Origin of the sequence: Flavobacterium reichenbachii (assembly GCF_002217435.1) — a bacterium.
Lineage (GTDB): Bacteria > Bacteroidota > Bacteroidia > Flavobacteriales > Flavobacteriaceae > Flavobacterium > Flavobacterium reichenbachii.
In genome coordinates this window covers 57,672-173,014 of the sequence record NZ_MUHF01000009.1, presented here as the reverse complement: position 1 = coordinate 173,014, position 115,343 = coordinate 57,672, and the positions used below count along the sequence as shown (strand labels likewise).

The 115,343-nt window shown below is 35.6% G+C and carries 74 protein-coding genes (2 of these 74 cut by a window edge); 61 read left to right on the top strand and 13 right to left on the bottom strand.

Annotated elements, in window-relative coordinates:
- The 10 genes from B0A68_RS10005 to B0A68_RS09960 form a co-directional block, all read left to right on the top strand.
- A protein-coding gene (locus B0A68_RS10005; RefSeq protein ID WP_035689141.1) for an SMI1/KNR4 family protein crosses the window boundary here: on the top strand, positions 1–458 show its 3' portion. It extends 139 nt beyond the left edge of the window; only the last 458 of its 597 coding nucleotides appear in the window; its start codon lies off the left edge, out of view; its stop codon occupies positions 456–458.
- A 20-nt stretch (positions 459–478) separates the two neighbouring features.
- Entirely contained in the window at positions 479–1,162 is a 684-nt protein-coding gene (locus B0A68_RS10000) for a hypothetical protein (protein WP_084679192.1), read from the top strand.
- Between the two features lie 48 nt (positions 1,163–1,210).
- On the top strand, positions 1,211–1,738 hold the full coding sequence (locus B0A68_RS09995) for a hypothetical protein (RefSeq protein WP_051892871.1): 528 nt from the start codon (positions 1,211–1,213) through the stop codon (positions 1,736–1,738).
- A gap of 18 nt (positions 1,739–1,756) precedes the next feature.
- Entirely contained in the window at positions 1,757–2,701 is a 945-nt protein-coding gene (locus B0A68_RS09990; RefSeq protein WP_084679177.1) for a DUF6985 domain-containing protein, read from the top strand.
- Between the two features lie 25 nt (positions 2,702–2,726).
- Entirely contained in the window at positions 2,727–3,449 is a 723-nt protein-coding gene (locus B0A68_RS09985; RefSeq protein WP_035689150.1) for a DUF1963 domain-containing protein, read from the top strand.
- Positions 3,450–3,461: 12 nt separating this feature from the next.
- A complete protein-coding gene (locus B0A68_RS09980; RefSeq protein WP_035689152.1) occupies positions 3,462–4,214 on the top strand; it encodes a DKNYY domain-containing protein in 753 nt (250 codons plus the stop codon).
- A 15-nt stretch (positions 4,215–4,229) separates the two neighbouring features.
- Positions 4,230–4,820, top strand: coding sequence for a hypothetical protein (locus B0A68_RS09975; RefSeq protein ID WP_035689155.1), 591 nt, complete (start codon positions 4,230–4,232; stop codon positions 4,818–4,820).
- Positions 4,813–5,475: an Imm19 family immunity protein gene (locus tag B0A68_RS09970; protein WP_035689158.1), complete on the top strand. Its 663-nt coding sequence runs from the start codon at positions 4,813–4,815 to the stop codon at positions 5,473–5,475. The genes B0A68_RS09975 and B0A68_RS09970 overlap by 8 nt, the downstream gene beginning before the upstream one ends.
- 315 nt (positions 5,476–5,790) lie before the next feature.
- On the top strand, positions 5,791–6,267 hold the full coding sequence (locus tag B0A68_RS09965) for a TlpA disulfide reductase family protein (protein ID WP_035689162.1): 477 nt from the start codon (positions 5,791–5,793) through the stop codon (positions 6,265–6,267).
- Between the two features lie 3 nt (positions 6,268–6,270).
- Positions 6,271–6,882 (top strand): thioredoxin family protein, encoded by a 612-nt coding sequence (locus B0A68_RS09960; RefSeq protein ID WP_035689170.1) that lies wholly within the window; start codon positions 6,271–6,273, stop codon positions 6,880–6,882.
- A gap of 64 nt (positions 6,883–6,946) precedes the next feature.
- Here B0A68_RS09960 and B0A68_RS09955 read toward each other — a convergent pair whose 3' ends face one another.
- From B0A68_RS09955 to B0A68_RS09940, 4 genes are all read right to left on the bottom strand, one after another.
- On the bottom strand, positions 6,947–8,152 hold the full coding sequence (locus B0A68_RS09955) for an outer membrane protein assembly factor BamB family protein (RefSeq protein ID WP_035689173.1): 1,206 nt from the start codon (positions 8,150–8,152) through the stop codon (positions 6,947–6,949).
- A 267-nt stretch (positions 8,153–8,419) separates the two neighbouring features.
- A complete protein-coding gene (locus B0A68_RS09950; RefSeq protein ID WP_035689175.1) occupies positions 8,420–9,640 on the bottom strand; it encodes a PQQ-dependent sugar dehydrogenase in 1,221 nt (406 codons plus the stop codon).
- 305 nt (positions 9,641–9,945) lie between these two features.
- Positions 9,946–10,677 carry a LytR/AlgR family response regulator transcription factor gene (locus B0A68_RS09945; protein WP_035689177.1) on the bottom strand — a complete coding sequence of 244 codons (732 nt, stop codon included), beginning with the start codon at positions 10,675–10,677 and terminating at the stop codon, positions 9,946–9,948.
- Positions 10,674–11,723 (bottom strand): sensor histidine kinase, encoded by a 1,050-nt coding sequence (locus tag B0A68_RS09940; RefSeq protein ID WP_051892873.1) that lies wholly within the window; start codon positions 11,721–11,723, stop codon positions 10,674–10,676. Before B0A68_RS09940 ends, B0A68_RS09945 begins: the two co-directional genes overlap by 4 nt.
- A 266-nt stretch (positions 11,724–11,989) precedes the next feature.
- On the opposite strand from B0A68_RS09940, the gene B0A68_RS09935 reads away from it, so the two are divergent.
- The 13 genes from B0A68_RS09935 (at position 11,990) to B0A68_RS09875 (ending at position 25,893) form a co-directional block, all read left to right on the top strand.
- On the top strand, positions 11,990–13,150 hold the full coding sequence (locus B0A68_RS09935) for an efflux RND transporter periplasmic adaptor subunit (RefSeq protein ID WP_035689185.1): 1,161 nt from the start codon (positions 11,990–11,992) through the stop codon (positions 13,148–13,150).
- A 6-nt stretch (positions 13,151–13,156) separates the two neighbouring features.
- On the top strand, positions 13,157–16,327 hold the full coding sequence (locus tag B0A68_RS09930; RefSeq protein WP_035689188.1) for an efflux RND transporter permease subunit: 3,171 nt from the start codon (positions 13,157–13,159) through the stop codon (positions 16,325–16,327).
- An 18-nt stretch (positions 16,328–16,345) separates the two neighbouring features.
- A complete protein-coding gene (locus B0A68_RS09925; protein WP_035689191.1) occupies positions 16,346–17,752 on the top strand; it encodes an efflux transporter outer membrane subunit in 1,407 nt (468 codons plus the stop codon).
- Between the two features lie 136 nt (positions 17,753–17,888).
- Positions 17,889–18,392 (top strand): hypothetical protein, encoded by a 504-nt coding sequence (locus B0A68_RS09920; RefSeq protein WP_035689194.1) that lies wholly within the window; start codon positions 17,889–17,891, stop codon positions 18,390–18,392.
- 271 nt (positions 18,393–18,663) lie between these two features.
- On the top strand, positions 18,664–20,475 hold the full coding sequence (locus B0A68_RS09915) for a type VI secretion system Vgr family protein (protein ID WP_035689197.1): 1,812 nt from the start codon (positions 18,664–18,666) through the stop codon (positions 20,473–20,475).
- A 3-nt stretch (positions 20,476–20,478) separates the two neighbouring features.
- Complete coding sequence (locus tag B0A68_RS09910) at positions 20,479–22,125, top strand: hypothetical protein (RefSeq protein ID WP_035689200.1); 1,647 nt, start codon at positions 20,479–20,481, stop codon at positions 22,123–22,125.
- A gap of 5 nt (positions 22,126–22,130) precedes the next feature.
- The gene (locus tag B0A68_RS09905; RefSeq protein WP_035689201.1) at positions 22,131–22,802 is read left to right on the top strand and encodes a hypothetical protein; all 672 of its coding nucleotides are present in this window, start codon (positions 22,131–22,133) and stop codon (positions 22,800–22,802) included.
- Between the two features lie 12 nt (positions 22,803–22,814).
- Positions 22,815–23,450, top strand: a complete 636-nt coding sequence (locus B0A68_RS09900; protein ID WP_035689203.1) for a hypothetical protein — start codon at positions 22,815–22,817, stop codon at positions 23,448–23,450.
- A 1-nt stretch (position 23,451) separates the two neighbouring features.
- A complete protein-coding gene (locus B0A68_RS09895) occupies positions 23,452–24,123 on the top strand; it encodes a hypothetical protein (protein ID WP_123947490.1) in 672 nt (223 codons plus the stop codon).
- A 197-nt stretch (positions 24,124–24,320) separates the two neighbouring features.
- Positions 24,321–24,536, top strand: a complete 216-nt coding sequence (locus B0A68_RS09890; protein WP_035689207.1) for a hypothetical protein — start codon at positions 24,321–24,323, stop codon at positions 24,534–24,536.
- Between the two features lie 14 nt (positions 24,537–24,550).
- The gene (locus B0A68_RS09885; RefSeq protein ID WP_123947489.1) at positions 24,551–25,219 is read left to right on the top strand and encodes a hypothetical protein; all 669 of its coding nucleotides are present in this window, start codon (positions 24,551–24,553) and stop codon (positions 25,217–25,219) included.
- Between the two features lies 1 nt (position 25,220).
- On the top strand, positions 25,221–25,646 hold the full coding sequence (locus B0A68_RS09880; RefSeq protein WP_035689211.1) for a hypothetical protein: 426 nt from the start codon (positions 25,221–25,223) through the stop codon (positions 25,644–25,646).
- A gap of 46 nt (positions 25,647–25,692) precedes the next feature.
- Complete coding sequence (locus B0A68_RS09875; protein ID WP_123947488.1) at positions 25,693–25,893, top strand: hypothetical protein; 201 nt, start codon at positions 25,693–25,695, stop codon at positions 25,891–25,893.
- A 687-nt stretch (positions 25,894–26,580) separates the two neighbouring features.
- Here B0A68_RS09875 and fucP read toward each other — a convergent pair.
- From fucP to B0A68_RS09840, 7 genes are all read right to left on the bottom strand, one after another.
- Positions 26,581–27,885: an L-fucose:H+ symporter permease gene (gene fucP / locus B0A68_RS09870; protein ID WP_035689213.1), complete on the bottom strand. Its 1,305-nt coding sequence runs from the start codon at positions 27,883–27,885 to the stop codon at positions 26,581–26,583.
- A gap of 113 nt (positions 27,886–27,998) precedes the next feature.
- Complete coding sequence (locus B0A68_RS09865) at positions 27,999–28,439, bottom strand: MaoC/PaaZ C-terminal domain-containing protein (RefSeq protein WP_035689215.1); 441 nt, start codon at positions 28,437–28,439, stop codon at positions 27,999–28,001.
- Positions 28,440–28,524: 85 nt separating this feature from the next.
- Positions 28,525–29,598 carry a Gfo/Idh/MocA family protein gene (locus B0A68_RS09860; protein ID WP_035689503.1) on the bottom strand — a complete coding sequence of 358 codons (1,074 nt, stop codon included), beginning with the start codon at positions 29,596–29,598 and terminating at the stop codon, positions 28,525–28,527.
- 2 nt (positions 29,599–29,600) lie between these two features.
- Positions 29,601–30,824, bottom strand: coding sequence for an ABC transporter substrate-binding protein (locus B0A68_RS09855; RefSeq protein WP_035689217.1), 1,224 nt, complete (start codon positions 30,822–30,824; stop codon positions 29,601–29,603).
- Complete coding sequence (locus B0A68_RS09850) at positions 30,824–31,963, bottom strand: CaiB/BaiF CoA transferase family protein (protein ID WP_035689219.1); 1,140 nt, start codon at positions 31,961–31,963, stop codon at positions 30,824–30,826. The genes B0A68_RS09855 and B0A68_RS09850 overlap by 1 nt, the downstream gene beginning before the upstream one ends.
- 175 nt (positions 31,964–32,138) lie before the next feature.
- The gene (locus B0A68_RS09845) at positions 32,139–33,287 is read right to left on the bottom strand and encodes a CaiB/BaiF CoA transferase family protein (RefSeq protein ID WP_035689221.1); all 1,149 of its coding nucleotides are present in this window, start codon (positions 33,285–33,287) and stop codon (positions 32,139–32,141) included.
- On the bottom strand, positions 33,284–34,432 hold the full coding sequence (locus B0A68_RS09840; protein ID WP_035689224.1) for an ABC transporter substrate-binding protein: 1,149 nt from the start codon (positions 34,430–34,432) through the stop codon (positions 33,284–33,286). The genes B0A68_RS09845 and B0A68_RS09840 overlap by 4 nt, the downstream gene beginning before the upstream one ends.
- Positions 34,433–34,827: 395 nt before the next feature.
- Between B0A68_RS09840 and B0A68_RS09835 the strand changes: the two genes are divergently transcribed.
- The 3 genes from B0A68_RS09835 (at position 34,828) to B0A68_RS09825 (ending at position 37,771) form a co-directional block, all read left to right on the top strand.
- Complete coding sequence (locus B0A68_RS09835) at positions 34,828–35,841, top strand: zinc-binding alcohol dehydrogenase family protein (protein WP_035689226.1); 1,014 nt, start codon at positions 34,828–34,830, stop codon at positions 35,839–35,841.
- A gap of 289 nt (positions 35,842–36,130) precedes the next feature.
- Positions 36,131–36,928: an SDR family oxidoreductase gene (locus tag B0A68_RS09830; protein WP_035689229.1), complete on the top strand. Its 798-nt coding sequence runs from the start codon at positions 36,131–36,133 to the stop codon at positions 36,926–36,928.
- A 6-nt stretch (positions 36,929–36,934) separates the two neighbouring features.
- Complete coding sequence (locus B0A68_RS09825; protein WP_035689232.1) at positions 36,935–37,771, top strand: amidohydrolase family protein; 837 nt, start codon at positions 36,935–36,937, stop codon at positions 37,769–37,771.
- A gap of 221 nt (positions 37,772–37,992) precedes the next feature.
- Here B0A68_RS09825 and B0A68_RS09820 read toward each other — a convergent pair whose 3' ends face one another.
- The gene (locus B0A68_RS09820) at positions 37,993–39,678 is read right to left on the bottom strand and encodes a glycoside hydrolase family 28 protein (protein ID WP_035689235.1); all 1,686 of its coding nucleotides are present in this window, start codon (positions 39,676–39,678) and stop codon (positions 37,993–37,995) included.
- Between the two features lie 490 nt (positions 39,679–40,168).
- Here B0A68_RS09820 and B0A68_RS09815 point away from each other — a divergent pair, with 490 nt between their 5' ends.
- From B0A68_RS09815 to B0A68_RS09805, 3 genes are all read left to right on the top strand, one after another.
- Positions 40,169–42,658 (top strand): L-rhamnose mutarotase, encoded by a 2,490-nt coding sequence (locus B0A68_RS09815; protein ID WP_243394148.1) that lies wholly within the window; start codon positions 40,169–40,171, stop codon positions 42,656–42,658.
- Positions 42,659–42,806: 148 nt separating this feature from the next.
- Positions 42,807–43,871, top strand: coding sequence for a Gfo/Idh/MocA family protein (locus tag B0A68_RS09810; RefSeq protein ID WP_035689241.1), 1,065 nt, complete (start codon positions 42,807–42,809; stop codon positions 43,869–43,871).
- Positions 43,868–45,448: a sodium:solute symporter gene (locus B0A68_RS09805; protein WP_035689244.1), complete on the top strand. Its 1,581-nt coding sequence runs from the start codon at positions 43,868–43,870 to the stop codon at positions 45,446–45,448. Before B0A68_RS09810 ends, B0A68_RS09805 begins: the two co-directional genes overlap by 4 nt.
- Before the next feature lie 347 nt (positions 45,449–45,795).
- On the opposite strand, the gene B0A68_RS09800 is transcribed toward B0A68_RS09805, so the two are convergent.
- Entirely contained in the window at positions 45,796–47,007 is a 1,212-nt protein-coding gene (locus tag B0A68_RS09800) for an MFS transporter (RefSeq protein WP_035689247.1), read from the bottom strand.
- A 129-nt stretch (positions 47,008–47,136) separates the two neighbouring features.
- On the opposite strand from B0A68_RS09800, the gene B0A68_RS09795 reads away from it, so the two are divergent.
- The 32 genes from B0A68_RS09795 to B0A68_RS09630 form a co-directional block, all read left to right on the top strand.
- Positions 47,137–47,928: an AraC family transcriptional regulator gene (locus tag B0A68_RS09795; RefSeq protein WP_240475320.1), complete on the top strand. Its 792-nt coding sequence runs from the start codon at positions 47,137–47,139 to the stop codon at positions 47,926–47,928.
- A gap of 435 nt (positions 47,929–48,363) precedes the next feature.
- Positions 48,364–50,550: an alpha-L-rhamnosidase-related protein gene (locus B0A68_RS09790; RefSeq protein WP_035689253.1), complete on the top strand. Its 2,187-nt coding sequence runs from the start codon at positions 48,364–48,366 to the stop codon at positions 50,548–50,550.
- A 300-nt stretch (positions 50,551–50,850) separates the two neighbouring features.
- A complete protein-coding gene (locus B0A68_RS09785) occupies positions 50,851–52,515 on the top strand; it encodes a glycoside hydrolase family protein (RefSeq protein WP_035689256.1) in 1,665 nt (554 codons plus the stop codon).
- Between the two features lie 188 nt (positions 52,516–52,703).
- Positions 52,704–53,828 (top strand): glycoside hydrolase family protein, encoded by a 1,125-nt coding sequence (locus B0A68_RS09780; RefSeq protein ID WP_035689258.1) that lies wholly within the window; start codon positions 52,704–52,706, stop codon positions 53,826–53,828.
- Between the two features lie 188 nt (positions 53,829–54,016).
- Positions 54,017–57,337 carry a glycoside hydrolase family 2 TIM barrel-domain containing protein gene (locus B0A68_RS09775; protein WP_035689261.1) on the top strand — a complete coding sequence of 1,107 codons (3,321 nt, stop codon included), beginning with the start codon at positions 54,017–54,019 and terminating at the stop codon, positions 57,335–57,337.
- 338 nt (positions 57,338–57,675) lie between these two features.
- Positions 57,676–61,137, top strand: coding sequence for a glycosyl hydrolase (locus tag B0A68_RS09770; protein WP_084679179.1), 3,462 nt, complete (start codon positions 57,676–57,678; stop codon positions 61,135–61,137).
- 257 nt (positions 61,138–61,394) lie between these two features.
- A complete protein-coding gene (locus B0A68_RS09765; protein ID WP_035689264.1) occupies positions 61,395–62,828 on the top strand; it encodes a sialate O-acetylesterase in 1,434 nt (477 codons plus the stop codon).
- A 152-nt stretch (positions 62,829–62,980) separates the two neighbouring features.
- Positions 62,981–65,311, top strand: a complete 2,331-nt coding sequence (locus tag B0A68_RS09760; RefSeq protein WP_035689267.1) for a DUF5703 domain-containing protein — start codon at positions 62,981–62,983, stop codon at positions 65,309–65,311.
- Between the two features lie 15 nt (positions 65,312–65,326).
- Entirely contained in the window at positions 65,327–67,786 is a 2,460-nt protein-coding gene (locus B0A68_RS09755) for a pectate lyase family protein (RefSeq protein ID WP_035689270.1), read from the top strand.
- Positions 67,787–68,028: 242 nt separating this feature from the next.
- Positions 68,029–70,047 (top strand): aceric acid hydrolase, encoded by a 2,019-nt coding sequence (locus B0A68_RS09750; protein ID WP_035689273.1) that lies wholly within the window; start codon positions 68,029–68,031, stop codon positions 70,045–70,047.
- A 138-nt stretch (positions 70,048–70,185) separates the two neighbouring features.
- On the top strand, positions 70,186–71,172 hold the full coding sequence (locus B0A68_RS09745) for a pectinesterase family protein (protein WP_035689275.1): 987 nt from the start codon (positions 70,186–70,188) through the stop codon (positions 71,170–71,172).
- 7 nt (positions 71,173–71,179) lie between these two features.
- Positions 71,180–71,962, top strand: a complete 783-nt coding sequence (locus B0A68_RS09740) for a rhamnogalacturonan acetylesterase (protein WP_035689279.1) — start codon at positions 71,180–71,182, stop codon at positions 71,960–71,962.
- A gap of 587 nt (positions 71,963–72,549) precedes the next feature.
- Positions 72,550–75,909 carry a SusC/RagA family TonB-linked outer membrane protein gene (locus B0A68_RS09735; RefSeq protein ID WP_035689282.1) on the top strand — a complete coding sequence of 1,120 codons (3,360 nt, stop codon included), beginning with the start codon at positions 72,550–72,552 and terminating at the stop codon, positions 75,907–75,909.
- A gap of 17 nt (positions 75,910–75,926) precedes the next feature.
- Positions 75,927–77,936, top strand: coding sequence for a RagB/SusD family nutrient uptake outer membrane protein (locus B0A68_RS09730; RefSeq protein WP_035689285.1), 2,010 nt, complete (start codon positions 75,927–75,929; stop codon positions 77,934–77,936).
- Positions 77,937–78,028: 92 nt separating this feature from the next.
- Complete coding sequence (locus B0A68_RS09725; protein WP_035689288.1) at positions 78,029–79,738, top strand: polysaccharide lyase; 1,710 nt, start codon at positions 78,029–78,031, stop codon at positions 79,736–79,738.
- A gap of 65 nt (positions 79,739–79,803) precedes the next feature.
- The gene (locus B0A68_RS09720; protein WP_240475322.1) at positions 79,804–80,475 is read left to right on the top strand and encodes a DUF3826 domain-containing protein; all 672 of its coding nucleotides are present in this window, start codon (positions 79,804–79,806) and stop codon (positions 80,473–80,475) included.
- 187 nt (positions 80,476–80,662) lie between these two features.
- Entirely contained in the window at positions 80,663–82,369 is a 1,707-nt protein-coding gene (locus B0A68_RS09715; protein ID WP_035689289.1) for a polysaccharide lyase, read from the top strand.
- Between the two features lie 276 nt (positions 82,370–82,645).
- Positions 82,646–85,717 (top strand): DUF6298 domain-containing protein, encoded by a 3,072-nt coding sequence (locus tag B0A68_RS09710; RefSeq protein WP_240475324.1) that lies wholly within the window; start codon positions 82,646–82,648, stop codon positions 85,715–85,717.
- A 272-nt stretch (positions 85,718–85,989) separates the two neighbouring features.
- Entirely contained in the window at positions 85,990–87,390 is a 1,401-nt protein-coding gene (locus B0A68_RS09705) for a glycoside hydrolase family 140 protein (RefSeq protein WP_035689509.1), read from the top strand.
- Between the two features lie 313 nt (positions 87,391–87,703).
- A complete protein-coding gene (locus tag B0A68_RS09700; protein ID WP_035689294.1) occupies positions 87,704–89,272 on the top strand; it encodes a glycoside hydrolase family 28 protein in 1,569 nt (522 codons plus the stop codon).
- A 60-nt stretch (positions 89,273–89,332) separates the two neighbouring features.
- Entirely contained in the window at positions 89,333–90,250 is a 918-nt protein-coding gene (locus B0A68_RS09695; RefSeq protein WP_035689296.1) for a glycoside hydrolase family 43 protein, read from the top strand.
- A 182-nt stretch (positions 90,251–90,432) separates the two neighbouring features.
- Positions 90,433–92,298, top strand: coding sequence for a sialidase/neuraminidase family protein (locus tag B0A68_RS09690; RefSeq protein ID WP_035689298.1), 1,866 nt, complete (start codon positions 90,433–90,435; stop codon positions 92,296–92,298).
- A 137-nt stretch (positions 92,299–92,435) separates the two neighbouring features.
- Positions 92,436–95,216: a glycoside hydrolase family 78 protein gene (locus B0A68_RS09685; RefSeq protein ID WP_035689301.1), complete on the top strand. Its 2,781-nt coding sequence runs from the start codon at positions 92,436–92,438 to the stop codon at positions 95,214–95,216.
- Between the two features lie 155 nt (positions 95,217–95,371).
- A complete protein-coding gene (locus B0A68_RS09680) occupies positions 95,372–96,799 on the top strand; it encodes an acetylxylan esterase (RefSeq protein ID WP_240475325.1) in 1,428 nt (475 codons plus the stop codon).
- A gap of 438 nt (positions 96,800–97,237) precedes the next feature.
- Positions 97,238–99,694 carry a glycoside hydrolase family 95 protein gene (locus B0A68_RS09675; RefSeq protein ID WP_035689304.1) on the top strand — a complete coding sequence of 819 codons (2,457 nt, stop codon included), beginning with the start codon at positions 97,238–97,240 and terminating at the stop codon, positions 99,692–99,694.
- 330 nt (positions 99,695–100,024) lie between these two features.
- Positions 100,025–101,560 (top strand): MGH1-like glycoside hydrolase domain-containing protein, encoded by a 1,536-nt coding sequence (locus B0A68_RS09665; protein WP_240475327.1) that lies wholly within the window; start codon positions 100,025–100,027, stop codon positions 101,558–101,560.
- A 155-nt stretch (positions 101,561–101,715) separates the two neighbouring features.
- Positions 101,716–104,472 carry a glycoside hydrolase family 78 protein gene (locus tag B0A68_RS09660; RefSeq protein WP_035689316.1) on the top strand — a complete coding sequence of 919 codons (2,757 nt, stop codon included), beginning with the start codon at positions 101,716–101,718 and terminating at the stop codon, positions 104,470–104,472.
- Positions 104,473–104,617: 145 nt separating this feature from the next.
- Entirely contained in the window at positions 104,618–105,763 is a 1,146-nt protein-coding gene (locus B0A68_RS09650) for a sialidase family protein (RefSeq protein ID WP_035689319.1), read from the top strand.
- 82 nt (positions 105,764–105,845) lie between these two features.
- Complete coding sequence (locus tag B0A68_RS09645) at positions 105,846–106,733, top strand: sugar phosphate isomerase/epimerase family protein (protein ID WP_035689322.1); 888 nt, start codon at positions 105,846–105,848, stop codon at positions 106,731–106,733.
- A gap of 84 nt (positions 106,734–106,817) precedes the next feature.
- Positions 106,818–109,547, top strand: coding sequence for an alpha-d-galacturonidase (locus tag B0A68_RS09640; protein ID WP_084679181.1), 2,730 nt, complete (start codon positions 106,818–106,820; stop codon positions 109,545–109,547).
- 306 nt (positions 109,548–109,853) lie between these two features.
- Positions 109,854–113,375 (top strand): malectin domain-containing carbohydrate-binding protein, encoded by a 3,522-nt coding sequence (locus B0A68_RS09635; protein WP_035689325.1) that lies wholly within the window; start codon positions 109,854–109,856, stop codon positions 113,373–113,375.
- A 290-nt stretch (positions 113,376–113,665) separates the two neighbouring features.
- Positions 113,666–115,343 carry the 5' portion of a sugar-binding domain-containing protein gene (locus tag B0A68_RS09630; RefSeq protein WP_035689328.1) on the top strand. 728 nt of this gene lie beyond the right edge of the window, so only the first 1,678 of its 2,406 coding nucleotides appear in the window; the start codon lies at positions 113,666–113,668; the stop codon falls past the right edge of the window.

Sequence of the window (115,343 nt, the reverse complement as noted above, 5' to 3'; positions counted from 1 at the left end):
AAGAAGAAATTTTTAACCTTGAAAAAAAATTGGGAACCTCTTTACCAGAAAATCTAAAATTATTTTACGAGACATTCGGTATTGCAGATATTGGCGAACAGCTTCAGGATTTTGAGGAAGTAGATTGGATAAAAGGGATCTGGGCAGATGCACCGCAATATGGTCCTGATTTTACAGAAGAAGACAAGAAGCTTTTGCCGTATTTAATTTCTTTCAGCGATTATTTAGGAAACGGAAATATGTTTTGTTTTCATAGCGAGACAAAAGAAATTTACTACTACGATCATGATAGCAAACCTTATCTAACTAAAATTTTTGATACTGTTGACGATTACCTTAAAGGCTGTCTCATTTTTGCGCAAAATGATTTTTCTGAAAGCAGGGAAATTGACAAGTGGACAGAAGAAATTGTCTCCGATTTAGTGGGAGAAAAAATAGTTAGAAAATGGAGATATTAAACCTTCCAAAAAAAATCTTAATGAATTATATCCAAAAAATTAAACGCCTTTACGCACTTTCGGAAAAGGAAAACTACGGATTTTCTGAAGCTGAAATTCTTCAACTTGAAAAAAAATTGGCAACACTAATTCCAGCAAGACTTAAAGAATATTACTTGGAATTAGGCAGGGAAGAAAATCTTAATTATCACTATAACCGATTGATGAAACCTGAAGAAATTGAATTTTCAGAAGATAATTTTTTAGTTATTTATGAAGAGAATCAGAACGTTGCTATTTGGGGAATTAAAAAAGATGATTTAAAACTCGACAATCCACCAGTTTATGGAAATTACGGTACAATTGAAAAATCTGATTGGATTCTAGAAACTCAGACATTAGAAGACTTTTTTTTGTCAATGGCAATTTATAATGGAACTTTTGGAGGCTTAAAGTATAATGGAAATTATTTTGGAGAAATAATTTCGGAAATTTTAAAGGATTTTGAAACTAACTGGAATTTTATACCTGAGATTAGTTGGGAAAAACAAAAAAACTATACAAATGATTTTTATGACGTAATCAGTTTGTCATTTGATCAAAATCAAAATTGCGTCGCCGTTTTTATTGGAACAAGCGATCAAGAACGTTTTGATTATATTTTAGAACAAATAGATATTGATTGGTCTTATCTTTCATATGATGATGACGAAGAAGAAGATTAATTTTTTTGTAATATAAGAAGATTTCAAACTTTAAGAATTGTTATTACTTTGAAAAATATAGCTTTAAACGAAATAAAAGGTGATCTTTTATCAAGCAAAGTATCGGTTAGAAATTTTCCTAAATCGGTGTCCTTTCCATTTGATCCGTTCTATATTGAGATTGTGACTCACATTAAAACCATTGAGATTTCGTCTGAATGTATTTTGTTCGATAGTGTACGGTCTTTTAACGAAACTAAAGAATTTGCTTATGCGAATTATTGGTCAGAAAATGCAAAAGAAACAATTGAAAAATTCTGGTTTTTTGCCCAAAACGGACAAGGAGATTATTGGCTTTTTGATGATAAACATAAAGTTTATTTCTACGATCATAATCACGAAGAAGTGAGTATTCAAAACTTTATGTATTTAGGATTGAATTTTGAGAAATGGCTTCAGTTTGCTTATCTCAATAAGCAATTCGACCAATATTATGATGCTGAAGAGGAAATAAGTGAGGAGATTAAAACGGAATACAAAAACAAATTAAGAGAAATTAGTATATCATTATTGGATAATTATCCGTTTGAAATCTGATTGACTAAAGCAAAAAATATGTCAAACGCAGCAAACATAATAGAGGAGATATCAACTTTCTTAGATAAATTTTCTTTGAAGAAAAACACCCTGACGACAGAAGATCTCATCAATTTTATAGAAGAGAAGTGGGCAGAAGCCGATGATGAAAAATACAACATTTATCAGGCTTATATCATTGCAGGCAGAATGAGCAATGAATATATCTGGGCAAAAGATTTCCCAAATATGATGCGCTGGCTGGAAATCAATGATCGTCATTCGGCTTCAGATCGAAATCCCGATTACATTAAAAATTATTACAAAGGGCAATGCTGTCTAGAATGTGGAAATGAAGAAAAAGCATTGGAATATTTCTATTTATGCTATAACGAAAATCCCGATTATATTTTTACCAGAGCACCATTTTGCTATGAATTTTTCAATAAACATTTAGAAAATCCGCGTGAACTTACTAGACAGGAAGAAGAAGAATACGATGATTTTTTTGAATCTCCTGCATTAGAAGAATGGCAGTCTTTTTTTGATGAAGAAAAAGCTGTTCAATGTGAAATCTTATTTGATGATGAAGAGGAAGAAGAAATTAGCGAAGAACATGAAAACGGAATCGACTATCTGGAAAACAATCAAAAGGAAATACTCGAAAGTATTTTAACAGCATTGTTGAAAGTATATCCGGAATGGAAGAAAAGATATGACTACAGCGAAAAAGACAAACCTGATTTTATGCCTGACGTTACCGAAACAAAAGATTTCGCCAATCTGATATCGCCAACAACAGTTTATATTACATCTGTTTTTAAAGACGATCTGCCATACATAGGTTTTCTTTTCTCCTGCTCGTGGGATAGTGAACATGGTTTGGGAGTTATGACACATAAAGACAGAATTGTTGAAATAGGAGGTGCCGATACCGCATTCTTAACGTGGATTGCAGAGGAAGATATGAAGAAAAAGGAATAATAAATGCATCATAAAATTGAACCAGATGAAACAAGAAATTTTTGATATTATAGAATTACGCCCTGAAGCAAAACATTATTACGGAGACAGTTTAAAAATGCCTGATATTTTGTTAAAAGACGGCACGCTGGTAAAAGCCGGCACAATAGAAATTCCGTTAGGGCATTCCCGTTACGGCGGACCAATTGCAGATCTTCCAAAAGATTTTGAATATCCTAATGATTTACGTTTTGCCGGCCAGTTGGATTTAAAACAAATTGCACTGCACGACAAATCGGAACTTTTGCCTAAATCGGGACATTTATTTTTTTTTGCTGACATTATGGAAGATAAAGGTCTTGTCGTTTACGCAGATCTCGATAACAACGAATTGGTGAGAGTAGTAAAAGACCATGAAGATAATTTTTTTGAAGGAGTACTGATAAAAGAAGCAATTCCTTCAATAGAAAAACTTTCAGACCGTTACCGTGAACCGGAATATGAAGACGAAGAAGAATATACAAATGAAGACGGTTTGCTCTGGGACTACTTTGCAGGAAGCGAAACCTCCAAAATCTTCGGTATTTTTACACATTGCCAGTATCAGGAAAAGCAAATATTAGAAGTAGTCAATTCAGATAAAGTGGTGCTTTTGCAGATTGGAGAAAACGGATTTAACGATGAAGGTGTGTTTAGTGTCTTAATTGATAAAAACGATCTTAAAGCTTTAAATTTTGATAATTGCATCTTTCACTGGGGACAATCGTAAAAAAACATTCCTATGATCAAGGATTTAGGCCACGGCTACAAAATCATCGATAATAAATTTATCCTTTGCTATGACAGCGAAGTGTTTAAAAAGTTCTATAAAACAATTGACTTTGAATCGTTTAGTATTATAGCTTCCAATGCAGCACAAAATACTGATGGATTTGCTTCGACGATTTATTTTGCAGACAAAAAGCATATTTATATACAAAGCGCCTTTAGCAGTTTTACTATTGTTGAAGATGCAAAACCGAATGATTTTAATGTAGTAGATATTAAAAAAGGATATACTTTTTCTAATGGAACTTATTACCGTCACAACGAGAAAATGCCTTTTGATTTGAGTAAAGCAAAACATCTCAATGGGTATTACATTCAGGTTGAGAATCAGTTGTACTTTGGAGATGTAAAGCGGGTTGAAAATGTGGATTTGAAATCTTTTAAAATCCCATACCCGGAATTAATTGGAAATCTGGCTTTGGATAAAGAGCATGTTTTCTTTAAAGGAAATATAATTTCAGAAGCCGATCCCCAGACTTTTGAGGTTCTGGAGGCTTGTTTAGACGGCACTTATTATTTGGAATGCGATAATACCTTTTATGCTAAAGATAAAAAATATGCCTATTTTATCAGAACGATAAGTGATGAGGTTAAAGTGATTAAAACCAAAAGTATACATGATTTTTATTTTAAAGTTATAGAGGAAAGAGGATACGCATTCGATCAGGAATACCGTTATTATATGGGAAAACGAACCAAACTCTAATTAAAATTAAATCGCATGAAATACAAATTCGACGAAGTACTAAACGATTTAATGGATTATTTCATTTTAGGAGATCCAGATTATCTGCTGCAGTATAAAATAGAAAATAATTTACCAGATGATCTGTTAACCGAATTCACTACTGAGGAAACAGGAGATCAGGTTGTAGAACAAGGTATAATGGTGCCAATGATAGGCGTTGAAAATTATCCTTATACAGTTTATTTCAATTTGTCTGACGAAATGCCTGAATTATTAAAACCTGAAAATGAAGTGCAGCATCAGCGTGACGGATATTGTCTAGAGGTCGTAAATAATAGAATTTATCTGTATACGATTCCGTATTTAAGAGATTTTACAGCAGCTAAAGTCGAAGCCTTAAAACAGTTTAAACATGCCACAATTGAATTGCCAAACGGCTGGTATTCAGTTTCAATTTTAGCAGGATTAACTCAGCAGAAGATAGAAATAGAAACAGTTTCAGGCGAAATAAAAGAATTTGAAAGTATGGAACCTACTTTTGAGTTTGTGTTAAAACCTTCTGGAGAAAAACCAGCCTATACAGCCGATTTTAATTATCCGTTTAAAGTTGAAGAACATGAATAAACAGATACAAATTGAAGAGCTGCATAATAATACCTTTTTCTGGAAGTTTTATTTCTGCTGGTCAAGAGGATACGATGAAAAAGAGGAATTAAATATTGATGAGGTTTTGGAAGTTGTACAAACTGATGAAACTAAAGCTTACGAATGGGAAAGATTGTTTCTCAATGAAGAAGATATAGAAGAAAACCCAAGATACATTTCGGAAAAGCTTACGGATAATTTTAATTATGCTATTGAATTTCAGGAATATGAAATCAATTTTTTCCTGAATGATATTTACATCGGAAATTTGGGAGGACATTTTGAAGCTTGGTTTTTTACCTTAGATGAATTATTAGCTTTTGAAAAATATCCAAATGTGTTTCTTCTATTCTTGCCAATGACCGGAATACAAGAAAGTGAGAGACTTGTTTTAAAGCCAATTATTATAAAGCATTTAAACACGATTCCGCATTTTGAAACACATTCAGAGTATATTGCAACTTGTATTTTAAATGGTTTAATAATGGAATCTTCATTTAATGAAACACCAGAAACAGGTCTTACAAATATTCAAAACCACAGTTTGAGAAACGTAACAACATATCCGCGCTATCAGGAAGATGTTATAGAATTAAACAAAATTATGTCTTCTTTTATGAAGCAGCGTTTTTAAATGCAGCAGAAATATTATTGCTAATCTGTTGGGTTTATAGAAAAAACTTTAACACATAGAAATAGGTTTTTATGTAGAAAAAGAGATTAAAAGAAACAAGTTGCCACACATAGTTAACTATATGCATTTAGATTAGTGAAACACCTTTTTTAAATCTTCAAAAAACTATCCCGTCCCGAAGTTTCGGGATCGGGACTATGTGTTGAAAATAATTGCACACAACGTGTTTACAGCTATTAAATTTTCATTAACATAAACTAAAAATGTATTGGTTTATATTTGTAAGGCACAAATTAATCCTAAAGAATTCTACCCATGAAAATCAAGTCTTTTTTCTATATGTTTCTATTTGGTGTTTTTTCAGTTTCGGCTTACAGTCAGAAAGTGAAACTTATAAAAATCGATCAGCTTCAGGAAAGGATCAAAAAGGGAAAAGACAGTACTTATGTGGTCAGTTTTTGGGCAACCTGGTGCGCGCCCTGCATCAAAGAATTACCGCATTTTGAAAAACTGCAGAGCGAATATAAATCAGAAAAACTAGCCGTTCTTTTGGTAAGTGTCGATTTTAAATCGAAATTTAATACCGCTGTGATTCCGTTTGTGAAGAGAAAAAACCTCAAAAACGAAGTCTTTCTTTTAGACGAAAGTGATCCGCAAAAATATATTGACAGAATTGATCCTTCCTGGTCTGGAAGTATTCCGGCCACGCTTTTTATAAAAGGAGGACAGCGAAAATTTGTAGAAACCGAATTGACATACGAACAATTATTAACTGAATATAAAAAACTGTAAACTATGAAAAAAATAATTTTATTATTGGTATTAGCGCTTTCTGCCTTTATTGCTCAGGCACAAAGTGTCACTTTAAAAGCAGGCGATAAGGCTCCGGATTTTAAACTGAAAAATGTAGACAACAAAGAAATTTCTTTTGCAAGTTTTCCAAAAGCAAAAGGCTTTATTGTGGTTTTTACCTGCAATACATGTCCGTACGCAGTAGCATATGAGCAGCGAATTTTAGAATTGGATAAGAAATTCAAATCTCAGGGTTATCCCGTAATTGCAATTAATCCAAATGATCCAGAAGCCTCAAAAGCAGATAGTTTTGATAAAATGCAGGCTTTGGCAAAAGAGAAAAAATATTCTTTTCCGTATTTATTTGATCAGGGACAGTTGATTACCGATCAATACGGGGCAAAACATACACCTCATCTTTTTATTGTTTCTAAAACGGCAAACGGAAATATTATAGAATATGTAGGCGCTATCGACAATGATCCGGAAGGAACTAAAACAGAAAAAACTAAATACGCAGAAGATGCAATTGCAGCACTTAAAAGTGATAAAAAACCAGCGGTTACTGCAACTAAAGAAATTGGTTGTACTGTAAAAAGAAAAGCAAAAGCATAATTTAAAAATAGTGTTCAAAAAAAGAATCCGCCTCAGTAATGAGACGGATTTTTTTTTTTTGTTATTATCTAATTATTTTTAGATAGGCGCTGTAAGGATCGTCCTTAATAGAAGTTCGCAGATAAATGTCGTTTTCGTCTTTGGTTGCAAATTCAAATTGAATTAAAGCAGCATCAGAATAGTAAAACAACGAATCATCATTCGGAAATTCAAGATTAGAAATCGGCTTAGTTGTTAATTTTGTTTCAAATGCAATTTCACCATTCGTAATGTCTAATTGAAACAATTTCTTTTTGCGGGTATAGCCCCAAATATTATCACTTTCTTCAATAATATAATCGATATTGTCCTCTTTAAAATCTCTTTTCCATATCTGAGTTCCTGTTTTAGAATCAACAGCGTATATAGAAGAAGCTGATTCGCCCTGCGCAGCAAAATAAACCTTTTTGTCTTTGCAGAATATACGTTCCTTAATGTTGTGCTGATTTTCTTCTAGTTTAAATTGCCATAAAATATCTAATGTGCCAGAGTTTAAAGCAAAAACTACATCTTTATCATTTGCTATAAATACATTTTCACCATCTGTTACAGGTTTACCAGACATCACTTCATCAAACGCTTTTTGGTAAAGAAGTTTTCCTGTATTGGCATCAAAACTATAGAAATTGGATGCACTTTGGGTAAAAATTTTGTTGTCAAAAAAGAGAACCGGATTATCATTATTTGAAGATTCCAGCTTATAATTCCATATTAAACTGCCGTCTTTGATATCAAGGGCATAAAGGTTATTATTCGGGTTTTGAGTAGTGATAAACAATTTTCCATCATTGATAACCGGAATTTGATTTTTTAGAATAATTTGATCGGTAATATTCCCCAGCCTTGATTTCCAAAAAACGGCACCCGTTTTATTATCAATTGCAAAAATCTCACCGTTGATAAAAGGAATATATATAACTCCATCTTGCAGCGTTACCTGATTGGCACACATTTCAGTATTAGAATCTGTTGCTTTTACTGTCCAGTTAAATTGTTCGGAGTCTAAATTGAAGGACATAAGAGAGCCGTCGTAGTCATAAATTAAGACAGAATTTGCCTCTAACGGAACTTTTTTAAGCGTATTAATGACTTTATTAGTCACCACATCATTAGCCGTTAAAACTTTATTATTAGAATAATTATTTTTGCCAGACTTTGACGATGCCGATGTCTGCCCAAATATATTTATAATCGTAAATACAAATAAAAGCGTTATTAGTTTTTTTCTCATCTTTAAAATTTTGATTTGATAATTGAATTTCTTTTTTAGTAAAAGTGAAAAAATGAATAATATTAGTTAATGTATTGAAATTCAGTATTTTAAATTAAAAAATAAACTAATATACAGGTCAAATATAGTGAAAAATTATTATAGCGTTTTAGAAGTAATAAGTTCGAATATTTGAAACCTTCGTCTTATTGAACCTAGAGTAGAAAACAAAAAAACAGGCTGTTTCACAACTTGCGAAACAGCCTGTTTTTTTAGGTGCAGAAATGATTATTTTTTATCAATTCTATAAAGTCTTCCCTGATCTGTTACAGCATAAAGTGCTTCATCTTTACCTTGAGTAACATCTCTAAAACGTTGTCCTTCACTCGCCAGTAATCTTTCTTCGCCAATGACTTTATTGTCTTTAAAAACCAAGCGAACAATATGCGTAGCGCTTAATGAACCAATAAATAGATTATTCTGCCATTCAGGAACACGATTTCCTTTGTAGAATGTCATACCACTCGGAGAAACAACAGGATCCCAGTAATATACAGGCTGTTCCATGCCTTCTTTCTGTTGAATTCCATCTCCAATTTTTGGACCTGCATATTCAATTCCGTACGTAATAATCGGCCAGCCGTAATTTGCTCCGGCTTTAATACGGTTCAGTTCGTCACCGCCTCGAGGTCCGTGTTCGCTCTGCCATAATTCGCCTGTTGCCGGATGAATTGCCAATCCCTGCGGATTTCTGTGACCAATACTATAAAGTTCTGATAAAGCGCCAGTTTGAGAAAAAGTTGGGTTTCCAGATGCAGCTTGTCCATTCGTAGTAATTCTAATAATTTTACCTAAACTGCTCGTAACAGATTGTGCCAAAGGACGTGCATCAATTGATGAACGTTCTCCTGTACTTACAAAAAGATTTCCGGCAGCATCAAAAAGAATACGTCCGCCATAATGAAGCGTACTGCTGTGCGGTGTGTTTGATCTGTAAATTACTGTTGCGTTTTCTATTGCAGCTTCATTAGCCGCCAATTTACCTTTGGCTACAGCCGTAATATTACCGCCAGAAACAACTTCAGAAAATACCCAGTAAACCATACGATTTGTAGTAAAAGCAGGATCGATGCATAACCCTAATAATCCTCCCTGATCTGCCGCATTTACAGCTGGTAATCCCGTAATCGGATTTCCTACAACTCCTACTGTCGTAACAATACGAAGGGTTCCGGATTTTTGTGTTACAAGAAGTCTTCCGTCCGGAAGGCTGGTTAGTCCCCAAGGTGCACTAAGAGTACTCGTTAATACCTTTGCTTCATATTCTGTAGTAGTCTGAGTGCTGTTTGCACGTGTCTGTCCAGAAAAAGCAGGTTTATAAGTAGTGTTAGCAGGATTGGTTTCTACTGGAGGTCCTGTTGGAATTGTGATGTCGTTTGAGTCGTTATTAGAACAACTGGCTAAGGCAAGAACGCCCGAAAGAAGGATAATACTTTTTTTGATTATCATAATGTTTTCGATTTAATGTTAAAAATAAATTTTCGCATTATCGAACACATTGAAGGGTACTTTTCTCTGTAACTGAGGCCGTTTAAAAATAATTCTTACGGCAAGATTTCATAAAACTCTCTTTAGTTGTACTTTCAATAAAGTTCGCCAAAGTCAGCCAATTTCATTATATAGGTATTAGATGAAATTTAAATTTACTATAAAATAATTGAGCCTATTTGGGGTATGCTTAAAGTCTCAACGTAAGAATTGTATATTATATTGTAAAAAAATATATTATTTGTAGAGAAAATTTCTGACAAAGTTTATTTCAGCCATTTGTCTACGATTATCTTAAAGGCTTCTTTGTACTGTTCGCCCACCGTAATCTCTGTTTTGTTAATAAAAATAGAATTTTTACTAATAGCGTTTATTTTATCCAAAGAAACAATAAAGGAACGGTGAATGCGCATAAACTTTGACGAAGGTAATTTTTCTTCTAGCGCCTTTAAAGAAATCAAAGATAGAAGTGCCTTTTGAGAATCTTCTAAATGAACTTTTACATAATCCTTTAAACTTTCTATATATAAAATATCTTTCAGCGAAATTCTAACCCATTGGTATTCTACTTTCAGAAAAATAAATTCATCATCTGCCGTAACCGATTGAAAATGATTGGATGACTCTTCAGAAAGCTGTAAAACTTTATTGGCGGCGCGCAAAAATTCTTCGTAACTAAAAGGTTTCAAAAGATAATCGACAGCGTTTACTCTATACCCTTCAATCGCATAATGATTGTAAGCAGTTGTAAAAACTATTTTAGGGATTGGCCCCGACTGTTCCTGCAAAAGTCTGGCAAGTTCCATTCCCGTTAAGTTTGGCATATTTATATCTAAGAATACAAGATCGGGCTGTTTCTCCCGAATTAAGCCCATTGCTTCAACAGCATTGTCGCAGCTGCACGCCAATTCCAGAAACGGAGTCTGCTCTATAAAGGTTTCAACCAATTTTAAAGCCAGCGGCTCATCATCTACTGCGATACATTTTAATATGGTCATTGTTCTAATGTTATTTTCAGATTTACTTGATATTTTCCTTCCTGGTTCACGCCGCATTCCATCCAGTGTCTGTGCGGATAAATAAGCTGTAATCTGCGTATTGTATTTGTTAAACCAATTCCTCCCGGATCAGAATTCGATGTTTTTTCAAAAAAAGTATTCACAACTTCAAATTCAAGATGAGTTTCATTTTGCTTTAAAACAATAATAATTTCACTTTTATCCGTGGCATGAACACCATGTTTAAAGGCATTTTCTACTAAAGGTAATAATAACATCGGGACGATAGGATAATCGTTGAGTTTTTCTGGTATTTCTGTGGTAATAGTCAGTTTGCTGTTGGCACGAAGTTTCATTAAAGCGATAAAATCTTTTAAGAATTCGACCTCTTTCAATAAGGTAGTTCGTTCGCCCTCTGTGCTGTATAATAAATATCTCATCATTCGGCTCAAAGTATGCAGGGCATTTCTGGAATCTTCGATATTAGAATACGTTAACGAATAAATGCTGTTAAGCGAGTTAAAGAAAAAATGCGGATTGATCTGCGCTTTTAACATCGCCAGTTCTGCCATTGTTTTGTCTTGTTCCAGCTTTTGTTTGTGCTGCGCCGCTTTTTGCCAATATTGTAACATCGACCAGCTTGTGCTAATGCCTAAAACCAAGAGAGTCAGCATAAAAACATAATTATCAAAATAAGGATTTCGGTATTTTGTAAATCCTAAAACCGCACTCACTTTAGTATGAACATTGGTTTGAGACGAATAGAAATAAGCGATCAGCTGCATTATAAAAATCATCAGAGAAGCCCAGGCCAAAAATGGAGAAGTATTATTCTTTATAATTGTCTTTGGAACAATGATTTTAGCATTCGAATAAAATAAAATAATCAGCAGTACCAAAATGATAATCTGCCAAAGCCAAAATACTTCTGGAAGAATAACATTCCAGGTCAGCGGAATGTAAAACAGCATAATAAATCCCAATAATAACCAGCCGAGAATATGCAGTCCGACAAATAAATAAGGTCTGAAAAAATTTGGTGCCATTATAATTTATGAATTTTTGAGGACAATATTACACTTTATATATATACGATTTTGAACCAATCGCCCAATATAGAGCTGGAATCTTTAAAAAGCATTTTAGAGCCGACGAGCCAAAAATTAAACAGTTGTTTAATAGTTTTAAAAAACCATCGGCTGTTAAGTTATCTTTATCGATTCTCTTTTGCTCTCCGTCTATTCAAAAAATTTCGTACCTTTTAATTTATTTATTTTGTCAGTATATAATCGATAATTACACATTTTTTACAATGAATAAGCAATCATTTTTTAGCATTCTAGCAGCATCAATTGTTATCGCATCATGCGGTAAAAAAGATGATAAATCGGCTCAGGGCGGAGGCGCACCACAAGTTAAGGAATATAAAACTCTGACTTTACAGCCAGAATCTGCAACACTTCACACAGATTTTCCGGCAAGTATTCAGGGACAGCAAAATATAGAGATTCGTCCGAGAGTAGAAGGATATATCGATAAAATTTATGTAGATGAAGGTGCTGTCGTAAAAACAGGACAGCCATTATTCAAAATCAGCGCACCAGAATACGAGCAGCAAGTACGTACCGCTGCAGCAAGTATTAAAAGTGCTCAGGCGCAAGTTAGTACTGCAAAACTGGCTGTTAATAAAGTAAAACCACTGGTAGAAAAAGGAATTATAAGCAAATACGATTTAGAATCTGCTCAATATACTTATGAGTCTGCAATGGCAAGTTTAGCTCAGGCAAATGCCGCTTTGGTAAACGCAAAAGTAAACTTAGGATATACAACTGTTACCAGTCCGGTAAACGGCGTTGTAGGTTCTATACCATTTAGATTAGGAAGTTTGGTTAGTTCTGCAACAGCAGAGCCAATGACTACAGTTTCGAGCATCGGAAATGTGTACGCTTATTTTGCATTGAATGAAAAAATGCTTTTAAACTTTACACAAGAAAATTCCGGAGCACCACTGGCACAAAAAATCAAAAAAATGCCCGAAGTTTCTTTATTACTTTCTGATGGAACTGCATACGATGAGAAAGGAAGAATTGAAACCGTAAACGGATTAATTAATACAGAAACCGGTACAGTAAATATTAGAGCACGTTTTCCTAATCCTAAAGGAATCATCAGAAGCGGAAGCAGTACTACAGTAAGAATTCCGCAAGAAATAAAACAAGGATTAATTGTACCGCAAAGTGCAACTTACGAACTGCAGGATAAACTTTTTGTTGTGGTGGTTGACAAAGCGGGAAAAACTAAAAGTACCAATATTAAGGTTTTAGAAAATAATGCAGGTAATTATTACGTGGTTTCAAGCGGATTGAAAGCTGGAGATCAAATCGTTTTGGAAGGAGTTGCAACGCTGAAAGACGGAACTCAAATTAAACCACAAAATCAAAGTGCTGAAACTGTTTACGCCGATTTAAAATAAAAACAAATGTTTAAAAAATTCATACAAAGACCAGTACTTTCTACGGTAATATCTGTTATTATCGTAATCTTAGGTGTTCTGGGGCTGGTTGCACTGCCAATAGCGCAGTATCCAGATATTGCACCGCCAACTGTAAATGTTTCTGCAAGTTATACAGGAGCAAATGCAGATGTGGTATTAAAAAGTATCGTAATTCCGTTGGAAGAACAAATTAATGGGGTAGAAAACATGACTTACATGACTTCTACAGCAACAAACGACGGAAATGCTTCTATAAAAATCTTTTTTAAAGTTGGAACAAACCCAGATTTAGCTGCGGTAAACGTACAAAACAGGGTTTCCAGAGCAACAAGTTTACTTCCTGTAGAGGTAACTCAGGCCGGAGTTACGGTAACTAAAAGTCAGAGTAGTAACCTGTTGATTTTCTCTTTGTACAGTGACGACAAAGCTTACGATCAGACTTTCCTTCAGAATTATGCTAAAATTAATCTTGTGCCTCAAATCCAGCGTGTTGTTGGAGTAGGAGACGTAACCGTTTTTGGAGCAAAAGATTATTCTATGAGAATCTGGTTGAAACCGGACATCATGCAGCAGTATAAATTGATTCCGAGTGATATTTCGGCTGCTTTGGCAGAACAAAATATTGAAGCTGCACCAGGTAAATTTGGTGAAAACGGAAATCAGGCATTTCAATATGTAATTAAATATAAAGGACGTTTAACAAGCGCTCAGGAATTTGGAGATATTGTAATAAAATCTGTTGGCAACGGACAAATGCTTCGTTTAAAAGATGTTGCAAAAGTAGAATTAGGATCATTGAGTTATTCGGCAACGATTAAAACAAACGGAGTAGAGTCGGCAGCAATGGCCATCAGCCAGACTCCCGGATCAAATGCGCGTGACGTAATCAATAATTCTAAAAAACTAATTGAAGAAGCAGCAAAAAATTTCCCGAAAGGAGTAAAATATACGCTTCTTGTAGACGTTAACGAAAATTTGGATGCTTCTATCGAGAAAGTAATTCATACTTTGATTGAAGCCTTTATTCTTGTTTTTATCGTAGTATTTATTTTCCTTCAGGATTTTAGATCGACATTAATTCCCGCAATTGCGGTTCCGGTGGCAATTGTAGGAACATTTTTCTTCCTGAATTTATTCGGATTTACCATTAACTTATTAACGCTTTTTGCAATGGTTCTCGCCATTGGTATTGTCGTCGATGATGCCATTGTTGTCGTCGAGGCAGTGCATGCCAAGCTTGACAGCGGTTATAAATCATCTAAAAAAGCCACTATTGATGCAATGGAAGAAATTTCCGGAGCGATCATTTCGATTACGCTGGTAATGGCGGCCGTATTTATTCCCGTTACATTTATCAACGGATCTACTGGGGTTTTCTACAAACAGTTTGGTATCACACTGGCCGTTGCAATTATTCTTTCGGCAGTAAATGCATTAACTTTAAGTCCGGCATTATGTGCTTTACTTTTAAAACCGCATGCAGACGATCATAAACATAAAAGTTTCATACAGCGATTTTATACTTCATTCAACGTTGCATTTGATAATGTAACTAATAAATATAAACGTTCAGTATCTTTTCTTTCTGTCAAAAAATGGATCGTATTGGCTTCTATTGTGATTGCTGGTGCTGCATTATTTTATATGATGAAAACCACACCATCTGCTTTCGTTCCTGCAGAAGATCAAGGTACTGTTTTTGCAAATATTAGTTTACCGCCATCAGCTTCTATGGAACGTTCTGATGTTATAGCCAAAAGAGTAGACAGTATTGCGCATACAATTTCGGGTGTTAAAAATACACTTCGTATAGTTGGTCAGAACTTTACAGCAGGTGCGGGAAGTGCCTATAGTATGGTTATTGTAAAACTGGAAACGTGGAATAAACGTGATCTAAGTGTTGATGATGTTATCGGACAGCTTTTTGCCAAAACAAGCGGGATTCGCGAAGCTAATATTTTCTTTATTTCGCCGCCAACTATTCAAGGATTTGGACAAAGCGGCGGATTCGAATTTCAGCTTCAGGATAAAGGAGGTCATACCACATCAGAATTCTTTAAAGTAAATACAGAATTTTTAGAGAAATTGTCTAAACGTCCTGAAATACAATATGCAACAACACCTTTTAACCCAGGTTTCCCTCAGTATATGATGGATATTAATCTGGCTAAAGCCAAAGATGCAGGCGTTTCTGTAAACAGTATTTTGTCTACAATGCAAGGGTATTATGGAGGATTGTATGCTTCGAATTTTAATAAATTCGGAAAACAATACCGTGTCATGATTCAGGCTTCACCAGAATTTAGAACTAATACAGAAGGATTAAATAAAATCTTTGTTCGTAACAGTTCAGGAACTATGGCGCCAATTACCGAGTTTGTAAAAATGACCAGAGTTTTTGGTCCGGAGTCTATTTCCAGATTTAACTTATTTACCTCTATTTCGATTACAGGAGCACCAAATCCGGGCTACAGTTCTGGAGATGCTATTAAAGCAATTCAGGAAGTAGCAGCAGAAAATCTTCCGGCAGGTTACGGATATGAGTTTTCTGGTTTAACACGTGAGGAATTAGCATCAGGAAGTGAAACAATTTTCATCTTTATCTTGTGTTTAGTTTTCGTTTATTTCTTGTTAAGTGCACAATATGAGAGTTATATTTTACCTTTTGCGGTATTATTCTCCATTCCGTTTGGTTTAGCGGGAGCCTATTTGTTCTCTATAATATTCAAACTCAACAGTAATATTTACCTGCAGATTTCCCTAATCATGCTGATCGGACTGCTCGCTAAAAATGGTATTTTGATTGTCGAATTTGCTTTGGAAAGAAGACGTAAAGGACTGCCAATCGTTCAGTCTGCAATTGAAGGTGCAGTAGCACGTTTACGACCAATTTTGATGACATCCTTTGCCTTTATTTTGGGACTTGTTCCTTTAATGTTTGCATCAGGAGCAGGAGCAGTTGGTAATAAATCGATTGGTACAGGAGCTGTAGGAGGTATGTTAATCGGAACAATTTTAGGAGTATTTGTTATTCCGGTATTGTTTATCATTTTCCAGACTTTGCAGGAAAAAATTAGTGGTCCAGCCAAAGAAAATTACGATGACGAAGGTGATGAAGACGAGGAAACATTGTTGATAGAAGCTCATAAAGAGTAATAATTTAATTAGAAAAAGATGACTCACAGTTCAAATAAATATATTCTTATGGTAATTGCAGCCGCACTTTTAAGTGCGTGCTCGATTACCAAAAAGTACGAACGCCCCACAACATTAAAAACAGACCAGCTCTACCGCGATCAGGCATCGGCAGATTCTACTACTTTGGCAGATATGCCTTGGCAGAGTGTTTTTAAAGATGAAAAATTAAATGCATTAATTCAAAAAGGATTAGATCAAAATTTAAACCTTAAAAATGCAATAGAAAATATCGTTCAGGCGCGTGCAGTTTTACATCAAAGTAAGCTGGCTTATTATCCAACATTAAATCTGGATGCCAGCGCAACACACAACAAACAATCTGAAGCAGGTTTGAATTTTCCGGCTGGAATTAACATTAATACTTTGACTACAACCTATAAATTAGGTTTAAGTACTTCTTGGGAAGCAGATATCTGGGGAAAATTAAGCAGTTCTAAAAGAGCAGCTTTGGCTTCTTATCTTTCTACAGATGCAGCAAAACAAGCGGTTCAGACCCAATTAATTTCTGATATTGCAAATAATTATTTCTTATTACTGGCTTATGATAAACAATTAGAAATAACAAAAGCTACGTTAGAAAGCCGTATTAAAAATGTTGAAACCATAAAAGATTTAAAAGAAGGAGCAATAGTTACCGGAGCAGCAGTGGTACAGAGTGAAGCCAATCAGCACGCAGCCGAAGTTTTAATTCCGGATTTGAAACAAAATATCAGAGAAACAGAAAACGCTTTGAATATTTTGCTGGGACAAGCACCAGGAGCAATAGACAGAGGAACGTTGGAGAATCAAACGGCGCCTGAAAATCTGGCAATCGGACTTCCGTCACAATTATTACAGAATCGTCCGGATGTGCGTCAGGCAGAATTTGATTTTAGAGTTGCTTTTGAATCAACAAATTTAGCCCGTACGTATTTTTATCCAAGTTTGACTTTAACAGCCAGCGGTGGATTTTCGAACCTTCAGTTAAAAGACTTTTTTTCAAATTCTATTTTCTATTCGATAATTGGCGGATTAACACAGCCGATTTTCAATCAGGGAAATAATAAACTGAGATTGACAAACGCGCAGTCACAGCAATTACAGGCTTATAATAACTTTCAGCAGCGACTTTTAGTAGCAGGTCAGGAAGTTTCAAATGCTTTGTATTCGTACCAAATGGCGGTTGAAAAACAAGATTCCAGAGAAAAACAGATTGCAGCTTTAGAAAAAGCAGTAGATTTTACGCAACAGCTTTTAGAATACAGTTCTGCAACCAATTATACAGATGTATTAACATCGCAGCAGAATCTGCTTGCAGCGCAATTAAGTGGTATTAATGATAATCTGCAGAAATTGCAAGCCGTAGTCGATTTATATCGCGCATTGGGCGGAGGATGGAAATAAAAGGTTGAAATTTAAGTAGGGTAAAATGTCGTTTTCGTCGATTAGTTTTGCCATTCGGTCTAAAGTATACTTCTAACGGTTTATTTGGTATTATTTTAGATTTATAATACTCAATTAATACTTAACTACAGAAAAAATGAAAAAATTAGGATTAGCTTTAGTGCTTTTAGTAAGTGTTTTTACACATGCACAAGTTTCTATCAATGTAAATATTGGTACACCGCCAAGCTGGGGGCCAGAAGGATATGACGACAGCAGATATTATTACCTGCCAGATATTGATGTCTATTATGATGTTAATAACAGTCAGTATATTTATGATAACAACGGAGTATGGGTTCGCGAGAAAAGAATCCCGGCAAGATACAGAAATTATGATTTGTATTCAGGTTACAAAGTAGTCTTAAACGATTACAGAGGAGATAAACCATACAGTTATCATTCTAAACACAGAGCAGCTTATCCAAAAGGTTATGTGGGTAAACCTCAAAAAAACAGAGGTCCTAAACCAGACAAAAAGTCAAAACCAGAAGGAAACCATAAGTCAAACAATGGAAATGGAAATGGTAACGGCAATGGTAAGAATAAAGGAAACTCTAAAAAAGATCAGACCCATTCTCATGGTAATGATAGACGTTAATTAAATTTGTTAAATGAAAAATGCCTCCTGAATGGGAGGCATTTTTTTTTATGCAAACTTTTATTTGCTTCTAAATTCTATATAGTATCTTATTTTAATACTTTTTTACCCTTTTGTGGCTGTATGATTTTTATTTGAAAGTATATTTTTACTAAATCGATTTCGTTCAAGAGATGAAGTAATTGTTGTAAACTTTTTAAACTAACAAACTTCCTATCTATAAATGACCATACGTTAATCGGTACTTACTTATCAATTAACTAAAAATATTATGGGACATTTTTCCGATCAAGTACACATTACCGTAGACGGTTTTACGCAGAATATTATTTATTATGATTTAAACCTGTCACAAAAAATGGCAGATCATCATCATTTCTCCTTTGTCTGGCAGTATACAGGAAAAGCCGTTATAAAACCCGAAGATCAGGCCAAAGCCATAAGAAGTTTTATCGGAAGCGAAGTCATTTTTACCTTCAAGAGTTTAACCGGAATCAAACTAATGAGCAAAGGCATCATAAACAAATTAACTTCAGCTGATTTGAACGGAAGTGCGGTAAATCTGCACGTAAGCGGTATAAGCCACACTATTGTTCTGGACGACAGGCCAAAATCCAGAACCTATCTGGAAAGAGGAATGGATCATATTGTTCTGGATATTTTATCAGAAGGTCCGACCGAATTTTATCAAAGAGAAGCTATAAGATCGACCTACATGAAAGAATTCAACTATATAGCACAGTACAACGAATCTAATTTTAATTTTCTTAAAAGACTGTCTGCCCGCTACGGACAATGGTTTTATTTTGACGGAATGCGCATGCAGTACGGGCAGACTAAAAATACAAAGATAAAGCTCATCAACGGGGCCTCGCTGCACAGTTTTAAGATCGAAGTCAATATGGCTGCGCATAAAATTTCGCTGGGAGGGTATGATTATAGCAATGCTGTGAATATCCGAAATTCAGCTGAGCGAACTTCGAGTGGTAGTAAAGACAGTTTTGCGTTAAATGTCGGCTACAATCAGGGAATTGTCACCCAGCCTGAAATAAGCCTGGCTTCTTTCACCAATAATGCGCAGCATAAAGACGAAATAGAAGAAATGGTTACACTGCAGACTGCAGGAAGTGATGCAAACAGTGTATACTACAGCGGAATATCTTATTTCCCTTTAGGATTAGGGCAGACTTTTACCATTATAAATCAAACTATAGAACACCATCTGGTTTGTATAGAATCAAATCACCACTCACAGGTGCACGGCAATTATTCGTGTGAGTTTAAAGCGATTCCTGCCGATGTTTCTGCACCTCATTATACCGATACTGCAGTTTTTGCCAAAGCCGAAACCCAGCCTGCTAAAATAAAAGACAACAAGGATCCCGAAGGACTCGGACGTGTGAGAGTGGATTTCTTCTGGGGCGAAGGAACCAAATCAAGCCAGTGGATCAGAATGATTCAGCCTCACGGCGGAGCAGGAAAAGGTTTTTATTTCATTCCGGAAATCGGCGAAGAAGTACTGGTTGGTTTTGAAGGCGCTAATGCACAATGCCCGTATGTTATGGGAGCACATTATAATGGGCAGGAATCGTCTGGGTATAATACTCCTAAAAATGACATTAAAGTAATACAAACCCGCAGCGGAAACCGAATCATTTCTGATGACGCGACAGGTGATATTACAATTGAGAGCCAAAAAGGAAAAACAATAGCAGTTGTCCATGGTGACGGTAATATTAGGTTTAAGGCTCCAAAAAATATTGAACTAGAAGCAGGAGAAGATATTATTATGAAAGCTGGACAAAATATTACTTCAACAGCAGGAATGAACATCAGCGAAAGTGCGGGAGTTGATAAATCAACGATGATTGGAATGATGCATACTCTAAGTGTTGGGGGAAATCATATGCTTAATGTTACCGGAAATTGCATGGAATATATTGAGGGGAATTTAGAATCGCATACCGAAAAAGGGAAGATTTTTCACAGCAATAAAATTGAATTACTTGGCGAAGAAAAAATAGAAGTAAACAGCAGTAAAAAGGTAAAGAGAAATAGTGGCGAAAAAACACAAGATAATTAGGTTATGAGTAAGCAAACATACGTAGGCGGCACATCTAGAATAACGAGCAATGGAGAAATTGTTTTTAATGCTTATGATGGAGATGCCAATTTTACCACTAATGGAATTAATAAATGGACCGCCAAAGATGGACATTTTGTGGGAGATTATAAAGAAATAGAACTGCCTGAGAAACCTGTTGATGAAACCCGTAATTTTCCAAGTGGCTGGTGGAGTAAAGATCCCGAAGGAAAAATACGTGTTGATTATCTTGACAGCGAAACCAAAAAAGGTTTTCGTGCTGAATTGGAAGATGTTGTATATTTTCAGCTCAGAGTAAATAAGAAAGTACCTCTTGGAACAAAAATAAAATTCAAACTTTGGGATCACGACTGGTCCGTATTTATGGATTTTTTTTTGCAGGGCGTAAATCTGGATGATGATGATTTTGGAGTAGACGGAAAAGAGTTGTTTAAAACGGGTACGGTTAAAGATACAGGAGAAGAATATAATAGAATTACTCTTAAATTACCTTTAACTCCGGAATGGAAAGAGCAGTTAGAAAATGAAACAGGACCTTTTGAACTTGATAAGTATTTAGATTTTTTCTGGATTTGGACGTATGATGATACAGAATGGAATTCAAAACAAATTATCCTGAATGTTTATTATACCAGAAATTTATACATTAAAGAAGCCAATCCTGGCAGGTACCGTTTTCCAGAGGTAATAGACAGCCAAACGGGCGATTTTATTGTGTTTTTGAAAAATGAAGCTGGAGATATAGTGGGAAGTATAGACAGTAATGTCGCAGAATTTTATGCAGTAAGAACCACCGTTACAGCCCAATACAACTTTGGTGGGAAAACGAACGTGGTAATCAAAAAATTGTATGAAGAAAAAATAAACCTGCATACCGGAAAAGCAACAACTAACACAATATCAGAAGTTAAAGAATTCGTAGCGTTCAAAGCAAAAAAAACTGCCGCAATAACCAAACTCGAAGACACTAGTGTCACGCAGGTAAGTAAGAAATTTTCTGATTATTACAATGTGTATGACATTGGCAGTTATGGGATAAAAGTACTGCAGGAAGCTATGAATATACTGGGGTATATTGATCTCTACAATGATGTGAGTGATGCCGTGGCAGGAAAAAGTTTATCCATGTACGATACAAGCGGGGTGATGACTGCCACTGCAGATGTGGCAACAAAAGCAGCAATGGCTCAGGAAACCAAACTAGGCTTAATGACCGCAGAAGAAATTGCATTGATGTCACTGCCGGAATGGGTATCTCCTGTAACCTTTGGGCTGGCTGTTTTTGAAGAAACCATTACCAAACCTTTTGTTGCACAGGTTATGCAAGATATAGCCGAAACTATGTTTTGGAAAATGGAATATGCAAAAAGAGGAGGTTTAAAGGCTGTAGATTCACTAATTTCTCTTGACAAAAATGTGGCACAATATTATGAGTTAATTTATAATATTCCACAACAAAAACACAACGGAATATTTGCAGGAAAAATAAAAACATACTCAGATTTAAATAAAGACAATACAATTTATCACTCAGAAAACCAGCAGGCAAAGACATATACATATCTTCTAGCATTAATGGAAATAGAACCAAATGTATATGATTATAATATTGATACCATATTTATATAAAAAAAATGAAAACAACAATCGCCTATTTATGTATTTTAATGTTTATAATTTCCTGTAAAGGCAAAATAACTAACATAAAAATTACACCAGCCGAAAATGATAAAAACTACAAATCTTATATGCAAAAATTTGGAGAGCGTCCTAGAGCTAGTGTTACGTATGAATGCCCTTGGATCAAGAATCCTGAGAATACTGTTTATATTTATATGCCTATTACTTTTACACTAGATAATAATACAGGTCTAAATTTGAGAATTTCAAAAATATGGGATAATTATAGTATAAATCAATATCGTCCTGTTTTTATTGGCGATAAATATTATGAAAATATAGAAGGAAAGGTTCGTATTCCTTCTGGAAATAGTGCTATTATTACCCTATTTGTACATTTACCTGTCTCTGTAAACTTGTTAGATAAATCACACTATGACAGGCTTTTTCCTACTTCTGAAAATCATAAACGAGATTCTATTGTAATGACAGAAATTAACCCTCAACTACAAAAAGAAATTGATCTTTTACTAAAAAATAAGCAAATATTAATTTCCTATACAGACAGTAAAAATGTGAAGGAAAGAGCTTTGGCATATTATTGTGTCAACAAGAACAAACTAGCTGTTTTTCGATCTGATTCTTTAGCAAATCTAAAGGAAAGTTATATACATCGTTGCGATTAATTTAAAACAAAAATGAAAAGTATAATCTATTTATGCGTTCTAGGGCTGTTTATTTCTTGCAAAGGCAAAATTACTAATATAAAAATTACACCAGCCGAAAACGATAAAAACTACAAATGTTTTATTTCTAATGAAGAAATTTTTGATTATAAAAAGCGAGATACTATTTTTATATACCATCCTGTTTCTTTCAGAATAAACAACAAAACAGGACGTGATTTAAGAATGTTAAATCTTAGAGATAATTTCCATGCTGGAATATTCTCACCGTTTATTTATAAAGAAAAATATTATGATGAAGCTAATGGGAAAATAAAAATTCTTTCTGGAGGTATTGCAGAGTTTACTATGTTTGTTCATCTACCGGTTCCCGCAAATCTTATTGAAAAAAACTTTTTAAATGAACTTTTAAAATCTTGCCATGACGGTAGGTGTGATTCTGTTTCATTAAACAAAATTAGTCCTAAACTACAAAGCGTTATAGATTCTTTAATTATAAAGAAAAGTATATCTACTCATCTTTATGAGGGCGATAATTTTTATGGAGGTGTTTTATCTATATATTGTGTTAATCGTCGAGAATCTGCCACTTTCAGAATGGATTCTATCACAAACTTAAAAGATGGTTTTAAATATAACTGCGATTAAAATGAAAATAACAATCGCCTATTTATGCGTTTTTCTATTATTAATATCCTGTAAAGGTAAAATAACTAATATAAAAATAACTCCCACCAATAATAACAAAAATTATAAATGTTATATTCTTAAATACGGAGAAAATCCTAGGTCTAGCGTTTCGTATGAATGTCCGTGGATTAAGGATCCTGAAAACACTGTTTTTATCTATATGCCTATTTCTTTTAAATTAGAAAACAACACAGGTCGTAATTTAAGAATATCAAAATTATGGGATAATTTTAGTTCTGACACTTACCAGCCTATGAATATTAGAAACAAATTTTATAATGAAGCGAATGCTAAAATTATTGTAAACTCAGGAAATAGTGAAGATATTATCTTATTTGTGCATTTACCAGTTCATAAAAACTTATTAGATAAAGAATATTATGAAAGACTTTTTCCTACGTTTCAAAATCACAAACAAGATTCTATAGTATTAAACAAAATTAATCCTGAACTGCAAAAAGCAATTGATCTTTTACTTAAAAAGAAAAGTATTTCAGCACACCTTTATGAAGATAATGACTTTTATGGAGGCGCTTTGACAATGTATTGTGTTAATCGTCAAAAGTCAGAAACTTTTAAAATGGATTCTTTGAGTAAATTAAAAACTTCTTTCAGATATAATTGTGATTAATTTTTATAAAGCGCGCAAAAAAAACACTTCCAAAATGGGTATCTCCTGTAACCTTTGGGCTGGCTGTTTTTGAAGAAACCATTACCAAACCTTTTGTTGCACAGGTTATGCAAGATATAACTGAAACTATGTTTTGGAGAATGGAATATGCCAAGAGAAAAGGTTAAAATGAAGTAAAAAATGTAGTAAAATAAGATATGAAAGGTTTTTACAATTTAGTTGAGGGTATTTCACAAAAAAAACACGATGAAGTGTTTACAGGTAAAATAAAAACTTACCAAGAGTTAAATAAAGATAATATTTTATTTCACTCCGAAAATCCACAAGCTAAAACATATTCCTACCTTTTAGAATTAGTAGAAACGGATGACGCAGAAGTGTTTGAGTATACTATTGTATCAATATTTATTTAATAAAAATGAAAATCATGAAATTACTAAAAATAACCTTGATTATTAGTGTACTACTTATTTCTTGTAAAGGTAAAATAACCGATGTAACAATTATTCCAGTTAAAAACGTTAAAACATACAAAAGCTTCATTTTAAAATATAAATCTCGAATCGATCCAGATATTGTTAAGAATCAATTTCCAGGGATTGAAACAAATAATGTGGTATATATTTATATGCCTGTTTCATTTGAGTTAAAAAATAATACAGGTAGAGATATTAGAATTATGACAATGAATGATAACTATAGTTTTAACAATTATGACCCCATACTTATTGATAATAAATTTTATGAGTACATACACGGTAAGGTTCGTATAGATTCAGGTGATAAAATTAATGCTACAGTATTTGTTCATTTGCCAGTTCCTATAGAATTATTAGATAAAGAACATTATGACAGGCTTTTTCCTGCATATAAAAATCATAAGGAAGATTCTATTGTAATAAAAAATGTTAATATTCGACTACAAAAAGCTATTGATATTTTATTCAAAAAGCTAGATATTAGTATTTCTTATTATAAAAATAATAGAATTGATGGAGCATTGGCTGTTTATTGTGTAGATAAACAACATTTGGCAGTTTTTAGAATGGATTCTATCGCAAACTTAAAAGACGGTTTTAAATATAACTGCGAATAAAATGAAAACAAAAATCGCCTATTTATGTATTTTAATGTTGATAATTTCCTGTAAAGGCAAAATAACTAACATAAAAATTACACCAACCGAAAATGATAAAAACTACAAATGTTATATGTTAAATTATGGAGAGCGTCCTGATATTGATTTTCTTCAACGTGATTGTCCTTGGATTAAAGACCCAGCAAATACTGTTTTTATTTATATGCCAATTTGTTTTAAATTAAAAAATGGTACAGGTCGTGATTTAAGGATTTCAAAACTATGTGATAATTATAGTATTAATCAATACCATCCTATGATTGTTGACAATAAATATTATGAAGAAGCTAATAGTAAAGCTGTCATAGTATCTCAGCGTTATCAATATTACACTATTTGTACATTTGCCAGTTTCTGTAAATTTATTAGACAGAGAAGATTATGACAGATATTTTCAACCACCTAACAGTCATAAAAAAGATTCTATCGTATTGAAAAAGATTAATCCTGAACTGCAAAGAGCAATTGATGTTTCTCTAAAAAAGAAAAGTATTTCAGCGCATCTTTATGAGGACAATGATTTTTATGGAGGTGTTGTAGCTATCTATTGTGTCAATCGCCAAGAATCTGCCACTTTCAGAATGGATTCTATCGCAAACTTAAAAGATGGTTTTAAATATAACTGCGAATAAAATGAAAACAAAAATCACCTATTTATGTATTTTTAATAATATCCTGTAAAGAGAATATCGTTAATATAAAAATTACACCAGGCGATAATAACAATAATGAATAAACAAATAATAATTCCTGGAATCATTACTCTATTACAAATAGCTGGATTTGTGCATTTATACTATACTCACAAATATGAGAGTGGTCAATTTCCAGTAGATTTTTAGAATTAAATTTTTTAGCAATTATATTGTAATATTAATTCTGGTTTACATCTTTTATTTTAAGGCTGGTAACAAAAAAACCTTATGGTTAATTCCGATTGGTTTGGCCATTTTAAGTGCAACATTATTGATTATAATATACTTGGTAATGTTCCTGTCTAAATAATAAATAAAACATTTTTTTTAGAGTATGATGCTGTAAAATCATTGCTTTTTTATTTAATTAAAAGCTTATTTACTTCACTCGATTTTTATAATCTTTTTAATGTATCAGGAAATATTATACTAACTCTTTTATACTTTTCTATTACGATACTTTTAGTTGAAAATGCAGAAATATAAAATTAATAAAGAAAATTTTGTTGTATTGATCTCAGATTAAAATTTAAAAACCTGCAATTATAAAAAAGCCTCCAAATAGTATTTAACTTTTTTGGAGGCTTTTTAAAATGAAGCATTTTTTATAACAATGCGAATAACTTATTCTGAAACTGTTTTTACTTTATAACCATAAGCTCCAAAAGAAAGTATAATCAAGAAACAAACTAGTGGAATAATGTATCCCGACTGAATATCGTCATGATTCATATCGATTAAAGTTCCCATTCCGTAAGGAATGATTGCTCCACCTACAATTGACATTACCAGCCAGGAAGATCCTGTTTCAGTATTTGATTTTAGTCCCTTAATTCCCAAAGAGAAAATCGTCGGAAACATAATAGACATGAAAAATCCGATTCCTCCAAGCGCATAGATAACTACAATTCCAGAACCGTAAATAGCCACTAGACATAGCACCACACTCATTACACAATAAATTGAAAGCAGTACATAATCTTTTACATATTTTAAAAAGAAAGTACCAATAAAGCGTCCTGCCATAAAAAGGAAACCATAAATTCCTAAGTAATATCCAGCTGTTTTTTCGTCTAATCCGGCACCTTGCTGTGCGATACGAATAAAGAAACTCGTAATACAAACTTGTGCACCAACGTAGAAAAATTGTGCTACAACTGCCCAGCTTAAATGCGTAAATTTTAAAACAGAGAAAAAACCAGGTTTAACTTCGGTTTCTGTATGAGCTGTCTTCATTGAAGGAAGTTGTACAAAGTAGAATATTATCGCAACCAAAACCAATATAGTTCCTAATACGATATAAGGCATTTTTACAGATGCTGCTTCTCCTAGTAAATAAGCTGCTTTTTCAGCTTCCGGCATTGCTGCCATTTGTTCTGGTGTATGATTTGTACCCGAAAGTATAAATAATGAACCTACAATTGGCGCAACCATTGCTGCTAATCCGTTGAAAGAAGCTGCAAGATTTAATCTTTTTGAAGATGATTCTGCTGGTCCTAAAATAGCTGCGTAAGGATTTGCGCTTGTTTCGAGAATTGTTAATCCGCATCCAATTACAAATAAAGCAAATAAGAACAGTTCATAAGTTCTCGTGTTAGCAGCCGGTACAAATAAAAAGGCTCCTACAGCAAAAACTAATAATCCTGTTATAATACTGTTTTTGTAGCCAAATCTTTTGATTAGCATTCCCGCAGGAATCGCCATAATAAAGTAAGCAAAGAATACTGAAGTATCAATTAAGGTAGATTGACGGTTGTTTAATTCACAGGCTTTTTTGAGGTGCGGAATCAAAACAGAATCTAGATTGTGTGCCATTCCCCAAAGGAAAAATAGGCAGGTAACTAGAATAAATGGTAAAAGATATTGATTTGCTTTTCCGCCTTCTGTCGGAACTTCATGCTGATCGCCTGCTTGGTTTGTAATTTGCATTAGATATTTTTTTTAGTTAATGTTTTTAAGTTTGAAAGGTTCAAAGCAACAAAGGTTCAAAGTAAGAAACCTCTGTTCCTTTGTTGCTTTGAACCTTTGTCCCTAGAAGAAAATTATTTTTTCTTCACAAGCAATAGATGATCACATACCAAAACGACTTCGCCGCGTTGATTAATGATTTCAACGTGTTCAGTTACGGCGCCCATTTCAGGATTTTTTGCTTCTCCTTTTTCAGAAATAGTAATTTCAGAATGAATTGTATCGCCTATGTGAACAGGTTTTACAAAACGCATTTTGTCATAACCTCTTGAAAAAGCCTCTGGATTTATTTCCGAAGCCGTTAATCCGATTCCAATACTGAAAATCATAGTTCCATGTGCAATTCGCTGTCCAAATGGCTGTGTTTTGCACCATTCTTCATCCATATGATGTGGGAAGAAATCTCCCGTATGTCCGGCATGAACCACAAAATCAGTTTCGGTTATGGTTCTCCCTACAGTTACTCGTTTATCGTCGATTTGGTAATCTTCGAAAAATGTCGATTTAAAATACATATATTATTTTATTTTGAAAGCTGTAAAATCAAAAGTTATAAAGTCAATTGACTTTGAACTTTAAGACTTCGACTTTCGACTTAAATTATAATTCTTCTAATGAAATTCCTCCGCCATTACTGCTTTTATAGCAAGCTTCTACGACTTTCATTGTACCTAATACATCTTGCACGCTCGCAGACAATATTTTGTCTGATCCTTCTTTATAACGCATCAAATTAGACATTGCTCCAATAAATGCTTCAGGAAACCAAGAGCCTTCTAGTTTTAGTTCTTTCCATTCGTATTCATTTTCACCTTCTTTTACAGGCAGAGCATATTCAAAAACGTCAGGAAGACCGTCAGGATAATTCATTAACAATCCCATTTTTGCCTTAACGGCACCTTTTGTTCCTTCCCATTTTATATAACTTTCTTCGTGTTTTGGTCCAAAATGATGATCGTGATTTGTATTGATCACCACATGCATATTTTCGCCGTAATCCAGAATTATGGTTGAGCGGCTCGAAGATAGTTTTTTTAATGGATGTTTGGCAGTTTTTGCCATAACACTTTTTGGGTTTCCAAGGAAAGAACGTATACAGTCAATATAATGCACACTGTGAAAAAGAATTTCCAATCTCGGATGTTCTTTTATCAAAGGAAACAACTCCCAAGGTGTATTAACAGTCACTTTAAATTCTAAATCGTACAACTCACCAATGATTCCCTCATTAATAAGATAACGGGCAGCGCTGACAAAAGAAGCAAATCTAAGCTGGAAATTGATTGCCGCAACTAAATTTTTTCTTTCGCATACTGCAACAATTTCGCGTGCCTGAGCCAAATCATTCCCCATTGGTTTCTGAATCAAAACTGCAGCACCATTGGGTAATTGTTCTAAGATTTCGATATATTGATCGGGTAAAACCGTGATATCATAAACCGCATTTTTGGGTGCATTTTTTACTGCTTCGGCAACATTTTCAAAAACATGTTCGATTTTGAACTGTTTTGCCAAATCATGAGCTTTAGAAATCGTTCTGTTAGTAATGCCAAAAACAGTAAAACCAGCCATTTCGTAAGCTGGTAAATGAGCATCTTTTACGATACCGCTTGCCCCGATAATGATAATCGGCTGCTGGGTTTCGGGCAGTAAAGGTTTATATGGAATATTCATATTCATTGTAATTTTTGAATATTAATTTGTGTTTCTTTTAATAATTTTTCTGAAGTTACATCAGTTTCTATTGCTTTTAAAACCATTTGATCAATCAATTCGGCAACTTTTGGCCAGATTGGTGTTTGCGGCAGTGTAAGCGAATTTTCGTGCAGCATTTCCAATTTATGGTAATACGGAATCAAGGTATTAATTTCGGGATCTTTCCAAGTTGATTTTCGGCATCCAATACCGCCTTCTGTCGTTAATAGTTTGTCGCTTTCTGTACTTGTGGCAAATCTTAAAAAGTCGTAAGCGAGCTGTTTATGTTTACTTCCTGAACCAATTGTGTAAAGCCAATATACATTTAAAGAAGCCGTTTTATGATTTTGATCGTGCGGAAGCGCTGCAATATCAACTTTGCCTTTTACTTTAGATTCTTCGATCACCTCGCACATAGAAGCAAATCCGAACCAATTGACTGCCATTGCAGCCTGCCCTTCGGCGAAAGCCATACCTGCTTCTACAGAACCAAATTTTTTAGATTTCGGATGTACAACTGCTGTGTTATTGACAATATTTCGATAAAAATTTAAAGCCAGAACAGCTTCATTATGATCGATATCAATTTGATTTTTTTCATTTAATAAAGAACCGCCCCTCGTCCATAATTGGAGACAGAAATCGAAAACCATATTATGACCGTCGGGATAATTTGCGAAAACCACACCATAAAAATTTTCATCCGGGCGATTAAAAAATGCGGCAATATTGGTAAATTCTTCCCATGTTTTTGGTGGAGAAAGTTCACTGCCAAATTGCTTTCTGAAGTTTTCCTTCTCTACGGGATTTTCAAATAAATCTTTTCTATAGATAAGACATTCAGGACCGTCGTGAAAAGGAAGTCCAAAAGTACCATTGTTAAGCTGCTGTAAGTGAAGTAAAGAATTGTGCCATCCCTCAGGATAATTTTCCGGCGGATTTTGACTTATTAATGAGGTTAAATCGAGAACCGCTTTTTCGTTTGCTGCATCAAAAATCCAATCGGTATTAAGATGTGCAATATCCCAATCTCCGTTCTGCAGTCCTTTTTTTGCAATGGTTTCTACATACAGATTGTGCAGCTCATACGGAATCATTTCTGCCTCAATTTCAATATTGTGTTTCAGGCAGAAAGCATCCCACAGCTTTTGCAGTGTACTTTCAAATGGATCAAATTTTCTAACAGCGATTCTTAATTTTTCCATTAACAGTCAATAAATTCTTTAATAATTTTCTCGTTGTCCTGACCTAATTTTGGAGATCCTTTGCCGGAAGTCAGATACTCGCCGTCAATTTTTATAGGGCAGCGTGTTGTTTTATAATTGTACCCGTCCAGCATTTCAACTTGCTGCGTAAAGTTCAAAACTTTAAAACCATTTTCTTCAAATAATTGCTGATAGTTTAAAACCCCTGCACACCAAATGTCTGCCGGTTCTAAAATATCCAGCCAGAATTGTGTTTCCTGCGATTGTAAATGATCGGCCAAAATGTTTTTTATCTCGTCTCTAAGCCCAAATTTATTTTCAGGAAATGCTAATAAAGCATCACATTTAAGTAAAGAAGCCAAAACAGGAATTGATCCCATAGCCAGTGCTAAATAGCCGTTTTGAGTTTTGTAAATTCCGTATGGCGCTCCTAAATAGGCGTGTGCGTTATTCGTTTTTGTTCGAACGGGAAGTTCACCGCCGTCATTAAAAAAAGTAGTAATGGTTTCAAATTGAAAATCAAAAGCAGATTCGAGCATACTAACCTTAATTTGAGCTCCAATATTATGAGTTGCTTTTCTGTATAATGCAGCCAAAATTCCTTGTGCCAAATGCGCTCCGGCAAGCATATCTACAATCGATAATCCCATTGGTACTGGACCGTCTTCCTGATTACCGCTTAACCAGGTCAATGCTGTTAAAGATTGTAAAAGCAAATCCTGACCCGGTAAATCTTTCAAGTCTGGATGTTCTCCAAAACCCGAAATCGAAGCGTAAATCACATTTGGATTAATACTTTTTACTTCCTCATAACTCAAACCAATGCGTTCCATAACTCCAGGTCTGAAATTATGCATTATAACATCAGCTTTAGCTAATAATTTTTTTAATTTGTGAAGTTCCTCCGGCTGTTTAAAATCAATCGCAAAGGATTCTTTGTTTCTGTTGATGGTATGAAAAACAGACGATTCGCCATTCATAATCAAATCAGAAGTATATAAGGTTCGGCAGATATCTCCCGTTCCAGGTTTCTCAATTTTTATCACACGCGCTCCCAAATCTGCCAAACGTAAACTCGCTGACGGACCAGAAAGAAACTGACTGAAATCTACAATTAAATAATCTTCTAATGGCTTCATCTTTTGTTTAATCGTTTATTTGTTTAATCGTTTTTATTCAACAATTAAAATCTAATTTTGATCTGCTGAAATCCTTTAAAATCTGCGTGAAAAAATCTTTGCGCAAAAATTATTTCACGCAGATTTGCACAGATTGGGGCAGATTTACACAGATTTTAATTTAAGCTGTTGATTATTATCTTGCTTGAATAAACTCTTTGTGTATATTCAAATTATCCTGACCAACTTTTGGTGCTGCTTTTTCACTTAATAAAATTTCGCCGTCTAACTGAATCGGACTTCTGGTTGTTACCAAAGTTTCGCCTTCGGTATTTTTTACGGTTTGTTTCAGCTGTAATTCATTCACAAAAGGCTGTTTGTCTAATTCTTCGTAATTAAAAACTTTACCGCACCAAATACCTTCTTTTTGAAGGATTTCAATCCAATAATCAGAAGTTTGCGTTTGAATTCTTTCGCTTAAAATTGTTCTTATTTCGTCTCGTTTTTCAAACCAAAGATGCTTATCGGCATATTGGCTTAAATCTAAACCTAATGTTTTTCCGATGAAAAGCAAATCTCCCATCGCAAGAGATAAATAACCATTTTGTGTTGGATAAACGCCGTAAGGAGCACTTAAAAATGCGTGCGCACTTCCTTTAATATCGCCTCTTTCAGGTAATTGACCTCCATCATTTAGGAAAGAAGTAATGGCTTCAAATTGAACGTCAAGGATAGATTCTAATAAACTTACTTCTACCAAAACACCTTTTTTAGTTTTGGCTCTTTTAAGAAGTGCTGCTAAAATTCCCTGTACAAAATGATTCCCGCACATTAAATCGGCTACGGCCAAACCGAAAGGAACGGGACCTTGACTTTTACGTCCGCTCAGCCAGCTCAATCCAGAAAGAGATTGCAGTAATAAATCTTGTCCTGGTTTTTTGGCCCACGGACCTTCATTTCCGTAACCTGTGATAGTTCCGTATATAATCTGCGGATTTATTGAAAGCGTTTTTTCAAAATCCAAACCTATTTTTTCCATTACACCCGGTCTGAAATTATGCGTCATAATATCTGCCTTTTCGATTAGTTTTTTGATTAAAACCAAATCGTCTGGATTTTTTAAATCGGCTGCAAAAGATTCCTTGTTTCTATTAATGGTATGAAAAAGCAGACTGCTGTCGTCGACAAATAAATCTTTAATACTCAATTGTCTGCAAGCTTCACCTTTTACAGGACGTTCGATTTTGATGACGCGTGCGCCTAAATCTGCCAGTTTTAATCCAGCAGAAGGCCCTGCCAAAAATTGACAGAATTCTAAAACAATTAATCCTTCTAAAGGCTTCATATTGTCTGAATTTTTAAAGATTCCGCGTAAAGCGAATTCATTTCTTCTAATACTTTTAATTCGTCTCCGCCATTCATTAAATAATTACGAACCACATCTCCGGCATGATCCTGAAAATACATATGTCCGTAATATCTCGGACGAAGGAATGCACGTTGTAATGTAGGTAATGTATTTTTGAAATAATTATGCGTCAGTGTATTGATTCTCTCGCTTTTCCAAGCCTGAAGATGTCCTGGCTGACCGCCATTATCGGTATAAATATTCTGCTGAATTTGAGATGAACCTGTAAATTCTGCATATTTTATGGCTTCATTAATATTCTGACTGAACGAAGAAACGGCTAAACCAGTTCCGCCCAAAGAAGAAATCATCGGCTGATCATTCAAACGTACTAAATCGTAAAAATGTAAAAGTTTGCGGCTGTAACCAATTCTCGAATAATTAGAATATCCGTAAGCAAAAGGGCAATAGGCAATTTCGTCTGAATTGACCATCGCTTCATAAACCTGAATTGGATTACGGTTAAAATTAGCAGGATCAATTAATTGGGCTAATTCTCTAAACATTTGAAGCGCTTTTTTTCCAGTCGATTCAGAAATTACTTTTTCTTCAGAAAGAAAAGGAGCTTCGCCCAAACTGCAGCAAAACATATAGAAACTCATTAAAACATCTACCGGAATTCCGGCAAAAGCAACCAACCCTTTTTTTGCTAATGCTAACAAATCATCGTAAGTTTTTGGAACTTCTAAATTGTTTTTTTCTAAAAGATCCAGTCGGGCAGAAGCAACCGGAGTTGCAGCATCTATAGGAAGCGCCCATAATTTATCGTGAAAAACGTAACTGCCGTAAGACTTTCCAACAGTATTAATTTCTTGATCTTTAATATATTCTTTTGATAAATAATCAGATAACGGAAGAATTGCTTTGGTCTGCGCTCCAAAACCTGTCCAAGGATGATCGATAACCAGCAAGTCAAATCTTTTGGCTAAATCTTCGATAGAAGCATCGGCAAATTCTTGTAAACTTCTCTTTTCCCATGAAATTTCTATTTCAGGATTCAATTCGGTAAAACGCTGTGATGTTGCAACCATTGGAAGTAAACCTCGGGTGTGATTCCAAGTTATGCCTTTTAATTTTATCATTTTATAGGGATTAAATGTAGTGATGTAGTACGATAAATAATAAATGTAAAAATTACAATTACAAAAATAGAAATAAGATTGAAATTCACAAGGAAAGCCGTGTTTAAACAGTGGTTTTTTTTACATTAATAGAATATTACTGATAAAATTTTTACAATACACTCAAAAAATGTTATAATATTTTGAACTATGATTATTTTAACATCTTGTAATTAAAATATATCTCAGATTTTAATTTTTAAAAATTACTTTTGTAATTGTATTTTTTACATTTATTATTTTTTCTTTGTTTTAAAGACTGCAATGAAAAAATAAGAGTCATTTTTTGAAAAAAGATCTATTTTATTTTTCGATTTAGAGCGTATAACTAATAATAAGAAACATAAACCAAAACGATGAAATATATTGTTTGCGAGAAGCCTCAGGAATTTTTATTAAAAGAAACCAATATCCCAGAACCTAAAGAAGGCGAAGTATTATTGAAAATTAAAAGAATCGGAATATGCGGAACCGATATTCACGCTTTTGGCGGCACGCAGCCTTATTTTGAATATCCAAGAATTTTAGGCCACGAATTGGCTGCAGAATACATAAAAGGAAATGCTGAAGGATTTAAACCGGGAGATAAAGTAACTTTTATTCCCTATTTCAATTGCGGAAAATGTGTAGCCTGCAGAAATGGATTAACGAACTGCTGTGTAAATATTAAAGTATTTGGAGTTCATATTGACGGCGGAATGGCAGAATATGTTGCAATTCCAGAACAATATTTATTGCACGGTCAGGGTTTAGATTATGATGAACTGGCTTTGGTTGAACCATTGGCAATTGCGGCGCACGGCGTAAGAAGAGCAGCTGTTAAAGCTACCGATACCGTTTTGGTAATGGGAGCAGGACCAATCGGAATTGGTCTGATTCAGTTTGCGAAAATCGCTGGCGCAAAAGTAATTGTGATGGACATCAACGATTACAGATTGAATTTCTGTAAAACAGAATTGAATGCTGATGAAACGATAAATCCGTTAAATGAAGATGTTGCCCAAAGATTAGCCGAAATTACCAACGGAGATATGGCCAATGTGGTAATTGATGCGACTGGAAATCAGAAAGTAATGAACAGCGCTTTTAATTATATTTCGCATGGCGGAAGATTTGTTTTGGTTGGACTGCAAAAAGGAGAATTAAGTTTCAGCCATCCCGATTTTCATAAAAGAGAATCTACTTTGATGAGCAGCAGAAATGCGACGATTGAAGATTTTGAATATGTAATGAAATGTTTGAAAGAAGGAAAAATTGATCCGAAGAAATACATCACACACAGGACCAGTTTTTCTGAAATGATTACAGATTTTGGAAAGCTGATTGATCCTAAAAATAACGTAATAAAAGCGTTAATAGAAATAGAGTAAGAAGAAACCTAACAGGTTTCTAAAACCTGTTAGGTTTACTCGATAACCAGAATTGGTTGATCCGAAAAATAACGTAATCAAAGCGTTAATAGAAATAGAATAACATTGCAGTTAAAGTTTTTAACACATAGAAACATAGGTTTTTTAGTTTTAAAAAAGTAAATCAAAAGAAACAAGTTTCTCACACATAGCTATGTTTGTTAATTCAAGTGAAACGCCTTTTAAGAGTTTCAAAGACTATGTTTCTATGTGTTATAATAATTTGTAACTGTAATTAATTAAGAAAGAAATGGATTTAAACTTAAAAAATAAAATTGTTGTCGTTTCCGGTTCGGCTGGAAAGGAAGGCAGTATCGGAGAAACAATCATCAACAGACTTGCCGATGAAGGTGCGATTCCGGTTTTGCTAGATCGCAATGCCAGAGGTTTTGCTTACGCGGAAAAACTTCAGCAAAGAGGTATTGATTCTTTATTTGTACAGACTGATGTTACAGATCCAGTTGAAATCGAAAATGCAGTACTACAAATCGCAGCAAAATATGGCAGAATTGATGCCGTAATCAATAATGTCGGAGTAAATGACGGAGCAGGATTAGATTCTAGTTACGAAGATTTTATGAATTCGTTGAAATTGAATGTTGTAAGTTACTTTTTGCTTGTAAAATATGCATTGCCTTATTTGAAAGAATCAAAAGGAAATATTCTAAATATAGGTTCAAAAGTCGCTTTAACAGGACAGGGCGGGACTTCTGGTTACGCTGCTGCGAAAGGCGGTGTTTTGGGTTTAACGAGAGAATGGGCAGTAGATTTAATTCAGTACGGCATTCGTTCCAATGCGATTATTATTGCAGAAAGTTATACTCCGGCATACGAAGACTGGATTAAAACATTGCCAGACGGCGAAACCGTTCTAAATAAAATCAATAAAAGTATTCCGTTAGAAAGCCGAATGACCAAGACGGAAGAAATTGCAGATACAGCGCTTTTTATCATTTCAGAAAAATCATCACATACTACTGGACAATTTGTTTTTGTGGATGGAGGTTACGTACATTTAGACCGTGCTTTAATCAGCGATGTAAATTAAGAAATTATGAGTAAAAGAATTGATTCCCACCAGCATTTTTGGAAGTTTGATCCCGTTCGAGACAGCTGGATTGATGAAACAATGCAGGAAATTCAGAGAGATTTCCTTCCAGAAGATTTGCAGCCTTTATTAAACGCTAATCAGTTTGAAGGCTGTGTGGCAGTTCAGGCCAGTCAATCTGAAGAAGAGACCCATTTTTTGCTGGATTTAGCCTCTAAAAATGATTTCATTAAAGGAGTTGTCGGCTGGGTAGATTTGAGAAATGAAAATATAGAAGAACGTTTAAGTTTCTTCTCAAATAAGAAAAAACTAAAAGGTTTTAGACATGTTGTACAAGGTGAACCGGACGATTTTATGTATGGAGCAGCTTTTAGAAGAGGAATTGAAGCCTTAAAACCTTTTAATTATACGTATGATATTTTGATTTTTGAACGTCAATTGCCTGCTGCATTAAGCTTAGTAAAAGATTTTCCAGATCAGAAATTTGTGATAGATCATATTGCAAAACCGAATATCAAATCAGGAAGCATTGATTTGTGGAAAAGCGGCATTGAAGAAATTGCAAAACACGAAAATGTATGGTGCAAAATCTCAGGAATGGTGACAGAAGCCGATTGGAAAAACTGGAAACCGGAAGATTTAAAACCATATCTGGATGTTATTTTTGAAAACTTTTCGACTGATAAATTGATGTACGGATCAGACTGGCCAGTTGTAAATGTAGCTTCAGATTATCATGAAGTGGTTAAAACTTTAGAGGATTATATTTCGAAGTTTTCGATTGGAGATCAAAATAAAATTTGGTTTGAAAATGCTAATGAGTTTTATAATTTAAATGGATAACATTTAATTTTAGAATATAAAAAAAGCGTGAAATCTATAATTTCACGCTTTTTTTGCTCTTTATCAAAGTTAAAAATCTTGACAAAGATTTTTATTTGTAAAATTGTCAAACATAGCCCGCGGTTTTAACAACGGGAAACATTACGTTACGTAACAATACGTTGCGTATCGATATTACACACAACGGTTGAAACCACGTGGTATGTTTTGAGATTATTTTTTTAAAACTTAACCGCTTTCTTAGGCACACTTTTATCAACAGTCGTCGTCTTAGAAAAATTTACCGGAGAACCGCTTAAATCAATATTTGCAGAAGCTTCACCATTTATGGTAACAGCCTGAGATGAATTGGCACTAAATTCTATATTTTTTAAAGACAGATTTTTGGCATTATAGATTTCAAATGCATTTTTGTCTTCAATATCCAATTTGGCGTTTGTAATTTTAATTCCTTTTGCATCAATTATAGAAAAACCTTTTTGAGATTTTGAGATCAAGTTAGAGATTTCGATATTTTCTAAATTCATTTCAGGAAGACCTTGCAAAAATACAGCCTGTTGAGCGCCTTTTATCGTTACGTTTTTAATCGAAATGTTTTTAAATTGAGGAGTTTCAATAGTTACGGGCATTGCTTTATTAACGATTTTATCACCGCCTTCTTCCAACGTTTCTGCAATAGATTTACCGCCGTAATAAAGGTTAAATGAAATCGCTTGTGACGGAATATCAGTCATGTAAATATCAGAGATATAAATATTTTCTACCACACCGCCGCGACCGCGATTGCTTTTAAAACGTAAACCAACATCAGTTCCCATAAAAGTACAGTTTGAAACATGAAGATTTTTTACACCGCCCGACATTTCACTTCCCACTGTTACACCGCCGTGACCGTGATAAACGATATTGTTTTTTACGATGATATTCTCGCATGCAACACCTCTTTCGCGTCCGTCTTTATCTTTTCCTGATTTAATGCAGATTGCATCGTCACCCACATCAAAACTAGAATTTTCTACGATTACATTTTTGCAGGATTCTACGTCAAGTCCGTCACCGTTTTGAGAATACCAAGGATTACGAACAGTAGTATTTCTCACAATCAAATCTTCTACCATTAAAGGATGAATATTCCAAGCTGGTGAATTTTGAAAAACCGGACCGTCAAATAAAACTCTTTTACTGTTTTGAATACTCACCATAACCGGACGTAAAAAATCATGAATTTTTTCAAATTCTTCTTTTGTCTTTAGGTCCAGACGCACATTTTGATCTGCACCTTTAGAGGCATTCATAAAAACTTCAGAAGGATACCAGCTTGTTTTCTTTTCATTCAAAACACCGCCGGAAGCAATCACTTTTTTCCATTGGCTTTCTGTTAGTTTGTCTTTTTTAACCTGTCTCCAAACTTCTCCGGAACCATCCCATACACCATTTCCTGTAAAGGCGATGTTTTCCAGATTTTTGCCATAAATAGGCGAGATGCATCTCCAGGTATTTAAACCTTCAAAACTGGTTTCTATAAGCGGATACAAACTTTTGTCTGGAGAAAATTTTATGAGAGCACCAGTTTGTGCGTGCAGTTCGATATTGCTTTTTAAGATAATTGGCCCTGTAAGCCAGATGCCTGGAGGAATAATTATTTTTCCGCCGCCTTTTTTAGAAACTGCATCTATAGCAGCTTCAAAAGCTTTAGTATTCAATACGTAACCTCCGTTTACTGCGCCAAAATCTTTTAAGTTTACAGTATTGTTTGGGATAATCGGCTCGTTGACTTTTGGCATTTTAAATTCAATATCCTTATAAGTATCATAAGAATCTGAATTTTGAGCCATAAGATTCGTGGTACAGCCAGCAAGTGCAATTGCAATTGCAAGACATAATCGGTAAATTGGTTTGGTTTTCATCTAGTAGTAAGTTTTTTGGTATTTATTCGTGATTTTTTTATTGATTGAGAAAATATATTCCTATAAAAATAAATAAATCTAAATGTAATCGATTACACAAATCTATTAAAAAATAATTATAAAACTTAATCTTGACAAAAATTTAAGAGTAATGCTTAATATCAATTCAATTGTATAATCTCTTTAATTGACGGTTAGATTTTGCTTTTCGCGAAAGCGTAAACAGGTGTGTATTGGTATCTTTTTTATTAATGAAGCAGACTTTATTAAACTTATAATTCCCAAAGTAAATAACCCCGACTGCCTAAATACAGGAGGGTACAGGATGCCAGTGATTTTATATTCTTTTAAATTGTGCCTATTATTTGGTAAAAGTGTTAAAATTACATTTATTTGTGGAATTAATAGTGCTTTAAATTAAATGCCTCGTAATTTTATCTCAAGAAAAAAATCAATACTATAAATAATGTTTTTGAATACTTTCACTAAAATGCAACTCTTTTTTTTGATAATCTGCACTTCATTTACGATGAATGCGGCTGAAATATGGGTTTCGAAAAATGGAAATGATAAAAATCCCGGAACCAAAGCAAGTCCTCTCGCTACGATACAAACAGCTGTTAGAAACGCACGCGAATTAAGAAGATTAAAAGATGCTTCTATAAAAGACGGTATTCGAATTATTGTGATGGATGGAACGCATTTTTTGAATGAACCATTATTTATAAGACCAGAAGATTCTGGAACTGCAGAAAGTCCGACAACAATTGAAGCCGATGCAAATGCAAAACCCATTATAAGCGGTGGAATTGAAATCAAAAACTGGAAAAAAGTCAACGTTTTAAATGGTAAAAAAGGAACATTTTGGGTTGCAGATGCACCTCAAAAAGCCGGTTCGCTTATTAACTACAGACAATTGTGGGTAAACGGAAAAAAAGCCGTTAGAGCCAAAAATACCGCAGGAACTGCAATGGACAGAATTTTGTCGTGGGATCATGAATCGCAAACCTGCTGGATTCCGTTTAAAGATAAATCAGTTAAGTTTGAGCCGGGAATGGAAATGTTTATTGTACAATGGTGGTCAATTGCCAATCTTCGAATTAAAAATATTGAGGTACAAAAAGACAGTGCCCGACTTTCGTTTGAACAACCTGAAAGCCGAATTCAAAGCGAGCATCCATGGCCTGCACCGTGGATTTCTAAAAACAACGGAAATTCAGCCTTTCATTTAAACAATGCCCTTTCCTTATTGAACGAACCTGGTGAATGGTTTTTAGATAAAAAAAATGCAAAAATCTATTATATTCCGAGGGCAGGAGAAGAGATTAATTCGGTAAAAGTTACGGCTCCCGTTTTAGAAAACTTAGTTGAAGTAAAAGGAACGATTGATTCGCCTGTAAGCCATTTTAGATTTAAAGGAATTTCATTTCAATACAGCAATTGGCTTCGTCCGTCAGAGCAAGGACATGTGCCGTTACAGTCGGGAATGTATTTGCTGGATGCTTATAAATTGAAAGTTCCCGGAACGCCAAATCAGGCGAGTTTAGAAAATCAGGCTTGGGTTGGGAGACCTCGCGCTGCAGTTGAAGTAAATTATTCGAATAATATTCAGTTTGAATCCTGCCGTTTTGAGCATTTGTCTTCGACAGGTTTAGACTTAAATAAAGGAACGAATCACAATACCGTAAAAGGAAATTTATTTAAAGATATTGGAGGAAGTGCCATTAATGTTGGAATTTTCTCTGAAGAAGCTTTTGAGGCACATTTGCCTTTGATTATAAAAGATGAAAGAGAAATGTGTTCTGATGAAGTGATTGCTGATAATTTGATCACAAACGTAACCAATGAAGATTGGGGAACTTTGGGAATCAGTGCAGGATTCGTTAGAAATATTACTATTGAACACAACGAAATTTCGGATGTATCGTATTCTGGAATGGCAATGGGCTGGGGTTGGACGCACACGCCAAACGTGATGCAGAACAACAAAATTCTGGCGAATAAAATTCATCATTATGCCAAACATTTACATGATGTTGCAGGAATTTATACGCTTTCGGCACAGCCTAACAGCCGAATTGAAGAAAATTATATTGACAAGGTTTACAACAGTCCGTATGCACACGATCCTTTTTTATGGCTGTATTTGTATACCGATGAAGGAAGTGAAGGTTTTACGATTAAAAACAACTGGATTGCAGAGAAGAAAATCTTAAAAAACCATAATGGTCCAAAAGGAAATATTTGGGAACACAACGATCCGTATGTAAGTACTAAAATTAAAGATGCTGCCGGAATCAGAGCGCCTTATACAGCTTTAGAAAAAGAAGTTGTCGTTGATGAAAAATGGGGATTGCAGGAAATGCCAAAACCGTATGCAATTGAATTAATAGGTTCTGATTTTGATCTCGAAAAAATCAAATCGACGTTGACTGGTTTTAGAATTGTAGGTCAGGAATTGTACCAATGGAAAAATCATTTGGTTATTTACGGAAAAATGAATCAGCCGGAAAGAACAAAACGAAAACTGGCTTTGGCTTTTCCTTCTTTAGAAATTAAAATTTACGAAGATCTGGCTTACGATTTTCAAAACTTCGAAAGATGTAAAGATTCAAAACCAGCATCAGATTGGGAAAATATAGTTTTAACAGCCAATTTACCTGCTGATGAAAAACTGCAAAAAGAATATGTAGACTATCATACGACACAATTCGAAAAATGGCCAGAAGTAGCCAAAGGTTTCTGTAATGCCGATTTTCAGCAATTGCAGGTTTTAAAAAAAGACAGACAATTAATCTTGATAATCAGTATCCCAAAAGGAGAAAATCTGGATAAACTAAATCCAAAAACAACCGAAAATAATCCACGTGTCGACGATTGGAACGCCTTAATGAAAAAATACCAATCCGGAATTGAAGGCGCAAAACCAGATGAAACCTGGATTTTCTTGAATAAAGTGAATGTAGAGGAGAAAAAATAGAAGAAAGAGACAAGAAGAAAGAATTTACAGGAGAGTCAAGAAGAAAGAAAATCTACCAGATCTGCTAAATCTGCGTGAAAAAATAAAACTAATCTAAAAGAAGATTTACAAATAATCTAAAATCAATAATCTAAAATAACCACAACCCATGTTAAAAATAGCCATTCTGGGACTTGGAGAAGGACGAAGTACAATGTCGGCTGCCATAGAAAGTTCAAAAGTAGAGCTTGTCAAAATATGCGACAGAAACGAAGATTTGTGCAAACAAAGAGCAAAAGAATTCGATTTTCATTCGTACACGACCAATTATGAAGATCTATTAAATGATACTTCTATTGATATAATTGCAATCTATACACCCGATCATTTGCATGCACAGCACGTAAAGCAAGCTTTGCTGCATGGAAAACATGTGATTTGTACCAAACCTTTTATCGACGATCTTTCTGATGCCAAAGAGCTGTTAGAATTGAGTAAAACATCTGGAAAAAAAGTTTTCATTGGTCAAAGTTCGCGTTTCTTCGAACCTGCAAAAAGACAAAGAGCTGATTATGAAGCAGGATTAATTGGAGATTTAATTACAATTGAAGCGCAATATCACGCCGATCACAGATGGTTTTTAAAGAAAGAATGGTCGCTTTTGCAATCCTTTAAATGGCTGTACGGAGGTTTGAGTCATCCTGTAGATTTCATAAGATGGTATTTACCCAATATTGAAGAAGTGATGGGTTACGGAATGATCAGCAGTAATGGAAAAAATGCTGGATTAAAGAATGAAGATACGATGCATTTTATCTTTAAAGCGACTGATGGAAGAATTGCCAGAGTAAGCGGCGTTTATACTTCGCCAACTCAGCCAGCGCAGCGCGACAGCGGTATGAGCACGATTTTAAGAGCAACAGAAGGAGCAAGTCAGGCCGATTATCATGAATTGCGTTATGCCGTTACAGACAAAACGGGTGAAGAAAAAGTGATTACTTGGGGCGACAGCACAATAAAATATTATTTCCGTTTTGAAGGTCAAAGTCATCACGGAGGAGAATATCAGAATTATTTAGAATATTTTGCAGACAGTATCGAACAGGATTTTGAAGCTTATCCAAACATGGAAGAAGGAATTGGAACCGTGGCTTTATTACAAGCAATGGATAAATCTCTGCAGACAGGAATGCCAGTTAAAATTGCCAATATCCTTAACGAATACGGATTATGAACAGCATCTACGATAAATTAACAACGCTGGATTTTGTAATTGTTGCCGTTTATTTGGTGGCTTTATTAGTTATTGGCTGGGTCGTAAGCGTGAAACAAAGCAAGAAAAACGAAACGCTTTTTTTGGCAGGAAATTCATTAAGCTGGTACAGCATCGGATTTAATATGTGGGGAACCAATGTTGGACCGTCGTCATTATTGGCTTTTGCGAGTATTGGCTACGCAACCGGAATTGTAGCCGGAAATTTTGAGTGGTATGCTTTTGTGTTTTTACTGCTTTTAGCAATGGTTTTTGCGCCAAGATATATTGCGAGCAAAGTAAGCACAATGCCCGAATATATGGGAAAACGCTACGGCGACAGCACTCAGAATATTTTGGCTTGGTATGCTTTGGTCAAAATATTAGTAAGCTGGCTGTCTTTAGGATTATTCAGCGGAGGCGTTTTAGTCCGCCAGATTTTAGGAATTCCGATGTGGCAGAGTGTTACGGTTTTAGTGATTTTCTCTGGGATTTTCACATTTGCGGGAGGATTAAAAGCAATTGCAAAAGTGAATGTTTTTCAGATGATTCTGCTGATTGTAGTTTCACTGACACTTTCTTATTTAGGTTTGCAAAAGTTAGGCGGAATCGATGTTTTAATTGCAAAAACGCCATCTAACTTTTGGAATTTAGTACAGCCTGCAAATGATGCTCATTATCCGTGGCCTGCTATTTTATTAGGATATCCAGTTGCTGCAGTTGCTTTTTTCTGTACAGATCAATCGATGGTGCAGAGCGTTTTGGGAGCAAAAAATCTGGAGCAGGGACAATTGGGCGTAAACTTTATCGGATGGTTAAAAGTTATGGCTTTGCCGTTGTTTATTCTTCCCGGAATTTTGTGTTATGCTTTATATCCAGAATTAGGCAAAAACTCCGATTTGGCTTATATGACAATGGTGACCAACTTATTTCCAAGCGGAATGAACGGTTTGGTAATCTGTGTGATGATTGCGGTTTTGGTGGGAACAATTGGTTCATCGCTAAACGCTTTGAGCACCGTTTTTACTAATGATATTTATGTAAAGAAAATCAATCCAAATGCGACTATTAAAGATCAAATCAAAATTGGAAGAATCACAATTGCAGCGGGATGTTTTTTGGCTATTTTAATTGCCATTGCTATTGATAATATCAAAGGACAAAATCTATTTAATATTTTTCAGGCGGTTTTAGGTTTCTTAGCGCCTTCATTATCTGTTGTTTTCCTTTTGAGTGTTTTCTGGAAACGCACTACCAAAAAAGCCGTAAATGCAACGCTTTCTTGGGGTTCTGCGTTTAGTTTGTTTGTTGGAGTTTTATATCTATGGATTTTTCCTGCCGATAAATATCCAGCTTGGCCTCACTTTTTATTGATTTCGTTTTACATTTTTGCTGTGCTTTTAATTACAGCAGTTATTATTTCATTAACCGATAAAAATCCTGAAGTTAATTTTTCAGATGAAACAGATATTCCTAAAACTAGTAAAAAGGTTAAGCTTTTGTTTGGGTTATTGGGTTTGGTAATTTTGGCTTTGTATTTGGTTTTTAATGGGAATTAAATTTAAAACGACATAAAAAAAACGTCTGTTTAAACATAACCCGTGGTTTCAATCACGGGGACGCAATATATAACATTCCGTTTATCAAATACGTTTCCCGTGGTTGAAACCACTAGCTATGTTTTGAAAAAGATTATAAATATAAAGCGAAGCTATTTTTAATTGCCTCCAGTTTTAACTGAAGGTATAGGTAATAAGAATAGAAAAGGCTTTAGCCAAATTGTAGATATTTTGGCTAAAGCCTTTTGAGCTTTGTATTATTTCTCATCCCGCTTTAGCGTGACACAATTAAAATCTTAAATTAAAAATAAAACTTTGCGTCTTAGCGACTTTGCGAGATTAAAAAATTACTCAACCTTCTTTCTCTTCTCCAAATTAGGCAAGAATCCTGTAATAATTCCAATTAAAGGCAGGAACGCACAAATCTTAAATACATATTCAATACTTGTAGCATCGGCAATTTTTCCTAAAATAGCAGAACCTAAACCGCCCATTCCGAAAGCAAATCCGAAGAAAAGACCAGCAACAAGACCAACTTTTCCAGGCATTAATTCAGTAGCATAAACTAAAATCGCAGAAAATGCCGAAGATAGAATTAACCCGATGATTACAGATAAAGTTCCAACCCAGAATAGGGAAACATAAGGCAGCATCAAAGTAAACGGAGCAACACCTAAAATAGAAACCCAGATTACATATTTTCTGCCATAGCGATCTCCAATTGGTCCGCCAATTAATGTTCCTGCAGCAACAGCACCAGAGAATAAAAATAAATATACTTGCGACTGCTGAATTGAGATATGAAACTTATCTATCAAAAAGAACGTGTAATAACTCGTAATACTGCTCATATAGAAATATTTAGAGAAAATCAGAACCAATAAAATAATTAACGAACCAATTACTCTGTTTTTAGACAAATGATGCGTTTCAATTTGGTGCGAAGCTTTATTGGCATTTCTTTCAGATAGATGTGCAGTGTACCAAATCGCAATTTTATACAAAGCAAAAATGCCTACTAATGCGATAATACAAAACCAGGCAACATAATTTTGCCCGTGTGGAATTACAATAAAAGCGGCCAATAAAGGTCCGATGGCGCTTCCGGCATTTCCTCCTAACTGAAAAATAGACTGCGCTAAACCTCTTTTCCCGCCCGAGGCTAAATGCGCTACTCTCGAAGATTCAGGGTGAAAAATCGAAGAACCAATTCCGATTAAACTTACTGATAATAAAAGATATGTGAAACTTGAAGCAATTGAAACTAAGAAGAGTCCAATCATTGTAAAACACATTCCAATAATCAGCGAATAAGGTTTTGAATTTTTATCCGTATACATTCCAATAAACGGCTGTAGAATAGAGGCAACCATTTGATAAGTTAAAGTAATAATACCAATTTGAGTAAAACTTAAATTAAAATTTTCTTTAAGCAGAGGATATATTGACGGCACTAAAGCCTGTAATAGGTCATTAATTAAATGAGAAAAACTTATGATGAATAAGATCGAATACGTAGTTTTTTTAACTATGTCAGGATTTGCTTTAATAGTGTCCATAAGATTTTTTTTTGATTTTTAAATTAGGTTAAAAAACAATAGTTGCATTATTTTTTGCAAAGATTAAAAGAATACTAATGTCAGAATTGCTATATTTGGACAATGAATAGTCAATATCGGACATATAGGATGGCTACGGATTTTGGATACCAACTAGATTCCTCAATCCCGGTTATAGGTTATACCGAAACGGTAACTAACGAAATGTGTATCTCACATTCGCATCCGCGAGGCCAGCTTATTTATGCTACTCGCGGCGTAATGAATGTAGTGGTTGGTAATCATATTTGGGTTGTGAATCCGTTGCAGGGTTTGTGGCTTCCGGGCGGCGTAGAGCATCAGGTTACATTTCAGAAAGACGTTAATTATTACAGCGTTTTTATCGATCCGTCTGCAATGAAAGGATTACCAACAAACAGTTTTTCTTTTGATATTCCGATGTTTTTAAAGCAGTTGGTTTTTAAAATCATTTCTTTTGGAACAGAAGGAAATATTTCGGCGTCTCAATCCAGAATTATTGCTGTTTTTTTAGATGAATTGGCTTTAATTGAACCTAGTGCAACCTTTCTGCCGACAACTAATCATGAAAGATTACAAAAAGTAGTCGAACTTTTAATGAATGATGTTGCAAGCAAAAATACCATTGATTACTACGCCGAGCTTTCGTTTATGAGCACCAGAACTTTATCGCGCTTATTTATTAAAGAATTGGGAATGAATTTCAGCGATTGGAGAACTCGTTTAAAATTGCTCGAAGCCATAAAACGTTTAGGCGAAAAACAATCCATTAAAGAAATTGCCTTCAATTTAGGTTACGAAACTACAAGCGCTTTTATTTATATGTTTAAAAAACATTTAGGAAAAACGCCTTCTAATTACATTTTAGAAGATGAAAATGAATCTGAAAAGATGATTGCTTAGATTGGCAGCATTGATTGGAACACAGATAAAACGGATTTACTTCGTAAAGACGCGGATTGAGACGGATTTTTTTAACACATAGAAACATAGGTTTTTATTTTCTTTGCTAAATAGGAATAATGAAAATGACTAGTCATTAACACATAGCTATGTGTATGTATGTAAGTGAAACGCCTTTTTTAGGCGTAAGGTAATCTATGTCTCTATGTGTTAAAAAAAAGAAATCAGTTTCATCCGCGTCTTCGCGATAGCGAATCTGTTTCATCCGTGTCCCATAAAAATTGCAACATCATTTTTTTTAGTACTAAAAAAGTTATAAGTCGTAATTTATCCCTTAAATATTTATCAAAGACTACAATTTTTATGAAATTACAGGATACAACAGGTTGTGAAATGTAAAAATAACACTTATCTTTAGCTCCAAAAAAAAGATATATGCAAAGCCGATTTTCCATTTTAAGATTCCTGTTTGTTTGTATTGTTTTATATCCTTCTGTTTTTCTGTTTGCACAGGAAAAACCAAAAGAAGCGACATGGATTTGGTACCCAGGTGATTTTGAAGTTTGGTTGAGCAATAAAATGCAGGTAAGGCGTACAGAACGTGAAGCAGTATTTCCGCCGCTTTGGCAATATTACAGTCCTTATGCCTTGGTAACTTTTCAAACAGAAGTAGATATTCCAGAACCAGACGATATAAAAATCTATTCAGAAGGACCATTTCAGTTACTTTTAGATGGTGTTCAGGTTTACGGACAGCCAAAATCAATAAAAATTCCTGCCGGGAAACACAAAATTTCCTTCAAAGTATATAATCAGGAAGTGTTACCCGCTATTTATATTGCTGGTAATTATGTTAAATCCGATGCATCATGGAAGGTAACCAATGAAGATAAACTTTGGATTGATGAAAATGGAAAAGCGCAACAATCTGGGACACCTTGGGTGCCTGTTGGTTCTTGGAATTTTTATTCGCCAGAAAACAAACCTTCTGAATTTAGACTGACCACTAAACCTTTGAGTGCAGCTAAAACAGAAAAAATAGGAGCTGGTCAGTTAATAGATTTTGGTAAAGAAACCTTTGGTTATATTAAAATTCACGGCTTAAAAGGAAAAGGCAAAGTAGCATTGTATTATGGTGAATCTCGTGAAGAAGCGCTGGATTCTGCCAAATGCGAAACGCTGGATCATTTATCTTTTGATGGAAAACAATCGGAAACCTATACGCACGACGGTTCAAAAGCATTTCGCTATGTTCAGGTTCAGGCAGATGCAGGGGTAAAATATGATTCAATTTCAATGCTTTATGAATATCTGCCATTGGATTATCGTGGTGCATTCAAATCATCAGATCAACAATTGAATAAAATTTGGGATGTTTCGGCTTATACGATGCATTTAACCTCTCGCGAATTTTTTATTGACGGAATTAAACGCGACCGCTGGGTTTGGTCTGGCGATGCTTATCAAAGTTATTTAATGAATTATTATTTATTCTTTGACTCGGCTTCTGTAGAACGTACGCTGCTGGCGCTTCGTGGTAAAGAACCTGTGACCGCTCATATTAATATCATAATGGATTATTCACTGTATTGGTTTGTGGGTGTTTACGATTATTATTTGCACACGGGCGACACGAAGTTTATCCAGACTTTTTATCCGAGAATGAAATCGCTGATGGAGTTTTGCTTGGAAAGAAGAAACAAAAATGGATTCCTGGAACCTTTAGAAGGCGACTGGGTTTTTATTGATTGGGCCAACGGATTACCAAAAACCGGTGAGGTTAGTTTTGAGCAAATGCTTTTAGCCAGAAGTTTAGAAGCGATGGCGGTGAGTGCTAAAATTGCTGGTGAAAAAGAAGACCAAAAACAATATGAAAAATTAGCCGAAGATTTAAAAACAAAGTTATTTGACGTGTTTTGGGATAAAAAAGAAAATGTGATGAAGCACCAGCGTATTGACGGTAAAATGCAGGATATTGTAACCAGATACGCTAATATGTTCGGTATTTTCTTCAATTATTTTAATGAAGAACAAAAACAAAGTGTAAAAAATAAGGTTTTGCTCAATAAAGATGTTCTTCAAATCACAACTCCATATATGCGTTTTTACGAGTTGGAAGCGTTGTGTGCGATGGGCGAACAGGATTACGTTTTAAAAGAAATGAAAGACTACTGGGGCGGCATGCTGAATGAGGGTGCAACATCTTTTTGGGAAGAATACAATCCAAACAAAAAAGGAACGGAACATTTAGCAATGTACGGACGCCCTTACGGGAAAAGCCTTTGCCACGCTTGGGGAGCAAGTCCGATTTATTTATTAGGAAAATATTATTTAGGCGTAAAACCAACCGCTCCGGGATATTCAGAATATGAAATCAAGCCAAATCTAGGCGGTTTACAATGGATGGAAGGAAAAGTACCAACACCAAATGGAGTAGTTGCCATCTATTGCAGTACAAAAGAAATTAAAGTAAAAGCAGGCGAAGGAGAAGGAAAATTAATTTTTGAAAGTGCCAGCAAACCCAAAACAAATTCAGGAACGATTACAGCATTAGCAAAAAATAAATACCAGTTGATTGTAAAACCGAATGTGGAATATAAAGTGAGTTATAAAGCGATTTGAGTTCTTAGTGATTAGTAATTAGTGATTAGTAATTAGTTCTTAGTAATTAGTTCTTAGTTCTTAGTAATTAGTTTGTAACGTCTAGTTTGTCATTTCGATCCCGAGGCTTCGGGAGAGAAATCACACTCGTAACCACAAAGATTGTAACGCCAGTTTTGTCATTTCGACGGAGGAGAAATCTCCGCGACAATATTCGATAAAGAGATGAAATACTTTGTAGAGCTACTTACGGAGATTTCTCCTTCGTCGAAATGACAAGATTGAGGGAATTCAGGATTCATTAAAAAAATAAAAAAACCAATGTTTTCAAAAAATAACAAATACAATTTCAAATTAAAAACTGCTTTTCTAGCGCTGTTTCTTTTATGCTTACAAACAAATGCCCAAACAGCATGGAAACCAGCTTCATTCGAAATTGTAAAATCCAATTACAAAACGTTTAAAACAGCTCAATATGCGCATGTATTCTCAGAAAGTAAACACAATATTGTTCGTTTAGCTCCGGAATTACAGGGTTTAACAGGAATTGAACTTCCCTTAAGTACTACGGGAAAGAATGCTCCATTACAATTAAAATTCAAAGAACCAGTTCAGGTCTTGGTTGGTATTTACGAGCGTATAGATACAGCTGAATTTACGCCTAGAAACGCTGTCAAATTAGTACTTGAAAATGGTCTAACTATAACAGGTTTATCGCCTATAAATGTTTATGCGGTTTCTTATCCTAAAGGAACGCATACAATCACTCCAATATACCAACCATTCGTCATTTTAGGAGTAATAAAACAGAATCAAAATTTAGTTTCTCGAAATGCAGAAATGCCAGACGGAAAACTTTGGAACCCAACTTTTATCGTTGAAGGATTTTCAGATGAAAAACCGCTATTCGAAATCATCGGCGGAGAAAACAAACCGGTCATTGATGAAGGAATGTCTGGGACAGAAGGAATTCAGGGTGGATTTGAAGGCGGACGCGTGGTGAAAGTCGGTGATACCTATCATATGTTTCCAACCGAAAGAGCGGGAGAAATTGGTGTAGATTATTACTACGATCGTGTAAAAACCAGAATCGGACATTGGACAAGTAAAGATGCAATTACTTGGAAAAGAGAATCGACAATTTACCAAGCAAGCGGAACTTACGCCGTAACCGAAGATGATAACCCGATGAACGATCGTCGTGCTGCCATCTGGTCGTATATGCCAGTTTTTAATGAAAAAGCAAACAAATGGTATGGCTATTATTTGGCTTATACGGTTAGCAAAGAAATAGAACCCAATCATTCATTTGGAAGAATTTGGAGATGCGAATCAACTGTAGATGGAATCAACGGAATCGGAGGACCTTATAAAGATATGGGAATCATTATGGAACCAGGATTAGATTCTCAGCCTTGGGAAGGTCGTCAAGGAGTAGCTTCGTTTTTTCCATATAAAGTCGGCGACAAATATTTCGGATTCTACAGCGGTGCGTATCCGTTTAATTCATGGGCAGATTATCCGAAGAAATCAGGAAAAGGATGGTTCGTAGCTTTAGCCGAATCAAAAAGTTTAGAAGGTCCTTGGTTGAGAATGAATAAAGGCTTGGAACCAATTAAGACAATGCATCCGCAGTTTGTAGAAAATCCAATTGTAAGTCAATTACCAAACGGAATGTACATCGCGATTTTCGACGGAGGCCCAGACGGCTGGGGACATCATTTACCCAACATGATTGCGTATTCCTTATCAGCAGACGGAATTAATTGGGCAGAAGCGCATTATCTACCCATAGAAACAAAAGTCAATAAATGGTGGGATATTATGAGAACGCCTTTGTGTTTAATCCCCGAAGGAAATGATGTCTACACCATTGTGTATAATGCAATCGATTTGAAGAGAAGATTTCACCCAACAGGAATGGTAAAAGTAAAATTGAACAAAGACGTAATGGAGTCGAAGTTAAAGGAATTGAAGAAAGAGTAGAGACTGAGAAGAAGCAAGATGCAAGAAGCAAGATTTTAGAATATAGAAAATAGAATATAGAAAATAGAGTATAGAAAATAGAGTATAGAAAATAGAAACTTTGCGACTCTGCGACTTTGCGAGATTAAATCGTTCCAAAACAAAAAAAACTTAGAGCCTTAGCGCCTTCGTGGCAAAAAAACATAAAAATGAAAATTAAATATCTAATTCTAACCATTTCAGCACTTTCCATAGCAAGCTGTGCAACCAAATACAAGAAGAGAGAAATCAACGAAACCGTAATGCAGGAGATTTACAATGAAGTAAAAACACCTTATAAATATGGTTTGGTAATGGTTCCAATTGACAACTCATACAAAATGGATTGCCCCAGTGTTTTCAGAAAAGACGGCAAATGGTACATGACGTATTTAATTTACGACGGAAGAGGTTATGAAACCTGGCTGGCAGAAAGTGACAATCTTTTGGATTGGAAATATCTAGGAAAAGTAATGTCTTTCTCAGAAAATGAAAAACATTGGGATGTAAACCAAAAAGCAGGATATATTTCATTGCAGGATCCAACATGGGGCGGAAGCTACGAATGGGAAAAATATGATGATAAATACTGGATGAGTTATTTTGGTGGAGACAGTAAAGGTTACGAAGCCGGAGTTTTATCAATCGGAATGGCGTATACCAAAGAAGCACCGACAAAACCACATGAATTTGAAAGATTAGAAAATCCAGTTTTAACACCAAAAGATAAAGATGCTAAATGGTGGGATAATAGTACGATGTATAAAAACAGTGTAATTCGGGATAAAGACAAAGTTACAGGACACAATTTTATCATGTATTACAACGCACGAGGCGATAGTATAAATCCCGCTAAAGGTGCAGAACGTATTGCGATGGCAGTATCAAACGATATGAAACAATGGAAGCGTTATGGCGATAAACCATTAATCAATCATCATAAAGGAATTTCGGGCGATGCCTATATTCAGCGTATCAATGATACTTGGGTAATGTTCTATTTTGGGGCTTTTTGGACGGGTTGGAATCAAGGTGCATTTAACCGTTTTGCAGTTTCGAATGATTTAGTAAACTGGACCGACTGGAATGGTGAGGATTTGGTTAAATCGTCTGAACCTTACGATGATATGTTTGCCCATAAATCATTTGTTGTAAAACATGACGGAGTAGTTTATCATTTTTACTGCGCCGTTAACAAAGCAGAACAAAGAGGAATTGCAATTGCAACTTCTAAAGATTTAGGAAAAAGCAAATTGAATTTTGTGGCTCCGCCGGAGAAAAAGAAGAAGAATTAAGTACAAAGAATTAAAATATAATACGTTTTAGACCTGACAGGTTTTTAAAACCTGTCAGGTCTAATTACACAAAATAAATAAAGACACAGTTTGTCATCCTGACAAAGGAAGGATCACACAAGAATTTCCACAAAGAAATGTCAATCTTTGTCGATCGTCGGAATGACAAAAAAACTAAAAATAAAATAATGTTTAAACCAAATCAAATTCAGCAATTTTTCAACTTTCGACTTTGGACTTTCGTCTTTTTGACTGTAATTTTACTATTCACAACTTACGCGCAAGCCCAATCCGTAACAGGAGAACCTGCGGGAATTCCAGAATTGCATAAAAAATACGAGTTCGCTCCATGGGAAGATCCAACGGTTACAAGTATCAACAGACAGCCTTCACGCGCTACAGCTTATTCTTATACTTCTGTTGAAGATGCTTTAAAGGGTGACAGAACCAAAAGCCGAATCCAGATGCTGAATGGCGATTGGGATTTTAAATATGCCGTAAATCAGAAAGAAGCATCAAAAGATTTTTATAAAGAAAAAGTTTCGGGTTGGGATAAAATCGAAGTGCCGTCAAATTGGGAAATGAAAGGATATGATAATCCAATTTACAAAAGTGCCGTATATCCGTTTAGGCCAATAAATCCGCCATATATTCCTAAAGATTATAACGGAGTTGGTTCGTATCAGCGCAGTTTTACCGTTCCTGAAAATTGGAAAGATATGACGGTGACTTTACATTTTGGAGCCGTAAGTTCTGGTTTTGAAGTTTGGCTGAACGGAGAATTTTTAGGCTATGGAGAAGACAGCTTTCTGCCTTCAGAATTTGATATTTCACCTTATTTAAAAGCAGGAGAGAATGTAGTTTCTGTTCGCGTAATTCGTTGGACAGACGGTTCTTATCTGGAAGATCAGGATCATTGGCGCATGAGCGGTATCCAGCGTGAAGTTTTTATTATGGCGGAGCCAAAACTTCGCATTCAGGATTTCTTTGTTCAAACCAAATTAGACAAACAATATACAGACGCCATTTTCAAACTGCGTCCTAAAGTAGAAAATCTGACAGGAGAAAAAGTTAAGGATTACACGATGAATGTTCAGTTGTACGATGCTAATAATACGGCAATGTTCAAAGAACCGCTTCAAAGACCTGTGATTGATTTGATTAATGAAAGTTATCCTCGTCTGGATAATGTTCGTTTTGGATTCTTTCAGGAAACTGTTAAAAATCCAAAGAAATGGAGTTCAGAAGAACCGAATTTGTATACTATGGTCATTTCCATAAAAGATAAAAATGGAAACGTTACCGAAGCCAAAAGCTGTAAAGTAGGGTTCCGTTCAATAGAATTCTCGAAGGAAAACGGAAAAATGCTCATCAACGGAAAAGAAACTTATGTGTATGGCGTAAACCGTCACGATCATCATCCAACAAGAGGAAAAGCGGTTACGAGAGAAGATATCAAACAAGATATTACCACGATTAAAAAGTTCAATTTCAATTTTATACGTACAAGTCATTATCCAAACGATCCGTATTTCTATGAATTATGCGATCAATATGGAATTATGGTAATGGATGAAGCCAATCAGGAAACACACGGAATTGGCGGAAAATTAAGCAACGATCCAAAATGGACAAATGCTTATTTGGAGCGCATGACCCGAATGGTCGAAAGAGATAAAAACCATCCATCGGTCGTGATGTGGAGTTTAGGAAATGAAGGTGGAAAAGGACCAAATCACGCAGCGATGTCGGGCTGGGTTCACGATTTCGACATCACGCGTCCCGTACATTATGAACCAGCGCAGGGAAATGCAAAATTAGACGGCTATATCGATCCGCTTGATCCGGGATATCCAAAAACAATCGATCATGCGTACCGATTCGAAAACCCGCAGGATGATTCTTATGTTGATATGGTCAGTCGTTTTTATCCGGGCGTTTTCACTCCGAAATTTTTAGTTGATCAAAAGAAAGATACAAGACCAATTATTTTCGTTGAATATTCTCATGCGATGGGAAATTCAGTTGGAAACTTAAAAGAATTATGGGATGAATTCCGTTCGCTTCCAAGAGTTATCGGAGGTTGTATTTGGGAATTTAAAGATCAGGGAATCGTGAAATTTGATTCCAGATCAGGTCAGAATTATTTTGCACACGGAGGAGATTTTGGAGAAAAATACCATGATGGAAACTTCAATACAAAAGGAATTGTAGATTCTAACGGAAAACCAAAAGGATCAATTTTTGAAAATAAATGGGTCTATCAGCCAGCGATTTCGAATTTAAACGGAAATCAGTTAGAAATTAAAAATCGACAGTCGGTTAAATCATTAGAAGATTATATTCCAGTTTTAAAAGTTTTGGAAAACGGAAATGTGATTAAAACTCAGATTTTAAAACCCTTAAAAGTTGAAGCAGGACAATCAACAACATTAGATATCAGTTCTTATCTGCCAAAAATGAAAGCTGATGCCGAATATATTTTAAATATCGAATTCCAGCTTTCAAAAGAGGAACTTTGGGCTTCAAAGGGTTACGCTGTCGCAGAAGATCAGTTTCTGTTGAAAAAGAAAGAAGCAGTTTCGCCTGAATCGAAAAAAGAAATTGTAAACATTTCAGAATCAGATTCGGATTTTAAAATAAAAGGAAAGACTTTCGATGTTACTATCAGCAAAACAAACGGAGCTTTGAGTTCTTATATTTTTAACGGAGAAGAACAGGTTTTTGCACCGCTACTACCAAACTTCGTAAGACCGCTTACGGATAACGATAAACGCGGATGGAAATCGCAAAAATTGTTGAAACAATGGTATAAAGCAAAACCTAGAGTTTTAAGTACTAAAATGGGAATTGGAATTGATGGTGCTGTAATTACAAGTGAATATGAAATTATAAAAGATAGTGCGAGCGTAAAAGTGGTTTACAACATCTTACCAAACGGATCATTAAAAGTAGATTACAGTTTGAAAGCATCAAACAAACTGCCGAACATTCCAAAAATCGGAATGCAGATGGGAGTTCAAAGAAAATTCGACCAGATTTCTTGGTACGGAAAAGGTGAACTGGAGAACTACAGCGACAGAAGTTTTGGTTCGTTTGTTGGGAAATATTCACTTCCAATTAATGATTTTATTGAACATTACCCAAAACCGCAGGAAAACGGAAACAGATGTGATGTGAGGTGGATGTCGCTAAGCAATCCGCAGAAAAACAAAGGATTTTTGGTTGTAAATGATTCGAAAGTTTTAAGCATGAGCGCCTGGCCTTATACACAGGAAAATTTGAGTTCTGCGAGTCATAGGTATGATCTGAAAGATCCAGGATTTTTGACGGTAAATATTGATTTAATCCAAATGGGAGTTGGTGGAAACGACAGCTGGACATTGGTTGCACAGCCTTTGGAACAATATCAAATTAAGTCAGGAGATTATCAATATAGTTTTTATTTGACGCCTTTCAATGGTTCAAAAAATGAATTAGAAAGCAGTTTGAAAAAGTTTAAATATTAAGTTGCGATTTATCCTAACAGGTTTTAAAAACCTGTTAGGTATTTTGTATTTATAGATAAAGTATAGTTTAAGCACAGTTCATTTCGACAAAGATTGTAGATTTAGTTCGCAGAGTTTATGGTGTGATTTCTCCATACGTCGAAATAACAAAAAAGGCAATATATCAAACATAGCCCGAGGTTTCAACTTCGGGAAACGTATTGTAAAATCACGTTGCGTCCCAATGGTTAAAACCATTGGCTATGTTTATAATGACAAACGAAACTAATAATATAGGTATTTAATCCGACAGATTTTTTAAAACCTGTCGGGGTTGCCAACAGAATAATAACAAAACAATGTTGCAAAAAAGACACATTTTCCTTTTTAAAAGAGACTTTCGACTTTCGACTTTAAGACTTTCGACTGTCTCGACTTTCCTGTTTTTGCTTTTTGCGGGAATCCTTTCCGCACAGGAAATCCATAAAAAAGAAAATACCGTTTTTCAGCCCACTTTAGAATCCTCGAAACCTTGGACGTATTGGTATTGGATGCAAAGCGCTTATTCTAAAAAAGGAATCACAGCCGATTTGGAAGCGATGAAAAGAGCCGGTATCGAAGGTGCGTATTTAATGACCATTAAAGGTCCGGCAAATCCGCCTTTGATGGATCCGCCAGTTTTACAGTTGAGCAAAGAGTTTTGGGATTTGGTACGTTGGGCTTTAACAGAAGCCGATCGAGTTGGAGTGAAAATTGGTTTTCATCCTGCCGATGGTTTTGCCGTTGCCGGAGGACCGTGGATTACTCCTGAAATGTCAATGCAAAAAGTCGTTTGGAAAGATACAATTGTGAGCGGAAACAATTTTAAAAATCTAAAATTAGCCGTTCCAAATCATTACAAAGATTATTATAAAGACATCGCGACGTTTGCCATTCCGGTAAAAGAAAGTTTTATTACTTCGAATAAAAAACGTCCAAAAATTACATCAACCAATCCAGAATCTGATGCTACGATTTTAAGTTCATCAGAGAAAGACGGACAATTCAGAATGCCTAAAAAAGGCTGGATTCAGTACGAATTTGATGAGCCTTTTTTATGTAAATCTATACAAATTGAAACCAAAGGAAATAATTATCAGGCGCATCGTTTACTAATTGAAGTCAGTGATGATGGAAAAAACTTCAGAAGTTTAGGAAGATTAACAACGCCGCGTCACGGCTGGCAGGATGTCGATGCATTTTACACTCACAGTATTGTTCCCACAAAAGCAAAATATTTTAGATTTGTTTACGATCCTGAAGGAACAGAACCAGGCGCAGAAGATCTTGATCCCGCAAAATGGAATCAAGGTTTGAAAGTCGCAAAAATATATTTGTCAAACGAAGCTTTGATTGATAATTATCAAGGAAAATCAGGAGCGATTTGGCGATTGAGTCCGCAGGTGTCTGACAAAGAAATCAGTAATTCTGATTGTATTGATCTATCAAAAATGATCAACATTTCGAAGTTTGTGGATGCAGACGGCGTTTTAAACTGGAAAACTTCTGCGAAAGCGAATTGGAGAATGATCCGTTTTGGGCATACTTCGACAGGACATGAAAATGCTACAGCAGGTGCAGGAAGAGGTTTAGAAGTAGATAAATTTAATCCCGAAGCGATTCGTTTTCAGCTGGATCATTGGTTTGGCGAAATGCTTCGTGTTGCGGGACCTGAATTAGCTTCAAAAGTGGTTAAAATCCTTCATATGGACAGCTGGGAATGTGGAAGTCAAAACTGGTCACCTGTTTTTAGAAATGAATTTAAAACACGCAGAGGTTACGATATTGTAGATTATCTGCCAGTTATGGCGGGAATTCCTGTAAAAGATATTCAGACTTCAGAAAAGGTTTTATATGATATCCGAAAAACAATTTCAGAGTTAGTTGCCGAAAATTTCTTCGGAACTTTGAGACAAATTGCTGACGATGCCAATGTAAAATTCAGCTCAGAAAATGTCGCGCCAACGATGATGAGCGACGGACTTCTTCACTTTAAATATATTGATTATCCAAGCGGGGAATTTTGGCTGAAAAGCCCAACCCACGATAAACCAAACGATATGCTTGACGCTATTTCAGGCGGTCATATTTACGGAAAAGATATTATTCAGGCAGAAGCTTTTACGGCTTTAAAAATGGATTGGGACGAACATCCGGGAAATCTAAAAGTGGTTGCCGACAGAAATTATGCTCTGGGAATTAACCGTTTTTTCTACCACGTTTTTGTACATAATCCGTGGCTGGACAGAAAACCGGGAATGACTTTGGACGGAATTGGAACATATTTTCAAAGAGATCAGACTTGGTGGGAACCAGGAAAAGCATGGTTTGAATATTGCCAGAGAGTACAGTTTCACTTACAAAAAGGAAAACCAGTTATTGATTTGGCTGTTTTTATTGGCGAAGATTTACCTTCTCGTTCGTTACTTCCGGATCGTTTAGTGCCTTTTATTCCGAATGTTTTTGGAAAGGAAAGAGTAGAAAGTGAAGCCATTCGTTTGAAAAATGAAGGACAGCCAACTACTAAAATGCCAAAAGAAGTTTCGTATTCTAAAAATTCAACCGATTTATCACAATGGATTAATGCGATGAACGGTTATCAATACGATTCTTTCAACTCAGATATTTTGATCAATCGTGCGAAAGTAGAGAATGGTAAAATATCTTTTGGAGGCGGAATTGAATATGGCGCCTTATTGTTTCCGGGAAGTCATAAAATGGCGCCGAATAAGCTGCTTTCTTTGGCTTCCGCCGAAAAAATCCTGCAGTTAGTAAAAGACGGCGCAACGATTTTTGTAGATGAAAAACCAGATTTGCAGTCAGGTTTGCAGTCAAGTGATGATTTCATAAAATGGCAGAATATAGTGGATGAAATTTGGAATAATTCTAACAAATCAACTTGGAAAATAGGAAAAGGAACGATAATAAAATTGCCTTATTTAGAAAATGATTTTGCCTCAATTGGAATTACGCAGGATGTTTATTTTCCGAATTTGAAAAGAGCCGATTCAGAAACAATTGCATGGACGCACCGCAAATCGGATGTAGAAGATGTTTATTTTATTTCGAATCAAAAAGAGGAAAAAAGATCTTTTGAAGCTTCGTTTAGAATAGCTGGAAAACTGCCGCAATGGTACAATCCGGTTACTGATAAAATTTCGGCTTTAGCCAATTGGAAAATAGAAAATGGCAGAACAATTGTTTCAATAAGTTTAGATGCAAACGAATCTGGTTTTGTGATTTTTAAAGAAGAAATAAAAGAGGTTTTAGCGCAAGGATATCAAAAAGGATCTGAATTTGAAAATGTTCAGACTTTAGATGAAAACTGGGAATTGCAGTTTGATCCAGCATTTAAAGGTCCAAAAGAAGTGGTAAAAATCAACAAACTTTTTGATTGGAGTACTTCTGAAAATGATCAGATTAAATATTATTCTGGAACTGCAGTTTATAAAAAAGAGTTTGTCTTTAAAGGAAAAGATACAGATAAAATCTGGATTGATTTGGGGGAAATTGCCAATATCGCCGAAATCAAAATCAACGGAAAAGATTGCGGTACGCTTTGGACATTTCCTTTTAAAACAGATATTTCGCAAGCCTTGAAAAAAGGGAAAAATACAATAGAAATCAAAATCACAAACACTTGGGCAAACCGATTAACAGGTGATCAGAAATTACCAAAAGAAGAGCGATTGACGTGGACAAATGCGACATATCGATTAGAAGGTGAACCTTTGCTTAAAGCTGGATTGTTGGGGTCGGTTACGATTGTGAAAGAAAAATAAATGTTTTTGCAATTTAAACAGGACTAAAGTCCAGCCCTACAATATGTTTCGAACCAATGGCTCTGGTCTATAACGTTGTATTATAGCGTCGGGTTTTAACCCGATGAATAGGAGAAAAGGTTTATATTGTAGCATGGGCTTTAACCTGATGAATAGAAGGAACGATTTATATTCTAGCGTTGGGTTTTAACCCGATGGACGATCAGATTGGAACAACGGATTTTAATGCGTTGAAATATAGATTAAAATAAAAAAAAATGAAAAATTTAAAAGAATTTATTGTTGTGATTTTCTTGCTTTTAGGAAGTTTCCAAATCAATGCCAAAATCAAACTTCCAGCATTGTTTACAGACAATATGATGTTACAGCAAAAATCAAATACGCCAATTTGGGGCTGGGCAGAGAAGAATGCAAATATTGCGATAAAAACTTCGTGGGACTCTAAAACCTATAAAGTAAAAGCAGACAATTCCGGAAAATGGAAAACCGAATTGCAGACACCATCATTTGGCGGACCATTTACAATTGAAGTTTCGGAAGGAAGTGAAAAAGTAACTATTAAAAATGTTTTAATTGGCGAAGTCTGGTTGTGTTCCGGACAATCGAATATGGAAATGCCTTTAAAAGGATTTCAAGGTCAGCCGGTTAAAAACGGAAACGAAATCATCATAAAATCAACCAATAAAAATATTCGTTTGATTACAATTCCGCGTGCGACGGTTTTAGAACCTTTGCAGGATTTTGAAGGAAAATGGGAAGTGGCATCGCCAAAATCAACGTCAAATTTTAGCGCAACGGCTTGGTATTTTGGATCGCTTTTACAAGAAGTTTTAGATGTTCCGGTTGGGTTAATTCATGTTTCTTACGGCGGTTCTAGCATGGAGGCGTGGATGAATCTGGAAATGCTGAAAGATTTCGCAAGCGCTAAGATTCCGACGACAAAAGAAGAATTAGCAAAAGATCCAAATCGCGTTCCGACGACTTTATTTAATGGAATGCTTTCGCCTGTAATTGGTTACGGAATCAAGGGCTGTATTTGGTATCAGGGAGAATCCAATTACGAAAGGGCTTCTGAATATACTGCTTTGATGAAGAAAATGGTTTCAAGCTGGAGAGCTTTATGGAAACAAGGAGACTTTCCTTTCTATTTCGCCCAGATTGCACCTTTTAATTATGCTTCATTTCATCCAAAAGATTATTTGGAGAAATACAATTCGGCTTACATCAGAGAGGCACAGTTGAAAGCCTCAAAAGAAATTTCGAATTCAGGAATGGCAGTTTTAATGGATGTTGGCGAAGAAAATAACATTCATCCAATGGACAAGGAAAAAGGAGGAAATCGTTTGGCTTTTCAGGCTTTAGCTAAAACCTACGGAATTGAAGGTTTCGAATTCGAAAGTCCGAAATACAAATCGATGGAAATAAAAGACGGTTCGGTTACAGTTTCTTTTGATGATGTTGCCAACGGAATTACATCTTATGATAAAGAAGTTTTAGGTTTTGAATTGGCTGGAGAAGACAAAGTTTTTTATCCGGCAAAAACAGTTGTACGCAGAAAATCAGTGGTTTTGACTTCTGATAAAGTAGCAAAACCTGTTGCAGTTCGTTATTTATGGAAGGATTTTGTAAAAGCAGAATTATTCAGCGCGGGAGGTTTGCCGGTTTCTTCGTTTAGAACGGATGAGTGGTAGTTTTTTTTACCATATAAGTGATATAAGAAAATATAAGCTTTGTGTTTAGCTTGTATTTTAGGACATATAAGTTTTAAAAATGAAAGTTTAGCTTAAATTATCTTATATCACTTATATGGTTTAATGATAGTTTCTATATAAAAAATAATACGTTGAAAAATTTAATACTTCTATTTTCTCTCTTCACAACGCTTTGCATCAAAGCACAGCTTCCTGTGCTCGATAATTACAATCAAATTTGGAAAACGCAGAGTAACAATTCATCAGAATCTATGCCTTTAGGCGGAGGTGATATTGGTATGAATGTTTGGGTTGAAAAAGGCGATTTGTATTTCTATTTTTCAAGAAGCGGGACGTTTGACGAACATAATACTTTATTGAAATTAGGAAGAATAAAAGTGACATTAACTCCAAATCCCTTTGCTGGAAAAGAAGGTTTTCATCAGGAATTAAAATTGAAAGACGGATTTATTTTAATTGGACAAAATGATGCGAAAATCAAACTTTGGGTGGATGTTTTTAAGCCGATAATTCATTTAGATTTAGAAAGTAAAACTTCGCTTAAAATGACGGCTTCTTATGAAAGCTGGCGTTATAAAAACCGCGATTCAAAAGGAAAAGCCAATAATGCCAATTCTTATAAATGGGCACCGCAAGGAGAAATTATTACGTATAAAGATTCGATTTCGTTTGAAAATAACGGCATAAAATTTTATCACAGAAATAGAGAAAACACCGTTTTTGATATAGCCGTAAAACAGCAAAAAATGGAGTCGGTAAAAGATCAAATGCTCAACCCGATTGCCAATTTAACTTTCGGCGGATTTATGAAGGGAGACAATCTAAAACCTGATGGAACTTATTTAGGAAAATATCAATCTACAGACTTTAAAGGTTATATTTTGTCAAGTGTAAAACCAGCCAAAAAACAATCTTTACAGCTTTATTTAAACACCAGTCAATCGGATTTAAATAATTGGAATAGTGAATTAAAAAGCCAAATTTCCTCCAATAAAAATACTTCCAAACAAGCAGAAAAAAACACCCAAAAATGGTGGAATAATTTCTGGAACCGCAGTTTTATTTTTACTCAGAAAAATCAAGCGGTGGCAAAAGATTCTGTTTATCAAATCGGACAGAATTATCAGTTGTTTCGCTATATGTTAGGATGTAATGCCTACGGAAAATATCCAACAAAATTCAACGGAGGACTTTTTACAGTTGATCCTGTTTTTACCAATGCAGCTTTAGATTTTACACCCGATTTTAGAAATTGGGGCGGAGGAACAATGACGGCTCAAAACCAGCGATTGGTTTATTTTCCGATGGTAAAAAGCGGCGATTTTGATATGATGAAATCACAGCTGAATTATTATTTAAGTCTTCAAAAAAATACTGAATTAAGAAGCAAAGTATATTGGAATCATAACGGAGCATCATTTACAGAGCAGTTAGAAAACTTCGGCTTGCCAAATCCTGCTGAATATGAATGGAAACGTCCAGCCGATTATGATCCGGGAATGGAATATAATGCATGGCTGGAATACGAATGGGACACGGTTTTTGAATTTTGCCAAATGATGTTACAGCAGAAGGAATATGCAGGTGAGGACATTCAGAAATACAATTCGTTTATTATTAGTTGTCTTCGTTTTTTTGATGAACATTATCAATATCTGGCAAAACAAAGAGGCAGAAAAGTTTTGGATGGAAACGGACATTTAATTCTGTTCCCAGGTTCTGGAGCGGAAACGTATAAAATGACGAATAATTCTAATAGCACGATTTCGGCTTTACAAGTAATTACAGAAAATCTTTTAAACCTTTCTGCAAAAGAGTTATCCAAAGAAGATACTGAATATTTGAAAGGATTTCAAAATAGAATTCCGCCTTTAAATTTTGGGCAGATTGATAATCACAAAGTATTGCTTCCGGCAAAGTCTTGGGAAAGAGTAAATAATTCTGAGGTTCCGCAATTGTATCCCGTTTATCCTTGGGGAATTTACGGTGTTGGAAAACCAGATTTAGAAACCGCTTTAAATACTTGGAAATACGATACTGATGCTTTAAAATTTAGAAGCCATGTAGGATGGAAACAGGACAATATTTTTTCGGCTCGTTTAGGTTTAACTGATGAAGCTTCGAAATATAACACATTAAAAATGGCCAATTCAGAAAGACGTTTCCCAGCTTTTTGGGGTCCGGGATTTGACTGGGTTCCAGATCATAATTGGGGAGGATCGGGAATGATTGGCATGCAGGAAATGCTTTTGCAGGAAAGTAATGGAAAAATCTATCTTTTTCTGGCTTGGCCAAAAGACTGGAACGTGCATTTTAAATTACATGCAAAGCAAAATACAACAATTGAAGCCGAACTTATAAATGGTGAATTGAAGGTTTTGAAAGTAATTCCGGAAGAAAGAAAAAAAGACATTATAAATCTGTTAGGAAAATCTGAAGCAGAGAAAACGAAATTAAACTAACTATTACCAATCAAAATGATAAAGAAATTAATAAGCGCAGCTGTTTTGTCCCTGATTTTGACCACATACGGGCAAGCACAGTCAGCGCAGCATACTGATAAACAAACTGTAAAAGTCGATTTTGACTTTTTTCAAAGAAGGCTGGAAGAAGTTCACGATCCAAGTTATGATTCCTGGGTGATTAATGAAGGAAAGGAAGATGCTAAATCTTTTAATAATGTGACTTTTAAACTAAAAGGAAATTTTACTTCGAAATGGTATAAGGTTGGAATGAGTGCACCGCATTATAATAAATTAGGAAGTGACGGTTTGGTTACAGCTGAAAATTTAGAATTGAAAATCAGCGGATTGAAAGCAGGAAAACATACACTTTTGACTTTTCATAATGCTTTTGATGTGATTACAGAAAAAACTTTTTCTCCTATCAAAATCTACGTTAACGGAAAACTTCAGGAAACGGTCAATGCAAGTCAGAGAGCCAATGCAAAAATTGATGCTGCAATGGCCTACATTACTTTTAATGCCGAAAAAGGAAAAGATGTAATCGTTCGTTTTGAAATCGATCCGACTTCAAATCCTGATGTCATAAAACAGATTGTAATAAACGGTTTTGAAATTGATACGCCAAATTTGATGAATCAGGCGAGAACTCCGGAACCCAAAAACAGAGACGAACATGTTGAAGTAAATAAAAATATGATTTTGAAATGGGATGCTCCAAAGAGTGTTGCTTCTCATAAGTTGTATTTTGGCGAAGATAAAAATGCTGTAGAAAATGCAACAGAATCTTCAAAAGAGTTTAAAGGAAAACAGACGGATAAATCTTTTTCAGTTTCTGACTTGTACAGCGGAACGACTTATTATTGGAGAGTGGATGAAGTAGATACTAAAGGTGAAATAACTCAAGGAAATGTATGGTCGTTTAAACCTGCACAATTAGCTTTTCCGGGTGCAGAAGGCTACGGACGCTATGCTGTGGGAGGACGCGGTGGAAAAGTGGTGGAAGTAACGAATTTAAATGACGATGGATCAGGAAGTTTACGCGATGCTATTAATCAGGAAATTGGACCTAGAACTATTGTTTTTAATGTTTCCGGAAATATAAAACTAGCTTCAAGATTAGTGGCAAATCAGCCCTACATCACGATTGCAGGACAAACAGCTCCGGGAGAAGGAATTACAATCAGCAGAGCGCCGCTTGGATTGACTGGAAATGATGGTGTGGTGCGTTTTTTAAAAGTAAGAATTGGAGGCGGAACTACTTTTGACGGAATGGGTTTAACGGGCGCAGATTATAGTATTATCGATCATTGCTCAATAAGCTGGACAATCGATGAATCGTTTAGTTCGCGTGGCGCACATCATATTACATTGCAGAGAACTTTAATTTCTGAAGCTCTGAATGTGGCAGGACATGATAAATACGAAGCTGGAAAAATGCACGGTTATGCAGCAACAATTGGCGGCGATATTGGTAGTTTTCATCATAATTTACTGGCGCACAATTACGGAAGAAACTGGAGCATTGGCGGCGGTTTAAGCGGTGACGGATTTTATACAGGAAGATTGGATATTACCAATAATGTGGTTTACAATTGGGGAAAAAGAACTACAGATGGTGGCGCAAATGAGGTAAACTTTGTAAATAATTTTTATAAACCAGGTGCTTCAACTGGAATTTTTGTAGCCTTAAATGCGCAGCACGAAGGCGTTGGAAAAGGAATGCAGCGTTATTATTTTGACGGAAACATAATGCCCGGTTATTTTGATGAAAAATCACAAGAAAAAGGAAGAAAATCTACTGTAACAAACAAAGAGCAAGTAGAATATGAAACTTTTGTTGATAAACCATTTTTTCCATCTTATGTAGAAACGCAATCAGCGAAAGCGGCATATAAAAATGTACTTTCAGATGTGGGGGCAAACCAGCCGTTTTTTGACAAACACGATAACCGAATTGTAGATGAAACTTTAAAAGGAACTTTTACCTACAAAGGAAGTAAAAGCGGTTTAGGCGGCATGATCGATAATGAAGAAGATGCTGGCGGATGGCCAAATTTTGCATCAGAAACACGTCCGGCAGATTGGGATACAGATCATGACGGATTACCAAATTGGTGGGAAAAAGCTTTTGGTTTAAATGAAAGTTCAAAAGCGGGAGATTTTTCAGATGCAAATCAGGATACAGATAAAGATGGATTTACGCAATTAGATAATTATCTGGACTGGATTGCTCATCCGCATTATTTTGTGAATTCTGGAGAGAAAAAAGCTTTAATTGCTTCAGATTTTTTCAAAGGGTATGAAAATAAGCCGGTTTATACGTTCTCTGATCTTAAAAATGGAAAAGTAATTTTGAAAGGAAAAGAAGTTGAATTTACAGCTATAGAATCAGGTTTCGCTTCTTTCGTACTAACTGTAAAAGATGCAGATGGAGATTCAATGAGCAGAACTATTAATTTCTTTATTAAATAAAAAAATAGGCTGCCACGAATTACACAAATTTCCATTAATTTTTTACGCAGTAAGGTAAAAAATAATTCGTGAAAATTTGTGTAATTCGTGGCGAAAAAAAATCTGTATAATCTGCTAAATCTGCGTGAAAAAAAATCTCTTACAGGTTTTATAGATTAAAGCAGATAAAAAATCAGCTTTAATCCGCGTCTTTACGAAGTAAATCCGTGTCATCAGCGTTACAAAACATCACAATAAAAAAAATGAAAAAGAACATCATCATATCGTCTTTATTTCTTTCTACAATACTCTTTGCGCAAAACAAAGGTTTGGTAGCCAATTCAGAAAGCCCTTATTCGAAACTGCAAAGTGTAGGCTTACAAGATGTAAAATGGACAAATGGTTTCTGGAAAGAGCAATTTGATGTAGAAACCAAAAATACACTGCCGTATATGTGGGATTTGTATCATAACGATGAGATCTCACATGCTTATAAAAACTTCGAAATCGCTGCGGGTGTAAGCAAGGGCACGTTTAAAGGACCTTCGTTTCATGATGGTGATTTCTACAAGATTTTTGAAGGAATGGCTGCAACTTATGCCGTAACAAAAGATAAAAAACTCGATCAGCAAATGGATAAAGCCATTTCGCTTTTTGAGAAAGTACAGCGCAAAGACGGCTACATCCATACTCCTGTTTTGATCGATGAGCGCTGGGGAACTTTAGGGCCGGAAGAAGTGAAAAAACAATTGGGTTTTGAGAAATACAATATGGGACATTTAATGACCGCAGCCTGCGTTCATTATCGTGCGACAGGAAAAACTAACTTTTTAGACATTGCAAAAGGTGTGGCTGATTTCTTGTATGATTTTTACAAAAAAGCTTCACCGGAATTGGCTAGAAATGCGATTTGTCCGTCTCATTATATGGGAATTGTCGAAATGTACAGAACGACCAAAAATCCGAAATATCTGGAATTAGCAAATAACTTAATTGATATTAGAGGAACCACAAATGACGGAACTGATGACAATCAGGATCGAATTCCGTTTAGACAGCAGACCACCGCAATGGGTCACGCCGTTAGAGCAAATTATTTGTACGCCGGAGTTGCCGATTTATATGCAGAAACAGGAGAAAAGAAATTACTGGATAATTTAGAATCTATTTGGGATGATGTAACGTATCGCAAAATGTATATTACAGGAGGCTGTGGCTCTTTGTATGATGGAGTTTCGCCAGATGGGACTTCTTATAATCCGACAGATGTTCAGAAAATCCATCAAGCTTACGGAAGGCCTTTTCAATTGCCAAATGCAACGGCTCATACCGAAACCTGCGCCAATATCGGAAATGTTTTATGGAACTGGAGAATGCTTCAGATTACGGGAGATGCAAAATATGCAGACATCGTAGAATTAGCATTGTATAACAGCGTACTTTCGGGAATGGATTTAGAAGGAGAAAAATTCCTTTATAATAACCCGCTGAATGTTTCGAATGATCTGCCGTTTCACCAAAGATGGGGAAATGAGCGTGAAGGCTATATCGCCTTATCAAACTGTTGTGCGCCAAACGTAACCAGAACGATTGCCGAAGTTGGAAATTATGCTTACAATCTTTCGAAAGAAGGTTTTTATGTGAATTTATACGGAAGTAATTCTTTAAAAACAAAATCCTTAAACGGAGAAGAAATCGAAATTGAACAGCAAACCAATTATCCTTGGGACGGAAAAATAACTTTGAAAATTATAAAAGCACCAAAAGATTTACAGAATTTCTTTTTGAGAATTCCGGGTTGGAGCCAGAACGCTTCGGTTTCGGTTAATAATGCTAAGATTAATGACAAAATCGCTTCAGGAACTTATTTGAAATTAAATCAAAAATGGAAAAAAGGAGATGTGATTGAATTGAATATCCCAATGCCGGTTGAATTAATGGAAGCAAATCCATTGGTCGAAGAAGTTAAAAATCAGGTTGCTGTAAAAAGAGGACCATTGGTATATTGTCTCGAATCAGATCAGCTTCCTGAAAAAATAAGTGTGAATGATGTGATTTTAAATGTGAATTCTAAATTTGCAACGAACCCTTTTACCTTAAATAATAGAAACTTAGTAAGTATTGATGCAGAAGCTGTCATAAATTCTAATAATTCATGGAATAAAACTTTATACAAACCGCTTTCGTCTAAAGATGCAACTGCAGTACCAGTAAAACTGATTCCGTATTTTGCATGGGGAAATAAAGGAAAAAGTGAAATGACGGTTTGGATGTCGCATTAAATTTTGTAAGCAGATGAAACGGATTTACTTCGTAAAGACGCGGATTAAAAACTGATTTTTAAATTGTCTTAGACAACCGCACCGTTTGTCAATCTGAGGAACGACAAAAAATGAGATTAATAAATAAACCATTAAAAGATGAAATATATTCTAGCTTTATTTTTAATAATAACATTTTCCTTATCAGGACAAACGCTTGATAATAAATTGACATTAACCGTTGCACAAGACGGCTCGGGAGATTTTAAAACGATTCAGGAAGCGATAAATAATGTAAAAGACAATTCAGAAAAACGTGTTGTAATCACAATAAAGCCAGGGAAGTATGTGGAGAAACTTGAAATTCCTGTTTCTAAAACATTGATTACTTTAAAAGGTATAGACAGAAATAAAACTATAATTTCTTTTGATGATTATTCGGGAAAACCACTTCGTGAAGTTGATCCATCTGGAAAAAAAGCTTTTGGTACTGGAACTTCTTTTTCTTTTCTGATTAAAGGAAATGACTGCACGCTCGAAAATCTTACTGTCGAAAACACAGCCGGAAGAGTAGGACAGGCTGTTGCTTTACATATAAAAAGCGATCGTGTTTTTGTGAAAAACTGCAGCATTTTAGGAAATCAGGATACACTTTATTTATCAGAAGGAAATACTCGTGTCTATTTTGAAAACTGTTTTATCAATGGTACAACCGATTTTATTTTTGGTGCCGCAACAGCTTATTTTTATAAATGTACTATTGAGAGTTTAATCAATTCCTATATTACTGCAGCTTCAACTCCTCAAGGTCAGGCTTATGGTTTTGTTTTTAAAAACTGTAAACTTACCGCAAAAGATAATTCAGTTGACAAAGTATTTTTAGGAAGACCTTGGAGACCTTATGCACAAACAGTTTTTATCAATACAGATTTAGGTTCTCATATCATTCCTGAAGGCTGGAATGCATGGATCGATACGAGATTTCCTGACAAGGATAAAACAGCTTATTATGCAGAATTTGAAAGTAAAGGTTTGAGTGCTAAAAATGTGTCTCAAAGAGTTTCATGGTCGCATCAGTTACAAAAAGAAGACATTAAAAAATACAATATAGATTTAGTTTTAAACGGATGGGATCCAAGTAAATAAAGTAATTATGACTAATATTAGAATCTTCGTAATTGGATTGTGCTCAATATTAATATGCTGCGCTTTTAGTTTTAAATCAAAAATAACTACTATTTATTTAATCGGAGATTCGACTGTTGCCGACTATTCATTAGAAGAAAATTATCAAACCAAAAAGTTTCCGCAGGTGGGGTGGGGACAGGTTTTTCAGCCATTTTTCCACAAAGACAGTTTAAAAATGGTGAAATCTATTTTGGGTTCTGCCAAAGAAGTTAAAATAGATGATCGTGCAAAAGGAGGAAGAAGCACAAGAACCTTTTTTCAGGAAGGCCGTTGGGCATCGGTATACAATTCACCTCAAAAAGGAGATGTTGTAATGATGCAGTTTGGTCATAATGATGCAGCAGTCGAAAAAACAGAACGTTATGTAACTATTGAGGGATATAAAGAATTCCTTCGTCTTTTTATAAATCAAACCAAAGAGAAAGGTGCAATACCAATTGTGTTAACTCCCGTTGCCAGAAACTATCCGTGGAAAGATGGAAAGCTTACCAACGTTCATGGTGATTATCCACAGGCTGCAATAGAAACAGCCAAAGAATTAAATGTAAAATATATTGACTTAAACGAACTGTCTATGAATTTCTTTTCTGCTAAAGGACAAGAATACGTTACAGCAAATTATTTCATGAATTTTGAACCAGGAAAGTATCCTGCTTTTCCAGATGGACAGAAAGATAATACGCACTTTCAGGTAAATGGAGGGAAAGAAGTGGCAAAATTAGTGTTTGACGCACTGAAAAGGCTGTAGTTTAAAAATATTATCAATAATCGGGAGCGCCTATTGATCAGAATTTACTCCTAAAATATATTTATTTTAATAAAATATTAAGAATTATTATAAGGCCATCCTGCTTGTTTTTTGTAAGTTTTTTAATTACAAAACTATACAATACAGCTTCATTGTTATTTTATTTTTCCTATTTATAAGTTAAAGATAACAGCTTCTATATCAATACTCCGATAGGACCATTTTGCATAATAAACAGTGTATAAATGTTTTTGATGAATATTTTCTTTCTTTTGATTCAAAAACGGTTTTTTAATTTTATTATGTTTATATAATTCATTCGTTTTTTCTTCTAGCTATATTTTTTGTCTACTTTTTTTATTAATATTGTTTTTTTGACTGATTATTTTTGTGATTATGAGATTAAAGCAGGATAGTGCAGGACGGTTGTATTGTATAGTCGTCCTATTTTTGAAATAAAAAAATAAATGTGTTTTTAACATTTAATAAGCGCTTTAAGAATTAATTAAAGTCTTTTGTTAAAATTAAGATCAGGTTTATAACATGACAAAAACTAACATTAATAACCTAACCAAAACAAAACATTTATGAAACAAGCACTTATTAAAAGATGTAGTTTTATTTTGTTTGCCATGATGAGTGTAATTTCTTATGCTCAGACTGCAAACACTCCAATTAAGATTACTGGGACAGTGACGGACAATTCGGGATTTCTTTTGCCAGGGGTAAACGTAACTGAAAAGTCATCAAAAAACACTGTAACTACAGATTACAGTGGAAAGTACCAGATTACTGTAAAGCCTGGTGCAACATTAGTTTTTTCTTTTATTGGAATGAAAAAAATTGAGATTGCTTTAGCGGGGCGTACAACTTTGAATGCCAAGTTACAGGAAGATTCAAATGAATTAAGTGATATCGTTGTTGTAGCGTATGGTACTCAGAAAAAACAAAAAATTACTGGTGCTATTACTACAATTAAACCAGACGATATTCAGGATTTACCGGTATCAAACTTATCAGAGTCTTTAAGAGGGTTAACTCCTGGATTAAATGTTTCTGGTGGTTCTGGTCGTCCAGGAACTGCTGCAGACGTTCAAATACGTCAAACATTTGGTTTCTCTAAAGATGGAAATTCAACAAGTCCTTTAATCGTTATCGATGATATGGTGCAGATAGATCCATCAACTGGATTGGCAACACTTGAAACTTTTAACAGATTAGATCCTTCTGAGATAGAGAGTATTACTATTTTAAAAGACGGTTCTGCTGCTATTTATGGTTCTCGTGCTTCTCAAGGAGCTATCGTGGTAAAAACCAAAAGAGGTCAGGATGGAAAATTAAAATTCACATATTATAGTCAGGCAGCATTTAATGACGCTGTGAGCCATAGTAAAACAATGAGTGCTTATGAGCATGGTGTTTGGAAAAACAGATTTTTGAGATCTAGTGTTGCATCTGGTCAGGTTGATCCTGATCAAAGTAAATATTTCTCTGATGCTGAGTTAGAGCAAATGAAAGGCTTAGACTATGACTGGTTGAAAAAAGCATGGAAACCGGCAACACAGCAAAGACACTCGCTAACTGCAAGTGGAGGAAATGACAAAGCAACGTATTTTGCTGGTATTACTTATTTTGACCAAGGTGCGAATCTTGGAGATCAGGATTACAAAAAATGGAATTTCCGTACCGGTATGACGGCTAAATTGTCTAAAGATTTTGACTTTTCGGCTACTATTTCTGCTAATACAGTAGATACTCAAAAATCATTTTCTAAGGCATCTGCAAACATTAGTGATGCTGGAGCGGGTTCAGCGGGTGGAGGTGAGCAGGCAGATTATGCTTATTTATTGCATATGCCAAAATACATTCCTTGGTCGGTAACACAAAATGGCAAAGAATATTGGTTGTCTCCTATCGCTCGTACAGATCGTAACTTAGGAAGTGCAAACGCAAATAATACTATTGCAGGATGGAACTATTTTGCAAGTTTGAACAGCGGTTACCAGATTGATCAGGAATTTTCATATAATGTGAATTTATCTTTAAATTATAAAGTACCTTTCATTAAAGGATTGTCTTTAAAAGGAAGTTATGCAAGAAGCCAGTCTAGTGCCAATACAGAGCAAGTACAATTGCCTTACGACTTAGCTCGTATTACAAATTATGAGCGAGCAGATAATCACCTTGTAAATCCAAATTCTACATATGTAAATAGTATTTTTGAAACGAATGTTCGTAATTCGAGAGTCTATTACAATACAGATGTAGATAAAGTAATTCAGTCCAACTTTTTTGCTACTTATGCCAGAACTTTTGGCAGCCATAGTGTTGATGCATTATTTGGTATTGAAAAATCTGAATCAAATTACAGCAGTGTGAGATTGGCTTATGAGGGTACTTCAAAAGATTATTTAGGAACCAATACTACAGCAGGTACAATTAACTCTAATTCTCAGGCACTTAAAGGAGAATCAGGAACATTCTCATACTTAGGACGTGTAAATTACAGTTATAAAGACAAATACTTATTACAGTTACTTTTTAGAAGTGATGCTTCAACAAAATTTGCACCACAAAACTATTGGGGATTTTTCCCATCAGCTCAAGTAGGCTGGGTGGTGTCAAATGAAAGCTGGTTTAAAGAATCGGTTCCAGTTATCAGCAACTTGAAATTACGTTACTCTATAGGTCAAACAGGAAAAGATAACATTAAACCATGGCGTTGGCTGGTTCTTTATGATGTTATACCAGACAAAGGAAATCAGTTTGGTTTATCAGGAGGGACATTGGGTGGTGCTATAACGCCAAGACCTACACCAAATGAAAATGTTAGATGGGATTCAACTATCAAACATAATATAGGTCTGGATTTAGGTCTTTTGCAAAACAGATTGCAGCTTACGGCTGATTTTTACTATGATAAATCTACAGACATGTTGATTTCTCTAGCAGGAGAAGCAGGAACTCCAATTTCTACAGGAGGTGCTTTTGCAGAACAAAATTATGCAGATGTAGATGCTTGGGGTACAGAGATTAGCGTAAACTGGAAAGATAAACTGAACAGAAATCTTAGCTATAGTGTTGGATTGAATTTTGGTTATTCTGATAACGAATACAAAAAATATCCTACAGTACCAGTACAGCATCCTTCACTTAATACAGTTCAGGAAGGTTATTCAACCTTTACTCCAGTATGGGGATTCAGAACATGGAAAGAAACTTCTACAGGAGATGGTATTTTACGTACAGACCAAGATGTTACCAACTATTGGAATTATTTAACTGCCAATGCCGCAGCAGTTGGAGGAACGCCTAACTATTTAGGTATAAACAATGTAATTAATATGAGAAAAGGAATGCTGGCTTACGAAGATGTTGGCGGTGCTTATGATGCTGCTACAAAAACACAGGCTCCAGCAGACGGTCAGATTGCTAGACAATTAGATTATATCAAATTAGCTAATAGTAATAGAACATATGGTTTTACTTCAAATTTAGGATTAAACTATAAATCGTTTTATTTTAAAACTCAGATTGCTACTTCATGGGGAGGCTATAACTCTATTGATTTAGTACAGCAAAGTGCTGGTTCTACTCAAAATGACTGGGCACATGAACCTTTTTGGAATGATATGTACGATGCTACTACTAATCCTAATGGTAAATATCCTAATATGGGACAGCAGGCAACAGCTTATGCACCATCAGATTTTTGGGAATTGAGTAACTTTAGATGTACAGTTAGAAACCTGACAGTTGGTTTTGAACTACCAAAAGAGCCTCTTAAAACAATTGGTGTTCAGAGAGTAACTTTAGGTGTTACAGGAAACAATCTTTGGGATTTATATAACCCATATCCTGGTCACTACCGTAATATGTATGATAATTCTTTATCAAGATATCCTACACTTAGAACATGGTCAGTTAATATGAATATAACATTCTAAATTTAAAATTAATTATTATGAAATCAAAGATTAATAAATATATAACACTGGCACTATTAGTTGTTTTAGGCACTTCTTGCAGTGATAATTTTTTGGAAGAAAAAAAACAGTACGGTTATTTTGACGATGAGTTTTTCAAAAGTGAAGAACGTGTAAATTGGTATGTAAATAATGTGTATTACGACTTTTTTGATGCCTACAAATCGCCTATGGCTACTGTAGTAGGACAATTTAGTACCACTCAGTCTTCTTATACAGAGGAAGTAGGAGGAATATCTAATAATATTGCTGATAAAAGTTACATCAATCCTAATTATACTTGGGAAAATGCAGCGGATGCCTCTACTTATTATGGAACTCCATTGGCAGATGCGATCAAAAATGAACCTTACAATAGAATTAGGGATTGTAATATAATGTTGGAAAGCATTGATACAAAAGGGGCTAATTTATCACAGACTTTTCGTGATCGTATAAAAGGACAATTATACTATTTACGTGCGATTCAGTATTTTGATTTAATGCGTACTTTTGGAGGTGTTCCTATCGTAACAACGGTAGAAGATGCATCTTCTAATAATCCATTAACGCAGCGTCCTAGAGCTTCTGTTACAGAAGTAGTAAACCAAATTGTAAGCGATTTAGATTTAGCAGCAACTTTGCTTCCTACAACATCAGGATGGGGAGCTACTGAATACGGTCGTTATACAAAAGGAGCAGCTTTGGCTCAAAAATCAAGAGTTTTACTGACTTATGCCAGCCCTTTGTTTAACAAAAACTGGGAGTCTGCAGAACGTTGGGAAGTAGCTTTAAAAGCAAGTTTAGAAGCAGAAACACAGCTTATAGCGGCAGGAAACGGTTTATATGGAGCATCTGCAAGTGATTGGGCAAAAATGTTCTATATCAATGATAATACGGCCAACCCAGAAGCCATTACAATTCGTCTTTTAGGGAGTGGTACTGTAGCAATATCTTCAAACAATTCTTGGGAAAGATCTATAAGACTTGCAAGTCAGGGTGGAGTAGCTGGTAACGGAGTTAAAGCTCCAAAAAGAATGATCGATTTATTTCCTATGAAAGATGGTTCTCGTCCAACAACTGCAAACGGATATAATGATTTCTTGTTTTTTAAAGATCGTGACCCTCGTTTTTACAGAACTTTTGCATTCTCTGGAAGTTATTGGCCTTACACTAACAGTCTTACTACCGCTGCACAGCCTACTGTTTGGGCATACCGATGGTCGACACCTGTGGCAAATACTTTTGGTTTTAGTATGGGGAACGATGTGCCAAGCCCTGCTTTTGTTCGTAAAATGTCAAGCCCGAATGTAAGTAACGCTACCAATTTTCAATATTCAGGTACCGATATTATGGATTATCGTTTTGCCGAATTGCTCCTTAATATTGCAGAATGTTATGCAGGAAAAGGAGATATTGCAAATGCTGTAAGTTATATTGGAAAAGTTAGAAATCGTGTTGGAATTCCTTCGGCAAATAATTATGGAGTAGGAACTTTATCAACTAAATATGAGGCTTTTGAAGCTTGTTTATATGAGCGTAGAATTGAGTTGGCATACGAAGGAAAACGTTTTTGGGATATTCAGCGCTGGATGCTTTATAATGATGATGCTGCTGCAAATAATACTACAAATGCAAAATTAGGAATTGCTCCAATAAATGGCACACAACGTGTTGGTAACTATTTACATTACAAAAATGGTACAAGTGCTGTTGGTACAGATCCTCTAGCAGCTGCTCGTGCTTCAATATCTGTAGATCCAGATGCAGCTAATTTTCAAACGCAGCTTACAGCACTAGCAACTTTTTATACTGCTAATTTTGAATTCCGTTCTCCTCCAACTCCTATGGATAATATTGGTGGAACAGCAACGAATATTAACTGGAGACAGAATTATTATATTCAAGGACTTAGTCAGACTGTTTTGGCTCAAAATCCTTGGTTGAAACAAACAATTGGATGGAAAGATGCTTCTGGTGCTGCCGGAACATTCAACTATCAAGAATAGATTTATCAAAAAAATATATAACTTCTCACCTGTATTTGTCAAAAAAATACAGGTGATTTGTTTAAAAAGAATTACCAAAATAAAGAATTAACATGAAAAATTCCGTATTATTTATCGCTTCTCTGCTTTTTTTGGGAAGTACAGAGTGTTTTGCTCAATACCCGAAGATAAGTCCAGAAGTGCAGGCACAGGAAAAGGCAATAAAAGAAGAGGCTTCCAAACTTTCTGATCAAGCATGGGAGAAAGCATTAGTTATTATCGAAGAAGAAGCGAAACACGGTAAACCTTATATTCCATGGGCGTCAAGGCCAAATGATTTACCACAAGCAGAGATTCCTGCTTTTCCAGGAGCTGAAGGAGGAGGAATGTTTACTTATGGAGGTCGCGGCGGAAATGTTTACACCGTAACAAGTCTTGAAGACCGTGGTCCTGGAACTTTGCGTGAAGCTTGTGAACTGGGTGGTGCAAGAATAGTAGTATTTAATGTTTCAGGAATTATCAGAATAAAAAGTCCTTTAATTATTCGCGCTCCTTACATTACTATTGCAGGTCAAACTGCTCCTGGCGATGGAATCTGCGTAGCCGGAGAATCAGTTTGGATTGATACGCATGACGTAATTATCAGACACATGCGTTTTCGCAGAGGAGAAACTTTTGTGGGTCGTAGAGATGATGCAATTGGAGGAAATCCTGTTGGAAATATCATGATTGACCACGTTTCTGCTACTTGGGGATTAGACGAAAACATGTCAATTTACAGACACATGTACAGTCCGGGAGCAGGTTACCCAGACGAAAAAAAACCAACCGTAAATATTACAATCCAGAATAGTTTGTTTGGAGAAGCTTTAGATACTTACAATCATGCTTTCGGAAGTACTTTGGGTGGAGAAAATTGTGCGTTTGTTAGAAATATGTGGGCAAATAATGCTGGTAGAAACCCTTCTATTGGGTGGAATGGAATTTTTAATTTCGTAAACAACGTAGTTTTCAACTGGTACAACAGATCTACCGATGGAGGTGATTATACAGCAAACTACAACATCATCAATAACTTTTATAAACCAGGTCCGGTAACCGATTTGACACAGCCAATAAGCTACAGAATCTTAAAACCAGAATCGGGAAGAAGCAAACTGCCTTACATGGTTTTTGGCAGGGCGTATGTAAACGGAAACATTGTAAACAACAATGATAAAGTAACCAAAGACAACTGGGATGGCGGCATTCAAATCGAAAATAAAAAAGGCGAATTGATGTCTTTTCAGGAAGCTGGAGAATATTTTGCTAAAATGAAAAGCGACAGACCTTTTCCAATGCCTTGGTTCAGCAAAATTTTAAAAGCTGACGAAGCTTACGAATTTGTATTGAAAAACGTAGGAGCAACTTTACCAATCAGAGATAAAGTAGACGAAAGAATCGTAAGAACCGTAAAAACCGGAGTTCCGGAATATGCAAAAGGATTAGAGAAAAAAGAATTCTACCAATTCGAGCACAGACGTTTACCAATGGATTCTTATAAAAAAGGAATTATTACAGATATCTCTCAAGTTGGAGGATATCCGGAATACAAAGGAAAACCTTATTTAGATACAGACAAAGACGGTATGCCGGATGCATGGGAGAAAAAATACGGTTTAAATCCGAATGATCCATCAGATGCTAAAGGAGATTTAAATGGAGATGGATATTCTAATATTGAAGATTATATTAACGGTGTAAATCCTGCAATAAAAGTAGACTGGAAAGATTTAGCAAATAATAAAGAAACTTTGGTTAGACCTTTATTAGATTTAAAATAAGGAACAATTTTTGAAAACATTCTTGTGGGAAATAACAAGAATGTTTTCAATATTAAAAAATAAAAATGATGGCACTAAATAAAATTAACTGCGGCTTATTATCATTGGTTTTTGCATTTTCAACTTTGAGTGCACAACAGCATTTAGATCCTGAATATATTAAAGTTACAAATGAAAGAGCAGCAAAAATTGTTGTGAAATTAGACCTGAAAAACGAAGCAAAAGATAAAGCTGTTTCGAATATTATTGCACAGCAATTCAGAGATTTAAGCGAAATTCAGGACGGTAGAGATGCCGAAATCAAAAAAGTAAAAGAAGACAGCAGTTTAGCCAAAGAAAAGCAAAACGAGAAAATTGATAAACTGAAATCAAAAGCCGACGAATCGATTGCCAAACTGCACAAATCGTACCTTAAAAAATTAGGTAAAGAATTATCAGAAGATAAAATTATTGAAGTAAAAGACGGAATGACTTACGGAGTTCTGCCTATTACCGTTGCAGGTTATAACGACATGCTTCCAAATTTAACTGCAGCACAAAAAGATTATATTTATAAAGCTTTAGTCGAAGCCAGAGAATATGCAATGGATGGAGGTTCTTCTAAAGAAAAGCACGGCTGGTTTGGTAAATACAAAGGAAGAATCAATAATTATTTATCAAAAGAAGGTTACGATTTAAACAAAGAAAGTGCTGACTGGCACAAACGTATTGAAGAAAGAGAGAAGGCTAAGAATTAGCTTTTAGTCCTTAGTACCTAGTAATTAGTGATTAGTTTCTTTTATTATTTTATAAAGATGTATTACTGAAATGTATTAACTAATTACAATTTGCGGAGCTAAACTAACTACTAAGAACTAAAAGTCAAGACAAAAAGCTAAGGACTAATTACTAAAGACTAGTCACTAACTACTAAGAACTAAACAAATGCAGACTATCTTTCCAATAACCACATTCAAAAGAACATTAACGATACTATCATTTTGTTCTTTCTTTTCATCCGCATATGCGCAGTATCCTCAGATTCCAAAACCGCTTCAGGAGAAAGCCGATGCACTTTTGGCCGATGAAGAAAAAAGGCTGAGCGAAATCTGGACAAGCAATTATAATATTATTCAGGCCGAGGCAAAATTGGGACGTCCGTACTTACCGTGGGCATCTTATCCGAAAGATTTTGTTCATGCTGACATTCCTGCTTTTCCGGGAGCTGAAGGCGGAGGCGCTTTTACACCAGGAGGAAGAGGCGGAAGAATATTTGTAGTAACGAGTTTAGAAGACAGCGGAAAAGGAACTTTTAGAGAAGCCTGCGAAGCCGTTGGTGCAAGAACAATTGTGTTCAACGTTTCTGGAATTATACAGTTAAAAAAGAGAATCAGCATGCGTGCGCCGTATGTTACCATTGCGGGACAAACGGCACCAGGCGACGGAATCTGTATTGCAGGAGAAACTTTAGAAATTGATACGCATGACGTTATCATCAGACATGTGCGTTTTAGAAGAGGCGCAACAGAAGTTACTCGTAGAGATGATGCGTTGGGAGGAAATCCAATCGGAAATATAATTGTTGATCACTGCTCTGTAAGCTGGGGATTAGACGAAAATATTTCATTGTACAGACATCAGTTTCAGGCCAATGATAAATCAAAATTAGAAAAACTGCCGGCTTGTAATATTACCATTCAAAATACTATTTCGTCAGAAGGTTTAGATACGTATAATCACGCTTTCGGAAGCACAATTGGCGGTTTAAACAGTACTTTTATGCGTAATTTATGGGCAGATAATATTTCAAGAAATGCGTCTATCGGAATGTACGGCGATTTTAATTTTGTAAATAATGTGATTTTTAATTGGTGGAATCGTTCTCTTGACGGAGGAGATTATCGTTCGATGTTCAACATCATCAATAATTACTTCAAACCGGGACCAATAACGCCTACAGATCAGCCAATTCGTTACAGAATCCTAAAACCTGAAGCCGGTTATATGGTGCCAAGAACCTACGGAAGGGCGTATGTGGCAGGAAATTTTATTCAGGGATCTCCAGAAGTTACAGCTGATAATTGGAATGGCGGAGTTCAATTAGAAGATCTTCCAGAAGCAGAAACCAAATCGTATTTGGAATTAATCAAACAGCCAAAACCTTTTTCGATGCCTCAGATTACGATCATGTCGGCAGAAGAAGCGTATGAATTTGTGTTGAATAATGTTGGAGCTACTTTACCAAAAAGAGATATTGTGGACGAAAGAATTATCAAACAAGTCCGCACCGGAAAAATCGAAGTCAAAGACGGTTTAGAAAACAATATAGGCAAAGAATATATTAAAAGAAGATTACCTGCAGATTCCTATAAAAAAGGAATTATAACGCATCCTGACCAAGTTGGAGGATATCCGGCTTACAAGGGAAAACCCTATAAAGACTCAGATAATGACGGAATTCCGGATGCTTGGGAAAAGAAATTTGGGTTAAACCCGAATGATGCTTCAGATGCTAATAAAGATTCAAATGGAGATGGATATACAAATATCGAAAAGTATTTTAACGGAGTTGATCCAAAATCTAAAACAGACTGGACAAAAAACGAAAATAATACAGACACATTATCTAAGTTAAAAGGATTGTTGCAATAAAAGCCTAAATTTATTATTTCAACTTATCCTAACAGGTTTCCAAAACCTGTTAGGTATTTCAAGAAGATAGATTAGAAATTATTTCAAGAATATAGGTTACAAATTATTTTAAGATTATAAGCCATAAAGTTAATACCTAACAGGTTTGCAAAACCTGTTAGGATAAATCACAACAAAAAATATTTTAAAGTGAATTTCAATCAACTAAAAAATATAATTTCTTTCCAAAAGAACAATCTGTTCGTGTTTTGTTTCGCTTTGTTTTTACTAACAAACTTGGGAACAGCGCAAAACAATTTCCCAGATATTATCAAAACCAAAGAAGGAAAACTTTCTTTCACTGCAGATAATTTAGGAAACCAAATCCCTGATTTTTCTTTTGCAGGCTATAGAAACTCTGAAGTCGCAATACCAAATTTAGAGAACAAAATTTTCGTCTCTAAACAAGAAGAAGACGCAACTCAAAAAATTCAAAATGCGATTGATTACATCAGCAATTTAAAAGCGGACAAGTCAGGTTTTCGCGGTGCAGTGCTTTTAGATAAAGGGATTTTTAAAGTCAGTGGTACTTTATATATTAGAAAATCGGGAGTAGTTTTAAGAGGAAGCGGGAATACCGAAAACGGAACAATTCTTTTAGGAACCGGATTAGAAAGAGAAGCTTTAATTAGAATTATGGGTGTAAACGATAAAGTGTACAAAGATACTTTTGAATTTAACAATGCTTATACGCCACTTGGAACTCAAAAAATCCAATTAAAAAATACAGCTAAATTAAAAGTTGCTGATGAAATCGAAATCAGCAAACCTTTGACCGATAATTTCATTAAGGAATTAAACATGCAGGATTTTGGAGGCGAAACTTCCTGGATCGGCTGGAAAAAAGGAGCTTGGGATATGACTTGGAATCGTCTTGTAACTAAAATCAACGGAAATGAAGTGACATTAAATGCACCATTAACAATGTCTTTGGATGATGTTTTCGGAACTTCAAAAGTTGCAGTTTATTCTTGGCCGGGAAGAGTGGAGCAAATCGGAATTGAAAATATTCTGATAAAATCGACTTACAATCCATCCAATTTAAAAGACGAAGAACACAGATGGCAGGCAATCAGTATTGAAAATACTAGAAACGCCTGGGTTAAACAAGTCAATTTCAAACATTTTGCAGGCGGAGCAATTACGGTTTTAAAAACATCTCAGCAAATTACAGTTGAAGATTGTATTGCCACAGAACCCATTTCTGAAATCGCTTCTTTTAGAAGACATACCTTTTATACTGAAGGTCAGCAAACACTTTTCCAGCGTTGTTATTCAGAATTTGGCTATCATGATTTCGCTGTTGGAGGATTTGGAACTACAGGTCCAAACGTTTTTATCCAATGCGAATCGCATTTGCCATTCGAAAACAGTGGCGCAATAGGAAGCTGGGCAACCGGAGTTTTGTTCGACATTGCCAACATCGACGGAAAAGCTTTAAGTTATAATAACAGAGAACAAGGTGGAAGAGGTGCAGGCTGGACCGCTGGAAACTCTGTAATTTGGGAATCATCAGCATCAAAAATAGAATGTTACAGTCCGCCGACGGCGCAAAACTGGGCTTTTGGAGTTTGGGGACAATTTGCAGGAAACGGACATTGGAAAGACGTAAACGGACATATTAGCCCAAGAAGTTTATTCTACGCGCAGTTAGAAGCGAGATTAGGGAAACTTCCTGTTGAACCTTTTATTTACGATTTAGGTTCAGAACCATCTTCTAGTCCGACAGTGGAAGTAGCTTTAGAATTGACTAAAAATTCGGTGACAACCGCAAAAAGTTTACAAGAATGGATTGCAGAAGTTTCAAAACAAAATCCGATTGATATAAACAGTTCGAAACTAAAAAATGCGAATGATTTAAAAGTTACAGCAGAAAATAAAGCGAAAGTTTCGACTTCAAAAATTAAAATTGAAAATGGTCTTTTAACTTTTGAAGGAAAATTAATTGCCGGAAAAGAAACGAACGTCGCATGGTGGAGAGGAGATTTAACAGACGATTTTGTAAATAAATCTACACCACATTTAACCCGTTTTGTACCTGGAAGAACTGGAAACGGATTGACGGATAAAGTGCAAGAGACAGTTGATTATTTAACTAAAAACAACATTGTTGCTTTAGAACATAATTACGGTTTATGGTACGACAGAAGGATGGACGATCACGAGCGCGTGCGCAGAATCGACGCTGACGTATGGCCTCCGTTTTACGAACAGCCTTTCGCAAGAAGCGGGCAAGATTTAGCCTGGGATCATTTGAGTAAATACGATTTAACAAAATTCAACGATTGGTATTGGTCTCGTCTGGCGCAGTTTGCTACACTTGCAGAACCAAACGGACAATTGTTAATCAATCAGCAATATTTTCAGCACAATATTTTAGAAGCCGGAGCGCATTGGGCAAGCTCACCTTGGCGTTCTGCAAATAATATTAAGAGCACAGGTTTTCCGGAACCACCGCCTTATGCGGGAGATAAACGCATTTTTATGGCGGAGCAGTTTTACGATATTACAAACTCCGACAGAAGAAAATTACACCAAGGTTTCATCAGAAAATCATTGGAGAATTTTCGGGAGAACAGCAACGTTATTCAGTTAACAAGTGCCGAATATACAGGTCCGATTCACTTTATGGAATTCTGGTTAGACGAAGCGCAAAAATGGAAAGACGAAACCGGTAAAAACGGAATCATTGGTCTGAGCGCTACAAAAGATGTTCAGGACGCTATTCTAAACGATGCAAAAAGAGCCAAAACAGTCGATTTAATAGATATTCGTTATTGGTATTATAAAGAAGATGGATCGGCGTACGCACCGCAGGGAGGCGTAAACTTAGCACCAAGACAACACGCCAGAAAATTAAAAACCGGAAAAGAAACTGACAATCAAGTGTATCGCGCCGTTCGTGAGTACCGCGAAAAATATCCTGAAAAAGTCATTTTATATTCAACCGATGGTTCATCACGATTTGGATGGCCGGCACTGATGGCCGGAGCTTCAATGCCAAACATTCCAAAAATTGAACTTGCTGAATTTTATTCCGCTTTAAGCGAAATGAAATTAGTTGACGGAAACACCTTTTCGGACAATCTTTGGAAACTGGAAAATAAAGGAAAAAGCTATCTTTTCTATCTGAAAAATGACCAAGATATCACAATTGATTTATTAAATGAAAAAGGAACATTTGAAGTATTTGCAATCAATGCTTCAACAGGAAATATAACTAAAAAAGCAAATATTAGCGGAGGAAAACAAGTCACAATCCCACAATCTGAAATCAAAGAAAAAGTGCTTTTTGTAGTAAAAAAGTAAAAAAGGATTGCCACGAATTACACCAATTAGCACGAATTTAATTTAAAATTAAATCTGCTTAATCTGCGAGAGTAAATTTTTCACGTAGATTTAAAAAGATAAAAGCAGATTCAACAGATTTTTAAATTTTGATCTGCGAAAATCAGCTAAAATCTGCTATCCCGATAGCTATCGGGAGCGTGAAATAATTAAGATGAGTAAAGAAAAATTAGTAAAAATTACTGTAATTCTTGGCAAACAGCCAAAAAAACATAAATTCAAATACAACCAAAATGAATCTGAAAATTAAATATTTATACGCCCTAACCATCAGCTTTTTGATGACGTCACAAAGCGGATTTTCGCAATCTGCAAAAGGCGCTCTTCCTCAAATTAAAGTTTCAAAAAACCAGCATTATTTTGTTACCGAAAACGAAAAACCATTTTTCTGGCTTGGAGATACAGGCTGGCTGACATTCGGAAAATTAGACAGAGCAGGCGTTGATAAGTATTTTAAAGACAGAAAAGAAAAAGGATTCAATGTAATTCAGGTAATGGTTTTGCACAATATCAATGCTGTAAATGTGTACGGGAATTCGGCTTTGATTAACGAAGATGTTTCGAAACCTTTAATTACGGCGGGGAATAATTTCAATAACAAACAAGAATACGATTATTGGGATCACGTAGATTATACTTTAGAAGTGGCCCGCAAAAACGGAATTTACTTAGCGATGGTTCCGGTTTGGGGAACAAATGTTTCTAAAGGAAATAAAATTAACAAAGAGCAGGCAACCGCATACGCGAAGTTTTTAGCTGATAGATATAAAAACAAAACCAACGTAATCTGGTTAAATGGTGGCGATACACACGGAAACGAGTTTATGGATATCTGGAACGCCATCGGGAATACTTTAAAAACCAATAATCCGAATCAATTGGTGACATTTCACCCTTTCGGAAGGACCGATTCTTCAGAGAATTATCACAATGCAAGCTGGTTAGATTTCAATATGTTCCAGTCAGGACACAGAAGATATGACCAGGATTCATCAAAAACGAATTTCAAAGAAGACAATTACAAATTTGTCCTAAGAGATTTTGAATTAAAACCAATCAAACCTTCGCTTGACGGAGAACCATCTTACGAAGGAATTCCACACGGTTTACACGATACTTTACAACCAAAATGGACGGCAAGTGATGTTCGTCGTTACGGATATTGGTCGGTTTTTTCAGGTGCAGCCGGTTACACATACGGACATAACGCTGTAATGCAAATGTTCAGAAAAGGAGATAAACCAGCGTATGGAAATAAGGAATTATGGACATCGGCAATCAATGCGCCCGGAGCAAAACAAATGGTTTATATTAAGAAATTAATGGAGGAATTTCCGTTTCTAGAAGGAATCCCGGATCCATCATTAATTGTTAATCAAGGCGAAAAATACGATTATATTCCAGCCATAAAAGGCGAAAAATACGCTTTATTATACACCTACAACGGAAGAATAATAGAAGTAAAACTAGGAAAAATTTCAGGGGATAAATTCGAAGCGATTTGGTACAATCCAAGAAATGGAAAGAAAACTAAAATCGGAACATTTGATAATAAAGGAACTCAAAATTTTCAACCAGCAGGTAAAAATGAAGATGGTAATGACTGGGTTTTGATTTTACGTTCTATTAAGTAATTAGTGAAAAGTAAAAAGTAATTAGTGAAATGCATTTCGTGAATAAATAATCACGAATATCCACAATCTTGTCATTTCGACGAAGGAGGCCCGAGCGATAGCGAACAGGCGAAGCAAATCTCCGGTAGTAGCTCCGCATGGTTGAGCAACTTTGTAGAGTTTCTTGCGTAAATTTCTCCTTCGACGAAATGACAAAAAATGAGAATAAAATTTTTCACGCAGATTTAAAAGATTTTAGCAGATTCTGCAGATATTTTTAAAATATAAATCTGCTAAAATCTGCCAGATCTGCGTGAAACAAAACAACATAACTATGAAAAACATACTAATAATTCTCTGCTTCATCACCGGACTCAACACCGCTTTCGCAAACGACGGCTGGCTTAACATCCTAAACGAAGGAGGAAACAACAAAGGAGTAAAATGTACTGAAGCCATTCAGAACGCCATTGAAAAAGCATCTAAAAACGGCGGAGGAACGATCTTTTTCCCTGCAGGAGAATATCTTACCGGAGCTCTAAAATTAAAAAGCAACATTACTATTCACTTAGATTCGGGAGCACTTTTAAAATTTTCTGAAAATTTTGACGACTATCTTCCATACGTTGAAATGCGTTATGAAGGAATTGTAATGAAGAGTTTTCAACCATTATTTTATGCAAAAGATGTAGAAAATATCACCATTACAGGAAGAGGTGTAATCGACGGACAAGGAAAAGCATGGTGGAATGAAGTGTACAGAATTGAAACTGCCAAAGAACCTTTGCCTCCAAGTAAATACCAAACCATGTGGGAAGAGCAAAATAAAGGACTTTACACAGAACCATATTACAAAAGAACGGTTGATAAAAAGTTTTTCAGACCCTCTTTTTTTCAGGCTTACAATTGTAAAAACATTCTAATCGAAGGCGTTACGTTTCAAAATTCGCCTTTTTGGACAATCAATCCTGAATTCTGTGATAATGTAACGGTGACTGGAATTTCGATTTTTAATCCGCATTCGCCAAATACAGACGGAATTAATCCTTCTTCTTGTACCAATGTGCATATTTCAAATTGCCATATCAGCGTTGGAGACGATTGTATTACAATTAAATCAGGAAGAGATGGCGACGGTCGTAAATACGGAAAAGCGACGGAAAATGTTACGATTACCAATTGCACCATGTTAAGCGGTCACGGCGGAGTGGTGATTGGAAGCGAAATGTCAGGCGGAATCAAAAAAATCACGATTTCAAACTGCGTTTTCGACGGAACAGACCGTGGAATTCGAATCAAATCGGCTCGTGGAAGAGGCGGTGTTGTAGAAGACATTCGTGTCGATAATATTGTAATGAAAAACATCAAAGAAGAAGCCATTATTTTGGATTTATTCTATGATAAAGACAATGCGCCAGAGCCCGTTACAGAACGTACACCAATTTTCAGAAACATCCACATCAGCAACGTTACAGGCGGAAATGTCAATAAAGCCGGATTCGTTCGCGGAATTTCCGAAATGCCAATCCAGAACATCACTTTCTCCAACATTAATATGGACGGAAAAGAAGGTTTTACCATAAACACGGCAACAGATATTGAATTTCACGATGTAAAAGTAAATGCAACGGTGGGTTCCTCTTTCAAAATATCAGATTCTAAAAACCTTATTTTGGATAATGTAGGTTCATCGACTCCCATAAAAGGAATTCCGGTTATCAAAATAGAGAACGCCTCAAACATTATGATTAACAATAATTTTCCATTTAATGCAACCGATATTTTTATCGAAGCCAATGGAAAAGAAACAAAGAATATTTTCCTGAAAAACAATGTTTTTAATAACGTAACAACAGCAGTTAAAAAAGGAAAAGATTTAGATAAAAAAGCAATTACAGAATAAAACTGGTGAGTCAACTTTGTCAAAGTTTCAAACTTTGACAAAGTTTAAATGCAACACAACATGAAAAAAATATTCATCATATTAACCCTCTCTCTTTTTGCGATCGGTTATTCGCAGAAAAAGAAAGATTTATATCTTTTTACATCGTTCCGCGAACCGGCAACAGAAGGTTTGTATCTGGCATACAGCGAAGACGGCTACAAATGGAAAGGATTAGAAGGATCATTCCTAAAACCAGAAATCGGTGCCAGCAAAATCATGCGTGACCCATCCATCACAATAGGAGCAGACGGCACCTATCACATGGTTTGGACAACCGACTGGAAAGGCGGAAACGGCTTTGGCTACGCCAGTTCAAAAGATCTGATAAATTGGTCAAAACAAGAATATATTCCGGTGATGAAAAACGAACCGGAAGTTGTAAACGTTTGGGCGCCAGAGATTTTTTATGATGATGTGAAAAAAGAATATATTATTGTTTGGGCATCGACAATTCCATTCCGATTTGAAAAAGGAGTAGAAGAAGAGAAAAACAATCATAGAATGTATTTTGTAACGACAAAAGATTTCAAAACATTCTCTGATACAAAATTGTATTACGATCCGGGTTTCAGCGTAATTGACTGCGTAATTGTAAAAAAAAGCAAAAAAGATTATGTATTGGTTTTAAAAGATAATACGAGACCAATGCGAAATATAAAAGTAGCTTTCGGAAAATCGCCTTTAGGACCATTCAAAAAAAGCTCAGAACCATTGACAGAATATTTATCAGAAGGCCCAACAGTGGTAAAAGTTGGTAAAAATTGGCTGTTGTATTATGACAATTACGGTTCAAAAAATTATAAAGCTTTAAGCACTTCAGATTTTGTTCATTTTGAAGATGTTTCTTCAAAAATAAGTCTTCCGGAAGGACACAAACACGGAACAATTACAACAATTTCCGAAGAAGTTTTAAAAGGATTAATTGATAGAAAATAAAAAATAATGCCACAGATTTCACAGATTTAAAAGGATTTTTTTATAGTATTTAATAATCAAAAAAATAAATCTGCTTGATCTCCAAAATCTGCGAGAGTAAATTTTTTCCCCGCAGATTTTGCAGATCAATCAGAAAAAAAATCATTTTAATCTTTTTAATCTGTGGCAAAAAAACAATAACAATGATTAATTTCCAAAACATAAAAAACCACATCTTAACCACAGCCACAATTCTACTGGCTTGTACAGCTGTCAATGCACAAAACGACACCGTGCGATATGTTGGTAAAACACTTTCAAATGTAGATTATCACCATGGGCAGTTAAGTCCGGCGGTTGGAGTTCACGCCACACAAATTATGCGTGCCAGCCGTGAACATCCGGAAAAAGCAGACGGTTTTGGATGGACATACAATCATCAGCCAACGATGGCATATTGGAACGATACTTTTTATTTGCAGTATTTGAGCGATCCTGCGGGAGAACATATTCCGCCAAGCCAGACTTTGATCATGACTTCAAAAGATGGGGTTACGTGGAAAATGCCAAAAGTAATTTTCCCCATTTATCACATTCCAGACGGATGGAAAAAAGAAGGCGTTGAAGGCGTTGCCAAAAATCTGTATGCGATTATGCACCAAAGAATGGGATTTTATACCTCAAAAGATAAAAGACTTTTTGCTTTGGCGTATTACGGAATTGCAATGGACGAAAAAGACGATCCAAATGACGGAAAAGGAATTGGTCGTGTAATTCGTGAAATTAAAAAAGACGGAAGTTTTGGCGAAATCTATTTCATCAGATACAATAAATCATGGGATAAATCGAAATCGGCTTTTCCATTTTATACCGCATCAAAAGACAAAGGTTTGAAAAAAGCCTGCGAGGAAATTCTATCAGATCCTTTGGTTTTACAGCAATGGGTTGAAGAAGCAGATCGCGATGACGAATTAATTCCTTTGAAAAAGCCTTATAAAGCATTAAGTTCTTACCATTTGCCAAACGGAAATGTTGTGGGTTTATGGAAACATGCTTTAACTTCAATCAGCAAAGATGGCGGAAAATCATGGGAATATATGCCTCTTCGTGCTCCTGGTTTTGTCAACAGCAACGCCAAAATCTGGGGACAAAAAACGTCTGATAATCGTTATGCAACCGTTTATAATCCATCAGAATACCGCTGGCCTTTGGCGATTTCAACAAGTGATGATGGTTTGAATTACAAAGATTTATTATTGATCCATGGAGAAGTAAGTCCAATGCGTTATGGCGGGAACTACAAATCAGCGGGTCCGCAGTATGTTCGTGGAATATCAGAAGGTGATGGAATTCCGCCTGATGGAAAACTTTGGGTAAGTTATAGCGTCAACAAAGAAGATATTTGGGTGGCATCGATTCCCGTTCCCGTTACTTCAGTTGTTACTGAAAATGCAAATGATATTTTTAGCGAACTTTCAGACGGACAGGAATTAAAGTTGTGGAATACGTATGATTTATCTTGGGCTTCCACCAAAATCGAAAAGAAAGCTGATGGTAAAAAATGGCTGACTTTAAGAGATCAGGATTATTTTGATTATTCGCGTGCCGAAAGAGTAATTCCGTTTGCAGAAAAAATGGAAGTGACTTTTACGGTTAAACCAGAACAAAATAATCATGGTTTATTGCAGATTGAATTTCAAAATAAGCAAGGTCTACCAGCGGTAAGATTAACTTTTGATTCGGATGGACAATTGAAAACAAAAACGGGCGCACGTTTCAATACCATTGCCAAATACGAAGCCGGAAAGGAATATAAAGTCAATGTAAAACTGAACGTTAAAACGCGTTCGTACACCATAAAAGTAAACGACGAAAAAGAATCAACGAGAATATTTTATGCGCCGGTAGATGGTTTTGAGCGAATTATGTTCCGCACAGGTGAACAGAGATTTTCTCCAAATGCAGACACAGAACCAGACACAGACGATTATGATGATTTGCCTCAAACCGGAAAATTAATCCCGGAAGCAGTATTTAATATCGAATCGTTGATAACGAAAAAGTTGTAAAAAATATAGAACGCGGATGGCACGAATTCGCTAAAGCGAAGACGCGGATAAAAACAGATTTTTTTATTTTAATGAGAATAAAAAAGCAATTTTAAAAATCCGTTTTTATCCGCGTTCAAAATCTCAACAATAAAGAAATGAAGAATTTCAAAAATATAGTATTAGCAATTTGTTTTTTAGTAACGTTAGTTTCTAAAGGACAAATTCTGCCTGTACATTTAACAACAGAAATGGCCGAAAACCCATTAGCCGTGGTTCAGAATCAGCCAAGATTAAGCTGGCAGTTGGTTTCAAAAGAATCCAATGCATCACAAATAGGTTATCAGATTTTGGTTGCTTCTACTGAAGAAAAACTGCAACATGACGAAGCAGATGTTTGGAATAGCGGAAGAGTAAATTCTAATAAAAACCTGCAAATTGCTTATGGCGGAAGTCCGTTAAAAAACGAAAATAAATACTTTTGGAAAGTTAAAGTCTGGAATCAAACAGGCAAAATTTCTAAATGGAGTAAAATAGCTTCGTTCAGAACCGCTTCGTTAGAATCAGAATTAAATCCGGTTTGGATTGGAGCGATTACAAAGGCAGACAGTCATCTACCGGAAGGCCGAAATTACCATACAGCAACTTTCAACAGAGAGAAAAAGAATGCCATAATTAATGCTTCAGATTCGTTGTCCCGCAGAAGTATTATGCTTCGTAAATCTTTCGAAGTAAAAAAAGAAATCAAAGAAGCGGTTGTTTATATTTCTGGTTTAGGACATTACGAATTAACGATTAACAGTAAAAAAGTTGGAAACAGCGAATTTGCTCCTTTATGGACAGATTACGATAAAAGCGTGAATTACAATATTTACGAACTAAACGCAAAAGAATTAGAAAAAGGCGAAAATGTAATTGGCGTTCTTTTAGGAAACGGAATGTACAACACACTTGCCGAAAGATATACCAAATTTTTTGTGAGTTTTGGTCCGCCGACTTTATTCTTCAAAATGAAAATTACATATAAAGACGGTTCAGAAGAAATTATAAAATCTGATGAAACTTGGAAATACAGTAAAAGTCCGATTACCTATAACAGCATTTTTGGAGGAGAAGATTACAATGCCAACTTAGAACAAAAAGGATGGAATAGTAAAGGTTTCAAAGATGCTACTTGGAAAAAAGTCGTGATTCAGGAAGCGCCAAAAGGAGTTTTAAGACCGCAGACGGCACCGCCAATTACAATTCAGAAACAATTTGAAATTAAAACAGCAAAAGAAATAAAACCGAATTTCTATGTTTTTAATATGGGGCAGAATCTTTCAGGATTTCCAACGATCAAAATAAAAGGAAAAAAAGGCCAGACAATTCGTGTCTGGGTTGCCGAAGGTTTAAATGAAGATGGAACTATTGCACAGGGAAGATCTGGAAAACCTTATTATTACGATTATACTTTAAAAGGAAAAGAAACAGAAGAATGGACACCAAAATTCAGTTTTTACGGATTTCAATACATTCAGATTGAGAATATTAATTACAAAGAAGCTAAAAATTCAGAACTTCCAACAGTTTTAGATTTAAAATCGAATTTCAGTTACAATTCTGCTGGAGAAGCAGGAAGTTTTGAATGTTCGAATGAAATTTTCAATAAAACCCACGAACTGATTAATAACTCGATAAAAAGTAATTTCCAAAGTGTTTTTACCGATTGTCCGCAACGCGAAAAATTAGGGTGGTTAGAAGAAATTCATTTGAATGGTCCGGGTTTAATGTTCAATTATAATTTAGAAAATTACATTCCGGCATTAATGCAGAACATTTCTGATTCACAGCGTGATAACGGATTAATTCCGACAATTGTTCCTGAATATGTTGTTTTTGGAGGCGATTTTACCGATTCGCCGGAATGGGGAGTAACGGGCGTGATTCTGCCTTGGATGTATTACGAATATTACGGTGATGCTTCTTTATTGGAAAAATATTATCCTATAATGAAAAAATACGTGGATTATTTAGGAACAAAAGCTAAAGACAATATTGTTTCTCACGGATTAGGCGATTGGTACGATTACGGAACTCATGTGGCAGGATATTCAAAAAACAGTCCGATTGCGCTTTCGGCAACTTCACATTATTATTATGGCGCTTATTTAGTGGCAAAAGCGGCTAAAATGCTAAATAAAACAGAGGATATTCAGAAATACGAAACATTAGCTTCTGAAATTAAAAACGCTTTCAATAATGAGTTTTTCAATGCAGAAACCAAACAATACGGCACCAACAGTCAGTTTAGTAATGCCGTTCCGATTTTTATGGATATTGTAGAACCGCAATATAAAGAAGCGGTAATGCAGAATTTATTGGCGGATATCAAAGCAAAAGGAGACCGACTAACAACAGGAGATGTTGGAAATCGTTACCTATTTCAGGCTTTGGCAAGAAATGGCGAAAATGAAACGATGTATAAAATGCACAATCACTATGATGCACCGGGTTATGGTTTTCAGATTAAATTTGGCCTGACCACTTTAACCGAACAATGGGATCCGACAAAAGGAAATTCGTGGAATCATTTTATGTTAGGACAAATTGAAGAATGGTTTTATCAAAGTTTAGCCGGAATTAAATCCGACCCAGAAAAACCAGGTTTCAAACATTTCTTTATTCAGCCGGAAGTTTTGGGCGATATGACTTTCGCGAAAGCGGACTATCAATCGGTTTACGGAAAAATTGTTTCGTCATGGGAAAAGAAAGACGGGAAACTGTTTCTGAATATTGAAATTCCGGTGAATACAACAGCGACGATAAAACTGCCTGTTTCTAAAAGTTCAGAAATAAGGATTGATAAAAAAGTGGTACGTACAATTTTCAATGAAAAAGATCAAAAGCCAATTTTAGAATTGGGATCAGGAATTTATACTATAGAATGCAAAATATAGAACGCGGATGACACGGATTCGCAATCGCGAAGACGCAGATTTGTGCGGATTTTTTTATTTGCTTTATCAGATAAACATTAAAAAAAATCTGTTTTATCCGCGTCTTTACGAAGTAAATCCGTTTAATCAGCGTTCAAAAATCTCAATAATATAAAATGAAGAATATCAAAAAAATAATATTTACAATTGCAGTTTCCATTTTTGCTTTGACGTTTTCAAACGCGCAAAGCACTTCTGATACGAATTTTAGAAAACCAGTATCAGAAACACTAAAAAAAATCGAAACGGTTTTTAATGTCACCATCAACGACGACAGAGGTTTATTGAAAGGAAAAGAACTTGATTATGCCGATTGGAGAATTGAACCCGGAAATCTGGCCATTTCGTTGACCAATATTTTAGCGCCGTTTGAATTGATGTATTTCAAACAGCCGGACGGAACCTATATTATTCGTAAATATGAAAACCATAAAGTTTCAGTTGATAAAGGAAAAGAACGTTTGTTTTATTTGACAAATTTGTATTCAACTCAGACAGATTGGGAAAAACGTAAAACGGAGTTAAAAGCTTGTATGATTTCTTCATTTGGTTTAGATAAGGCTCCCCCAATGCCTAAAACTAAACCACTTTTAACTCCAAAGAGAATTTATAAAGACTACAGTGTTGAGAATATCGCTCTGGAAATTCTTCCGGGTGTTTATGCGACAGGTTCGATTTATAAACCTTATCCATTAAATAAAAAAGCGGCAGTTATCTTAACGCCTGACGGACATTTTGGGGATGGACGATATAGAAAAGACGAACAATACAGATGTGCCGTAATGGCAAAAATGGGCGCAATTGTTGTGGCGTATGATTTGTTTGCCTGGGGAGAATCGTTATTGCAATTCCCCGAAGAAACGCATAGAAACAGTATTGCATCGACGGTTCAGGTTTTAACCGGAATCCGATTTCTGGATTATTTGTCAACGGTAAAAAATGCTGATATGTCTAGAGTTGGTGTTACAGGAGGTTCTGGCGGAGGTTCGCATACCATGTTTTTGGGAGCTATAGACGACCGAGTAAAAGTTACGGCTCCGGTTGTTATGGTTTCGTCTCATTTCTCTGGCGGATGTCCCTGCGAAAGCGGGCGTGGCATTCACCTTTGCGGAAACGGAACCAACAATGCTGAAATCTCAGCCATGATGGCGCCAAAGCCACAACTAATTGTTTCTGACGGAAAAGACTGGACGCTCGCAGTTCCAGAATTAGAATTCCCTTTTATCCAAAGAACATATGAATTGTACGGAAAGAAAGATTTAGTAGAAAATGCTCATTTTGCCAAAGAAGGACATGATTTCGGCGTTTCAAAACGTATGGCTTTGTATCCGTTTATGGCGAAATATTTAGGTTTGGATTTGAATAAAGTCAAAAACGAAAAAGGTGAAATCGACGAATCGACTTGTGTGATTGAACCTTATGATAAATTGTATGTTTTTGGCAACAAAGCTGAAAATTTACCAAAAAATGCATTGAAAGATATTAACAAATTATATGAAATGTTCGGAGAAAAAAATCTAAAAGTTTACGAGGTTAAGAAATAAGAAAGTTTGCCACGAATTTCACGAATTGGCACGAATTATTTTTTTTGCCACAGATTAAAAAGATTAAAGGTTTTTTTTATCTCCTAAATCTGCAAAATCTGCGAGAGTAAATTTTTCACGCAGATTTTGCAGATCTAGCAGATTTTTAATCAGTGGAAATCCTTTAATCTGTGGCAAAATAAATTAGAGAAATTGAAATAAAAATTAAAAAATAAATTAGTACAATTCGTGTAATTCGTGGCGAAAGAAAATATTTATGGAGTTAAGAAGTAATATCGGGTCGGGCTATCCGCGCTACTTCGGTAGCTTGCTTCTATCCCTCACGCACTCTCGTAAATTTGAAGATATTTGTTAGATTTTCAAATAAATAAATTTGAGATAATTTGTACAATTTGTGGTTAAAAAATAATTCGGGCATTTGTCCAATAAAGTATAAATATGAATTTAAGAAACAAAATAACGGCGATTTGTTTTGGGATTTTTTCCTTTACAGCGACAGCCCAAACAACAAATGAGCTAAAACTTTGGTACGATAAACCAGCATCCATCTGGAACGAAGCTTTGCCTTTAGGCAACGGACGTTTGGGCGCAATGGTTTTTGGAGATCCCGCCGTTGAACGTTTGCAATTGAATGAAGAAACGATTTGGGCAGGTTCTCCAAACAGCAATGCACATTCAAAATCGATCGAAGCTTTGCCAAAAGTAAGACAACTGATTTTTGACGGAAAATTTGATGAAGCGCAGGATTTGGCAACGCAGGATATTATGTCGCAAACCAACGATGGAATGCCGTATCAGACTTTTGGAAGCGTTTATATTTCATTTGCTGGACATCAAAAATATACCGATTATTATCGAGATTTAGATATCAGCAATGCTACAGCAAAAGTAAAATACAAGGTAAATGGAGTAGAATTTACAAGAGAAATTCTAACTTCATTTTCAGATCAGGTAATTGTGGTCAAGCTTTCTGCAAGTCAGCCGGGACAGATCACGTGTAATGTTTTCATGAACAGTCCGATTGATAAAACGGTTGCTTCGACAGAAGGAAACCAAATTATTCTTTCAGGTTTAGGAACCAATTTCGAAAATGTAAAAGGAAAAGTAAAATTTCAAGGAAGATTAACAGCTAAGAATAAAGGCGGAGAAATAGAGGCAAGCAACGGAGTCCTAAGTATTAACAAAGCCGATGAAGTAACTTTATATATTTCAATTGCCACTAATTTTAAAAATTACAAAGATATTTCAGGTGATGAAATCGCAAAAAGCAAAGAATATTTGGTTAAAGCCGAAACAAAAGATTTCGAAATCATAAAGAAATCTCACGTTGATTATTATCAAAAGTTTTTTAATAGAGTTTCTTTAAATTTAGGTTCGAATGATTTGATAAAGAAGCCAACAAACGAAAGAATCAGAGATTTCGCGAAACAATTCGATCCGCAATTAGCTGCTTTATATTTTCAGTTCGGACGTTATCTTTTAATTTCAAGTTCACAACCAGGTGGTCAGCCAGCCAATTTACAGGGAATCTGGAACGATATGGTAACTCCGCCATGGGACAGTAAATACACTACAAACATTAATGCCGAAATGAATTATTGGCCTGCTCAAGTAACCAATCTTCAGGAAATGCACGAGCCTTTTGTGCAGATGGCAAAAGAATTAAGTGTTTCAGGTGCAGAAACAGCCAAAATGATGTACAATGCCAACGGCTGGGTTTTACACCATAATACTGATATTTGGCGCGTTACCGCACCAGTTGATTCGGCAGCTTCTGGAATGTGGCCTACAGGTGGTGCTTGGGTTTGTCAGGATTTATGGGAGAGATACTTGTATACAGGCGATAAAAAATATCTGGAAGAAATTTATCCAATCATGAAAGGCGCAGCTGATTTCTTTTTGGATTTTATGGTTATCGATCCAAATACAAAATATTTAGTGGTTGTGCCGTCAAGTTCGCCTGAAAACACACATGCAGGCGGAACGGGAAAAGCGACAATTGCATCTGGAACTACAATGGACAATCAGTTGATTTTTGATTTGTTTACACATGTTATCGAAGCTTCCAAATTGGTTGCACCAGATGCTGCTTATGTGAAAAAGGTAAGCGATGCTTTGGCTAAAATGCCTCCAATGAAAATTGGAAAACACAATCAGTTACAGGAATGGCAAGACGATTGGGACAATCCAAAAGACAATCACAGACATGTTTCGCATTTGTACGGTTTGTATCCTAGTAATCAGATTTCGCCAACAAAAACACCAGAATTGTTTGAAGCGGCCAAACAATCGTTGATTTACAGAACTGACGAATCGACTGGCTGGTCGATGGGTTGGAAAGTAAATTTATGGGCCAGATTATTAGACGGAAATCATGCGTATAAATTGATTCAGGATCAATTGCATTTGGTAACAGCGGACCAAAGAAAAGGCGGTGGAACGTATCCGAATATGTTGGATGCGCATCAGCCATTTCAGATTGATGGTAACTTTGGATGCACTGCTGGTTTCGCCGAAATGCTGATGCAGAGTCAGGAAGATGCGATTCATTTATTGCCTGCTTTGCCAACTGTCTGGAAAGACGGAAGTATCAAAGGCTTGGTTGCCAGAGGCGGATTCGTAATCGATATGACGTGGAAAAACAATAAAGTTTCGGAACTAAAAATTTATTCAAAAATAGGAGGAAACTGTCGATTAAAAGTGGAAAATACGTTGAAAGGTTCTTCGCTTAAAAAAGCAAAAGGTAAAAATACAAATCCGTTGTTTTATGATGTAGAAGTAAAGAAACCGATTATTTCAGATCAAGCGAAACTAGAGAAAGTAAAACTGCCAAATTATAATATTTACGATGTGGAAATGAAAGCGGGTCAGACTTTTACTTTTTATGGAAATTAAGATTAGACCTAACAGGTTTTTAAAACCTGTTAGGTCTGGGGATGTTTCCTGCAAGGTTTTCAAACCTTGTAGGTATAAATGATAAACGCTATGAAATAAGACACCTACAAGGTTTTGAAAACCTTGCCGGAGTTGAAACCTTGAAAGAGTGGGAAAACGTGAACGTCTCTTGCGTGAGTGATGGAAGTGGAGCTCTTTTTTGTGAGGCTTTTTCAGCCGAACAAAAAAAGCGGGAACGGACAGCACGATTCGCCGCGGCGAACACGCCCAAAGAATTTTAAAAATAATAATTTGAATATGTTACATCATTTTAAGTACAAAATAATAGTCTTGATAATATTGATTTCAACTTTAAGCATAAGTTGCAAATCGGGTGCAGGACATTCTCAAAAAGGAAAAGCGGTTATATTACAAGAAAAAAACTTCAAACATTATGTGGATTATTTCAACACGATGGAAGATGAGAATTTGAAGTTTGCGATTCCGAATGATTCAGCTTGGACTTGGATGGAAAAGAACATTCCTTTGTTTGAATGTCCACAGCAGAATTTTGAGGAGATTTATTATTTCCGTTGGTGGAGTGCGAGGAAACATATCAAGAAAACACCACAGGGATTTGCAATTACTGAGTTTTTGGTAGATCGTTCGTATGCCGATAAATACAATATGATCAGTTGTGCTTTGGGGCATCATATTAATGAATTTAGATGGGTTCATGATCCGCAGTATTTGGAGCAGGACGTTCATTTGTGGTTTAGGGGAAATGACGGCAAGCCAATGAAAAAATTGAGAACGTTTAGCAGTTGGACGGCAGATGCTTTGTATAATAGATATTTAGTAAATAAAGACGATAAATTTTTATTGGATATGTATCCTGATTTATTTGCAGAATATATTGCTTGGGAAGAAGACAGACAACGAAAAGATGGTTTGTTTTGGCAATTTGATGTAAAAGACGGAATGGAAGAATCGCTTAGCGGAGCTAGAAAATTTAGAAATGCCCGCCCAACAATTAACAGTTATATGTTTGGAAATGCAGTAGCGTTGTCTAAAATAGCGGCTATGAAAGGCGATAAAGCAGGAGAAATAGTGTTCAAAGCTAGAGCTGCTGTTTTACAGCAATTAGTGGAAACCAAATTATGGAATACTAAAAGCGAGTTTTTCGAGACTTTCACAGAAAAAGATACATTAGCGCAGGTAAGAGAAGCGATTGGATTTATTCCGTGGTATTTTAATCTGCCGGAACAAAATAAGGGTTTTGAAAAAGCCTGGGAACAAATAAAGGATGAAAAAGGATTTTCGGCTCCTTTTGGTTTAACAACGGCAGAAAGAAGAAGTCCGCGTTTTAGAACACACGGAACAGGAACATGCGAATGGGATGGCGCAATCTGGCCTTTCGCCAGTTCACAAACCTTAACGGCTTTGGCAAATGTACTGAACAATTACAATCAGAATTTCGTTGCTAAAACCGATTATTTCAAACAAATGGATTTGTATGTGCAGTCTCAGTATTACAGAGGGAAACCTTATCTTGGCGAATATCTGGATGAAACTACAGGTTATTGGTTAATGGGCGACAGAGAACGCAGCCGTTATTATAATCATTCAACTTTTAATGATTTGATGATTACAGGTTTGGTGGGTTTACGTCCGAGAGCTGATGAGAAGATAGAAGTGAATCCGTTGATTCCGCAGGAAAAATGGGATTGGTTTTGTCTCGATAATGTTTTGTATCATGGCAATATCATTACGATTCTTTGGGATAAAACGGGAGAAAAATATAAAAAAGGAAAAGGTTTCAGAATCTTTAAAAACGGGAAGGAAATTGCGGTTTCTGAGAAATTGGAGAGAGTGATTTCTGAGTAAGTACGTTTAGATTTCTCTCGCAGATTTGGCGGATTGAGCAGATTTATTTCCTTTGTCGAAATGACAAACTAGAGCGAAATCAAATTAAAAATCTCTATAATCTGCAAAATCTGCGAGAGAACCAAAATCACCGCAAAAGCAATTAAAATATCATTATGAAGAAGTTTTTTTTACATATTACAGTATTAATTATATCAGTTTTTTCATTTTCGGCGAAAGCCCAAAATAAAATAAATGTTACAAATCTGCAATGCGAAATGCTCAACAATCCGGAAGGAATAGACGTCTTGCAACCTCGATTGAGCTGGCAGATAAAAGCAGATGTAAACGATGTAAAACAAATTGCGTATCATATTATTATCGCATCGACTTTAGAAAATTTAAATGCCAATAATCCCGATTTATGGGACAGTGGTAAAGTTGACAGCAACGAATCGGTTAATATTATTTATAACGGAAAAGTACTGACCAATAGACAAAATGCTTTTTGGAAAGTAAAAATCTGGACAAATAAAGGAGAATTTGAATCTGCTGAAAAAGCATTTTTCAGTATGGGAATTTTAAATTATGCCGATTGGAAATCAACTCGCTGGATTGGTTATGAAAAAGCGTCTTCTGGAGATAGTATTTCGCAGTATTCGAGATTGTCTGCAAGATATTTGAGAAAAGAAATCAATCTAAAAAAGCAGGTCAAAAATGCCAAAGTTTATATTATAGGCATGGGTTTATATGAGTTGTACATTAACGGAAATAAAATTGGAAATCAGGTTTTAGCGCCAGTTCCAACCGATTATACCAAAAACGTAAAATACAATGTTTTTGATGTTACTTCGGAGCTGAAAGAAGGAAAAAATATGCTTGGAACAATTTTAGGAAACGGCCGTTTTTTTACTATGCGTCAGGATTATAAACCTTATAAAATAAAAACATTTGGATATCCAAAAATGGCTTTGCAGCTGTTTGTAGAGTATACCGATGGAAGCAAAGATATAATTCGAACAGACGACAGCTGGAAAGTCACGACAAACGGACCAATTTTATCTAATAATGAATATGATGGCGAAGATTACGACGCCCGCAAAGAATTAGTAAATTGGAACACCACAAATTTTGACGATAAAAACTGGGTGAATGCAGAATATGTTCAGGAACCGGGTGGATTTTACGAAGCGCAAATGACACCAAATATGAAAGTGATGGGCGAAGTAAAACCAATCTCGATCAAACAGACTCCAAAGGGAACTTATATTCTGGATATGGGTCAGAACATGGTCGGATGGCTGCAACTGAAGGTGAAGGGAAAAAGTGGAGACAAAGTTACTTTGAAATTTGCAGAATCTTTGCAGGCCGATGGTTCTTTATATATAGAAAATCTGCGCGATGCCAGAACTACAGACCATTATATTTTAAAAGGTGAAGGAGAGGAAATTTGGGAACCGCGTTTTATTTTTCACGGATTTAGGTTTGTAGAAGTTTTAGGATTTCCAACCAAACCTGTTTTAGATAATTTTCTTGGAAAAGTTGTTTATGACGATATCAAAACAACTGGAACTTTTGAATCTTCTGACGCCACGATGAATCAGATTTTTAAGAATGCCTATTGGGGAATCAGAGGGAATTATAAAGGAATGCCAATTGATTGTCCGCAAAGAAATGAGCGTCAGCCTTGGCTTGGAGACAGAACAACGGGAGCTTACGGCGAAAGTTTTATTTTTGACAACCAGACTTTGTACGCAAAATGGCTTGACGATATAAAAAATGCCCAGACTGCAGATGGCGGAATTCCGGATGTTGCACCGGCTTTTTGGCGTTACTATGGCGATAATGTAACTTGGCCCGGAACTTATATTACTGTTGCAGATATGCTGTATCAGCAATTTGCAGACAAAAAAGTAATTGAAAAACATTATCCTTCCATGAAAAAATGGATGGTGTATATGGAGAAAAATTATTTGGTTAAAGATTTAATGACCAAAGATAAATACGGCGATTGGTGTGTTCCGCCAGAATCCCTTGAATTAATTCATTCTAAAGATTCGGCCAGAACTACAAACGGCGAATTGATTGCCAGCGCATTTTACTATCATTTATTGCAAAAAATGAAAAAGTTTGCAACAATAAGCAACGCCGGAAACGGAGATGTTGAGTATTATGAAGATCTTTCGCAGAAAATAAAATCAGCTTTTAATGCTAAGTTTTTTAATTCAAAAACAAACAATTACGCAAACAATACGGTAACGGCTAATTTATTACCGCTTCGATTTGGGATGGTTCCTGAAAATTTGGAAGAAAAAGTTTTTGAAAATATTATACATGAGGTAGAAGTGACGTACAAAGGTCATATTAGTACAGGTGTAATTGGAACACAGTTTCTGATGCGTGCTTTATCAGAATTTGGCAGACCTGATTTATCGTATAAACTGGCTTCAAATAATACATATCCGAGCTGGGGATATATGGCAAAAAACGGCGCGACCACTATTTGGGAATTATGGAACGGAAATACTGCCGATCCTAAAATGAATTCGCAAAACCACGTTATGTTATTGGGGGATTTACTGATTTGGTATTATGAAAATATTGCCGGAATTAAAAGTAATCCGGAAACCCCGGGTTTTAAACAAATCATTATGAAACCAGATTTTAGTGTTGGATTAACGTATGTAAATGCGTCTTACGAATCTATTTACGGACTTATAAAAAGTGATTGGAAAAAGGACAAAAAAGCTTTGGTTTGGAGCATAACAATTCCTGCTAATACATCGGCAGCTGTATATCTTCCAACTGAAAATGCTTCAAACATTACGATCAATAATCAAAAACTAATTAAAACTTCAAATCAATTTAAAACAGAAAAAGGTAATCTTGTCCTTACACTTCCTTCAGGATCTTATGTTTTAAATGTTAAATAATCGGCTTTTGCCTTAATTCGGGACAGTACAGGATAGATATTTAAAAAATTAGTGTCATTTTTACACTTAATAAATAATTTTGTCAAAAAAATTATTGACCTTGCATTAAATATCAAAAATTGTAATTCACAAATTAAAGCTAAGAATGAAGATTTTAAAAGTAACATTTGCCCTATTCTGTTTATTTCTTTTAGGAAGTTGTAAATCGGCTTTAGAAAAAAAGACATGGAAAGAAGGTATTTTAGTAGATCAGTTTATTTACGATAAAGCTCCTTATCCGTCTTGTCATGCCGTGACTATTGTCGAAGCGACCAATGGCGATTTAGTTGCATCTTGGTTTGGAGGAACGCATGAAAGACATCCTGATGTTTGTATTTATGTTGCCATAAAACCAAAAGGAAGTGATAAATGGAATGAAGGAGTAAAAGTTGCTGACGGCGTTATGAAAGAAGGGCCAAGATTACCAACATGGAATCCGGTTTTATACCAAATTCCAAATGGCAATTTGATGTTATTTTATAAAATCGGACCAAAACCATCTGAATGGTGGGGTGTAATCAGAACTTCATCTGATGGAGGAAAAACATGGTCTGAAGCACAAAAAATGCCTGACGGATTTTTAGGACCAATCAAAAACAACCCCGTTTTATTAAGCAACGGAACATTGTTATGTCCTTCTAGTATTGAAGGCGACGGCTGGAGACTTCGTATGGAATCGACTCCAGATTTCGGAAAAACCTGGGTAATGGGCGATACACTTGCAAGAGGAAAACAAAAAATCAATGCCATTCAGCCAAGTATATTATTCCACAAAGACGGAAGCATCCAAGCGATCGGAAGAACCAGAAACAGAGCTATTTTCAGTACGTTCTCAAAAGATAACGGTAAAACATGGTCAGATTTAGAATTAATCGGACTTCCAAATAACAATTCAGGGACAGATGCTGTGACACTAAAAGACGGCAGACATTTATTGGTATACAATCACGTTCTTCCTCCGGGAAAAGAAGCAAAAGGACCAAGAACGCCTTTGAATGTTTCGGTTTCTAAAGACGGAATCAATTGGAGTGCGGCTTTGGTTTTAGAAGATTCAAAAATCAGCCAGTATTCTTATCCGTCGATGATTCAAAGTTCAGACGGAATGGTTCATATCGTTTACACTTGGAGAAGAGAAAAGTTGAAATACGTAAAAGTGGATCCAAGTAAATTAAAAGCACTTTCAATCAAAAACGGAATCTGGCCGGGTGACGAAAATAAAGTTGTAACGGCAGTTAAAGCTGAAGAAGAGTAAAAATAAAGTTAGCCGCGAATTTCCACGAATTAATATTGAAATTATTGAAAATTTGTGCAATTCGTGGCAAAAAAATATAAGCATGAAATCAAAGAGAAATTTAATTATTGCAATGCTTGTCGTTCTATCATCGACTTTCAACAGTTGTGCAACGGCGCAGTCTTCAAGCAAAAAGCAACAATACAAAGTCGCGGTTTGCGATTGGATGATTTTAAAAAGACAAAAATTAGGCGCTTTTGGTTTAGCATCTGAAATAAAAGCAGACGGAATCGAACTGGATATGGGAGGTTTAGGAAACAGACCAACTTTTGACAGCAAACTTGGCGATCCTGTAGAAAGACAAAAGTTTTTGGATAAATCAAAAGAAACAGGAGTTGGAATCAGTTCAATTGCGATGTCGGGATTTTATGCCCAGTCTTTTGCAAAAAGAGAAACTATTGTACCCATGATCGAAGATTGTGTTAAAGCAATGAAAGACATGAAAGTAAAAGTAGCTTATCTTCCATTAGGTACAGAAAGTGATTTGGTTAAAAATCCAGAATTGCGTCTGGTAATTATCGAAAGATTAAAATGGGCTGGAAAACAAGTTGGAAAAATTGGCGGTGTGATTGCTATTGAAACTTCATTGAGTGCCACAGAAGAGAAAAAACTATTAGAAGAAATTGATTCTAAATACATTAAAAGTTCATTCAATTTTGCCAATGCAGTAGATAACGGAAGAGATATTGTTTCAGAATTAAAAATTTTAGGCAAAAAACATTTAGGGCAGATTCATGCTTCAAATACCGATAAAGTCTGGCTGGAAAATGATACCGCGATTGACATGCCAAAAATAAAACAAACGCTGGATGAAATGAAATGGAGCGGCTGGCTGATTGTGGAACGTTCTCGTGACGTGACACAAGTACATAATGTAAAAGCTAATTACGGTGCAAATGTGGCCTATTTGAAAAAGATTTTTCAGAATTAGTATTTGCGCCCATAGAAGACCTAACAGGTTTTCAAAACCTGTTAGGTCTCGAATCGCATTCCCAAAGAATAAAATTACAATACAATGAAATATTTAAGCTTACTTTTTTTAGGTTTCTACGTCTCTTTCGCGACAGCGCAAAACATAACAATTGTTAGTGATGCCAATTCGCCGAGAGCAAAATTTGGAGCCGAAAAACTATCAGAAACATTATCTTCTAAAGGTTTCAAAACTACTTCTTCTACTAAAATTACAAAGTCAAAAGACCAGGTAATTGTTATTGGAGAAAAAGGAACAGATTTCTGGAAGCAAAACGCAAAAAGCGCCAAAATTGACGATAGTAAACTGACTAAAAAAGAAGGCTTTCAAATTCGTACTCAAAAAAATATCATTTTTATTGAAGGAACAGATGCAAGCGGTGCTTTGTACGGCGCATTAGAATTAGCAGATCGTATAAAAGATTCGGGAAAACTTCCGTCAGAAATTAATATTGACGACAGTCCGGAAATGGTTTTAAGAGGTGCTTGTATCGGAATGCAGAAACCCGTTTATCTTCCGGGACGTGACGTTTATGAATATCCGTATACACCAGAAACTTTTCCGTGGTTTTACGATAAAAAACTGTGGACGAAGTATTTGGATATGCTGGTTCAAAACAGAATGAACTCCTTGTATTTGTGGAACGGACATCCTTTTGCATCTTTAGTAAAACTAAAAGAATATCCTTTTGCTGTAGAAGTAAGCGACGAAGATTTCAAAAAGAACGAAGAAATCTATAAATTCTTAACGGTTGAAGCCAACAAACGTGGAATCTGGGTCATTCAGATGTTTTACAATATTATTGTTTCAAAACCTTTTGCAGAACATTATAACATTAAAACACAGGATCGTTCGCGACCAATTACGCCATTACTTTCAGATTATACCAGAAAATCTATTGCCGCTTTTATAGAAAAATATCCAAATGTTGGGTTAATGGTTTGTTTGGGAGAAGCAATCAATACAGTTGATGACGATGTAGAATGGTTCACCAAAACCATTATTCCGGGCGTTCGCGACGGTTTACAGGCATTAGGAAAAACTGAAGAACCTCCAATTATTTTGCGCTCGCACGATACAGATGGACCTTTGGTAATGGAAAAATCACTTCCGTTATATAAAAATTTATATACAGAAAGTAAATACACAGGAGAATCTTTAACGACTTACACGCCGGGCGGACCTTGGGGCGAAACTCATAAACAGTTAAGTGCTTTAAAATCAATTCATATAGAAAACGTCCATATTTTGGCTAACTTAGAACCTTTCAGATACGGTTCGCCAGATTTTATTCAGAAAACGGTAAAAGCCATGCACAGCGTGCACGGAGCCAATGCATTGCATTTATATCCGCAGGCATCATATTGGGATTGGCCCTATTCGGCAGATAAAACAAAAACAGGCGAACGTTTATTAGAAATGGATCGTGACTGGATTTGGTACAAAGCCTGGGCTAGATATGCTTGGGACAGCAAAAGAGACCGAAACGAAGAAGTTAAATTCTGGAATAAAGATCTCGCTTCTAAATACGGAACAGATCAGGAAGCCTCAAATAACATCCAAAAAGCGTATGATGAAACAGGAGAAATTGCTCCAAAAACATTAAGACGTTTCGGAATTACCGAAGGAAATCGTCAAACCTTATTATTAGGAATGTTCGAAAGCCAATTAGTAAATCCGGCAAAATGGCGTGTGTATCCGGGTTTCCACGAATCGTGCGGACCAGCTGGAGAATTGCTTTTAGAATATGCTAAAAAAGAATGGAACAAAGAACCACATTCTGGCGAACTTCCAACACAGATTATTGCCGAAATAACAGAACACGGAAGATTAGCCGTTGAAGCCATTGATAAAGCCGAAGCAAGCGTAACCAAAGACAAAGAAGAATTTTTACGTCTTAAAAACGATATGCATGCTTATAAAGCCTTCGCCGATTTCTTTTCAGAAAAAGTAAAAGCGGCTTTATTGGTCTTGAGATACAGTTATTCAAACGATATTACCGATTTAGACAAAGCGATGCCTCATTTGGAGAAAAGCATCGAGCATTATGAATTATTGGTAAACCTGACAAAAGATACGTATTATTACGCCAACAGTATGCAGACCGCGCAACGCCGAATCCCGATTGGAGGCGACGACGGAAACAACAAAACCTGGGCAGAATTATTACCGCATTACGAACGTGAATTGGCTAATTTCAAAAGAAATCTAGACAAATTAAAAGCTTCAAAAGATGGTAAAATCGAAACCAAAGAAGGAAAACCCTGGAAAATGGCAGAAGTAACTTTCATCGATGAAAAACCGGGAACCTATTTAGTAAAAACAGGAACAAAAGTATACGGAACAGACATTTCTGAGTTAACCAAAATAGCTCCTGAACTTCAAAATCTACGCGGCTTTACATTCGTAGAAAACGACCAAAACGAAAAAGGAACACATTTGAAGTTTACAAATACAAAAGCGGTTAAATTAGTGGTTGGTTATTTCAATTCAGATCAAAAGCGATTTTTGCTTCCGCCAAGTTTAGAAACAGATGCAGCAGGAAATGCACACGGTCAAGCCGAAGTTATTCTGGCAAGTGCCATGAATTTAAAAGAGCTGCCTCGTGTAAATATTCATACGTATACGTTTCAACCCGGCGAGAATAAATTAGATTTAGGAAAAGGAAAAGTATTAATTTTAGGCTTTATCGACGCAGATCAAACCGTGACGCCAAGAGATGTCGGATATATCGATGCAGGAGAAAAAGCGGCAATAGACTGGTTGTTCTATTAATCTGCGTTCCTGCAAGGTTTTCAAAACCTTGTAGGTATAATAAAGTTTAGAATAAAAAAATAATTTGGGCGTGTCCCTTCGGGTCGGGCTTTCGGCTATATCTTTTATTCCGCTAAAGCTTCATAAAAGGATACCGCCTCAATCCCTCACGCAAACTCGTAGTTACATTAGACATTTCCTGCAAGGTTTTTAAAACCTTGTAGGTATTCTAAGTCAACGTTAAGAAATCAAACCTATAAGGTTTTAAAAACCTTGCAGGATGTTAAAACTTAAATTACCTTATATCACTTATATGGTTTTAAAAATATGAAAAGAATAGTTTTTTTTATTTTTTGTTTTTTTTCAAGTTTTTGCTTTGTTTGGAGTCAAAGCAAAAGTTCAGTTCGAAGAGAAATTTCGCTGAACTCATCTTGGGAAACCGTAATGTTGGATAATCTTCCGCTGAAAGAAGAAGATTTTGTAGAAAATCCAAAAACTGATTCCAATTGGAATAAGGTGAGTGTGCCTCACAATTGGGATCAGTATTATGGTTTTAGAAGAACAAAACATGGAAATTTACATGGAACTGCCTGGTACAAAAAAACATTAAAACTAGATAAAGCAGCAGTTGGAAAAAGACTTTTTCTTTATTTTGAAGGTGTAAGCTCATATGCAGATGTTTGGGTAAACGGTAAAAAAGTCGGGCAGCACAAAGGCGGAAGAACCACATTTACATTAGACATTACCAAAGCTGTTTTTTTTGATAAAGAAAATCAGATTCTTGTTAAAGCTTCGCATCCCTCATTTATTGCAGATCTTCCGTGGGTTTGCGGTGGCTGTTCTGGCGAATGGGGATTTTCTGAAGGCTCACAGCCAATGGGAATTTTCAGACCCGTTTCTTTGGTCATTACAAACGATGTTCGAATTGAGCCATTTGGAATTCATATTTGGAACGACAAATCGGTTTCTAAACAAAGCGCCATTCTTCATACTACTACCGAAATCAAAAATTACGGTAATTCTGATCGTAGTTTAACTATCGAAAATATACTTTTTGATGCTTTAGGAAAAAAAGTTGTTTCGACAAAAAGCGACATTAAAAATCTTTCAGGAGAAATAAAATCTATCGCTCAAACATTACCAGAAATTCAAAATCCGAAATTGTGGTCGCCATCAAATCCTTATTTGTATAAACTGGTAACCTCTGTTTATGAAAACGGAAAGATAATAGATCAGTTAACAACACCTTACGGAATCCGCTGGGTAAGCTGGCCGGTAAGTCGTGACGGAAAAGACAATCGTTTTTTTATTAACGACGAACCTTTATTCATAAATGGAACTTGTGAATACGAACATTTAATCGGAAACAGTCATTCGTTTTCAGACGAAATGATTCATTCCAGAATCGAGCAGATAAAAGCAGGCGGATTTAATGCTTTTAGAGAAGCGCATCAGCCTCATAATTTATTATACCAAAAAGAATTAGACGAAAATGGAATCCTTTTTTGGAGCCAGTTTTCAGCACATATTTGGTACGATACACCAGAGTTTAAAGAAAATTTCAAAACACTTTTGCGCGAATGGATTAAAGAACGCAGAAACAGCCCGTCAGTTGTAATGTGGGGTTTGCAGAATGAAAGTACAATTCCGGCAGCATTTGCAGAAGAATGCACGAAGATTATCCGAGAAATGGATCCGCTATCAGCTTCACAGCGCATTGTAACCACTTGCAACGGAGGAGAAGGAACAGATTGGAATGTCGTGCAAAACTGGTCCGGAACGTATGGCGGTGACCCTTTAAAATACCATCTCGAAATGAGCACGCAACTGCTAAACGGAGAATACGGCGCATGGCGTTCTGCCGATTTGCATACGGAAGGTGAGTATGATCAAAAAGGAATTTTAAGCGAGAACAGATTTTCTCAATTAATGGAAATTAAAGTCCGAGAGGCTGAATCGGTAAAAGATAAAATTGCGGGACAGTTTAATTGGATTTTTGCTTCGCACGAAAATCCGGGACGCGTTCAAAATGGTGAGGGTTTTAGGGATATTGACAAAATAGGACCAGTAAATTACAAAGGACTCTTTACGATTTGGGGAGAACCTTTGGATGCGTTTTATATGTACCGTGCGAATTATGTTTCGAACAAAACAAACCCAATGGTTTATATCGTTTCCCACACTTGGCCAAGCCGTTGGGATTCGGCAGGAATCAAAAACGGAATCGATATTTATTCGAATTGCGATGAAGTAGAATTGTTTAACGACGTCAATAAATTATCTTTAGGGAAACTAAAAAATCCAGGAAGCGGACAGCATTTTCAGTTCAACAATATTAATGTTCAGTATAATGTTTTATATGCCGTTGGTTATGTAAATGGTGTGGCTGTTGCCAAAGATTATATTGTTTTAAACACGCTTCCGAAGGCGCCAAATTTGGATGCTTTAACAGTTGATAAAAGCGATATTACAAAAGCCAAAAGCGGTTATAATTACATTTACAGAGTAAATTGCGGAGGTTCTGAATTGACAGACAGCTCAGGAAATACTTGGTTTACGGATGTACGTAAAAACGGAAAATATACGTACGGATCTTCGTCATGGACCGATAATTTTGAAAAACTTCCTGATTTTTTTGCGAGTCAGAGAATGACTTTCGACCCAATAAACGGTACAAAAGATTCAGAATTGTTTCAGAGTTTTAGATACGGCGTCGATAAATTACGTTATGAATTTCCTGCATCAGACGGAGAATATTTAGTCGAATTGTATTTTACAGAACCTTGGTACGGAACCGGAGGCGGTATGGATTGCAAAGGCTGGCGTTTGTTTGATGTTGCTATTAACGAAAATGTGGTTTTAAAAGATTTTGATATTTGGGCAGAAGTCGGACATGATAAAGCTTTAAAGAAAACATTCAAAGTAAAAAGTAAAAACGGAAAAATTGTAATTTCTTTTCCGAATGTAAAAGCGGGACAAGCCATTATTTCTGCAATTGCAATTGGAACAAAAGATATTCATGCAAGACCTGCAGAAGAATCTTCACGAAATATTCAGAATCTGGTTTTAGATTCTTATGATAAAACCAACAAAATTGCTTCATGGCTGGATATTAATTCAAAACAATATTCAGATTCGGATGTTGTTTTTACAGAACTGCCTTCAGAAATATTTGGAGCAGATTATTTACAGTTTTCTAGCGATTCAAAAGTTTCAGGTTCATTCACAGTAAAAGAAGAATCTACTGTTTATGTTTTAGTTGACAATAAAATCAAAACATTAAACGGGCTTTCAGATTATAAAAAAATAGAAGAAAAAGCGAAAAACAGCAACGGAATTTCATTTGATGTTTTAGCTAAAAAAGTAAAAAAAGGAGAAAAGGTTCTATTTAATAATTCTGAAACAATATCGTCAATTGCAGTTGTTCCAACTTACGATATGGGTGAAAAAGACGATTCTAGACCAGTCGTAATCATCGAGGCAGAAAAAACAAAAACCACAGGAACGGGAATAGAAAAAGGAAACTTCAAAAAAGCCGATTATATAGAATTTACAAAAAAGACTGAAAACAGCATTGAGTTTGAAGTAAAACCCGGAGTTGCGGGAATTTATTTAATGCGTTTCCGTTTTATGAATCGAAACGAAACACCATTAAAAGTAAAATTTAAAATGGAAGACGCGTACGGAATTTTAATGCGAAATGATACGATTGAGTTCTTTCCTTCACCAGAAAAATGGAAGATTTTAAACACAACTTCCGGCGGATATATTAATGCCGGGACTTATAAAATAACTTTAGAAGGTGAGGATTTGAAAGGATTGATGTTGGATAATTTCGAATTTCAATAGGTTTTATTTAGGTGCAAAAGGACAAAGGTGCAAAGGTTCGTTAACGAATTTGATTGTAGAGACGCACTGCAGTGCGTCTACGCTTCAATTGTCTACACCGTTTGTTAGACGCTCGAGGTTATGAAGTAAAAAAAATAATCTCGCAAAGTCGAAGAGGCGCGAAGAAAATTAAACCATATAAGTAGTATAAGATAATTTAAGTTATGCCTTAATTGAACTTATATTACTTATATGGTTAAGAAAAAAAAAACTTTGCGCTTTTGCGACTTTGCGAGAGAAAACTAAAGAATATGATTTTAAAAAAAATTGCAATTGCGTTATTGTTTTCAGTATCTATTTTTGCACAAAAACAAGCCAGAATTGTTGAAGATTTCAATAAAAACTGGAGCTTCAAATTAGGAGATTATCCAACTGCCATTCAAGCTGATTTTGATGCAAAAGATTGGAGACAGCTTCAATTACCACACGATTGGAGTATTGAAGGCGCTTTTGACAAAGACAATAAAACAAAACAGGCGCAGGGATTTTTGCCAGCTGGAAAAGGCTGGTATCGCAAAGTTTTTACTATTCCGAATAATTGGAAAAACAAAACGGTTTCGATTGAATTTGACGGGGTTTTTAAAAATAGTGAAGTTTTTATAAATGGTAAATTATTAGGAATGCGTCCGAATGGTTATATTTCTTTTGGTTATGATTTGTCTCAGTATCTGAACTTTGGAAAAGAAAATATCCTTGCGGTGAAAGTTGATAACGACGCACAGCCCAATTCTAGATGGTATACCGGTTCCGGGATTTATAGAAATGTTCGTTTGGTTGCGACTGAAAAACTTCATGTTGGCAAATGGGGAACTTTCGTGACAACGCCAGAAGTTTCTACAGAAAAATCAAAAATACATGTAGAAGTTACGATTGATAATGATAATACTGCTGCAAAAGAATTTAAACTGGTTACTTCTATTTTAAATGCAGAAAATAAAGAAGCAGCAAATTTTACTTCAACAGAAAAAATCGGTGCTAAAACATCAGAGAAAAAGATTCATGATTTGGTTTTGAATCAGCCCAAATTATGGAGTACAGAAAATCCGTATTTGTATAAAGTTGTGACGAAAGTTTATGAAAAATCGAAATTGGTGGATCATTATGAAACACCTTTAGGATTTCGATTTTTTAATTTTGATTCGGAGAAAGGTTTTTCTTTAAATGGAGTTCCGACAAAAATATTAGGAGTTTGTCTTCATCATGATAATGGTGCTTTGGGAGCGGTTGAAAACATTCATGCGGTTCGAAGAAAGTTGACTTTACTGAAAGAAATGGGAGCAAACGCGATCAGAATGTCACACAATCCACATTCTTTAGAAATGATGCAATTGTGCGACGAAATGGGATTCATTGTTCAGGATGAAGCTTTTGACGTTTGGAAAAAGAAAAAAGTAACCAATGATTACCACAAAGATTGGGATGCGTGGCACAAACAAGATTTAGAAGATTTTATCAAAAGAGACCGTAATCACCCATCTGTAATGATGTGGAGTATTGGTAACGAAATCCGTGAGCAGTTTGATTCGACTGGAATTGCGATTACGAGAGAATTAGCTAAAATCGTAAAATCTTTAGATACAACGCGTCCTGTAACTTCGGCTTTGACCGAAAATATTATTGAGAAAAACTTCATTTATCAATCTGGAGCTTTAGATCTTTTGGGTTTTAATTACAAACACGAAGATTACAAGGATTTTCCAGCGCGTTTTAAAGGACAAAAAATCTTGGCTTCAGAAAGTGTTTCGGCTTTAGAAACACGCGGTCATTATGATTTTCCTGACGGAATTAAAGCTTGGCCAACCAAACATGGTGCTCCGTTTGACGGAAATGCAGACTGGACGGTTTCGGCTTACGATCAGGTAAAATCGTATTGGGGAGCAACGCACGAAGAAAACTGGAAAACGATCAAAAAACAGGATTTCATGGCTG

Excerpts from the sequence above, each read along its gene's own strand:
- B0A68_RS09950 (WP_035689175.1), bottom strand. The coding sequence starts at position 9,640 with ATGATAATCAAAAAAAGTATTATCCTTCTTTCGGGCGTTCTTGCCTTA.
- B0A68_RS09990 (WP_084679177.1), top strand. The coding sequence starts at position 1,757 with ATGTCAAACGCAGCAAACATAATAGAGGAGATATCAACTTTCTTAGAT.
- B0A68_RS09685 (WP_035689301.1), top strand. The coding sequence starts at position 92,436 with ATGAAGAATTTCAAAAATATAGTATTAGCAATTTGTTTTTTAGTAACG.
- B0A68_RS09795 (WP_240475320.1), top strand. The coding sequence starts at position 47,137 with ATGGCTACGGATTTTGGATACCAACTAGATTCCTCAATCCCGGTTATA.
- B0A68_RS09715 (WP_035689289.1), top strand. The coding sequence starts at position 80,663 with ATGCAGACTATCTTTCCAATAACCACATTCAAAAGAACATTAACGATA.
- B0A68_RS09885 (WP_123947489.1), top strand. The coding sequence starts at position 24,551 with ATGAAATTACTAAAAATAACCTTGATTATTAGTGTACTACTTATTTCT.
- B0A68_RS09980 (WP_035689152.1), top strand. The coding sequence starts at position 3,462 with ATGATCAAGGATTTAGGCCACGGCTACAAAATCATCGATAATAAATTT.
- B0A68_RS09690 (WP_035689298.1), top strand. The coding sequence starts at position 90,433 with ATGATTAATTTCCAAAACATAAAAAACCACATCTTAACCACAGCCACA.
- B0A68_RS09845 (WP_035689221.1), bottom strand. The coding sequence starts at position 33,287 with ATGAAGCCTTTAGAAGGATTAATTGTTTTAGAATTCTGTCAATTTTTG.
- B0A68_RS09680 (WP_240475325.1), top strand. The coding sequence starts at position 95,372 with ATGAAGAATATCAAAAAAATAATATTTACAATTGCAGTTTCCATTTTT.
- B0A68_RS09730 (WP_035689285.1), top strand. The coding sequence starts at position 75,927 with ATGAAATCAAAGATTAATAAATATATAACACTGGCACTATTAGTTGTT.
- B0A68_RS09675 (WP_035689304.1), top strand. The coding sequence starts at position 97,238 with ATGAATTTAAGAAACAAAATAACGGCGATTTGTTTTGGGATTTTTTCC.
- B0A68_RS09985 (WP_035689150.1), top strand. The coding sequence starts at position 2,727 with ATGAAACAAGAAATTTTTGATATTATAGAATTACGCCCTGAAGCAAAA.
- fucP (WP_035689213.1), bottom strand. The coding sequence starts at position 27,885 with ATGCAAATTACAAACCAAGCAGGCGATCAGCATGAAGTTCCGACAGAA.
- B0A68_RS09855 (WP_035689217.1), bottom strand. The coding sequence starts at position 30,824 with ATGGAAAAATTAAGAATCGCTGTTAGAAAATTTGATCCATTTGAAAGT.
- B0A68_RS09745 (WP_035689275.1), top strand. The coding sequence starts at position 70,186 with ATGAAATATATTCTAGCTTTATTTTTAATAATAACATTTTCCTTATCA.
- B0A68_RS09940 (WP_051892873.1), bottom strand. The coding sequence starts at position 11,723 with ATGGCACCAAATTTTTTCAGACCTTATTTATTTGTCGGACTGCATATT.
- B0A68_RS09755 (WP_035689270.1), top strand. The coding sequence starts at position 65,327 with ATGATAAAGAAATTAATAAGCGCAGCTGTTTTGTCCCTGATTTTGACC.
- B0A68_RS09895 (WP_123947490.1), top strand. The coding sequence starts at position 23,452 with ATGAAAATAACAATCGCCTATTTATGCGTTTTTCTATTATTAATATCC.
- B0A68_RS09650 (WP_035689319.1), top strand. The coding sequence starts at position 104,618 with ATGAAGATTTTAAAAGTAACATTTGCCCTATTCTGTTTATTTCTTTTA.
- B0A68_RS09830 (WP_035689229.1), top strand. The coding sequence starts at position 36,131 with ATGGATTTAAACTTAAAAAATAAAATTGTTGTCGTTTCCGGTTCGGCT.
- B0A68_RS09955 (WP_035689173.1), bottom strand. The coding sequence starts at position 8,152 with ATGAGAAAAAAACTAATAACGCTTTTATTTGTATTTACGATTATAAAT.
- B0A68_RS09695 (WP_035689296.1), top strand. The coding sequence starts at position 89,333 with ATGAAAAAAATATTCATCATATTAACCCTCTCTCTTTTTGCGATCGGT.
- B0A68_RS09965 (WP_035689162.1), top strand. The coding sequence starts at position 5,791 with ATGAAAATCAAGTCTTTTTTCTATATGTTTCTATTTGGTGTTTTTTCA.
- B0A68_RS09835 (WP_035689226.1), top strand. The coding sequence starts at position 34,828 with ATGAAATATATTGTTTGCGAGAAGCCTCAGGAATTTTTATTAAAAGAA.
- B0A68_RS10000 (WP_084679192.1), top strand. The coding sequence starts at position 479 with ATGAATTATATCCAAAAAATTAAACGCCTTTACGCACTTTCGGAAAAG.
- B0A68_RS09975 (WP_035689155.1), top strand. The coding sequence starts at position 4,230 with ATGAAATACAAATTCGACGAAGTACTAAACGATTTAATGGATTATTTC.
- B0A68_RS09810 (WP_035689241.1), top strand. The coding sequence starts at position 42,807 with ATGTTAAAAATAGCCATTCTGGGACTTGGAGAAGGACGAAGTACAATG.
- B0A68_RS09725 (WP_035689288.1), top strand. The coding sequence starts at position 78,029 with ATGAAAAATTCCGTATTATTTATCGCTTCTCTGCTTTTTTTGGGAAGT.
- B0A68_RS09740 (WP_035689279.1), top strand. The coding sequence starts at position 71,180 with ATGACTAATATTAGAATCTTCGTAATTGGATTGTGCTCAATATTAATA.
- B0A68_RS09960 (WP_035689170.1), top strand. The coding sequence starts at position 6,271 with ATGAAAAAAATAATTTTATTATTGGTATTAGCGCTTTCTGCCTTTATT.
- B0A68_RS09945 (WP_035689177.1), bottom strand. The coding sequence starts at position 10,677 with ATGACCATATTAAAATGTATCGCAGTAGATGATGAGCCGCTGGCTTTA.
- B0A68_RS09705 (WP_035689509.1), top strand. The coding sequence starts at position 85,990 with ATGAATCTGAAAATTAAATATTTATACGCCCTAACCATCAGCTTTTTG.
- B0A68_RS09785 (WP_035689256.1), top strand. The coding sequence starts at position 50,851 with ATGTTTTCAAAAAATAACAAATACAATTTCAAATTAAAAACTGCTTTT.
- B0A68_RS09825 (WP_035689232.1), top strand. The coding sequence starts at position 36,935 with ATGAGTAAAAGAATTGATTCCCACCAGCATTTTTGGAAGTTTGATCCC.
- B0A68_RS09805 (WP_035689244.1), top strand. The coding sequence starts at position 43,868 with ATGAACAGCATCTACGATAAATTAACAACGCTGGATTTTGTAATTGTT.
- B0A68_RS09800 (WP_035689247.1), bottom strand. The coding sequence starts at position 47,007 with ATGGACACTATTAAAGCAAATCCTGACATAGTTAAAAAAACTACGTAT.
- B0A68_RS09765 (WP_035689264.1), top strand. The coding sequence starts at position 61,395 with ATGAAAAATTTAAAAGAATTTATTGTTGTGATTTTCTTGCTTTTAGGA.
- B0A68_RS09700 (WP_035689294.1), top strand. The coding sequence starts at position 87,704 with ATGAAAAACATACTAATAATTCTCTGCTTCATCACCGGACTCAACACC.
- B0A68_RS09920 (WP_035689194.1), top strand. The coding sequence starts at position 17,889 with ATGAAAAAATTAGGATTAGCTTTAGTGCTTTTAGTAAGTGTTTTTACA.
- B0A68_RS09880 (WP_035689211.1), top strand. The coding sequence starts at position 25,221 with ATGAAAACAAAAATCGCCTATTTATGTATTTTAATGTTGATAATTTCC.
- B0A68_RS09970 (WP_035689158.1), top strand. The coding sequence starts at position 4,813 with ATGAATAAACAGATACAAATTGAAGAGCTGCATAATAATACCTTTTTC.
- B0A68_RS09635 (WP_035689325.1), top strand. The coding sequence starts at position 109,854 with ATGAAAAGAATAGTTTTTTTTATTTTTTGTTTTTTTTCAAGTTTTTGC.
- B0A68_RS09840 (WP_035689224.1), bottom strand. The coding sequence starts at position 34,432 with ATGATAAAATTAAAAGGCATAACTTGGAATCACACCCGAGGTTTACTT.
- B0A68_RS09905 (WP_035689201.1), top strand. The coding sequence starts at position 22,131 with ATGAAAACAACAATCGCCTATTTATGTATTTTAATGTTTATAATTTCC.
- B0A68_RS09645 (WP_035689322.1), top strand. The coding sequence starts at position 105,846 with ATGAAATCAAAGAGAAATTTAATTATTGCAATGCTTGTCGTTCTATCA.
- B0A68_RS09775 (WP_035689261.1), top strand. The coding sequence starts at position 54,017 with ATGTTTAAACCAAATCAAATTCAGCAATTTTTCAACTTTCGACTTTGG.
- B0A68_RS09935 (WP_035689185.1), top strand. The coding sequence starts at position 11,990 with ATGAATAAGCAATCATTTTTTAGCATTCTAGCAGCATCAATTGTTATC.
- B0A68_RS09750 (WP_035689273.1), top strand. The coding sequence starts at position 68,029 with ATGAAAAAGAACATCATCATATCGTCTTTATTTCTTTCTACAATACTC.
- B0A68_RS09925 (WP_035689191.1), top strand. The coding sequence starts at position 16,346 with ATGACTCACAGTTCAAATAAATATATTCTTATGGTAATTGCAGCCGCA.
- B0A68_RS09930 (WP_035689188.1), top strand. The coding sequence starts at position 13,157 with ATGTTTAAAAAATTCATACAAAGACCAGTACTTTCTACGGTAATATCT.
- B0A68_RS09735 (WP_035689282.1), top strand. The coding sequence starts at position 72,550 with ATGAAACAAGCACTTATTAAAAGATGTAGTTTTATTTTGTTTGCCATG.
- B0A68_RS09890 (WP_035689207.1), top strand. The coding sequence starts at position 24,321 with ATGAAAGGTTTTTACAATTTAGTTGAGGGTATTTCACAAAAAAAACAC.
- B0A68_RS09850 (WP_035689219.1), bottom strand. The coding sequence starts at position 31,963 with ATGAAGCCATTAGAAGATTATTTAATTGTAGATTTCAGTCAGTTTCTT.
- B0A68_RS09720 (WP_240475322.1), top strand. The coding sequence starts at position 79,804 with ATGATGGCACTAAATAAAATTAACTGCGGCTTATTATCATTGGTTTTT.
- B0A68_RS09780 (WP_035689258.1), top strand. The coding sequence starts at position 52,704 with ATGAAAATTAAATATCTAATTCTAACCATTTCAGCACTTTCCATAGCA.
- B0A68_RS09860 (WP_035689503.1), bottom strand. The coding sequence starts at position 29,598 with ATGAATATTCCATATAAACCTTTACTGCCCGAAACCCAGCAGCCGATT.
- B0A68_RS09820 (WP_035689235.1), bottom strand. The coding sequence starts at position 39,678 with ATGAAAACCAAACCAATTTACCGATTATGTCTTGCAATTGCAATTGCA.
- B0A68_RS09640 (WP_084679181.1), top strand. The coding sequence starts at position 106,818 with ATGAAATATTTAAGCTTACTTTTTTTAGGTTTCTACGTCTCTTTCGCG.
- B0A68_RS09865 (WP_035689215.1), bottom strand. The coding sequence starts at position 28,439 with ATGTATTTTAAATCGACATTTTTCGAAGATTACCAAATCGACGATAAA.
- B0A68_RS09900 (WP_035689203.1), top strand. The coding sequence starts at position 22,815 with ATGAAAAGTATAATCTATTTATGCGTTCTAGGGCTGTTTATTTCTTGC.
- B0A68_RS09915 (WP_035689197.1), top strand. The coding sequence starts at position 18,664 with ATGGGACATTTTTCCGATCAAGTACACATTACCGTAGACGGTTTTACG.
- B0A68_RS09770 (WP_084679179.1), top strand. The coding sequence starts at position 57,676 with ATGTTGCAAAAAAGACACATTTTCCTTTTTAAAAGAGACTTTCGACTT.
- B0A68_RS09660 (WP_035689316.1), top strand. The coding sequence starts at position 101,716 with ATGAAGAAGTTTTTTTTACATATTACAGTATTAATTATATCAGTTTTT.
- B0A68_RS09910 (WP_035689200.1), top strand. The coding sequence starts at position 20,479 with ATGAGTAAGCAAACATACGTAGGCGGCACATCTAGAATAACGAGCAAT.
- B0A68_RS09790 (WP_035689253.1), top strand. The coding sequence starts at position 48,364 with ATGCAAAGCCGATTTTCCATTTTAAGATTCCTGTTTGTTTGTATTGTT.
- B0A68_RS09815 (WP_243394148.1), top strand. The coding sequence starts at position 40,169 with ATGCAACTCTTTTTTTTGATAATCTGCACTTCATTTACGATGAATGCG.